This is a genomic window from Pseudonocardia xishanensis (assembly GCF_039541715.1).
GTDB lineage: Bacteria > Actinomycetota > Actinomycetes > Mycobacteriales > Pseudonocardiaceae > Pseudonocardia > Pseudonocardia xishanensis.
This window is the reverse complement of record NZ_BAABGT010000099.1, coordinates 115344-201988: the sequence shown is the minus strand read 5'-3', so window position 1 is coordinate 201988 and position 86645 is coordinate 115344. Positions and strand designations below refer to the sequence as shown.

The window sequence follows — 86645 nt, the reverse complement described above, 5'->3', positions numbered from 1 at the left end:
CCACAGCTCCAGTCTCCTTGCTAGATCAGGAGCCTCTCCACCGGCCAGGACGGTTCACGGTGCCCTTGGGGAAGTACTGTCGCAGCAGGCCGTTGGTGTTCTCGTTCGTGCCGCGCTGCCAGGGCGAGTGCGGGTCGGCGAAGTAGACGGCGATACCGGTGTCCACTTTGAACTGAGCGTGGGCGGAGAGCTCTTTGCCGCGGTCCCAGGTCAGAGAGCGCAGTAGTTCGGCGGGCATCGTGGTCATGGTGGTGGTGAGGGCGTCTTTCATCGCGATGGCCCCGTAGCCGCCCAGCGCGGGGCCGTTCTTGACCGGCGCGATGGTGCCGTAGCCCTCGAGCCGGGGAAGGTGCACCAGCAGCGTGTAGCGGCTGCTGCGTTCGACGACGGTGCCGATCGCGGACCGGTTCAGCCCGATGATCAGGTCGCCCTCCGTAAGTGGCCGGGGACCGCCCGGTCCTCGGCCTCGGCGGGCCGCCGGCTCAGGACGACATCGGGAGTGACGTGGCCCTGTGGCCTGTTCCGGGACCGTTCTCGTGGTTTGCGCAGTGCGCGGCCGGTGCGCAGACAGGCCACCAGCTCACGCTGGAGCGCGCCGCGGCCCTGGATGTAGAGCGACTGGTAGATGGCTTCGTGGCTGATACGCATGTCGTCATCGTCGGGGAAGTCGAGGACCAGCCGCCGTGAGATCTGCTCCGGGCTCCAGGCTGTGGCCCAGCGCCGATCGGCGCGGTGCGGCTTGTTCAGCCCCTTCCAGGTCGTCGACGGACCGGCCACGACCGTCCCATCAGGACGCTTCAGCTGGCCGCTCAGCCTGGTCTGGACGTAGTCCCGCAGTCGAGGGTTGCCGGCCAGCTTCACCGGTTTCGGGCGCCGCGCAGCGACTTGCGCCTTCCACTGCGCGACACTCGCCCGGTACACGGGCTTGCCGCCGCGGGTCGCGGCGTTGCGCCGCAGCTCACGCGAGACCGTTCCGGGATCGCGCCCGAGCGCGCGGGCGATCGCACGCACGCCATGGCCCTGTGCCTTGAGCAGCGCCATCTCCTCGCGCTCGGAGTCCTTCAGGAACTTGGCCTGGCCCATGAGGTCGGCTTTGGCACGGTCGGTGAGGGTGATCTCGTCGTCGAGGATGGTGGCGTAGGTGCGGCGCCAGGTGTGGGGGTCATCCAGTCGAGGTCGACCTTCTCGCGGATCCTGCGGACGCTGCGGCGGACGTTGGCGGGCCAACGGTAGGTCGGGGTGCCGTCGCGGCCCGCTGAGGCGAAGAGGGGCCAGCTGGGGTCGAAGAGTGGGTCCTGGCGGGCGCGGAGGCGAGTGACGACGAACTGGGGGAGTGGGACGACTCGGAGGGCCATAGCGCTCTTGCCGTCGTGGACGACGAGGCCCTTGCCCTTGATCGGGTAGACGTTCTGGCGGACGGCGACCACAGGGACTCGGCGGGCCTCGCCCGGGCCGACGATGCGGAGGCCGTCGAGGTCGAGGTCCATCCAGCGGACGGCGCAGATCTCGCCGACGCGCAGGCCGGAGCCGAGGGCGAAGCGGATCAGGTCCGGCATGTCCGCGCGTACGGCGACCTGGTCGGTGTCGGCGAACTCAAGGAGGCCGCGACGTTCCTCGACGGTGAGGCCGCGCGGGGGAGTCGCCTTGTGGCCACGAGATGTCTCGATGCGTTCGAGCTCGCGGACCGGGTTGGTCGGGATGACCTGGTTGAGGACGGCCTGCTGCATGACGCCCGAGACGATTGCTCGGATCATGCGTCGGGTGTTTGCGGCGTGGGCGGGGCGCTCCTCGTGCGAGCCGTCCCGGAGCTTGACCATCTTGCGGGCCGACTCGAGGCCGGCGAAGAAGATGTCGAGACGTGCGACCGTGCACTCGATGAGGCGGAGCTCGCCGAGCTTGGGGAGGACCTGCTTCTTGAGGCAGTTGGCGTACGTGTCGGCGGTGGAGTCGGCTCGGCGCTCCTGGATCTTCGCGAACCAGACCTCGGAGGCCTCGCGGAAGCGGGAGTGCGAGCCGAGCGCCATCGCCTGCGGCGCGCCGCTGCGCTCACGGAGAGCGTCCTGGATCGCCTTCTGCGCGGTGGCTTTCGTGGGCGCCCAGCGGGAGAGCTGGCGGGTGCGGCCGTCGAGGTCGCGGTATCGGCAGCGGGCGAGCCAGCGGCTGCCATCGCGGGTGACCTGGATCTCTCCATGCGAGCCGAGCTCAAGCGGAGGACGAGCCATCGCGTACCCCTCCCGGACGGGGTTTTCGTTGAGTTTCCGTTGAGTGGATCTCCGGGAAAAGCTAACAGGCCAGACCGACAACCGGTCTGACCTGCTAGTTTGCGTACACCGCCACGGACTTGAACCGTGAACCCGCTGGAGGGGAGTCGGGTGTTCCACCACCGGCCCCGATCCTCGTTCATGCTGGTCAGAAGCCTTATGCGGCTCCAATTGATCATCGGCGGAGATGGCAGCTGGTCACGGTGATCCGCTGTAAGCGGTGAGCAAAGCGGTGACCTCGGAGGCTTCGCGGCGGGTCGAACTGTGGCCACGCCCGTGGGCTTACTCGCTCGTGCGTCGTCGACGGCGGACGGCTGCCGGTGGCTCTGACTGACCGACATCTGGTTCGCGGCGGGTCCCGCTGCTTGTTGGCGCTCGAAGTCCGCACGGGGCGTGGATATACGAACGCTGTTACGTGGGTGAAACGCAGGGCCATCGGTCTGCCACATTAGCGGTATACCACTATGCATGTTCGTTGCACGGCTGGTTCTGCCCCTCCTCACCGCCGGTGGGAGAGGGCCACCCACCCGACGTGGAGTCCGATCCGATGTCTGCCAGTCACCTTCCGGAGGAGCAGCCCTCCGGCACCATCGCCACCACCCTCGACAAGGCCGGTTTCACCAAGGCCCAGTTCTGGGTGCTCATGCTCATCCTGGCCGGGATGTTCTTCGACACCCTGGAGCAGAACTCGGTGGGCGCCATGGGTGCCAACATCAAACTGTCGCTGGGGATCGGGGACAACGAGCTCACCCTGATCAACACGTTCACGGTGATCGGCGGCCTGATCGGCCGGCTGGCGGGGGGCTGGCTGGCGGACCGCTACGGCCGCCGCGCGGCGCTGTCGGTCAACCTGTTGATCTACACCCTCGGCGGTCTGCTCAGCGCCGTCGCGTGGAACTACGAGATCCTGTTGGCGAGTCGGTTGATCGTCGGTATCGGCCTGGGCGGTGAGTTCACCATCGGGATCGCGATGCTCTCGGAGATGGTGTCCACCAAGCGCCGCGGCGCGCTGGTCGCCGCCCTGAACATCGGGTCCGGCGGCGTGGGCAACTTCCTGTCCTACGGCCTGTTCTTCCTGCTCCTGGGCCCGTTCGCGACCGGGCTGGGTGGCGACGACACGGTGTGGCGCTGGACGTTCCTGTTCCTCGCGCTCCCGGCCCTGCTGGTCGTGTTCTACCGCCGGTTCCTGCCCGAGACCCCGCGCTACCTGCTGTCCAAGGGGCGCGTCGCCGAGGCCAACCTGTCGCTGAACACGCTCACGTCGGACTCGCTGCGGGCTCCCGCGACCCCGCCCACCGGTCCGCTGACCGAGGCCGACATCCCGCAGCGGCAGCTCAAGTCGTCGCCGGCCGCGGTCTTCGCCCGCTCGGTCCTGCCCCGCACGCTGACCCTCGGCGCGGCGTCCTGGATGGCCTTCGGTGCGCAGGTCACGCTGAACTTCCTGATGCCGACCCTGCTGGTCGCCCGCGGCTACTCGATCTCCGAGAGCCTGCTCTTCACGATGATCATGAACGTCGGTTCGCTGCTCGGCGCGGTCGCGGCCGCGCTGCTCGCCGGGCGGGTCGGGCGGCGCTCCGCCGTCGGGGGTGCCGCGCTGCTGGGCTGTGCCACCGCCGTGCTGTTCGCCGCCTTCGGCAACACCACGCTGTGGATCCTGGTGCTGGGCGCGGTCTTCCAGTTCTTCACGATGATCACCAACACCACGCTGGCCGTGTGGTCGCCGGAGCTGTTCCCGACGGCGGTGCGGGCCAGCGGCACGTCGATCGTCAACGGCATCGGCAACATCGCCGGAGCGGTGATGCCGTTCCTCGCCGTGGCCCTGTTCGGCGCCTACGGCCTGGCCGGGGTGTTCAGCATGGTCGCGGTGATGTACGCCCTGCTCGTGGTCGCCTCCCGCTTCGCCCCCGAGACCCGGGGCCGCACGCTGGAGCAGGCCAACGAGAACGCCCCCGTGCCCACCCTCGCCGCCGCCGCGGCCTGACCCGACCGAGGACCCCGCCATGGATCAGCTGCGCATCTCCGCCACCGCCAACGGACTCAACTACCTGCCCGAGTACCTGGCCGACGTCACCGGGATCTTCGCCGACGCCGACCTGACGGTGACCTCGCGGGACCGCGACCCGTGGACGGGGGTCCTCGACGACCTGGACTCCGGTACCGCCGACCTCGCGCTGGGCGGGCTGTGGGTGCCCGGCATGTACGCAGGCAGCCCGCGCCGGGTCACGGTCGTCGGGCAGGTCAACCACACCTGCCCCAAGGTGATCGTCGCCCGGGAGCCCACCCCGGACTTCACCCTCGCCGACCTCGTCGGCAAGGTAGTCCTCGCCCCGGGCGCGGGCGGCAGCGGCCCGTACGCCGTGACCGCGGGCCTGATCCGCGAGGCCGGGATCGACCTCGACGACGTCGCGTTCGTGCGCGACCTGTCCGGCCCGATGCTGGTCGAGCTGTTCGGCGCCGGGCTCGGTGACGCGATCGTCCTGGACCTGGTGACCGCCATCGAGCTGGAGCGCTCGGGCCGGGGGCACGTGGTGTTCCGGCACCTGGACAGCGGCGGTCTGATGCCCAACAGCGTCTACTACGTCCGAACCGACCGGGTCGAGGAGCTGCGCGACCGGATCAGCCGCTTCGTGTCCTGCCTCGCCGAGTCCATGGCACGGCTGCACGAGGTCCCCGCCGCCACCATCGACGGCGTGCTGGCCGCCCGCTGGCCGGGCAAGGACATCACGGTGTTGCGCGAGGCCGTCGATCAGATGAAGGCCGGGCGGACCTGGGAGACCGTCGCCGTCGACCCTGCCGCCTCCGACCGCTGGATGCGGATGCTCGCCGAGAACCGCATGGTCACCCGGGCTCCCGGCTACGACGAGCTCGCCGACGACAGCTTCATGAAGGCCTACCGATGAGCGAGCGTGCGAGCGAATCATCGGCAGGGCGGATCCTCTCCGACGACGACCTCGCCGGCCTGGTCGACACCGACGCCCTTATCGCCGCGGTCCGGGCCGTGCACGTCGACGAGGCCCTCGGCCGGGCCGTCCAGCCCGTACCGATGCTCACCTCGACGGGCCCGGACACCGTGCTGCTGCCGATGATCGCGACCTCGCACCGGCTGGGGCTGACCGCGGTCAAGATCCTCACCGACGCCCGCGGCAACGGGCCCGGGGACGGGCCTGCCCAGCAGTCCACCGTCGTCGTGCTCGACGCCCGCACCGGCACCCGCCGGGCGGTGCTATCCGGGGGCCGGATCACTCGGGAACGCACGGCCGCGGCCACCGCGGTGGCCACCGACGCGCTGGCCCGCCCCGACGCCCGGGTACTCGGTGTGATCGGTGCCGGACCACTCGCCGTCGAGCACGTCGCCGCGCTGCGCCGGGTCCGCGACCTGCACGAGGTCGTGGTCTGGTCCCGCACCGCGGAGCGGGTGGCCGAGTTCCGCACCGCCCTGCGCAAGCGCGAGGCCGCCGACGGGGTCCCGGCGATCACGGTTCGGGCCGCGGACAGCCCGCGGGCCGCCGTGCAGGCCTGCGACGTGCTCTGCACCGTCACCCCCGCCCACACCCCCGTCGTCGAAGGAGCCTGGTTCCACCCCGGCCTGCACGTCAATGCCGTCGGTGCGCCACCGCGGCCGGACCACCGCGAGATCGACTCCGCGGGGATGGCGCGGGCCACCGTCGTCGTCGACAGCCGCGAGATCCAGCTGGCCAAGTCCGGGGAGGTGCTGCTCTCGATCGCCGACGGCAGCACCACCCCCGAACACTTCGGCGTCGAGCTCGGCGCCGTCCTCGCCGGGCAGGCACCCGGGCGGACGAGCCGGGAGGAGATCACGCTGTTCAACTCCGTCGGTGTGGCGCTGCAGGACCTCGCCTACGCCGCGCTCGCGCTGGACCTGGGCCCGTGACGGCTACGGTGGTGACCGTGACCGGCTCGCTGCGCGACACCACCTACGCCGAGCTGCGCCGCCGGATCGTCACCCTCACCTACCAGCCCGGCGAGCGGCTCGTCGAACGCGATCTCGCCGCCGAGCTGCAGGTGTCCCGCATCCCGCTGCGCGAGGCTCTGCAGGCCCTGCAGAGCGACGGGCTCGTCGTCCTGGTGCCGCGGCAGGGCGCGGTCGTGGCCCCGTTCACCGCTGCCGACGTGCGGGACCTGTTCGACGTACGGGAGTCCCTTGAGGTCCTCGCCGTCCGCCTCGCCGCCGACCGGGCCGCCGAACCCGGCCTCGCCCGGCTGCGCGAGCAGATGGACCTCGCGGAGGCGGCGATCGCCCGCGGGGACGATCCCGAGATCGCCGCCGCGAACTCCGGCTTTCACCGCGTGCTGGTCGACCTCGCCGCCAACCCGCTGCTGTCGACGATGATGGGGCCGCTCGCCGCCCGCACCCAGTGGCTGTTCGCCCTCACCCACCGCCGCGACCTCGTCCTGCAATGCGAGGAACACCACGACATCTATGACGCCGTTGCCACCGGCGAACCCGATCTCGCCGCCCGCCTGATGTTCGACCACGTCACCTCCGGCCGCGCCGAGAGCATCGCGCTGGCCGCCGACTGGTCCACCGTCGACCCCGTCGCCGCCACCCGCACCCGCCGGCGCTGAGAGTTCCCCGCTGACGGCGCGGGTCGGTGATCGCCGAGCACGACTGAAGACGAGACCGAGTATTCGACGGGCAAAGCGTCGGGAATGATCTCCACTGGAGCCCGGGGTGACTGCGCGCAGAAGCTTGACCTGCGAAAACTGGTACACCGCCTCGGACTTGAACCGAGAACCCGCTGGAGGGGAGTCGGTTGATCGCCCAGGTTCCACGGTCGGTCATCCTGCTGGTCAGCCGCACATTCCGCCGTTGAGGATCTTGTGTGGTGGTCGCTCAGAGACACGGTGGCCAGTCGTAAGCGGTGACCAAAACGGTGACTCGACGGACGGGCGTGGGGTTACGGCGCCTTCCAAGTCCGACTGGGCCGTTGAGCGGATGTCACGCTCGGCGGAGCCACCACCCTCTGAGGTGTAAGGCGACGCCGAGGAGGAGCCCGAGAAGTAGCCCGGAGGCCGGGAGGATCGCGAGACTGGGGGACCAGTCGTAGCTGATGCTGAGCGCGGACTCATACGCGTTCGCCCGTGGCATCGGCATCGAGATGACCGGTTCGGGGGTCACGTACGGGGTGAGCGCGGCGCAGACCAGGCCCACCACCAGGCCCAACGAGCCGAAGGTCGCCAGAAGCGCTCGCACGGCGGAATCCTGCCGGTGATCATCGCGGTGTGCAAGAGCGTCACGGCGTGCCGCTAACGGTCTCGTGTGTCGGACCCGCGACAACGAGGCGCCGGTCCGACGAATGCTGGGCGGTGGCTGAGCGTATGGCCGGTGTGGGTGACCCTCGATGTGGCGCACCCGTCGTGCCCGGTGTGACCGCGGTCGCTTGGTGTGGGGATGATCCGGACATGAAGCCCCGCATGGCCTTGGCCACCCTCGCCCTGCCGGTGCTGCTCGTCCTCGGTTCCTGCGGGCGGCCAGGCTCGCCTCGGTGTCGCGGCCGATGTTGGCGCGGTTGTGGGCGTCGGACACGGAAAGGCAGTACTGGACGTTCCGCGCACCGACTGCCATCGCCCTCTCGACGTGCCGGGGTGTGGCCACCCACAGCCAGCACCTCTCGAGCTCCTCGGGCTCCAGGGCAGCGACCACGTCCAGGGTGTCGGCCAGCGGTGGGACGAGATCGGGTCTTGCGAGCGATCCGATCTCCAGCTCGGGGACCCCGGTGGCCAGTAGCTCGCGGACGAGGTCGACCTTGCGCGAGGTGGGCAGCGGGTGGCCGGACAGCTGCAACCGTCGCGCAACGTCACGTCCCGCAGAAGCGGACTCATCGACCCAGGACCTCGGCGGTGTTCTCGCCCAGATCGGGTCCGAGGTGTCGGATCGGCACGAGACGTCCCCGTACGCCGGGACAATTCCCGGGAAGCCCACCCGCGCATCCTCGGCCCCGCCGGTGTCGACCGCGAAGTACTGGATCATGTTGAGGGCCTGGAACTGTGGGTCCGCGCAGATGTCGGCGGCGGTGTAGATCGGTTCGGCCGGGATCTCGGCCCGGTCCATCGCCGCGAGCACCTCCGCCCGTGGGCGTGCAGCCGTCCACGCGCCGACGGCCTCGTCCAGCTCGTCCCGGCGCGCCCACCGCCCGGCGTTGCCGCCCAGGTCCGAGTCGTCGGCGAGGTCGGGGCGCCCCAACACCGTCATGAGCCGGCGGAAGATTCCGTCGCCGTTCCCGGCGATCACCACGCTGCCCCCGTCGGCGCACGGGTAGGCGTTCGACGGTGCGAATCCCTGGCGGACCTGCGAGCCCGCGGAGCCAGATGACCACGGCCCGGCACTCAGATCGTCGCGAGTGCCTCCCGCACGAGTGGGACGAGCTCCTCGGCGAAGACGGTGAGCTGACGGTCGTGGTCCTCCCCGGCGCCAGCGTTCATGCCGTGCTCGACCACAACGGTCAGCACGTCGTCCCGCCAGCGGCTCAGCGGACCGTCGAACGCACCGCGGTCGCCGCCCGATGCGCCCCGATACGTTGTAGATCTTGCGCAGGCTCGCCGGGTCACGGTCGGCCGCGCTAGCGGCGTCGTCTATCCGGCGGACGGCCTCACCGAGCCGATCCAGCCCGAGATACGCATGCGAGGCAACCACCCGTCGGCGCCGGAGCCGGTGAGCGCCAGCGTTACTGACTGTAGGCGCCGAGGTTCAGACCCAGGCCCGGGCCGGGGGCCTGGAGGTACCCGGCCAGCGAGTAGTGCTCGCCCGTCGTGCGCACGCTTCCCGCTCCACATCGCCCGGACGACGTCGACGGACTCGGCGAGCGCGTCGACGGCTTCCTTCCTGTCTCGCCGCAGGCCGCCCATTGCCGCGACCGCGTCCTAAAAGGACCCAGCGCCGAGCCCGAGCTGGATCCGCCCACGGAGAGTGCGTCCAGGCTTGCGGCGGACTTGGCCAGGACGGCCGGGGGCCACAACGGGAGCGACGACACGGTGGGGACCACCGTGATCCGCTCGGTGCGTGCGACGAGGTAGGTCACCAGGGTCCAGGTGTCGTAGAACGCGCCTGGTAGGGGTGGTCCTGCACCGTGACGAGATCGAGTCCGAGCCGTTCCGCCGTGAGCACGCGGTGGACCGGGGCGTCATTCGGCTGCCACACCGGATCGGCGTCGGCCCCGAACAGAACCGGACGTGTCATCGTGTTCATCACTCTCGAGTCATGGCCTCCCGGCCACCGGACGGGCGGAGTGGTCCCGGCCTCGCTGGAGGTCGGCCCCGGATCTTCGGCGGACGAGGTGCGGTCACACACCAGTCGGCTGCGCCCGGCAGGCGACGAAGGAGACCAGCGATCCGTAGAACGGCAGCGCGTGCCCGGTCAAGGTGCCCACCGTCTCCGCATCGCCCTGCTCGCGCCAGTCGTGGAGCAGCTCGGCCGACACCGCGACGCTGCTGTTCAGCGTCACGCCCGTGGCCTGCATCCGCAGCGCAGCGGCCTGGGAGGCCAGGTCGTTCCACGTGCCCGACGCGTCGAGGACGGCGTGCACCTGGTTGCCCCGAGCGATCCCGGACATCGCCACTAACGCAACGCATACGTCGGTGAGGATCCCCGCCGCGATCAGCTGGTCGCGACCGGTCCCTGCACCGCGGCGGCGGGGTCTCATTGATCCATCTCGCCTCCCCGACGCACCGACGTCATCTACGCCATGCTCCGCGACCGCCGTCACTACACGACGCCTAGCGTCCCGACTGCGCCTTCGGCTGTCGCAGCCGCTTGGCAATCCCAGAGAGACACCCCCGGACGGGGGAGTCGAGGTCCCCGGACGGTGGGACGCCTCACGACGCTGCACTTCCTAGCCTAATTCTGTGAGGCCCGTCACGGCTCTGTGGTGAGTGCGAGCAGGAAGGACGCAATGTTCGACGTCAGTGCGTGTTTTGCAGGAATCGTGGGGGAGGACCACCTCGTGGTGGGAGCCCGGATCCCGCAGGAGTACGGCCACGACGAGGCGCTGACCGCCCCGCCGATTGCACCCGGCTACGTGGCCCGGCCTGCCACTGCGCAGGAGGTGTCGGATCTGCTCGTGGCCGCTACTCGGTTCGATGTTCCCGTCACCCCGCGAGGCTCGGCGACCGGACTGTCGGGTGCTGCCCGCCCGGTCGCGGGTGGCCTCGTCCTCTCCTTCGAGCGGATGAAGGCGGTGCTGGAGGTCGACACCGAGAACCATGTCGCCGTGGTTCAGCCCGGCGTGACCCTCGCAGAGCTAGACCAGGAGGCGGGAGCCGTCGGGCTGAGGTACACCGTGTACCCGGGTGAGCTTAGCGCCACCGTGGGCGGCAACGTCGGCACCAACGCCGGTGGCATGCGCGCCGTCAAGTACGGCGTCACGAGGCACAACGTGCTCGGCCTCGAGGCCGTGTTGGCAAGCGGTGAGATCATCCGAACGGGCGGTCGGATCTCGAAGGTGTCGACCGGCTACGACCTGACCCAACTGATCATCGGGTCGGAGGGCAGCCTGGCAGTGGTCACCGAGGTGATCGTCAAGCTGTACCCTCGGCTCGTGCACGGTGCGACGGTCCTGGCGCCGTTCGAGACCGTAGAGGGCGTGCTCGAGGTCGTACCGGCAATCGTCGCGAGCGGCCTGTCGCCGAGCATCGTCGAGTACATCGACGACCGCACCCTCGACGCGATCAGCGCCTTCCTCGAACTCGACCTCGGCATCGCCGAGAAGGTGCGGGCATCGGCGGCCGCTTTCCTCATGGTGGCTCTCGAGAGCAGAGACAAGGACCGTCTCGATGTCGATGTGGAGGAACTCGCCGGACTCGTTGTGGATCGTGGTGCACTCGACGCTTATGTCCTCCAGGGCTCGGCGGCCCGCACCCTGGTCGAGGCCCGGGAGAAGTCGTTCTGGACCGCCAAGGCCGTCGGTGTCGACGACATCATCGACGTCGTCGTACCCCGCTCGCAGATGCCGGCCTTACTGCGCCGCACGCAGGCCCTCGCCGAGACGTACCACGCCACGGTAGCCGGGTGCGGTCACGCCGGCGACGGCAACGTGCACCTCGGCGTGTTCTGTCCCGACGACGACCAGCGTCGCAAGCTGCTGAGTGACGTCTTCGCCCTCGGACTCGAGCTCGGCGGAGCGCTCTCCGGCGAGCACGGCGTCGGACAGACCCGCGCCGACCACTACCTCGAGCTGGAGGATCCCGCGAAGATCGCCTTGATGCGCCGGATCAAGGCCGCCTTCGACCCCGCGGGCATCCTCAACCCGGGCATCCTGCCCGCCGCGGTCTGACGCATTCGGATGAGTGCGATGAACGGCGCCCAGTCATTGATCCGCTCACTCATCGGCGCAGGAGTCGATGTCTGCTTCGCCAACCCGGGGACGTCGGAGATGCACTTCGTGGCCGCGCTCGACGACGTCACCGAGATGCGCGGCGTGCTCGCTCTCTCCGAGGGTGTCGTGACCGGTGCGGGCGACGGTTACGCCCGGATCGCCGACAAGCCGGCGGTCACCCTCCTGCATCTCGGGCCCGGCCTCGGCAACGGGCTGGCCAACCTGCACAACGCACGTCGCGCCAACAGCCCGGTGGTCAACATCGTGGGCGACCACGCGACGCACCACCTGCCGTACGACGCCCCGCTCACCTCCGACATCGAGACCCTGGCTCGAAACCTCGAGGGCTGGATCCGCCGCTCGACCGCCGCCGAGAAGGTGGGCGCCGACGCGATGGCGGCGGTGCGGGCGGCCAGTGAGCCGCCCGGTCGGGTCTCGACCCTGATCCTGCCGGCCGACGCCTCCTGGGGTGAGGGTGGCGTCGTGGCAGAGGCGCTGCAGGCGCCGGACACTCCCGCTGCCGACCCGGCGACGGTGCAGGGCGTGGTCAGCGTCCTGACCAGCGGAGAGTCGGTCGTGCTGCTGATCGGCGGTCGCGCCTGCCGTGAACCAGGCCTGCGCGCCGCCAGCCGGATCGCCGTATCAACCGGGGCGCGGCTCTTCACCGAGACCTTCCCGGCCCGGATCGAGCGCGGGGCCGGCGTACCGAGCGTAGAGCGGCTCGGCTACCTGGCCGAGCAGGCCGAGCATCAGCTCGCGGGCGCCGCCCACGTAGTGCTCGCCGGAGCCGCGGCGCCGGCATCGTTCTTCGCCTACCCCGACCGGGCCGGCGACCTGGTCCCCTCGGGAGCGCGGGTGCACGTACTCGCCGACCGCTCCCAAGACGTCGTCGCGGCGCTGGCGGCAGTCGCCGATCTGGTCGCCCCCGACACCGAGCCGATGCTCCAGGAGCCGTCGCGACCGGAGCTGCCGACCGGGCCGCTCACGTTGCAGAGCTGGGTCGAGGTCGTCGGCGCGCTGCTGCCCGAGGGCGCGATCGTCGCCGACGAGGCCCACACCTCCGGGCTGACGCTCCCGGCCGCGACAGCCGGCGCGCCCCGGCACGACGTGCTGACCCTGACCGGAGGCGCGATCGGCTTCGGGATGCCCGTGGCCACCGGCGCGGCGATCGCGGCCCCGGACCGGCCCGTCCTCAACCTGCAGGCCGACGGCAGCGCGATGTACACCGTCGCCGCGCTGTGGACCCAGGCACGCGAGCGGCTTGATGTCACCACCGTCGTCCTGAACAACAGTGCCTACGCGATCCTGCGCCTGGAGCTGCAGCGAGTCGGTGCGACCGGCGATGGGCCGCGGGCGAATGCGCTGCTCGACCTGGCCCGGCCCGACCTCGACTTCACCAAGATCGCCGAGGGTATGGGCGTGCCCGCCGGCCGGGCCACCACCGCCGAGGAGCTCGCCGAGCAGCTACGGCGCGCCTTCGCCGAACCCGGCCCCCATCTCATCGAGGCCATCGTCCCGCCGCTGCTCTAGCCACGCCGCTGTGCGCGGCGGAACAAGCGCCGCCCCGCCCCGCCCCACCCCACTCCGCCCCGCGCCCTGTCCCGATCCAGGAGTTCTCTCATGCCCTTCCCGAACCGCATCCCGCCCGCCGAGCCCGACCAGCTCGACGAGCGCCAGCAGCAGGTCCGCACCAAAATGGGCCCGCACGGCGAGGAAGGCGCTTCAGCGATGATGCGGACCTTCTGGCACTACCCCGAGTTCGCCCGATCGATCGGTCGCATCGGCACCCGCGTCACGCTCACCAACGACCTCGGTCCGCGGCTCGCGGTGCTGGCCGCGCTGCGCACGGCATGGCTGTGCGACGGCGAGTACGTCTGGTCCGAGGCCCGCGCCGAGGCGCTGATCCGCGGGCTCACCGACGCCGAGATCACGGCCGTCGCGACGGCGTCGTACGACTCCGTCCTGACCAGCGTCGAGACGCACGTGGTGGAGGCGGTCGACGAGCTGCACTTCACCCACCACCTCACCGAGGAGAAGTGGTATCGCATCGACCGCCTCGGACCGAACGCGCTGCTGGACTTGATGACGACCTACAGCTTCATACTCACCCTCTGCGCGGCGACCAACAGCATGGGCGTCCAGCTGGAGCCGGGCAGCACTGGCTGGGGCCTGCGGCGCGAGGCGCTGGTTGCGGACGGGGCAGGACACCAGGCTTCGCGGGTAGTGCCCCAACGTGTGTTCGAGGTCGACTACACCCTGCTCAGTCCACGCCAGACCGAGCAGGCGAGCCGAATGGGGCGACGCGGGAAGCCGTCCACGTCGAAGCTGCAGAAGGCGATGATGAACTATCCGACCTTCCTCGCCGCGATGGCGCCCTTCGGGAAGCGCGCCATTGACGACACGTGCCTGCCGGTGCGGGTCTGGCAGATCGCCTGCATGCGCACCGTGTGGCGCTGCGACAGCGAGTACCTCTGGTCACAGCACCGCAAGGCCGGCCTCAAGATCGGCATCACGGACGAGGAGCTCCTCGGCGTCGCCGAGGGCCCCGACAGCACGCACCTGCAGGATCTCGACCGCGTCGTTGTCAGCGCCGTCGACGAGATGTACGACGGCAACCGGATCTCGGACGCGAACTGGGAGCGGTTCGACCAGTTCGGCCGTGAGGGGATCACCGACCTGATCCTGGTCTACGGCCTGTACGTGCTGCAGTCCTGCGTCGCGCGCAACTTCGGGACGACGCTCGAGCCGGACTCCATCGGCTATCTGCCTGAGCTGCAGCGGCTCCGCGACCGGCAGCAGCGGGCAGGGGTGAAGCTCGGTGAGTGAGCAGCCTGCAGCACAGCGTCGCTCGCAGGACTGGTTCGGCGGCGTGGGAGTGCAAGGGTTCGTGCATCGCGCCTGGGTCCGCAGCCGGGGCGTCCCGGCCGACCACTTCGACGGTCGGCCCGTCATCGGCATCTGCAACACCTGGTCCGACCTGACCTCGTGCAACTCCCACTTCCGAGAACTCGCCCAGCACGTCCGTGAGGGCATTCTCGAGGCAGGCGGGGTGCCGATGGAGTTCCCCGTCATCTCGACCGGAGAGACTCTGACCCGGCCGACGGCGATGCTGCTGCGCAACCTCGCCAGCATGGATGTCGAGGAGACGCTGCGCGCCAACCCGCTCGACGGCGTCGTTCTGATGATGGGCTGCGACAAGACCACGCCCGGACTGATGATGGGGGCCGCGAGCGTCAACCTTCCGACCATCGGGCTGTCGGCGGGGCCGATGCTCAACGGCAGTTTCCGCGGCCGCTCCTTCGGCATCAAGGACGCGTGGGAGCTCGGAGCCGACGTCCGCGCCGGACGCGCCACGATCGCGGACGTGGAGGAGGCGGAGTCCTGCCTCAACCGGACCGTCGGGGTGTGCAACGTGATGGGCACCGGCTCCACGATGGCGGCGATGGTCGAGGCGCTGGGCGTCGGGCTGCCCGACAACGCCGCCATCCCGGCCGTCGACGCACGTCGCCGGGTGCTGGCCCGTATGGTCGGGCGCCGCATCGTCGACATGGTTCGCGAGAGACTGACACTCGACAAGGTGCTGACCCGCACCGCATTCGAGAACGCCATCAAGGTCAACGCGGCCATCGGCGGCTCGACCAACGCGGTCATCCACCTCACTGCGATCGCGCGACGGATGGAGGTGCCCCTCGACATCGAGGACTGGCACACCCTGGGCCAGGAGATCCCGACACTGGTGAACGTCCAGCCGTCGGGCCGTTACCTGATGCAGGAGTTCCATGAGGCTGGCGGGCTGCCCGTCGTCATCCGGGAGATGTGCGAGGCGGGCATGCTGGACGGTGACGCGCTGACTGTCACCGGCCGCACCCTGGCCGACAACAACGCCGGGGCCGTCTGCCACCGCCGTGACGTGATCTTCAGCCCAGCCGAGCCGTTCATGTCCCACTCGGGTATCGCCGTGCTGCGGGGCAACCTCTGCCCCGAGGGCGCGGTGATCAAGCCGTCGGCCGCTGATCCGCGGCTGCTGAAGCACCGCGGCCCGGCCGTCGTCTTCGAGGACGCCGCCGACCTGAACGCGCGGGTCGACGACCCCGAGCTCGAGATCGACGCAGGCTCGGTGATGGTCCTGAAGAACTGTGGGCCGCAAGGCTACCCGGGCATGCCCGAGCTCGGCATGATGCCGATCCCCGCGAAGCTGCTCGCTCAGGGCGTCACCGACATGGTGCGGATCTCCGACGCCAGGATGAGCGGGACGTCGTACGGCACGGTCGTCCTACATGTCTCGCCCGAGGCGGCGGCGGGCGGAGTGCTCGGCGCCGTCCGCGACGGTGACCTCATCGAGCTCGACGTCGCCGCCCGCAGCCTCGAGCTGCTCGTGTCCGACGAGGAGATCGCAGCACGGCAGGCCGATGGGGCCGCCCGCGAGTCGAAACCGACCCGCGGCTACTCGAAGCTCTACGTCGACTCCGTCAACCAGGCACACGAGGGCTGCGACCTCGACTTCCTGGTCGGGATGACCGGCAGCACCATCCCGCCCAACCAGCACTGACCAGACAGCACTGACCAGGCAGCACAGGGAAGGAACGCAGATGACGATGACCGAGGACCGCACGGTCCGGGTCTATGTGCCCCAGGGTTCCCTGGGGGTGGGGATGTTCGCCGAGGAGGTCGATCACGCCCTCGCGCACGACCCACACGCAATCGCGCTGGACGCGGGCTCGACCGATGCCGGCGCGGCGTATCTCGCCCAAGGGGTCTCCAAGAACGACCGCGGCTCGGTGAAGCGGGACCTCGCGCTGCTGATGGGTGCCCAGCAACGCGCCGGGATCCCGCTCCTCATCGGTACCGCCGCCCAGGCAGGCGGCGATCGGAACGTCGACTGGACCCGTGACATCGTCCTTGAGATCGCTCGTGAGCGTGGCTACGAGCCGAAGATCGCGCTCCTTTACTCCGAGCAGCAGAAGGCGCTGGTCAAGCAGAAGCTCGCGGAAGGCAGAGTCACCAACCTCCCGCCGCTCGGCGACCTCGACGTCGCGGTGGTGGACCGGTGCCTGCACATTGTGGCGCTGATGGGGCCGGAGCCCTACCACGCCGCCCTGGAGGCCGGCTCCGACATCATCATCGGTGGCCGCACCTCCGACCCCGCGGTGATCGCGGCCTTCGCGCTCTGGAAGGGTGCCCCGGCCGGACCGGCCTGGCACGCAGGCAAGGTGGCCGAGTGCGGCGCGCAGGCGACCACCGCGGGCACCGGGCAGCGGGGCGTCATCGTCGAGCTCGACGGTGAAGGCTTCGAGATCGAGCCGGTCGACCCGGCCTTCCAGGCCCATGCGCACGGGGTCGCGAGCCACCTGCTCTACGAGAACAAGAATCCGTGGAGGTTGACCGAGCCGGGCGGCACGCTGGACGTCACCGGCTGCGAGTACCACCAGCTTACCGACTCACGGGTGCGGGTGACGGGATCGCGATGGGAGCCGCAGCCGTACACGATGAAGCTGGAGGGGGCCACCGGGCACCTGTTCCAGACCATCATGCTCGTCGGCATCGCTGATCCCGACGTGTTGGCCGAGCCGCAGGCGTTTCACGACAAGATGGCAGGCGTCCTGCAGGACCGCGCTGTGTCCGCGACCGGAGCCGACCCTGAGATCTTCGACATCTCGTTGCGCATGTACGGCTGGAACGGCGTCAGCGGTATGGCCCCGCCTGCGGGCTCGGTCCCGCTCGAGATCGGCCTGATGTGCGTCGTGACCGCGCCGACGCAGGAGCTGGCCAGCGAGATCGCCAAGGCCTGCAACCCCTACTTCTTCCACATGCCGCTACGGGCGGGGATGGAGCTGCCGAGCTACGGCTGGCCGTTCACCCCTGGACACGTCGACCGCGGTCCGGTCTACGAGTTCGCCCTCAACCACGTCGTCGGGGTCGACGACCCGATGGAGCTGGTCCGCATGGAGCTGTTCGAGGCCGCGAAGGCCGAGGTGGCCTGATGACTGCGACGAGCGGAGCGACCCGGGTCAAGGACGTCTGTCGGCAGGTACGGTCGAAGGTGGCAGGCCCCTTCTGGGTCACCATCGACCTGATGTTCGATACCCAGGAGAACTATGACCAGTACGCCGAGAGTCCGGCACTGAGCGCCGAGGCGATCGGTGCGATCTACCGGATCGACCCGGCGGCGATCTCGCTCTACCCAGTGCCGCAACTGCGGGTCCTGAAGATTTCCTACCCCCGCCGCAGTCCGCAGGGTGGCGTGGAGGAGCGCGACCTGCATTCCGGTCAGCAGTACGCCTACCTGCTCGACCACCCCTTGGACTGAGGAGTCGCAGGTGAGCCAGTCGTACTCCGACTACCAGCTGGAGATCTACTTCGCCGCGCTCGGCGGAGTGGTCTCCGACTTCCCGATGGACCACGCGACTCTGGAACGGCGCGCGAACGCCGCGCTCGACCCCTCGGTGCTCTCCTACATCGCGGGTGGTGCCGGGGACGAGACGACCCAGCGGGCGAACGTCGAGGCATTCGCGCGCTGGGGCGTCGTTCCCCGCATGCTCGTCGGGGCCCACGACCGGGACTTCTCGGTCACCGCCTTCGGGCACACCTTTGCGACGCCGATCTTCCTCGCGCCCGTCGGCGTGGTCGGGCTGGTGACACCGGATCGGCACGGGGACCTCGCGGTCGCCCGGGCCGCGGCGGCGACAGGGGTACCCGCGATGCTGTCTACCCTCATGCAGGACCCGCTCGAGGAGGTCATACCGCACGCCGGGAGGACGCCCACCCTCTTCCAGCTCTACACGCCGCGTGACCGCGACCTGGCGGCCAGCCTCGTCGCGCGTGCCGAGAAGGCCGGGTACGCAGGCATCGCGGTCACCCTCGACACCTGGATTCCCGGCTGGCGCCCGCGCGACCTCGCTAGCGGCAGCTTCCCGCAGCTGCGCGGGCACGCGCTGCGCAACTACACCAGCGACCCCGTCTTCCAACGGCTACTCGGCGGCAGCGACGAACCGGGTGCCGTCGTCCGCACCTGGGCGCAGGTGTTCGGCAATCCGCTGAGCTGGGACGACCTGGCCTGGCTGCGGTCGCTCACCGACCTGCCGCTGATCCTGAAGGGGATCGCCGATCCTGATGACGCCCGCCGGGCGATCGACGCCGGTGTCGACGGGATCTACTGTTCCAACCACGGTGGCCGCCAGGCGAACGGCGGGCTGACGGCGCTGGAGCTGTTGCCCGAGGTGGCTGAGGCCTGCGACGGCCGCGTGCCGGTGCTCTTCGACTCGGGGGTGCGCAGCGGCAGCGATGTGGTGAAGGCGCTCGGCCTCGGCGCCGACCTGGTCGGCCTCGGCCGCCCGTACGTCCAGGCGCTCGCCGTGGGCGGTGTACCGGGTCTGGTGCACCTGCTGCGCATGTACCTCGCCGAAGCCGACCTGCTGATGGCGGTCAACGGCTATCCGGACGTGATCGCGATCCGCGCCAACACCCGTCGGGCGGTCGGCTCGTGAACGACATCGCGCTGGTGACCGGCGCCAACAAGGGTCTGGGTCACGAGACCGTCCGTCAGCTGGCCGGCCGCGGGATGACGGTCTGGCTCGGTGCCCGCGACGAGCTCCGGGGCCGGGAGGCGGTGGCCGGGCTGGCCGGTGCAGGCGACGTGCGGTTCGTGCAGCTCGATGTCACCGACACCGCGTCAGTGACGGCCGCGGTCGCCACGATCGACGAGGCGTGCGGCCGGCTCGACGTCGTCGTGAACAACGCCGGCATCTCCAGCGAGATCGGCACGGCGGTTCCTGAGATCACGGCCGAGCGGATGCGGACGACGTACGAGGTGAACGTCTTCGGTGTGGTGACGGTGACCGTCGCCTGCATCCCGCTGCTGCGCCGCTCGAGGAACGGACGGATCGTGAACGTGTCCAGCCGTCTGGGCTCATTGACGGCGCTCAGCGAGCCGGACAGCCGCCAGGCGAGGATCGGCGCGCTCACCTACAGCTCCTCGAAGGCGGCACTCAACGCGCTGACGCTGGTCTATGCCGAGGCACTCCGGGGCGACGGCATCCAGGTCAACTCGGTCACGCCCGGGCGCGTGCCGACCGACATCAACGCCGCCACCGACCGCCGTGGCGAGCGAACTCTCGCCGACGGCGCAGCTGCGCTCGTGTACCTGGCGACGTTGCCGCCGAGGACGCTCACCGGTGTGTTCCGTGGCTCCGGCGTCGAGGAGACGCCGGGCTGGTGATCAGTCCCCGGCGTCAGCGCGGACGATCCCGTGGCGGTAGGCGTAGCGCACGGCGTGAACCCTGTCCCGCAGATCGAGTTTCATCAGGATGCGCGACACGTGGGTCTTCACGGTCTCGTCGCCGATGTAGAGGGTGGTGGCGATCTCCTGGTTGGTGGAACCCTCGGCCAACAGCAGGAAGACCTCGCGCTCACGCGCCGTCAGCCGGGCCATTCCGGGCGGCAGGTCCGGCGTGGTCACGTCGGTGGGCGCGATCGCGCCGGCGATGCGGGGAGTCAGTCGTCGTACGACAGCCGGGTCGACGTAGGCGTCGCCACGCGAGGCGGCCTTGACCGCCGCGATCAGTTCCTCCGGCGGGAGACTCTTGAGCACGAAGCCCTGGACACCCGCGGTCAGCGCGCGATGCAGGTAGTCGTCGCTGTCGTAGGTGGTGAGCATCATGATGCGTACCACGGTCAGCCCCGCCGCCTTGATGGCCGAGGTGGCGGCCAGCCCGTCGAGTCTGGGCATCCGGACGTCCAGGATCGCCAGGTCCGGGCGCAGCCGAATGGTCTCGGCCACCGCCTCGTGCCCGTCCGCGACCTCGGCGATGCACTCGAACTCGGGGTCGGTGTCGAGGATGGAGCCCAGGCCCGAGCGGAACGCGGCGTGGTCGTCGGCGATGAGGATGCGAACCGTCACGGGAGAGCTCCTGTCGGCACGGGAACATCGATATAGATCTCGACCCGGGTCTCCCACGCCGTACCGTCGGGGCTCGGCCCGTACGATGCCGTGCCGCCGAGCAGTCCTGCTCGGCTGCGGATTCCGGCCAGCCCACGTCCGGTCGAGCACGACTCCGTCGGCCCGGCGGAGGCTGGGCAGGTCCCGTTGCGGGCGGTGAGCCGGACCAGGTCATCACGGTGGTCGAGGTGGAGCTCGACCGGACTGCCGTCGCCGTAGCGAAGCGCGTTGGTCAGCATCTCCTGGGCAATCCGGTAGAGCGCCACGTCGACCGAGCCGGGTAGGTCCCGAGGTCTGCCCGAGGTGCACAGCCGGACGGGCAGGCCGGAGCGGTGCACACCGGCGATGAGCTCGTCGAGGTCGGCCAGACCGACCTGGGAGGGCAGCTGGGCGGTCCGGTGCAGGACGTCGAGCACCCGACGGAGGTCGGTCATGGCCGACCGGCTCGAGGCCTCGGCGGCGGCGAGGGACGCGGTCACCTTGTTGCCGTGGGGGTGAGGCTCGGCGGCCAGGCGCAGTCGTGCGGCGCCGGTGTGGGCGCCGATCGCGCTAACGTGGTGCGCGATGACGTCGTGCAGGTCCCGTGCGATCGAGGCTCGTTGTCGCTCCGCGGCCCTCTCCATCGTCGAGGTGGCGTCGCGCATCTCCAGCTCCCGGTTGTGCCGCAGCTCAAGGACGTGGCCCCGCCGCGCCGACGTGTAGCGACCCACCAGCCACGGGAGAAGCGCGTCCTGGGTCGCGTCCGTGAGGAGCAGCAGCGCCGAGGTCGTGCCAGTCAGCAGCTCGGCCGCCATTCCCCCCGCCACCAGTACGGCGACGGCGGCGAGCGCGCGCCTGTCCGCCATCCACGCGCCGACCCGATAGGCGGCGATCACGCCCCCCGCGAGGGTCGAGTTCGCGTCGGCCAGGTCCTGAAGCACGAGAGCGAAGCCGACGGCGGCCCCGGCGTGGACGACCGCCACGACGCCGGAGAAGCGTGGCGACACCGCGACCGCGGCATCGACGCACACGATGCCGAACACCACGGCCACTCGCACGACCGTCGCCATCTGGTCGGTCGTGTGGAGGAACAACGTGACGTCCACCAGCACACACGCGAGCGCGACGAGGTGGGCCTGACGTGCAAGAGACCGCATCGTGCCGGGCGCGCTGTCCACATTGTCCTCCCAGCCCGGCCACCTTGCCCGCGGTCCCCCGAACGGGGGAGACGCCTCCCCGAGTGGCGTGACGATCGCCACGACCGCGGCTTCCTACCGTACCCGCAACCGACCTGATCGATGGAGGGCCCATGTCTGCCCATAACCTTGCCGCAGTCCTCGAGGACAGTGCCACCCGGCACCCCGACCGTACGGCTCTCGTGCTGGGCGAGACGAGGATCGGCTATGCCCAGCTCGACGCCGCCGCCTCGCAGGTCGCCCACCTTCTCGTCGAGCGCGGCATCAACCCGGGCGACCGGGTCGCATTGGTCTGTCCGAACCTGCCGTACTTCACCATCGCCTACTTCGGCATCCTCAAGGCGGGTGCGGTCGTCGTACCGCTCAACGTGCTGTTGAAGGCACGTGAGCTGGCGTATCACTACCGGGACGCCGACGTGCGCGCGGTGTTCGCCTTCGAGGGTACTGCGGACCTGCCGGTGGGTACGGAGGCCTTCGCGGCCTTCACGGAGTCCGACGGCGTCGAGACGTTCCTCCTCATCACCGCGAACCCCGGCGCGCCCAGCCCGATCGACGGGGTCGAGACCTTCGGTGCGGCCGTCGCAGGCCGCTCCCCGAGGTTCGCCACCGTCGCGACCGACGAGGACGACACGGCCGTCGTCCTCTACACCTCGGGGACGACGGGGCAGCCCAAGGGAGCGGAGCTGCGCCACCGCAACCTCCGCGACAACGCGCTCATCGGCAGGCAACTCTTCGACGCCGACAGCGAGCGACCGGACACCTACCTCGCCGTCCTTCCGCTGTTCCACTCCTTCGGCCAGACAGTCGTCCAGAACGGGGCATTGGCGTTCGGAGGCACCATCGTGTTCCTCCCGCGCTTCGAGCCGGCGGCGGCCATCGCGTTGATGCTTCGCGAGCGGGTCAGCTTCTTCGCAGGCGTGCCGACGATGTACTGGGCACTTCTCGGCGCATTGGACGGTGACGTCGACGTCGAGGCCATCGCCGACTCCCTGCGAGTGGCCGTGGCCGGCGGCTCGGCGCTCCCGGTCGAGATCCACCACACCTTCGAGAAACGGTTCGGAGTCACCATCCAGGAGGGCTACGGCCTGTCCGAGACCTCGCCCGTAGCTGCGTTCTCGGTCGCCGACCAGCCGGTTCGACCCGGGTCGATCGGTCCTCCCATCCCTGGCGTCGAGCTGCGACTCCTTTCCCCGGACAGCTGGGCGGACGTCGACTGGACCCCCGACGCCATCGGCGAGATCGCGATTCGTGGTCACAACGTATTCAAGGGCTACCTCGGCCGGCCGGACGCGACGACGGAGGTCCTGGCCGACGACGGCTGGTTCCGCACCGGTGACCTGGCCCGCCGCGACGAGGACGGCTGGTACTACATCGTCGACCGGGCCAAGGACCTCATCATCCGAGGAGGCTTCAACGTCTACCCCCGCGAGGTCGAGGAGACCCTGCTGACCCACCCGGCCATCTCCCTGGCCGCCGTGGTCGGGGTGCCACACGACACGCACGGCGAGGAGGTCAAGGCCGTCGTCGTCCTGAAGCCCGGCGCGCCGACGAGTGTCGCCGAGATCGTCGAGTGGTCGCGGGGGGCGATGGCCGCCTACAAGTACCCCCGGATCGTCGAGATCGTTCCGGCCTTGCCGACGACGGCGACCGGCAAGATCCTCAAGCGCGAACTCGTCTGACGGGCGTGCTCATCGGCGCCCGGGTGCGGGGGATGTCCATCCCCCGCGCAGGGGACCCCGCGTCCCCGTTCTTCGTGACGCAAGCCACATCGGTGGCGACCTAGCCTCGCGCTGGGATTGCGGGCCGAACGATTTCACAGAGACGCCGAGGAGAGACATGTTGGCTTGGTTGGGTTTGGCGACGATCGTCGTCTTCACCGCGCTGGTCATGGCGAAGAGGCTATCGGCGGTGGCCGCTCTGGTCCTGGTCCCGACGGTATTCGGACTGGTCGGGGGGTTCGGCGGGCAGCTGGGCGACATGATGGTGTCCGGCATCGTCGACACCGCCCCGACCGCGGTCCTGCTGACCTTCGCACTGCTCTTCTTCCTGGTGATGACGGAGGCAGGCCTCTTCGAGCCGCTGGTCCGCAGGATCCTCGCGGTGGTGGGCGACGACCCGGTGCGGATCGCGATGGGGACCGCGGTGCTGTGCACCTTCCTCAGCATCGACGGAGACGGCTCTACCGCCGCCTTCGTGGTCATCACCTCCATGTACCCGATCTACCGCCAGGTCGGGATGAACCCGATCATCATCGCGCTGGTCCTGGCGATGATCAGCCCGACCATGAACTGGCTCCCCTGGGGTGGCCCGGCGGCCCGGATGGCGACGTCGCTGCGGATCGACATCGCGGACGTCGTCATCCCGATGCTGCCCGCGCTCGTGCTCACCGTCCTCGGCGCCTACGTGCTCGTCTACGTCCTCGGCAGGCGGGAGCGCAGGCGGATCAACGCCCTCAAGGCGGTGCCGGTCGGGACCAGATCGACCGTCGACGCCGGCACGGGTGGCGGCTCCGGCGGCTCCGCCGACGACACCGGTCCGGCCGGTCCGTACGGTCCGGACACGCCAGCCGACGCCGCGGCGGACGTCGACGTCGTCGGGTCACCCCGAGTGCCGATCCCCACGCGGTATCTCTGGTTCAACCTAACGCTCACGATCGCCTTCATCGCGAGCATGGCCATCGAGCTGCTGCCGCTCCCCGCGCTGGCGATGATCGCCTTCTCGATCGCGGTCACCGTGAACTGGCCGAACCTGAAGGTGCAGAACGAGAAGCTCAAGCCCCACATGGGGACGGTCGTCACCGTGATCTCCCTGATCCTGGCCGCAGGTGCCTTCTCCGGGATCATCAACGAGACCGGCATGGTGTCGGCCATGGCCGACGGCCTGGTCACGCACCTGCCCGAGGCGTGGGGGGGTGCCTTCGCCTTCGTCACCGCGCTGAGCTCGGGTCCGCTGCTCTTCATCCTGTCCAACGACAGCTTCTACTTCGGCGTGGTCCCGATCCTGGCGGAGGCCGGCGCGGCCTTCCACATCCCTCCGGAGGTGATCGCGCACTCCGTGCTCCCCGGCATCTACCTGCACACCCTCAGCCCGCTGAGCGCTCCGATCTACCTCGTGGTCGCCCTACTCCGCACGGACTTCGGCGCGGTGCAGCGGTTCGCGGCACCGTGGCTGATCGCCATCACGCTCATCGCGATCGCGGCCGCCGCGGTCACCGGCGCCGTCTACGTCGTCTGACCCCTTGATCGACAGGAGCACGACCATGCGTTTCATCAGCTACTCCGCGGGCACGGTGCCGGGCGTGGCGATCAGCCAGGACGGCCGCTACCGAGGTCTGCCAGTCCCCTCGCTCGGCGGGGACCTGCAGTCCTTCCTGGGGCGGCCAGGCGAGCTCGCCGGTCTGACCGACCGCCTGTCCACGGCGCCGGAGATCTCCCTCGACGCCGTCACACTGCTACCGCCAGTGACCCGGCCCGGGAAGATCCTCTGCATCGGGCTCAACTACCGCGCCCACTCGGCCGAGAGCGGGTTCGAGGTGCCGACGTACCCGACCGTGTTCGCCCGCTTCGCCAACGGCACGGTCGCCCACGGCGCTCCGCTGGTCCGGCCGAAGGTCTCCGACCTCTTCGACTACGAGTGCGAGCTCGCGGTGGTGATCGGCGCTCGCGGCCGACACATCGACATCGACCGCGCGCTCGACCATGTCGCGGGCTACGCCGCCTTCAACGACGGCTCTGTCCGCGACTTCCAGATGAAGTCGCCGCAGTGGACCATGGGCAAGGCGTTCGACGATACGGGAGCCTTCGGTCCCGAGCTGGTCACGCCCGAGGAGCTTCCCCCGGGCTGCCGCGGCCTGCGCATCCGCACCATCCTGAACGGCGAGGTTCTCCAGGAGGCCGACACCGCGGACATGATCTTCGACGTCGCCACCCTGGTGTCGACGCTATCGGAAGCGATGACCCTCGAGCCGGGAGACGTGATCGTGACCGGCACGCCCGACGGCGTCGGAGCGCTCCGCGACCCGCAGGTCTGGCTGAAGCCGGGCGACGAGGTGACGATCGACATCGAGCAGGTCGGCACCCTGACCAACCCCGTGGTGCAGGAGGGCGACCGATGACCCACCGCGTGCTGATCACCACGGACTACCTCGAGCCGGGCGACGACGTCGACGGCTTCCTGCGCGAGCACGGCTGCACGACGACGCACGCGCCACTTCGCGGGCGTCGGCATCGGGACGAGCTGGTGGCCCTCCTCGAGGGCGTCGACGGCGCGATCATCGCCAACGAGCCGATGACGCGTCAGGTCCTGGCCGCGGCACCGTCGTTGCGGGCTTTGGTCCGGTCGGGGGTCGGCTACGACTCGGTCGACGTGGCGGCGGCGGCCGAGCTCGGCGTCGCGGTCAGCAACGTGCCGGGCGTCAACGCGAACGCGGTGGCCGAGTTCACCATGGGCGCCATCCTCGCCTCGTCACGGCACCTGGTCGAGCTAGCGTCGGGCGTCGCCGACGGACGCTGGCCGCGCACCCAAGGGCACGAGCTGCGCGGCGCCACACTCGGCCTGATCGGGTATGGCGAGGCGTCCCGCGCGGTCGTCCCGCTCGCCCGCGCCTTCGGCATGCGGGTGCTCTGCCGAACGTCGGTACCCCCGCCGCCGAGCGCCGAGGGCGAGGTGGAGTTCGTCGACCTCGACAGTCTCCTTCGCACCTGTGACGTCGTGTCCGTGCACACCGCACTCGTCCCGACGACTCACCGCCTGATCGACGCACGCGCCCTGGAGCTGATGAGGCCGACGGCGCTGCTGGTCAACACGGCTCGTGGACCGATCGTGGACGAGACGGCCCTCGCCGCCGCCGTCCGCAACGGTGTGATCGCCGGAGCCGCCCTCGACGTGTGCGAGGTCGAGCCGCTCCCCGCGGACAGCCCGCTGCGTGGTACGCCCGGCATCACCGTCTACTCGCACATGGCCGGACAGACTGTCGAGGCGCGCGCCGCCGCGGGCCGCGAGGCCGCCGCGGAGCTGGTCCGCTCGCTCGCGGGCTCACCCGCGTTCCTCGTGTCGCCTCGCGCGGAGTCGCCGGCGTAGCACCGGTCACGGGTGTCGGGTGGAGCCCACCGGCCTGCGGCTCACTCGGGACCGCCGCCCCGGAGGCTCCACGCCCCTGTGTGTGGCAACCCAGACCGGCCTCTCCGAAACGGACCGGACCGGACCGGACCGGAGAGCGCGACACGGTCCGGAGTGGTCATGACAGCCGACCAGATTTCCACCAGCAGGCCCAGCCAGGAGGACTAGTGACTCACCAGCACCGCATCGCCGTGATCCCCGGAGACGGCATCGGCCTCGAGGTCGTGCCCGAGGGGGTGCAAGCACTGCGCGCCGCGGGTGAGGTGTTCGGATTCGACCTCGAGATCGAGACTTTCGACTTCGCAGGCGCCGACTACTGGACGCGCCACGGCCAGATGATGCCCGACGACTGGCAGTCCGTCCTGAGCGGCTTCGACGCCATCTTCTTCGGCGCCGTCGGATGGCCGGACGTCGTCCCCGACCACGTGTCGCTGTGGGGGAGCCTGCTGCAGATCCGCCGCGGCTTCGACCAGTACGTCAACCTGCGGCCGGTGCGACTCCTCCGCGGCGTCCGCGCCCCCCTGCGCGCCCACGCACCAGGCGACATCGACTTCTACGTCGTCCGCGAGAACACCGAGGGCGAGTACTCCAGCATCGGCGGGCGGATCTTCGAGGGCACCGACCGCGAGACCGTGATGCAGGAGACCGTCATGACTCGCGTCGGCGTGGACCGCGTGCTCCGCTACGCCTTCGACCTCGCTGCCTCGCGACCCGACCGCCATCTCACCTGGGCCACGAAGAGCAACGGGATCTCGGTGACGATGCCGTACTGGGACGAACGTGCCGAGGCCATGGCCGCGCAGTATCCGCAGGTGCGCGCCGACAAGGACCACATCGACATCCTGACGGCGAAGTTCGTCCTGCAGCCCGAGAAGTACGACGTCGTGGTGGCCAGCAACCTCTTCGGGGACATCCTCTCCGACCTCGGCCCGGCCTGCACCGGCACAATCGGCATCGCGCCGAGCGCCAACATCAACCCCGACCGGACGTTCCCCAGCCTGTTCGAGCCCGTCCACGGATCGGCCCCCGACATCGCGGGCCAGGGGATCGCCAACCCGGTCGGACAGATCTGGAGCGGGGCGATGATGCTGGAGCATCTCGGTGAGCCCGACGCCGCCGCCGGCATCCTCGACGCGATCGAGTCCGTCCTGGAGGAGCAGCCCCAGGTCCTCACCCCCGACCTCGGAGGCAAGGCGACGACGGCCGACCTGGGTGCTGCGATCGCGGTGCGCATCGCCAGCGAGGCCGGCTGACATGGTGCTGCGGGTCATGGTCACGCCGGACGGAGCTCGCGTCACGACGACGGTCGCGCCGTGCGCGAGGTCGGCCAGGGCCGGGGCCGGGAGACGGCGTGAGGAGGACGTGACGAAGGCGGCATCGACCGGGGGGCGCTGGTCGAGGCAGCCGATCGACCGGCGCTCACGGCGCACCGCCACCACCTTGATCGTAGGCTCCTTTCCGGTCGTCCTCGGGACGACCACGCTCACGGTCGCGCTCCACGACGTCGCCGTCGACTTCGGCGCGCACATCGGCATGTCGCAGTGGGTCGTGACCGGCTATCTCGCGGCACTGTGCCTCGTCGTCCCGATGGCGGCCTGGCTGCAGCGACAGCTGGGTGCACGACGCCTGTGGTGCGCCGGGCTCACCGCCTTCGCGCTCGGATCCGTTCTCTGCGCGGTGTCTTGGGACCCGGTGTCGCTGATCGCGGCACGCATGATCCAGGGCCTGGGTGGGGGCGTCACGATGCCCCTGCTGACCACCATCCTGATGCAGGTCGCACCCGAACGTGATCGGCTGCGGCTGGCGTCGGTGGTGGGCTTGGTGACGGGTCTGGCACCCATCGCCGGGCCGGTACTGGGCGGTGTCGTGGTCGGCGTCATCGGCTGGCGCTGGCTCTTCTGGATGAACCTCCCCTTGGGGGCGGTCGGTCTCAGTCTCGCGCTCCGTCTCGTCGAGCGCGACCGACCGCAGGCAGGCGGGCGCCTGGACCTGCTGGGCATGGTGATGCTGCCGCCTGCGCTGCTCGGGCTGCTGTGGGGACTGTCCCGGGCGCCTGACGCGGGCCAGTGGGGCGATGCCGAGGTGCTGGCGCCCCTGACAGCCGGGGGCGTTCTGCTGCTGGCGTTCGTCGGGTGGTCGCTGCATCGCCGCGAGCGCTCGCTGGTCGAGGTCCGAGTCCTCGGCAACCACGCGACCTGGGCGGCGACGCTGATGCTGCTGCTGGCGAGTGTCGTGCTCCACGGGGGTCTGGTGCTCCTGCCGTTGATGTGGCAGCAACTCCAGCAGACGTCGGCGCTGCAGGCCGGTCTCCTCCTCGTGCCTCACGGGATGGGAGCGCTGGCCAGCCGCTTCGCCGCCCTGCGCCTGATGGCTGCGCGTGGCCCACGGGTCGTGTCGATGACAGGCTTCGGCCTGGCCGCCCTCGGCACGATGCCGTTCGCTGTCGTCGACCCGGGCAGCGCGGACTGGGTGCTGCTCGTCGTGCTCGTCGTGCGCGGTCTCGGCATCGGGATGGTGATCGTGCCCCTGATGACGGTGGCCTTCGACGGACTGGAGCAGTCGCAGATCCCGCACGCCAGCGTCGTGATCAGGATCAGTCAGCAGCTGGGTGGGGCTTTGGGGGTGACGATGCTCGTCGCGATCCTGACGACGACCTCCGCGACGGGCTCGGTGCCCCCTGGGTTCCACACCGCCTTCTCGTGGATGGCGGCGGTCGCCGGTGGGGCGATGGCGCTGTCGGTCGTGCTGCCGGGACCCGGTCGGCGCCAACCCAACGCCTGATCGGCCCCACACATTGAATCGATGTCCTCGTCTGCTGATCGCCTCCACACGGCTTCTGTCGACCTGCTGGACAGGCAGGGGCGCCACCGTGGTCACACGGCTACTCCAGGCTGGCGCCGCAGGTCTGCTGGCGCAACCGGCACCGCGCCGACTCCGTGGGGCAGGTGTTGACCCCGGTGCCGGGCCTGGCGTCCACCACGGCCGCCGGGCTGGCCCGCCGGCTGGCCGAGGGGCAGTGGGTGGCGGTGGAGACCGGGCTCGGTGACGTGCACGCCACCGCGCTCGACCTGCTCGACCGGGTGGCCCCCGACCGTGCTGCTGCGCTCTCGGCGGAGGTGACGATCGACATGGACACCACCGATGTCGAGGTCTACGGCCGGCTCAAGCAGGTGGCGTTCAACCACCAGGGCCAGCGGGTCGGGCGTCCACACGTGGCGCTGTGGGCTGAGTGTTCCGTGGCGCTGGCCGCCGACCTCGGTGACGGCCGCGACGACCCCCGCGCGAGCAGCGCCGATCTGCTGGGCCGGGCACTGGCCACGCTCCCCACCTCGGCGACGGCGGGCCGGGTCCGGGTGCGCGCCGACGCCGGCTACTTCGCCGGACAACTCGCGCGTGCCTGCCTGTTCACCGGGGTGGAGTTCGCGATCGGTGCCCGGCGGACCGCGCCGCTGTGGCGGATCCTCGACGGCGTCGCGGCCGACGGGTGGACCGACGCGGTCGACATGACCGACGGCTAGGTCGCCGTCACCGAGTACTGCCCGAACTGGTGGCCCGCCCAGACGCGGCTGCTGATCCGCCGGGTCCGGCTCGACCTGGACCGCGGCCAGGTGTCGAGCGACCCACGAGCCCGTCGGCGCCGCACCCTGCACCCGGCCCAGCGGGCGCTGCCACTCGACGACCTCGCCGGGATCGCCGACACCGAAGGCGTCTTCGCCTACTCGTTCATCGTCACCAACATCGACGTCTCCACCAGCGACAAGTCGGCGCAGGTGGAGCACTGGTACCGCCACCGCACACAGGTGGAGAACCTGTTCCGCGACACCAAGCACGGCGCCGCCCTGCGTCACCTCCCTTCAGGGCACCGCGCGGTCAACCGGGCCTGGATGTGGGGCGCGCTGCTCGCCGCCACGCTGACGGGCTGGCTGCACCACCTCACCGCCACCCACCGAGACGGACGACTGGTCGGGCACGGAGTCCGCGGTGGCCAGGCCATGATCGCCACCCTGCGGCGGCGACTGATCGCCGTCCCCGCCCGCCTCGTCCATCACGCCCGCGGCCTCACCCTGCGCCCCGCACCCGGCGACGACCTGCTACTCGCCGAGGTCCTCGCCCGCCTCCGTGCCCTTCCACGCACGTCCTGACCAGGCCGAACCCGGCCCCGACCAGCATCGGAACCCGCGCACCCGAGGCGGCACTCGGGCCACCGCGCTGCCCGACACCCGATCCCCCAGGGCGCCAACATCAACTTCCTCTGACCAAGATCAACTCAACGACTACTCGCGGATTCGGGTCTGAGCCAGAGCCGATGTCGTGACACACCAACTGCCACCGATGTCCTGATGCAGAACTGTCACCCATGTCCTGAGACATCACACCGCGGGCTGCAATCTCCGAGGACATCGGACCGAGGAGGTAATAGCCCACGGAGGAGTTGTGCGGTTTGTGCGGCTTCTGCGGCGACGAACCAGTGCCTGGAAGCGGAGGTGTCAGGGGCGCTGAGGCGGACTTGTCGAGTGATGCTCGGCCCGGAGGGGCCGGACCAAAGGAGGCACAAAGGTTCCGTTCGCGTACGGAGACGGGGCGAGAATTCGATCCCTGCCGTCCTGGATCTGGAGCACGAGCTGGGCCTGGCTGATGGAGAGATCGAGGGTGTCGCTGGGGTAGGAGAGGGTGGCCTGCCCGTTGCCGCCGAGGAAGTAGGCGCCGTTGACGCCACGATGCACCGTGCGTCGCAGTGCGTCCCCGACTTCGCCGAACCGGCGAGGGTCCGGTACCTGGGACCACGCCGCCGCCATCAGGTTGATGCGGTCGTAGGCCATCCCAGCGCGTGAGCGGCCGGGAGCCTTGCCGAACCGCCGGCGGTAGGCCTCCACGAATGGCCGCGCGATCGTGTCGAGGTAGGTGCCGCTCAGTGTGGCCCAGAGCACGCCCTCCGCCGCAGGGCCCGTGAGGCGGCGGAAGGCGGGGATCGACGGCGAGTAGATGAGGAACAGGAGTTGGTCGCCCGGATCCTTCGCGTAGGCCCTGACGAACGCGACGGCGCTCTCGACGGAGGGGCAGCCGACCATGGCGGCCGCGACCCCGCTCTCGCGCACCCGGCGGGCGGCGGCAGCCCATGCCGCCGGCTCGCCCCTGCCCACCGACTCGTAGCGCAGTGACCAACCGCGACGATCGGCCAGGTCGTACACCGCCGGTTCGGGCTCGTAGACCAGTAGGCCAGTCCACTCGCCGCCCCCGACGACGAGGAGGTCGCGGCCCGCGGGTCTCCATTGTCGCGTGTCGCGCAGCGTGCTCATGTAGTCGACGAAGAGCGGTCCGCAGTTGTCCTCGGTCGGGCACACCTGGAAGGTCGTCGACCAGGCGCCGGGGTCCTGGCGGACGCGGTCCACCGACCACTTCATCGCGGAGCCGTGCAGGTAGGGCGCCCCGTACTCGGCGGCGAGATCCATCGCGACGCGCTGCGAGGCGAGGTACTCGGTGACGATCATGTGCGGCTCGCGGGAGATGGCCCGGCGCATCGTCGCGGCGACGTCGGCCGGGTCGAGCAGGTCGACGTGGATCGGGTCGAGCTCGAGTCTGCGGCCGTTGACCCCGCCCCGGGCGTTGAGCTGCTCGACGGCCAGCCGGGTTCCCCGGAGCGCCTCGAACCCGTCGTCCGCGCCTGCTCCGTGCAGGCTGAACAGCGCGCTGACTCGGAGTGGGGCCCGCGACGTCGCCTGCCGCGGCCGCGCCACCGCGGCCGCGGGCACGGTGGCGTCGTCCGGCAGCGGGAGCCGGACGAGTCCGGTCGCGGCGGCGAGGGTCGCCGCGGCGGTGCGGTTGGGCACGTCGAGCTTGGTGAGCAGCCGACCGACGTGGGTGGTCACGGTCCGCAGGCCGATGCCGAGGCGGTCGGCGATCGCCTGGTTGCCCGCACCCCGGGTGAGCAGGCTCAGCACGTCCAGCTCGCGGAGGGTGATCCCGAACGGCAGCGTGTGGACCTGCACACCCTCGACCTGCACCTCCCCGTCCGCCGTCCGGGAGGCGCGGATCCGGAACAGGTCGGCGAGCGTGCCGGTGGTGTAGTAGAAGCCTTGCCCGCCCTGTCCGAAGCGAGCGGCGAGGGCCGCGAGGTCCGCGGGCAGCTCCGACTCGGCCGACCCGCCGACGTAGTGGAACTCGGCGGGCAGTCCGGACGGGTCCGGCGACACCGTCAGCGTGACCGGCTGCGGAGGCGCGCGTCCACGGTGACGGCGACGAGCACGATGAGACCTTTGGCGACGAGCTGCCAGTTCTGGGCCACGTTGAGACTGTAGAAGATGTTCGTCAGCACGGCCAGGATGAGGAGGCCCACAGCGGTCCGCCAGATCGCGCCGTCGCCGCCGCGGATCGACGTACCGCCGACCACGACGATCGCGATCGCGTCGAGCGCGACGTTAGTGCCGACGTTCGCCTGGCCGACACCGAGCTGGGAGGCGTCCGCCATCCCGGCCAGCGCGGCGGCCATGCCCGCCATCACGTACGTGCTCGTCATGATCGACGGCACTCGCAGGCCGGAGAGCCAGGCCGCCTCGCCGTTGCCGCCCACGGCCTGGACGTTGCGGCCGTACGCGGTGCGGGTCAGGACCACACCGCCCGCGACGAACCCGACCAGCATGATCCAGACCGGGACGGGGAGACCGGCGATGGTGGTGTGGGCGAGGTTCTGGAAGGCCGGGTGCTCCCGGGAGTCCACCGAGAACGACGACGAGTCGGAGTACACGTAGGCCAGCCCGAGCACGGCGGACGAGGTCCCGAGCGTGGCGACGATCGGGTTGACCCCGATCCGGGAGACGAGCAGCCCGTTGGTGGCGCCCACGGCGACGCCCGCGAGCAGCGTGAGGGAGCCGGCCAGCAGCGTCGAGCCCGTCTGGATGGTGAGCCCGGCGAACAGCGTGGCTCCCAGCGCATAAGTGGCGCCCACGGAGATGTCGAAGCCGCCCGCGATGATCACGAAGGTCATGGCGACCGCGACCAGGCCGATGGCGGCGTTCTGGACCAGGATGTTGCCGAGGTTCGCCGGGCTGAGGAACGTCGGGTGGAGGATCGTCGCGACGGCGACGAGGGCGACGAGGACGGCGACGATGCCGTAGCGGCGTCCCACGTCAACCAGTCCGGGCTGCGGTGTCCGCGGGGGCGTGGCGGTGTCGGTCACCGGAGGTCTCCTTCCGGGGTGAAGCCGTGCGCGAGGATCTCGGCGACGGTCCGTGGTTCTTCGGAGAGGTCGAACTCGGCGGCGACGCGGCCGCGGGCGAGGACGACGAGCCGGGTGGCGATGGCCAGGACCTCCTCCAGCTCGGAGGAGGCGACGACGACGGCGGTGCCGCCGCGGGCGAGGTCGACGAGGGAGTCGAGGACCTCGGTCTTGGCGGCCAGGTCGATCCCGCGGGTGGGCTCGTCGACCAGGAGCACGCGGGGGACGCGCCCGGCCCACTTCGCCATCAGCACCTTCTGCTGGTTACCGCCCGACAGCCTGCCGACCAGGACGGCGTGACGGTCCGCGGCGAAGCCGAAGCGGGACAGCCAGGGCCGGACCACCGCGCGTTCGGCCTGCGGGGAGAGCCACGGCCGGGACCGGCCCAGGTGGAAGTTCGCGGCGGCGTCCATGCCCGCCACCAACGCGGCGCGGCGGGACTCGGGGACCAGCGCGATACCGGCCCGCCCGGACTCGACGACCGAGCGTGGGAGCGGGCGCGGCTCGCCGTCGAGCAGCATCTCGCCGCCTGCGGCGCGCTGGGCACCGGCGATCGCGCGGAGCAGGGTGCTGCGACCGGACCCGACGAGCCCCCACAGCCCGACGACCTCGCCCCGGCGCACCTCGAGGTCCACCCCGTCCAGCGACCGGCCGGCGCGTACGCCGCGCACCTGGACCGCCACCGGCGCGGCCGCTGCGGGGATCGCCCGCGCGGACGGGGTGACGGCCCGAGTCCCGACCATGTGCTCGATCAGGCTCGGGCGGTCCCAGGCGGATCGGGGCCGCGAGGCGACGAGCCTGCCCTCGCGGAGCACACTGACGTCGTCCGCGAGCCCGAGGACCTCGTCGAGGTCGTGGCTGACGATCCCGATGGCGTGCCCCTCGCTGCGCAGCTGGTCCAGCATCGTGTGCAGCGTCGCGCGCTCGGCCTCGGCGAGCGCCGCCGAGGGCTCGTCGAGCAGGAGGACCGCGGCGTCGGCGAGCACCGCCCGCAGGATCTCGGTCATCTGCTGGTGGGCAAGCGATACCTGGGCCGCCCGCCGGCCCAGCGGCAGGTCCACCCGCAGCCGGTCGAGCAACGCGGTCGCCTCGGCCCGCTGCGCCCGACGGTCGACGAACCCGCCCCGCGTGCGCCAGTGGCCGAGGAACAGGTTCTCGGCCAGGGTGAGGTGGGGGACCAGCATCAGCTCCTGGTGGACGGTCGCGATCCCGGCCCGCCTGCTCGCCCGCGGGGACCCGCCCGCGACCGGCGTGCCCGCCACGTCGAGGGTGCCCTCGTCCGCCCGCAGCCGCCCGCCGAGGATGCCGAGCAGCGTGCTCTTGCCCGCGCCGTTCTCCCCGACGAGGGCGTGGATCCGCCCGGCCCGCAGGGTGACGCTCGCCCCACGGAGCGCCCAGAACCCGCCGAAGCGCTTCCCTGCGTCCGTCGCGACGACGGCGGCCTGCTCAGTACTGCGGGCGGAAGGCATCGACGTTGTCCCGGGTGATGAAGGGCTGGTTCGCGGGGAGCACGTCGAGGGCGTTCAGATCGACGTGTGCGGGCACGGGGCGCCCCTCGACGGTGTCCACGATCGCCGTGATGCCGTAGCGGGCCTCGCTTGCCGGCAGCAGTGCCGCGGTCATCGCGAGCCGACCGTCCCTGACCGCCTGGGTGGCCCAGCCGCTCGCGCCCACGTCGTAGACCGAGACGGAGCCCGCCCGGATCCCGAGCGCCTCCAGCACACCTTGGGTCATGCCCGAGTACGCCGACATCACGACGTCGATCTCCGGGTTGGCCGCGAGCATCGACTGCGTGGCCTGGAAGGCCTGCGCGGTGGTGTAGTCGGTGGCCGTGCGCGCCACCACCCGGTACTTCGCCGGGTCGAGCTCGTCGGCCGCGGCGTAGAAGTTGGTGGTGTTGGCCATGATGTCCGGGCCCGCGACCAGCCCGATGGTCGCGCCGTCCGGGTGGGCGGCGGTCATCGCCGCGAGCCACTGCTCCCAGAACGCCGGGGTCTGCCCGCCGACGTAGGTGATGGTGCCCGGCTCGCGGGTGCCGTCGCCGTTCTCGGCGTCCCGGCCGCACAGCGGGCCGTTGGTGACGCTGACCAGGATCCCCTGGGCCAGGGCCTGGTCCCGGATCGGCCCGCAAAGCAGCCTGCCGTCCAGCGGCTCGACGACGAAGGCGTTGTACTTCCCGCTCGCCAGCGCGGTCTGCACCTGGTCGATCTGGCGCCCGGTGTCGAAGCCGTTGTCGAAGACGTCGAGGCTGACTCCCAGCTCGCGGGCGGTCTCCTCGGCCGAGGTGATCCCCGCGGCGACGTAGTCGTTGCCGCTGGTGGTGAAGAAGGCGATGCGCAGGTCGGCGACCGAGGAGACGGACGCGGTGGGCTGCGCGGCGCCTGCGGTCGTGGCGGCCCGGTCGGCGGGCGTGGAGCAGCCGGCGAGGGCCGCGCAGAGCAGGCCCGCGACGAGGGCGGGGGAGCGGAGCTTCATGAGGTGATCTCCTGACGGGGAGGGGCCGAGGGGAAGGGGAGTCGGTGCGCGGCGAGCGCGACACCGGACGTGCCGTGCCGCAGTGCGGCGTCGACGGCGGCGGAGACCTGCGCCGCGGCCGTCTGGTGGGAGAGACCGTCGGGCGGGTGCACGTTGGACACGCAGGTGCGTTCGGCGTCGGTGCGCCCGGGCCGGGGCGCGTGGGTCAGGTAGACCCCGAGGCTCTCCGGGTGGGTCAGGCCGGGGCGCTCGCCGATCAGGACGGCCACGAGGGCTGCCCCGAGCGCGTGGCCCACGTGGTCCCCGAGCGCGACCCGTCCGTGTCTCGCCACGACCACCCGCGCGGCCTGCCACCGCGGGCCGGTCGGGGTCGAGCGCAACGCGTCGAGCAGCGGGACGGCGTGGTGCTGCACCGCACCCGCCGACAGCCCGTCCGCGATCAGGACGACGAGCCCGGTGGCCGGGGTGGTCGCGGCCAGCTGCTCCCGGTCCTCGGGGTGGAGCAGCCTGCCGAGGTCCGGGCGCAGCAGGTGGCGGCCGAGGTCGGGGGCGAGGCTGCGGACCTCGTGCGGTGCCTGCCATCCGTGGGCCCGGAGGTCCGCCCTCAGCCGCGGCAGGTCGAGCCCACGGCGGACGGCGTCCCGGGCGGCGGCGTGGTCCTCCTCGAAGTCGAGGAGCCGGTGCGTGGGCACGGACACCCCGGCCCGGCCGAGCGCGAGGCGGGCGGGGGTGCGCTCGGCCGCGGCGCGGAGCAGGTCGCCGCTCATGCCGCGAGCGCCCGTCGGACGCCGGCGGCCAGGGCGCCCGCCGCGGGCCCCGGCCCGCCGACCGGGTCGAACCCGATCGACTCCCACCAGGCCTCGAACTCCGGAGCCGGCCGCAGCCCGAGGACGGTGCGCAGGTACAGGGCGTCGTGGAAGGACGTGCTCTGGTAGTTCAGCATCACGTCGTCCGAGCCGGGGACCCCCATCACGAACGAGCAGCCGGCCACGCCGAGCAGGGTCAGCAGGCCGTCCATGTCGTTCTGGTCGGCGTCGGTGTGGTTGGTGTGGCAGACGTCGACGCCCATGGGCAGCCCGAGCAGCTTGCCGCAGAAGTGGTCCTCCAGACCGGCGCGGGTGATCTGCCGGGCGTCGGCGAGGTACTCGGGGCCGATGAACCCGACCACTGAGTTGACCAGGAACGGGCTGAAGTGCCGCGCCACCCCGTAGGCGCGGGCCTCCAGCGTCTGCTGGTCGACGCCGTGGTGTGCGCCCGCGGACAGCGCGCTGCCCTGCCCGGTCTCGAAGTACATCACCTGGGACCCGACGGTGCCGCGCTCAAGCGAGCGGCCTGCGGCGTCCGCCTCGGCGAGCAGCGCCAGGTCCACCCCCATCGCGCGGTTGGCGGCCTCGGTGCCTGCGATCGACTGGAACACTAGGTCGACGGGTGCGCCGCGGTCGACGACGGCGAGCGTGGTCGTGACGTGGCCCAGCACACAGGACTGCACGGGGACCGCGCACTCCCGGCGGATCTCGTCGACCATGCGGAGGATGGCCTCGGCGGTCGCCACGTCCTCGCCCGCCGGGTTGATCCCGACGACTGCGTCCCCGGACCCGAGGAGCAGCCCGTCGAGGATGCTCGCGGCGATGCCGTGCAGGTCGTCGGTGGGGTGGTTGGGCTGCAGGCGGGTGGAGAAGCGCCCCGCCAGCCCGACCGTGGTGCGGAAGCGGGAGGCGACGCGGCACCGGCTGGCCACCAGGACCAGGTCCTGGGCGCGCATCAGTTTGCTCACCGCCGCGGCCATCTCCGGCGTGACGCCCGCCCGCACCGCCGCCAGCACGTCCGGGTCCGTCTGGGCGAGCAGCCAGTCCCGGAAGCCCCCGACTGTGAGCCCGGAGAGCGGTGCGAACGCGGCGCGGTCGTGGGTGTCCAGGATGAGCCGGGTGACCTCGTCGGTCTCGTAGGGGACGACGGGCTCCTCGAGGAACACCGTGAGCGGGAGGTCGGCCAGCAGCCTGCGGGCGGCGACCGACTCGGCCGCCGTCGACGCGCAGAGACCCGCGAGCTCGTCCCCGGAGCGGGGCGGGGAGGCCTTGGCGAGCAGGTCCGCGAGGCCGGTGAACGTGTGTCCCCGGCCGCGGACGGTGACGGACCGGGTGATCATCGCCGCGAGTACCGTCGAGCGGGATGGACCTCGGGGAGCCGGGCGTCGGCGCCGAAGAGCTTCTCCCGCAGGGTTCCCGGTGCGTACTCCGTCCGCATCAGGCCCCGCCGCTGGAGCACGGGCACCACGTGCTCGGTGAACTCCGCCCACCAGCCGAGCGTGGTAACCGGGATGATGTTGAACCCGTCGACGCCCGCGTCGGCCCAGGCGGCGATCTCGTCCGCGATCGTCTCGGGGGTTCCCGCGAGCTGCCCGGAGAAGGCGTAGCCCTTGAGCATCTCGCCGAAGGTGACCGAGCGGTCCGGGTAGCGGTCGATGATCGAGCGGAGCGTCCCCTGCACGGCGCGGGTCTCGGAGATCGACTCGAGCGTGCGGTCGGGATCGACGGTGGAGAGGTCGACCCCGAAGATGCCACTGAGGAACGAGCACAGCCCGTCGACATCGAGCCACTCCCGGAACTCCCGCTGCCGGGCCTGCGCCTCGGCGACGGTGCTGCCGAGGATCGGGGCGAGGTTCACGATGGCCCGGATGTCGTCGCGGCCGCGGCCCGCGGCGACGGCCTGGTCCTTGAGGTTCGCGACCGTGCGCCCGGTCGCCTCCGGCACCGACGACGGGACGAAGGACATCTCGGCGTGCCGGGCGGCGAAGGCGGTCCCCGCGGCGGACGCCCCGGCCTGCACGAGCAGTGGGGTGCGTTGCGGGGAGGGCTCGACGAGGTGGGGCCCGGCGACCTGGTATCGCTCGCCGTGGTGGTCCACGCGGTGCACCAGCTTGGGGTCGACGAGCACGCCGCGCTCGGGATCGGCGACCAGCGCGCCCTCCTCCCAGCTGCCCTCCCAGAGCCGGTAGGTGACGTCGGTGTACTCCTCGGCCCACGCGTAGCGGGCGTCGTGGTCGGGCAGGGTCTCCAGACCGTAGTTCTGGGCCGCGTTGTCCAGGTAGGACGTCACGATGTTCCAGCCGACCCGGCCGTCGCTGAGGTGGTCCAGGGTGGACACCTTGCGCGCGAAGGTGAACGGCGGTTCCTGGAGCATCGCGCTGGTGAACACGAACCCGATGTCCGAGGTCGCCCGGCTGAGCGCGGCGACGTAGGGCGCGGGATCGCGTCCGGGGAACTGCATCCCGTTGCGCACCGCGGGTTCCGACGACCCCTGGTGGGTGTCGTAGACCCCGACGGTATCACCGAAGAAGACCATGTCGAAGCGGGCCCGTTCCAGGGTCTGCACGACCTCGGTCCACGCCGAGATGCTGCCGTAGTCCACCATGTGCCGTCCCTCGGGATGTCGCCAGAAGCCGTGGCTCTCGTGGGAGGGGGTCAGGTGGACGAACGCGCTGTAGATCAGGTGTCGCGCCATGTCTCGTCCTTCGGTCTCGTCGAGCACGGCAGATCCTGCGTCCTCGGACCCCGGGAGCGGATCGGCGAGGATGCGTACTCCCGGTTACGACATGGTGTCCGGACCGTTCCGGCCGCGTGACCAGGGGTTCTGTGCGGTGAGAGGCCCCACACCCCGCCGCCGATCGTTGACGCGCGGGTCCTGCGTCACCGATGTTCTGCGCCGACGCGACGACACCGTGTGGTGTCGAGAACGGACGAGATGAACTCCTCGAGCATCAAGCTGGCCGTCGACATGTCCTTCTTCCACACGGACTTCCTGTGGATGGACCCCGGCGGGTGGCAGGGCCACCGCTACTACGACCCGACCTTCTACGAGGACGCCGCCCGCACCGCGGCCCGCGGGGTCTTCGACCTGATCTTCTTCGGCGAGGCCGCCGAGACGCCGGAGAGCTACGGGGGCGACCACCGGGCGGCAGTGGAGTACGGGATCCGCTGGCCCAAGCACGACATGATGCCGATGATCCCGGTGATGGCCCGGGCGGCCGAGAACGTCGGTTTCGGGATCACCATGTCGACCACCTACCACCACCCGTTCCACGTGGCGCGGCTGTTCGCGTCCCTGGACTGGCAGACCGGTGGGCGGATGGCGTGGAACTCGGTCACCTCGGCCTTCAAGAACGAGGGTGCGAACTGGGGTTTCGATCCGCTCCTGCCCAAGGACGAGCGCTACGCCATGGCGCACGAGCACATGGAGGTCGTGGCGAAGCTGTGGGCGAGCGTCGAGGCGGACGCGCTGGTGTACGACCGCGCGAGCGGCCGGTTCGCCGACCCGGACAAGGTCACCCTGATCCACCACCGCGGCGATCGGTTCTCGGTCCGCGGCCCGCTGCCGGTCCTGCCCAGCCCGCAGGGTCACCCCGTCGTCATCCAGGCAGGCCAGACCGGTCCCGGGCTCGATCTTGCGGGCCGGTTCGCCCAGATGCAGTTCGCGATCAACCGCACCGTCGACAGCATGCGCACGCACCGGGCGGGGCTCGACGAGGCCCTCGCCCGGCACGGGCGCAAGCCGGCGGACTGCGGGGTGTGGTGGGCGATCCGGGCCCAGGTCTGCTCGCCCGCCGAGGCGGAGCGCCGGGACCGGGAGTTCATGGACCGGCTGCCGCCGTTCGCGGGCCGGGTGATGCTCTCCAGCGTCTTCGGCGTGGACTTCTCGACCGTCGACGGCCGGACGCCGCTCGGCGAGTTCGTCGAGCAGGTCAAGGCGCAGCGCGGGCACTTCGGGATCTTCGAGGACGCGGTCCGTACCTCGGACCCCGCCACGTCGGTCGAGGAGTTCGGCCGGGCGTACTTCGTCGACCAGGCCGCCCGGGTCGTCGGCACCCCCGCCCAGATCGCCGACCAGCTGATGGAGATGCACGAGGCCACGGGGGAGAACGGTGGCTTCATGCTGGAGGGCGCGATAGCCGTCCCCCGCGAGCTGGTCGACTTCGTGGACTTCGTGGTCCCCGAGCTGCAGCGCCGGGGCGTGATGAAGCGCGAGTACGCCGGGTCGACGCTGCGCGCGAACCTCGAGGCCTAGTCGAGCGGGACTCGGGCGGTCTCCTTCATGGTCAGCACCGCCGGGGCGCACACCAGGGCGAGCCCGATCAGGTAGAGCGCGGGGGCGGTCGGGCTGCCCGTCAGCCGGATGAGCGCGGTGCACAGCAGCGGGGTGGTGCCGCCGAAGGCAACGGCGGCGAGGTTGAAGGCGAGGGAGAGCCCGCTGTAGCGCACCATCGTCGGGAAGAGCTCGCACAGCACCGACAGGTTCACGGCCTGGATCATGATGATCGGGACGCCGAGGGCGACGGTGGCGAGCACCGCGGCGACCGCGGACCCGCTCTCGAACAGAGTGAACATCGGCCACGGGAGCACCGCGAGCAGGACCACCGCCGCGCCGAGGACGGGCTTGCGGCCCAGCCGGTCGCCGAGCAGCCCGAACAGCGGGAGGAGGACGAGACCCACGGCCAGGCCCACGGTCGTGCTCAGCGAGGCGATCCGCGCCGAGTGTTCGGTGACCTGCACGAGGTGGATCTGGGTGTAGGAGAAGACCGTGTAGAACCCGCCGTAGGTCAGGGCGGAGACCACGAACCCCTGGGCGAGGGCCTTGCGGTGGTCCCGGAGCAGCGCGACCAGCGGGATCCTGGGGACCTCGCCCGCGGCGCGTGCGGCCTCGAACTGGGCGGTGTCCTCGAGTCGGCGCCGGATGTAGAGGCCGATCACGCCGAGCGGTAGCGCGATGAGGAACGGCAGCCGCCAACCCCAGGCGAGCATCTGTTCCTGGGTGAGCACCCCGACGAGGACCGCGACGGCCAGCGACGCACTGAGGGTGCCGATCAGGACTCCGACGTTCACCAGGCAGGTGACCAGCCCCCGTCGAGCCGGTGGGGCCTGCTCGGCCAGGTAGGCCGCGGCACCCCCGATCTCCCCGCCCGCGGAGATCCCCTGCGCGATGCGGGCCACCATCAACAGGACGGTGGCGGCGAGCCCGAAGGCGGCGTAGGTCGGGAGCACGCCGATCGCGAAGGTCGCCACCGCCATCCCGAGCAGGGCGATGACCAGCGCCTTCCGTCGGCCGAGGGTGTCTCCGATCCAGCCGAACAGGATCCCGCCGAGCGGGCGGACCAGGAAGGACGCCGCGAACGCGGCCAGGGCGGCGAGCAACGCGGCCGCCGGGTCGCCCGCGGGGAAGAAGACCACGGCGATCACCGTGGTCAGGTAGGCGTAGACGGTCACGTCGTAGAACTCGGTGGCCGTGCCGATCGTGGCTGCCAGGATCGCGCGTCTGCTCAGTCGGCCCGAGTGAGCAGGCGCGGCGTCGGTCGCGCGGTCCTCGTCGCCGGGTGCGGGGTTCGTGAACGTCATCGTTCGCCTCGTTTCGCTGGAGGAGGCCCCGAGTGGGGCGTGCACAGCGAAGCGGACCCGGACTCCGGTGACAAGACTTGACTTTGGGTTTTGGGTCAAGAAATATCGGCGGCGTCGAGAGCCATCCACGACGCCGTCGGGTGGCTGTGATCGAGCCGGAGGAGCTGCGCAGCATGAGGGACGTCGTCGTCGTCGAGGCCGTACGGACCCCGATCGGGAAGGGGCGGGCCTCGGGCGCGCTGGCCGGGATCCACCCGGCGGACCTGCTCGCCCGCAGCCTCACGGCGCTGGTCGAGCGCACCGGGATCGACCCGGCGGTGATCGACGACGTGATCGCGGGCTGCGTCACCCAGATCGGCGAGCAGGCCGTGAACATCGGCCGGACCGCGGTCCTCGGCGCGGGCTTCCCCGAGTCGGTGCCCGCGACGACCGTGGACCGGCAGTGCGGCAGCAGCCAGCAGGCGGTGCACTTCGCCGCCCAGGGCATCGCGGCCGGTGCGTACGACGTGGTCGTCGCCTGCGGCGTCGAGTCGATGTCCCGGGTCCCGATGGGCTCGGACTTCCCCGAGGGCACGGACGTCTACGGGTCGCTGCACGACGCGCGGTACCCGGACGGGATCCCGCACCAGGGCGTCGGTGCCGAGCTGATCGCGGCGAAGTGGGACCTCTCGCGCACCCGCCTGGACGAGTTCGCGCTGCGCAGCCACGCGAACGCCCAGCGGGCCACCGACGCGGGCCTGTTCGCCGACGAGCTCGTGGCGCTGCCGGAGCTCGACCGGGACGAGGGGATCCGCCCGGGCGGCACGCTCGAGTCGATGGGCGGGCTCAAGACGGTGTTCCGCGACCCGGCGGCGGAGAAGCTCTACCCGCACCTGGACTGGCGGTTGACGGCCGGCAGCAGCAGTCAGATCAGCGACGCGAGCGCCGCGATCCTGCTGACCTCGGCCGAGTACGCCGAGCGCAACGGGCTGCGCCCGATCGCCCGGGTGCACAGTGCCGCGGTCGCCGGGGACGACCCCGTCTTCCGGCTGACCGCGCTGATCCCCGCCACCCACAAGGTCCTGGCGCGGGCGGGCCTGAGCATCGACGAGATCGGGCTGTTCGAGGTCAGCGAGGCCTTCGCGTCGGTGCCGCTGGCCTGGCAGGCGGAGACCGGCGCGGACCCCGAGCGGGTCAACGTCAACGGCGGCGCGATCGGGCTCGGGCACCCGGTCGGCGCCAGTGGCGCCCGCCTGATGACCACCCTGGTGCACGAGATGCGCCGGCGCGGCGTCCGCTACGGCCTGCAGGCCATGTGCGAGGGCGGCGGGCTGTCGAACGCCACGGTTCTCGAGCTCGTCGACTGACGGTTCACCAGTCCACGTTCGCAAGGAGGCAACGTCATGGGCACACTCGACGGTCAGGTCGCTCTCATCACCGGGGGCGCACGGGGACAGGGGCGCGCGCACGCGGTGGCCCTGGCCGAGGAGGGCGCGGACGTCGTCCTCGTCGACTCGGTGAAGGACAACGCGACCACCCGCTATCCGATGGCGAGCCACGCCGACCTGGAGGAGACGGTCCGCATGGTCGAGGCGTTGGACCGCCGGTGCACGGCGCACGTGCTCGACGTCCGCGACCTCGACGGCATGATCCGGGCCGCCGATCGCACGGTCGCCGAGTACGGGCGGCTGGACATCCTGGTCGCCCAGGCCGGGATCCTCACGTACGGCACCATCGGCGAGATGTCCTCCGAGACCTGGAACGAGACGATCGCGATCAACCTCACCGGCATCTTCCACGCGATGCGCGCGGTCATCCCGCACATGCGGGCGCGGGGCTACGGGCGGATCGTCGCGACGTCGTCGGCGGTCGGGCACATGGGGATGCAGAACGTGGGCCACTACTCGGCCTCGAAGTGGGGCGTGCTCGGCCTGGTGAAGTCCGCAGCCCTCGAACTGGCGCGGGACGGAATCACGGTGAACGCCCTGGCCCCGACGATGGTGGACACGCCGATGATCCGCAACGCCGAGAGCGTGCGCGTGTTCGTCCCCGGGGTCGAGGACCCGTCCGAGGAGCAGATCCGCGAGGCCTTCGCCCTCAACCCGATGGGCGTGCCGTGGCTGGACCCGGTCGAGTGCGCCCGGGCGATGCTGTTCTTCGTCCGACCCGGGACCAGCTACATCACCGGTGAGTCGGTCGGCCCCCTGGCCGGCGCGGCCGCGCAGAACGGAGCCGCGTAGTGCGGACCTACCGTTTCGACGCGTTCGGGGGGTTCGACCATCTGAACCGGCACGACGAGCCCGAGCCCACGGCACGGCCGGGCGAGGTGGTGGTGCGGGTCCGGGCGGTGTCGCTGAACTTCAGGGACGTCGCCATCCCTACTGGCAGGCACCCGGCGCCTCACGATCCCGGAATGGTTCCGACCAGCGACGCCGCGGGCGAGGTCGTCGAGGTGGGGGAGGGGGCGCCCTTCGCCGTCGGTGACCGGGTCGTCAGCGCGTTCCACCCGCGGTGGTTCGGCGGCAGGCCTCCTGCGTCGTTGGCCCTCGACCAGTACGGACGGGGTCGCGACGGGTGGCTCACCGAGTACAAGGCGGTCAGCGCGGAATCGGTCGTCCCGCTCCCGGACTCGGTGTCCTACACCGACGGCGCCACCCTGCCGTGCGCGGCGCTGACGGCCTGGACATGCCTGGGCGGACCCGATCCCGTACGAGCCGGGCAGACCGTCCTGACCCTCGGCAGCGGCGGTGTCTCCCTGTTCGCGGTCCAGCTCGCGAAGGCGGGCGGTGCGCAGGTGGTCGCCACGACGTCGTCACCGGCGAAGGCCGAGCGGCTCAAGCACCTCGGCGCCGACCACGTGATCGACTACCGAGCCACCCCGGACTGGGGCCGGGTGGCCCGCGAGCTGACCGGTGGCGCCGGGGTGGACCGGGTCGTCGAGGTGGGCGGCCCGGGCACCTTGTCCCAGTCGCTGACGGCGATCGCGGCGGGCTCCGAAGTCGCGCTCGTCGGGTTCCTCGACGGGTCAGCCACGACGATCGACTTCGGCGAGCTGTTCCGCAGCAGTGCCCACCTGCGTCAGGTGCGGGTGGGGGACCGGGCGGGCCTGGTCGAGGTCGTCGCCGCCGTCGCCCGCGGCGGGATCGCCCCGGTAGTCGACTCGGTGTTCGAGTTCGCCGACGCCCCCGCCGCGTTCCGCCATCTCGACGCAGGCGACCTGTTCGGCAAGGTCATCGTCTCCCTCGAGAACAACATCCGCTAGGAGAGGTGCATCCGATGAAGGCAGCCCGCTTCCACGAGACCGGCCCGCCCGAGGTCCTCGTCCACGAGGACGTTCCGGACCCCGTCCCGGGGCCGGGGGAGATCCTGCTCAAGGTCGAGGCCGCAGGGGTCAACTACGTCGACATCATGCGGCGCCGCGGCGACCCCATGCATGAGCCCAGCCCCACCCCGTTCACGATCGGCTACGAGATGGCGGGCGTGGTGGCAGGCCACGGACCGGATGTGGACGGCCCGGCGGAGGGCACCCCGGTGTTCGTCCACTCCGGATCCGGGGCCTACGCCCAGTACGCCGTGGTCCCGGCCGACAAGATCATTCCGATCCCCGAGGGGATCGACGCCGTGCAGATGACCACACTGTGGCTGCAGGGCATCACCGCGGCACTGGCCCTACGCGAGGCGGGCAGGCTCGCCAAGGGCGAGACCGTGCTGGTCGAGGCAGCGGCGGGCGGGGTCGGCGTGCTGACCGTCCAGCTGGCCAGGATCTGGGGTGCAGGCAGCGTGATCGCCGCCGCGAGCACCGAGGCCAAGATCGAGGTGGCCCGCTCGCTGGGCGCCGACCTCGGCGTGAACTACAACGAGCCGGGGTGGGGCGAGGAGGTCATGCGGCTCACCGAGGGCCGCGGCACCGACGTGGTCGTCGAGTCCGTCGGCGGTGACACCCTGCTCACCGCGCTGGGCACCCTTGCACCCTTCGGCCGGATCGTGGTCCTGGGGTCGGCGAGCAACGTCCCGAGCCTCGTGCACTCCGGCGAGCTGTTCAACCACAACCGGTCGATGGTCGGCTTCGGGGTGCATCAGTACTTCCCGAACACCGAGCTGATCAAATCGACGGTCGCCGAGCTCGTCGAGCTCATCGTCGACGGGCAACTGCGCCTGCAGCTGGACCACGTCCTCCCGCTCAGCGAGGCCGCGCAGGCCCACCGGCTCGTCGAGGAGCGGCGGTCGATGGGCAAGGTCGTGCTCCAGCCATGGGCATGACCGTCTCCCGGGGACGGTCGTGAGTGGCGGCCTCTCCGGACTCGTCGCCCGGATCCCCACCCGGTTCGCCGGGGTGTGGATGCTGACCGCCGCGCTGTTCGCGGTGTCGGCGGTCGCGGTTCCGGGCAGCGTGACGGGAGCGGCGCTGCAGTCGATGCTCCCGTTCGCGGCGATCCTTGCGGTCGCCACGATCGGGCAGACTCTTGTGGTCCAGCAGGGCGGGATCGACCTCTCACCTGCCGGAGTCGTCTCGCTGACCTGTGTTCTGGTGGTGCAGGTGTCCGGTGGATCGGACGCTGGCCTGCCGGTCGCACTCGTGGTCGCCCTCGGCTGTGCCGCGGGGACGGGCGCGGTCACCGGGATCGCGATCACCCTGCTCGGGGTCAACCCGCTGGTGGCCACCCTCGCGGTCAACGCCCTGCTCACCGGTGTGGTGTTGTTCGTGACCGGGGGGAACATGTCGGCGAGCACCCCCGCCGCCCTCACCGCCTTCGTCGGCCACCGCGTCCTGGGCGTCCAGGTCGTGGTGTGGGTGGCAGTGCTGGTCGTCGGAGCGACCGCGTGGGCGGTCTCCCGAACCGTTGCAGGACGACGGTTCGCCGTCGTCGGCGCGGGCCGGGAGGCCGCCCACGCGATGGGCCTGCCGGTGCGTCGGGTCGAGGCGGGCACCTATGTGTGTGCCGCTCTCGCCTACGGCGCGGCGGGTGTCCTGCTCGCGGGCTTCCTCGGCAGGCCCGGGGTCTACCAGGGTGACGACTACCTGCTGTCCACTATCGCCGCGGTCGCGATCGGGGGCACGGCGCTCGGCGGGGGCAGGGGGAGCGTTGTCGCCTCGGCGGCCGGGGCGCTCTTCCTCACCCAGCTCGGCCAAGTCGTGCTCGGCACCGGAGCACCGACCGCGGTGCAGTACCTCATTCAGGCGGGCGTGATCGTGCTGGGCATCGGCCTGCGCGGTCGCGTTCCCCTCGCCCGGGTCGTCGGAGCACGTCTTAGACGACCTCAGCTGCAGTAGCGGCCTGTCCAAAGGAGGACACCGTGCTCGCACGTCCCCGTATCACCCGCCGCGTCGTCGGCGCGCTCGTCACCGTCCTGTCCGCAGCCACCCTCGCCAGCTGTGCGTCCGGCGGGTCGGCTCCGCCCGCGGCCGGACCGGGCCCCGCCTGGTGCGGGACCACACCCATCGTGTTCGGCATGCAGGATGGCGGCGGGCTGAACGCCTGGTCCAAGGCGTCGGCCGAGGAGGTCCTCAAGACCGTTCGGCAATGCCCCAACGTCACCGAGGTCCTCACCGTCAACGCCCAGTTCGACCTCCAGGCGGCGGTGTCGGGCCTGCAGGGCATGGTGGCACAGGGCGCGAATGCGATCGTCGTCATCCCCGATGCCGGCGGCACCGGCTCCGAGCTTCCCGGCATCCGCAGCGCCCACCGGCGCGGCATCGCGATCGTGCCCTGGGGCGCCGATCCTGGTGGCACGCCCGGCGAGGACTACCTCACCTACGTCGACATCGACCATCGCGAGGCAGGCCGGGAGTGGGCGACCTGGATGGGCAGGCGGCTGCCGCAGGGCGGAAAGGTCGCGTTCATCGGCGGACCGGCGGGCAACTCACCCTCCGCCCAGGAGGTCGCCGGAATCGTCGAAGGGCTCCGAGCCTTCCCGAACGTCAGCTTGGTGAGCGGCGAGACGACCTGGATCGAGGGCGGCTGGGATCCCGCGAAGGCGCAGCAGGCCGCCGCGGGCCTGCTGTCCCAGCACCCCGACATCGCGGGTGTCTTCTCCGACGAGGGGGTCAGCTCGACCGGGATCATTCGGGCCTTCCAGGCGGCCGGTCGGCCGCTCGTCCCGATTGCGAGCCTGGAGGCCAACGCGCTCTCGTGCGACCACCAACAGCTGGCCGCCGCGAACCCGGGGTTCCAGCTGGCCACCGTGTCCGCGGGCAACTTCGTGGGTCGGATCGCCGCCCAGCTCGCGATCGCGAAGGCGGCAGGTGTGGAGATCGCGGAGGCTGACCTACTGAGCCCGACCGCCCTGGTGCCGGACCGGCTCGTGGAGGACTCCGTCGATGCGACCAAGCCGCCCGCGTGCGATCCGTCCCAGCCGCCGAGCGCACTGCTGTCGAACCGGATGACCGACGACCAGCTCAAGGCCCTCACCCGTGCCGGAGGAACACCGTGACCGGCGCGGTGGAGTCCGCCGAGGTCCGGCAGGCCGCCCCCGGAGCACCGGCCCTGGAGCTGCGGGGGGTCTGCAAGACCTACGGCCCCGTCACCGCCCTGCAGGAGGTCGACCTGACCGTCCTCGCTGGCGAGGTCCACGCGCTGGTGGGGGAGAACGGCGCGGGCAAGAGCACGCTGATCGGGATCGCGGCGGGCAGCGTGCGGCCGGACTCCGGTGAGGTGTCGATCGGCGGTCGGCTGCTACCGCACGCCACGCCGGCGGCCGCACGGTCCCTCGGAGTGGCCGTGGTCTACCAGAATCCGGCGCTGGTCGAGGATCTCACCGTCGCGGAGAACCTGCTGCTCGCGGCGCCCGCCGGACGGCGGGCCCGGCGGATCGACGCGCGGACCCGGGTCCGCGCCGCGCTCGACCGGGTGGGCCTGAAGCTCGATCCGCGGGTGCGGGTCGCAGAGCTCGGGCCCGCGCCGCGTCAGCTACTGGAGATCGCGAAGGCGCTCGATGCGGACCCCCGGGTCCTGATCCTGGACGAGCCCACCGAGTCGCTCACAGCCGACGAGGTCGAGCGCCTCTTCGCGCTGATCCGGGGTCTGACGCCGACCGGCACCGCTGTCGTGTACATCTCGCACCGCATCGCCGAGGTCCGGCGGGTCGCGGACCGGATCACGACCCTGCGCGACGGCCGTATCCGCGGGACGAGCGACGCCGAGGGCATCGACGACAACGCCGTCGTCCAGATGATCGTGGGTCGCTCGCTCACGGCCGTCTTCCCCGACCGGACGGCCGCGCCCGGACCGCAGGCCCTCACCGTCGCCGAACTCGGCGGCGCCGGGTTCACCGATGTGACGGTCGCGGTCCGCGAGGGGGAGATCCTCGGGCTGGCCGGGGTCGAGGGCAACGGTCAGCGGGAGTTCCTGCGCGCCCTCGCAGGTCTCGGCCCCGCGACGACGGGCACGATCTCCCTGGGCGGGCGGCCGGTCCAGCCGGACTCGCCAGGCGCCGCCGCGGCCGCGGGGATCGGGTTCGTCCCCGCCGACCGGCTCCGCGAAGGTGTGGCAGGCGCCCTCTCGGTGCGGGAGAACCTCGCGGCGGGAGTGCTGTCGCGGTTCGCGTCGGGCGGCATCGTCCGTCGGGCGCGGGAGCTCACCGCGGTGCGCCGCGAGATGGCGGCGACGTCGATCAAGGCGGCCTCCCCCGAGTCCGGGATCCTCACCCTGTCCGGCGGGAACCAGCAGAAGGTCGTGCTGGGCCGGGTCCTGCTGACCGAGCCTAGCCTGCTGCTGTGCGACGAACCGACCCGCGGGGTCGATGTCGGCGCCCGTGCCGAGATCTACGGACTGCTGCGGGACCGCGCCGACACTGGCCGGCCCGTCGTCGTCCTGTCCGCCGACGCGGCCGAGCTGGCCGGACTCTGCGATCGGGTCGCCGTGTTCTCCCGCGGCCGCGTCGAGCAGGTCCTCGAGGGGAACGACCTCACCGAGGACCGGATCACCGGCGTCGCCGTGCGAGCCACCGGTCGGCACGCCGCCGCGCCGACCTCGGGAGCGGGTTCCCGCCGCGGGCTGTTGGGCCGGATGGACGCGATCGCCGCGCCCGTGCTCCTGGTCCTGGCGGCGGTGGTCGCCGCGGCCACGGCCGTGGCCGTCCCCGCCTTCCTGGGGCCGATGAACGTCGAGCTCCTGCTCTACGCGGTCGCGGTACTGACGTTCGTCGCCCTCGGGCAGCTGGTCGTGCTCCTCACCGGCGGCATCGACCTGGCCGTCGGGCCGCTCGTGGGCCTGCTGGTCGTGGTGATGTCCTTCGTTCTAGCCCAAGGTTCGGGGCTGCTCGGCGGGATACTGATCGCACTGGCGGTCGCCGCCGGGGTGGGGCTGGTGAACGGGCTCCTGGTCGCGGTGTGGGGGCTGCCCCCGATCGTCGCGACGCTCGCCGTGTCGATCGCCGCCACGGGCACGGCCCTGCTGCTCCGTCCGCAGACGGGCGGGTCGATCGACGCGGGCCTCGCCGAGGCGGTGCAGGCGGCGGTCGGAGGGGTACCGGTCGCCTTCGTCGCGGTGGTCGTGCTCGCCCTCACCGCCGATGTCGTGCTGCGCCGCACGCGGGCCGGGTCCGCGCTGCGAGCCGTCGGACCGGGTCGGACGGCAGCCACCCGGATCGGCGTGCGGTCGTCCGTCGTCCTCGTCGGCGCCTATGTCGGCTGCGCGGTGTGCACCCTGCTCGGCGCGTTCCTGCTAGCGGCCCAGATCGGAGTGGGAGACCCGACCCAGGGCGGCTCCGCCACCCTGACCTCGATCAGCGCCGTGATCATCGCGGGCGCCGCCGTCAGCGGCGGGCGCGGGTCGTTCACCGCCACCCTGTGCGGCGCGCTGCTGCTCGCTGTCATCACCAACGCGACGAGCTTCTTGGGACTGGGGCAGTACTGGCAGTTCTGGCTGCCGGGCGCCGTGATCCTGCTGGCCGTCGCCGTCTCCACCCGCCGACACCACGGAAGGCGCCACCCATGACCGACACCACCGCCTTGTTCCCCGCGCCCGCCTGGGTCCGTGCCGCCGGACGGGTCACGCCGTCGGGTCCACGACCTGCCGGCGGCCCCGAGGTCGCCGCCGAGCGGCAGGCCGCCGTCGACACGTTGCACCGCTTCGCGTGGGCCTTCGACGAGCACGACCGTGACCGGCTCGAGGACTGCTTCGACCCGGACGCCGTGTGGACCGCGACGATCGGGGGCCATCGCGATCTCGGGAGGAGTGAGGGCCGCGAGGCGGTGCTGACCTGGCTGACCGCGGGCTGGCCCGCCCAGGCCGACCAACGGCGGCACATCGTGACCAACGCCGTCGTCGACGGGCTCGATGCCGGCTCGGACGAGGCCACCGTGACCGCGATGATCTTCGTGACCGCCGCGCAGGACGGCGGGTTCCGCGCGGTGACCGCGGGGGTCTACCGCACGCGGGTCCGTCGGGGCGGCGACGGCAGCTGGCGGATCACGCGCTTCGACGCGAGCTTCGACGCTCCGTTCTGAACTCCCACCACCAGCAAACAGACAGTCCGACAAGGAGAACGTGTGAGTAACGACGAGGACCGGTCGGTGTCCCTGGAGCGGCGGGGGAGCGTCGCCTGGGTGACCCTGCAGCGACCGGAGCAGCTCAACGCCTTCTCAGACGCGTTGATCGCTGACCTCGGTGAGGCCCTCGACCGCATCGATGCTGACCCTGCGTGTCGGGTCGTGGTCGTGACCGGGGCGGGTCGCGCGTTCAGCGCAGGTGGGGATCTCGCCGAGTTCCGGGAGCGCCTCGAGGGCGGGCGGCCGGAGGAGCTGGTCGCGTTCGTCGACCGGGCGGCGCAAACCCTGCGCCGCCTCGAGGACTCCCCGCGGCCGGTGATCGCCGCCGTCAACGGCACGGCGGTGGCGGGTGGGCTCGAGCTGATCCTCTGCTGCGACATCGTGCTCGCGGCCGAGGGCGTCCGGATCGGCGACGGCCACCTCCGCTACGGCGTGTTGCCCGGCGGCGGTGGAGCCGTCCGACTGACCCGCAAGGTTCCGCGCAACGTCGCCCAGCGACTGCTGCTCACCGGTGATCTCGAGCCCGCCGAGCGCTTCCGGGAGTGGGGCCTGGTCGACACCGTGGTCCCGGCGGCGGACCTGCTCGATCGCGCCGCCGCGCTCGCCGAGCGGCTCGCGGCGATGAGCCCGCTTGCGCTGGCCGAGGTGAAACGGGTGGCGAGGGAGGCGTCGACGGTGCCTGCGGCCGAAGGGCTGAAGCTGGAGCTCGACGCGTTCGCGGGCTATGTCCGGTCCCACGACCTCCACGAGGGTATGCAGGCATTCCGGGAGCGCAGGCCACCCCGGTTCGAAGGACGCTGACGTCCGGTCACGGAGGACCACCATGAGCACCACCGACACGCCGACCTCGCTGGGTGGCCTGCTGCGACAGTCCGCGCGGCGGTTCCCCGCGGCCGAGGTCGTGTTCCCGGACGAGCGCTGCACCTACGCGGAGCTCGACGCACGGGCCGACGAGTTCGCCGGGGTCCTGGCCGCGGCCGGGGTCGGGGCGGGGGACCACGTCGGGCTGTGGGTACCGCCCTCGATCGACATGATCGCGCTGATCGTCGGCTGCATGCGTGCGGGCGGTGTCGCGGTGCCGATCAGCGACCGCTTCCGCGCGGAGGAGCTGCGCTACGTCACCCGGCACGCCGACCTGGTCACCCTGGTGACCATCCCGGCGACCGCGTACAGCGACCGACCCGCGGAGGTCCGCGCGGCGCTGCCCTCGCTGGTCGCGTCCGCGGCCAATGAGCTGAGCTGCGCGGAGGCTCCCCGGCTGCGGAGCGTCGTGGTCCTGGGGGACGGTGCACCCGCTGGTTTCCGCAGCTCGGTCGATCTACGTGGCGCACTCGACCGACCGTTGCGGGACGAGGCGGGTGCGGACGAGGTCGCCTATCTGATGTACACCTCAGGGACGTCCGCAGATCCCAAGGCCTGCATGATCAGCCACCGCGGAGTGCTGGTGCAGGCCGAGTCCTTGGCGCGCCACCGGTATCTGCTCGAGCCGGACTGCGCGTTCTGGTGCCCGCTACCGCTGTTCCACAATGCGGGGCTCGCCACGATGACCGCCTGCTTCACGGCGGGGGCGAAGTTCGTGCACGCCGGGGCCTTCGAGCCGGGCCAAGCCCTTCGCATGCTGGAGGAAGAGCGCGTCACCCACGGCATCCCGGCCTTCGAGACGATCTGGCTGCGGGTCCTCGACCACCCGGACTTCGCCCGCACCGACCTGTCCCGGCTGCGGGTGGTGATGAACGCGGGTAGCGAAGACCTGCTGCGCAAGCTGCAGGCCCGGCTGCCGCACGTCTCCCAGGTGGCGAACTACGGCATGACCGAGGCCACTGGGCACCTGTCCATGACGGCGGTCGACGACCCACTGGAGGTCCGGGTGACCACAGGCGGCCTCCCGCTGCCGCACATGGAGGTCCGGGTCGTCGACCCCGAGACCGGACGCGTGCTCGGCCCGGACGAGCCCGGGGAGATCCAGTTCCGCGGCCCGTCCCGCTTCCTCGGCTACTACGAGGACTCCGAGGCGACGGCCGCGGCGATCGACACCGAGGGATGGTTCCACTCCGGGGACCGCGGCACGCTCGACGCCGCGGGTCGGCTGACCTTCCGGGGTCGGCTCAAGGACATGCTGAAGGTGGGCGGGGAGAACGTGTCTGCGGTCGACGTCGAGTCGTACCTGCTCCGGCACCCGGCAGTGAACGTCGTCGCGGTGGTCGGGGCGCCGGACGACTACTACGGCGAGGTGCCGGTCGCCTACGTCGAGCTCGCCCCGGGTGCCGAGGCGACCGAGCAGGAGCTCATCGACTACTGCGTCGACCGCATCGCGACCTTCAAGGTGCCGCGCTACGTCCGGTTCGTCGAGGGGTGGCCGATGTCCGGCACGAAGATCCGCAAGGTAGAGCTCCGGGAGCGGATCGCCGGCGAGCTCGCGGCCGCCGGCGTGCGCGAAGCGCCCCGGGTGCGGAGTACCCGGGCCCGCACGGCCGCCCAGATCTGACCCAGGGTCTTGGGTAGGATTCGACCGTGACGGCCGACCCGGACTTCTCGGCGGCGCCCCCGCCGCCCGACCTGCGCGGCGCCTCGTTCGGCCAGGACGTGACGGAGTACCTGCGCCACCTGATCCTGATCGGGCAGCTGCGCCACGACGACAAGCTGCGCGTCGAGCACCTGGCCGCCCGGTTCGGCATCAGCGTCACCCCGGTCCGGGAGGCGCTGGTCGAGCTGGCGTCCGAGGGGTTCGTGGAGCGCAGGCCCCGCCGTGGCTACGTCGTGTCGAGGCTGACCCGGTCCGGGTTCGAGGACCGGGTGCTGGTGCTGGGTATGGTGCTGGGCGAGCTCGCCGCCCGCGCCACCCCGCTGCTCGACGGGGCGGCGCACCGGCGCCTCGCCGACCTGCAGGCGGACCTGGAGCGTGCGGACGCCGCAGGCACCCGGGACACCGCCGAGGACCACAGCCTCGAGCTGCACCGCACGATCAACCGCGCGGCCGCGTCGCCGGAGCTGGCCCGGACCGCCGAGCGGTTCAGCCGGTACGTGCCCCGGTACCGCGGCATGCCCGCGGACACCCGGCCGCGCTCGTGCACCTACGACCACGCGGCGGTGCTGGATGCCCTGCACCGTGGGGACGCGGAAGGAGCCCGGCAGGCGATGCAGGACCACCTGGTCGCCAGTGCCCGCCTGCTCGGGGACGAGCTGGCGGGCACCGGCGTGTGGGACCAGACCTAGGGCCGTCTCAGATCTGGTGCCTACCGCCGTCGGCGGTCCAGTAGGAGTTCGTCACGAACGCGGCCCCGTCGGACAGCAGGAAGGCGATCACCGCGGCGGCCTCGGCGGGCGTGCCCATCCGGCCGAGCAGGGTGCCCCCACCGACCGGCGTGCTCGCCGAGCCCGCCCGGATCCGGGTCACCATCCCGGTGTCGATCGGGCCGGGCAGGACCGCGTTGACCCGGACCCCGAATGCACCCGCCTCGACGGCCGCCGCCCGGGTCAGTCCGATCATCGCGTGCTTCGCGGCCGAGTAGACGCCCTGACCCGGCACCGCGGCGAGGCCCGCGATGGAGGCCGTCGACACGATCGACCCACGCCCCGCCCGCTTCATGTGCGGCAGAACCGCCTTGAGGCAGAGGAAGGCGCTCGTGGCGTTCACCGCCATCACGCGCTCGTAGTCCGCCAGGCTCAGCTCCTCCAGCGTCCCGTGCGGGCTCTCCATCCCGGCGGTCAGCGACACCTGGTCGAGCCCGCCGAACGTGGTCACTGCCGCCTCGACCAGGGCGTCGACCTCGGCCTCGACCGTCAGGTCGATGATCCGGGCGAGCACCTCGGTCCGCGGGGAGAGCTCGGCGGCGACCGCGGCGAGCCCCTCGGCGTCCCGGTCGGCCACCACCAGCCGGGCCCCGCGGGAGGCCAGCAGCCGGGCGGTGGCGGCGCCGATACCGCCCGCCGCGCCGGTGATCAGGCAGACCGGGTTCACAGGTCGATCCGCAGGAGCGGGTCGCGCGAGCGGGACACGCAGACCATCATCGTGTCGCCCGCGGCGCGTTCGGCCTCGGTCAGCACGCTGTCGCGATGGTCCGGTCGGCCGCCGAGCACCTTGACTCACAGGTGCCGCAGACCCCCTCCTCGCAGGAGGTGATCACTGGGATGGCGTGATCCTCGGCGACCTCGACGATCGAGCGCCCGGCTGGGACCGTCGCGGTCACCCCGGACTGGGCGAACTCGACCTCGAAGGCGGTCGACTCCCCGCTCGGGGCCGAGGCGGCGAACCGCTCGGTGCGCAGCGCCCCGGCGGGCCAACCCGCGCAGCGCTGCTCGACCGCGGTGAGCAGGGCCTCGGGGCCGCAGCAGTAGACGAGGGTGTCCGACCGAGGGGTGCCCAGGACCGCGTCGAGGTCGAGCAGGCCGTCCGTCGCCTCGACGCGGGCTCGGACCCGCTCCGGGAACCTCCGGCGGAGGTCGTCGAGGTAGGCCATCGACGTCTCGGTCCGGCCTCCGTAGTGCAGCTCCCAGTCGGCTCCCGCCCGGTCCGCCGCGGCGATCATGGGGAGCAGCGGGGTGATGCCGATGCCGCCCGCGAGGAACAGCAGCCTCGCGGCGGGCTCCAGCGCGAAGTGGTTGCGCGGTCCGCGCACCAGGACGGTCTCGCCGGGGTGCAGGAGCTCGTGGACCCGCGCCGAGCCGCCACGGCCCTCCTGCTGGTGCAGGACGGCGACCCGCCACCGGGCGGTGTCGCCGGGATCGCCGCAGAGCGAGTACTGGCGGACGAGGCCCTCGGCGAGGACGAGGTCGATGTGGGCGCCGGGGGTCCAGGCCGGCAGCGCGGCGTCGCCGTCCGCGGACAGGTCCAGCTCGACCACCCGGTCGGCGACGGCGCGCCTGCCGACCACCCGCAGGAGCAGATCGTCGGTCACCGCGCACCCCAGCCGGCCTCGACGGACTCGAACCCGCGGAACAGCGGGCTCGCCTTCCGGACGGCCAGGCCGCCGACCCGCAGCCCGGGGTGCTCGCGGGCGAGCAGGCCCACCACGACGTCCGCCTCCAGCCGCGCCAGGTTGGCGCCGAGGCACGCGTGCGCGCCGTGGCCGAACGTCAGGTGGGGGTTCGGGTTGCGCTCGGGGTCGAAGCGGTCGGCGTGGGCGAACGTGCGGGGGTCGCGGTTCGCGGCGGCCGGGACCAGGGCGACCGGGGCCCCGGCCGGGATGCGGGTCCCGTGCACCTCCACCTCGGCCGTGGTCACCCGGGTGCTGAACTGCAGGGGTGGTTCCCAGCGCAGCGTCTCCTCCAGCGCCGACCTGCGGAACCCGGCGTCCGCGGCGAGCCTGCCCGCCCACTCCGGCTCGGGCAGCAGCAGGCGCAGGGCGTTGACGAGCAGGCTGGTGGTGGTCTCGTGGCCTGCCGTGGTGATCAGCATCGCCATCGCGACGATCTCGTCGGTGCGGAAGCGGTCGCCGTCCGCGTCCGCCTCGATCATCCGGGACAGCAGGTCGTCCCCCGGGGCGCCCCGGCGGGCCTCGACCAGCGTGGTGAGGTAGTCCCGCATCTCGTCGACGTCGCGGAACGCGGCGAGCAGGTCCTCCGCCGACCGACCGGACTCGGTGAGCAGTGTCAGGGAGTCCGACCAGGCCCGGTAGAGGTCGCCGTCCTCGACGGCGATCCCGAAGATGCGCGAGACCACCCGCAGCGGCAGGGGTCCGGCGAACGCCTGGACGAAGTCGAAGTCCCGGCGGCGCAGCCCGTCGAGCAGCTCGGTGGCGAGCTCGCCGGTGTAGGTCCGGATCGACTCCACCGCGCGCGGGGTGAACGCGTAGCTGACCAGCCTGCGCAGGCGGGTGTGGTCGGGGCGGTCGAGGAACAGGATCTGCCGGTCGAACGTGTCCACCACCCGGTCGCGGGCCGGGTCGTCGAGGACGGTGCCCGCGCCGCGGGTGGCGAAGGTCCGGCTGGAGTAGGTGTGCGGGTCGCGGTAGGCGGCCTGGACGTCGGCGTAGCGGGTGAGGCACCAGCGCTGGAGGCGGTCGCTCCAGAACACCGGACGGTGCTCCTGGAGGTGGGCGTAGAAGGGGTAGGCGCCGGCGTCGGTCTCGTAGTCGGAGACGTCGTCGCTCACGGTGTCGACGGAGGTCATGCCGTGTCCTCGATTCGGTGGGTCGTCGGAACCGGGTCGGGCTCGTGATCGTCGAGCGAGCGGCCGCGGGTCTCGCGCAGGGCGACGATCGAGCCGAACGCGACGGCGGCGAGGCAGGCCATCAGGACGGACAGCGCGATCGGGCCGTGCGTGGCGATGAGCGGGGCGGCGACGATCGGCGGGAGCGCCCCGCCGACCACGCTGCCGAGGTTGAACGAGACCCCCGTGGCCGTGGCCCGGTAGGAGGTGTGGAACAGCTCGGGCAGGAGCGCGGTGGTCGTGCCCGAGCCGATCCCGACGAGGATCTGGGTGCCCGCGATCGCACAGGCCATCAGCGTGAGGCTCCCGGACGACGCCAGCGGCATGAGCACGAAGGCCCACCCGATCGCCACGAGGTTCGCACTGCCCAGCATCCGCCGCCGCCCGATGCGGTCGGACAGCCAACCACCGAGCAGGCCGCCCGCGGCGTTGAACAGGATGCCGACGAAGCTGACCGCGAGCATGGAGTTGCGGGAGAAACCCAACGTCGTGGTGCCGTAGTTCACCAGGTAGACCGCGCCGATGTAGAAGAACGACAGCCACATCAGGGTCGAGCCCGCCCCGAGCACCAGCTCCCGGGGCTGTCGGCGCAGGGTCTCGGCGAGTGGCGCGCGGCGGCGCTGCTCCTGCTTCGCGCGTTCGGCCGCGGCCACGAACACGGGGCTCTCGACGATGCCGAGCCGGATCCACAGCCCGACGACCACGAGTACCGCGCTGAGCAGGAACGGAACCCGCCAGCCCCAGGCGAGGAACGCTTCGGACGACAGCCCGCCGCCGATCAGCAGGAAGGCGAGGTTCGCGATCAGCAGACCGGCGGACGCGCCCAGGGTGGGGGACAGGCCGTACACACCGCGGCGGCCCTTCGGGGCGTGCTCGCCGACGAAGAGCGCCGCGCTGGACCACTCCCCGCCGATCGCGAGGCCTTGGCAGAACCGGAGCAGGATCAGCAGGATCGGGGCGAGGGCGCCGATCGACTCGCCGGAGGGCAGCGCGCCGATCAGGACCGTGGCGCCGCCCATGATGAACAGGGTCGAGAGCAGGGTGCCCTTGCGCCCGATGCGGTCCCCGATGTATCCGAAGGCGACGCCGCCGATGGGGCGGGCGACGAAGGCGACGGCGAACGTGGCGAACGACGCCGCCGTGGCGGCCGCGCCGCCCAGGGACGGGAAGAACACGGTGGGGAAGACCAGCGCCGCGGCCGTCCCGTAGATGAAGAAGTCGTAGTACTCGATGGCCGTGCCGAAGAATCCGGCGGCGATGACCTTCCTGCGCATCCTTGCGTCAGTCATCTCTCGTCCTTGAGGTCGTGGTGGGTCAGCGGGAGGTGAGCTGGAAACCGGCGTAGTCCTGCCGGGCGATCTCGTCGGCGCGGCGGCGGTACTCGCCGACGCCACCGAGGTAGGGCATGAAGACCTGCGGCTTGCCGGGGACGTTGGCCCCGTGGAACCAGGAGTTGCGGGCGCGGGAGTAGAGGGTCCGCCCCGCGACGTCGGCGAGGTGGGTCGTCCAGGCGGCCTCGGCGTCCGCGGTGGCCTCGATCCGGCCGATCCGTTCGTGGTGGGCGTGGTCGAGCAGGTCCGCCACCCACTCGACGTGCTGCTCTGCCGAGTTGACCATGTTGCTGAACACCGAGGGGCTGCCGGGGCCGGTGAGCAGGAACAGGTTCGGGAACCCGGAGACACCGAGCCCGAGGTAGGTGCGCGGGCCTGCCGCCCAGGCCTCGGCGAGGGTCTTGCCCCCCTCGCCGCGGACGTCGATGCGGGACAGCGAGCCGGTCATGGCGTCGAAGCCCGTGGCGAACACGATCACGTCGAGCTCGTATTCGGCGGTCGTGGTGCGCAGCCCGGTCGCGGTGATCTCCTGGACGGGGGCCGACCGGACGTCCACCAGCGTCACGTCCGGCCGGTTGAAGGTCTCGTAGTAGCCGGTGCCCGAGCAGAGCCGCTTGGTGCCGAAGGGGAGTCCCCGCGGAGAGAGCAGCTCGGCGACCTCGGGATCGTGCACCACCTCGCGGATCTTCCCGCGCAGGAACTCGGCGGTGGCCTCGTTCGCCTCCGCGTCGGTCATCACGTCGGCGAACGCCCGCATCATGTGCAGGCCGCCCGCCGCCCAGCGCGACTCCAGCTCCGCCAGCCGTTCGGCCGGGGTCATGTCGGCGTGGCGGCGGTCGTTCTGCGGCTGGTTGTGGCCGAAGCCGGAGGTGCGGGCGTGCGCCCGGCGCTGCGGGTACTCGCTCTTCCACACGGCGGACTCCGCCTCGGTCATCGGCCGGTTCTGCGCGGGCATGGTGAAGTTCGCGGTGCGCTGGAACACGTGGAGGTGCTCGGCCTGCTCGGCGACGATCGGGATCAGCTGGGTGCCCGACGATCCGGTGCCGATCACCCCGACCCGCTTGCCTTCGAAGGACACCCCCTCCTTCGGCCAGGCCCCCGTGTGCAGCCACTGCCCGGTGAAGCGGTCCAGACCCGCGATCGCGGGCACCTGGGCCACGCTCAGACACCCGGTGGCCATCAGGCACCACCGCGCGCGCAGGGCCCGCCCCGTGTCGGTCCGAACCGTCCAGCCGTCCGCGGCGTCGTCGAACCCGGCGCTCACCACCCGGGTGTCGAGGTCGATGTGCGGGCGGAGGTCGTGGCGGTCCGCGACGTGGTTCAGGTAGCGCAGCAGCTCCGGCTGTGCGGCATAGCGTTCCGACCACTGCCACTCCTGCTGGAGCTCCTCGTCGAACGAGTACGAGTAGTCCATGCTCTCGATGTCGCAGCGGGCGCCGGGGTAGCGGTTGTGGTGCCAGGTGCCGCCCACCCCGGAGCCTGCCTCCAGCACCCGGACCCGGTAGCCGCTCCGCAGGAGCCTGTGCAGCATGTAGAGCCCGCTGAACCCCGCTCCCACGACGACGGCGTCGTAGGTCTCGGGATCGTCGGCGGTGCGATCGCTCATCGTTGAAGCCTCTCCGCTGTGCCTGCTCGGCCCGCCTGCTCGGGCGTGCCGTCGCTGCGACACGGTTGGCCGGCACCCGGCAGGCCGCCAAGACGCCTTCTCGCTCAGCGAGAAACGCGGCCCGGGAGGTGCGCGGGGGAGGACTGCAGGGCGCGGGTCACGGCGCGCGCGGTGGCCACCACCGCGGGCCGGGCGGCGGCGATCGTGGCGGAGTCGTTCGGCACGATCACGGTGAGCGCGGCGACGACCGCACCGGTGTGGTCGCGCACCGGCGCCGCGACCCCCGCCGCGTCTAGGTGCACGGTGCCCCGCAGCGAGGCGGTGCCCCGCTGGCGGGTGTCGGCGAGCACCTGGCGCAGTGCCTGCGGCTCGACCGGGGTGTGCGGGGTGTAGGCGACCAGGTCGTGCGTGGCCAACACCTGTTCCTGCAGCTCCGGGGGGCTGAAGGCGAGGAGCAGGACCCCCGAGGGACAGGAGTGCGCGGGCAGCCGGCCCGCCACCCGGGTGATGTTGACCGTCGTCGGACCGCGGGCGCTGAGCCGCTCCAGGTAGAGCACCTCGGTCCCGTCGAGTACCGCGAGCAGCGTGTGGTGGCGGACGACGGACTGGAGGTCCTCCAGGTACGGCAGGGCGAGGTTGCGCAGGCCGAGCGCGGCGGTCGAGCGCCAGCCCAGCTCCCAGAGCCGCACCCCCACTCGGACGAGCTTGTCCGGGCCACGTTCGAGCAGCCCGAGCCGGACCATCTCGCCGACGAGGCGGTGGGTGGAGGCCATCGGGATCCGGGTCCGCCGGGAGATCTCGGACGCGCTAAGGGCCTGGCTGCCGGGCCCGAAGACCTCGAGGACCCGCGTGGCGCGGCTCAGGGTCGACTCACCGTCGTCGGCGGCTGGCATGGACGCACTATGCCGGTTTACCGGTCAGCGGGAAACGGGCCGGCCCGGGTGTCCCGGGCTCGGGAACCGTGCGGCACACCCGCGCAGACCAGGAGGCAACGATGCAGCAGGCGGACGTCGACACCGGTTCGTTCCGGACCCACTACTACGCCGCAGGGCCGGAGGGTGCTCCCGTCGTGGTCCTGCTGCACGACGGAGCCTGGGGCGGCGACGGTCAGGTGACGTGGTCGGAGGTCATGCAGGACCTCGCCACGGACTACCGCGTCTACGCGCCGGACCTGCTGGGATTCGGCCGGTCGGACAAGGTCGTCTACCTCGGCCGGGCGCCGTACGCGCCGCGGGTCCGGCAGATCGCGGACTTCTGCGGGGTGCTCGGGATCGAGCGGGCGCACTTCGTGGGCACCTCGTTCGGCGGGTCGGTGGTGCTGCGCGCGGCGGAGGCCCGTGCCTGGCCCGCGGCGTCGCTGACCACGATCGGGGGCGCGGGCGGCCCCTTCCGGACCCAGCGCGGGATCGACGTCCTCGGCGAGCTGCAGCCGGGCGAGGAGTATCTCGCCGAGGTGGTCGAGCTGTTGACCAACAGCCGCTCCGGCTACGAGGACAACGTGGCGCTGCGCCGGACCAACACGCTGGCGCCCGGGCACTACGGCGCGATGGTCGCCCCCCGGCTCAAGCACCCCGAGGGGGCGCCCGCCCGCGAGCCCGACGGCTTCCCCGGCACGCTGCGGGACGCCGACGCGCCGGTGTGGCTCGTCGAGATGTCCGACGACCTCGTGATCGAGGCAGGCTGGGCGAAGGAGATCGCGACGGCGGCCCCGAACTGCCGGGTGCTGGAGCTGGCGGGACCACACAGCCCCAACCTCACGGCACCGACCGAGCTGGCCGGGCACCTGCGGGAGATCTTCGCGGAGGCCTGAGTGACGGGCGCCCGCCCAGGACTGAGGGCGGGCACCCGGTCGGTCGGCTCAGCTCGCGGCGCGGCTCGCGAGCAGCTCCGAGACGGCCTGCGAGGCCTGGATGGCGCGCGGGAATCCGCCGGGGATCGTGGTCAGGTAGACGATCTCCTTGAGCTCCTCGGCGGTGGCGCCCGCGTTCAGCGCGTAGCCGCCGTGGATCTTGATGAAGTCGCCGAGGCCGAGCGCGGCGAAGGCGGCGACCAGGGCGAGCTGTCGGGTGCGGACGTCGAGCACGTCGCGGGCGAAGAGCTCGCCGACGGCGTAGGCGTTCACGGCGTGGGCCAGGAACGGGTACTCGGCGTCGAGCGCGTCCAGCGAGGCGGGGCGCTTGCCGCCGCTCAGGTCCTGAACGATCTGCTCACCCCGGGCGCGCCGGGTGGCGGTGGTCTCGGTCGGGTCGACGGTGTTGCGCGAGGTCATGCGAAGTCCTTGGGGTCGGTGGGGCGAGGGGTGTCGAGGTAGTCGTGGGCGTCGACGATGAGGCCGTCGCGGATGCGCCAGATGAAGCAGGCGGCCATCTCGATGGGGGTGTCGGTCGCGTCGGTTCCGGCGTACGTGAACCGGGCGACGACGATCTCCGGGTCGGTCGTCTCGTAGACGGTCACCGGCTCCCGGGCGGCCAGGCTCATCCCGCTCGACGCGAGTCGGCCGAAGTGGGCGCGCAGCGCCTCCCGGCCGGTCAGCAGCGCGGAGGCGTCGCGGGCGAAGGGGTGGCGGACCACGGTGTCGGTCGCGTAGAGCTCGGCGAGGTCGTCCCAGCGGCCGGCGGCGACGCCGTCGAGCAGGGCGGTGACCACCTCGCGGGGGGTGCGGGTCGTCATCGGTCGAGCTCCTCGAGTGCTGTGCTGAAGCGGGTGAGCTCGAACTCGCGGTCCTGCGCGCCGAGCGCGAGCAGCGCCTTCATCCGGCGCTGGGCCTCCCCGTCGACCAGGGTCTGGTCGAGCGCGTGGGTCTCCTCCAGCAGGCCGTCGAAGTAGGGCGGGGTGGCGGCGTCGACCGCGGCCTTGTTGATCGCGATGGTCTTCGCCGGGAAGGACGCGATGCGGGCGGCCAGCCGGTCGACGAACCCGCGCAGTTCCTCGGCCGGGAGCGCCCGGTTGACCAGGCCGTAGGCGGCCGCGGTGTCGGCGTCGAACTCGTCGCAGCCCAGGATGACCTCGAGGGCGCGCTGCCTGCCCAGCATCCGGGGCAGGCGCTGGGAGCCGGTGGCTCCCGGGATCACGCCGACCGCCGCCTCGAACTGGCTGAGCACGGCCCGGCCCCGGGCGGCGAACACCATGTCCAGGGAGGACAGGAACTCCGCGCCGCCGCCGACCGCCCGTCCCTCCAGGACGCCGATGGTGGCCTGGGGGAGGGTTCGCAGGTCCTCGAAGAGGGCCTGGAGCCCGTTCAGCACGTGCGGTCGCGGCGGGACCTCGGTGCGCGGGGCAAGGAAGAGGTTCAGGTCGGCGTGACCGATGAAGAAGTCCGGGTCGGCGCTGTCGAAGACCACGACCCGGGTCTCCGGGTCGGCGCGCAGGATCCCGAGCAGCCGCGAGACGTCGTCGATCATCTGCGGGTCGAAGAGGTTGGTGGGCGGGTTGTCGAGGGTGACCGTGGCGCGCACACCGTCGGTGCGCACCCGCAGGGTCTCGAATCGTGTGGAATCGAGTTCGTTCACGAGGACCAGTCTGCCAACCATCCTGTTGGTTGGCTCGTCTTCGCCGGGTGGCTCTCGTCACCAACCAACAGGATGGTTGGCAGGTAGGATCGCGAGCGTGCGTCGTGATGTGGAGGACACCCGGGCCCGGCTCGTCGCCGCGGCGACCGCCGAGTTCGCCGAGCTCGGGATCGCCGGGGCGCGGGTCAACCGCATCGCCGAGCAGGCCGGGGTCAACAAGGAGCGGATCTACGGGATCTTCGGCAGCAAGGAGGCCCTGTTCGACGTGGTGCTGGGCGCGGCGATGGACCGGCACGTGGCCGAGCTCGGTCTGCCCGGCGAGGACGTCGCCGGGTGGGTGGGCGAGGTGCACGACTTCTACCGGGCGAACCCGGAGCTGCTCCGGCTGCTGATGTGGGAGGCGCTGCAGGCGGGCGGGCGCCCGTCGGAGATCCACCGGACCGAGCGGTACACCGCGAAGGTCGAGGCGTTCGCCGCCGCGCGCGGCGTGGCGCCGGACGCGGAGAACGCGTCGGCCCTGCTCGGGCTCATCGTCCTGGCCATGCTGCCCACGCTGTTCCCGCAGCTCGCGGGGTCCCTCGTGGGGCCCTACGCAGAGGGGGCGGACGTCGAGGGGATCGTGCGGGACCGGATGATCACCGCCCTGGGTGGGGTGCTCGGAGGGTGAGCGCGGCGGTGCGCCGGGACGTCCGGGACCCCGACGGATCGGGTGCCGGACCCGCCGAACGATGGGCCGAGATCCTGTCCTCAACCCACCTCCCCTGGGCGGCGTCGATCTCCGACCGGGTGCTCCCGAGCTCCTTCCGCGGCACCGTCGCGGCCCAGCAGCTCGACGACCTCACCCTGCTCGACTGCGTGACCGACCCCTGCAGCGGGGTACGGGGGCGCCGACAGCTCGCGCACACCGGCGGGGAGTTCGCCGTCCTGCTGATCACCCGTCGTGGCAGGCAGGTCCTGACCCAGGAGGGGCGGTCGGTGGAGCTCGGGACGGGGGACGCCGTGCTGTGGGACAGCACGCTGCCCGCCCGGTTCGCGATCCCGCAGCGGCTGGTCAAGCGGAGCCTCGTGGTGCCCCGCGCCCTCGTCGCCCCGGCGCTTCCCGGGCCGGTCCGGCTCGACCCGTCCGCCCCTGCCACGAGGCTCCTGCTCGCCTATCTCGACAGCGTGGACGGGATGCTCCCCGGGCTGGCACCCGCCGGCGTCCTCGCCGCGCGCAACGCGGCGGTCGAGCTGCTCCTGGCCGCGCTGCACGGTGCGGGCCCGACCACCGCGCCCCCGGCGCGGGTGGCGGTCCGCCAGGAGATGCTCCGCTACCTCGACCGGCACCTCGGCGACGAGGACGTGGGACCGGCCCGGCTCGCGCGGGCGCACGGGCTGTCCGAGCGCACGGTCAACCGGATCTTCCGGGAGGGCGGCGAGAGCGTCGCCGAGTACGTCCGGCGGCAGCGCCTCGACCGGGCCCGCGGCGACCTCGTGCGGACCACCGAGCCGTTGTCGGCGATCGCCCACCGGTGGGGCTACGCCGATCTCGCGCACTTCAGCCGCTCGTTCAAGGCGGCCTACGGGCAGCCGCCCTCGCGGGCCCGCGGCTGAGGGCCGGCGGAGCAGTTCAAATTTGAGGCGGTCGGGTTCAAGCCGGTCCGCGGCCGCGGTGCGAGTGTCGACGTCGTCAGGACCGCTCTCGAGACGACGAGGTCTGTGATCGATGTACCTGCTCACCGCCACCTACGCCCACCCCGACGACCCCGAGCGCTTCCTCGCCCACTTCCGCGACGTGCACAGCCCGATCGTGCGCCGCTTCCCCGGCCTGCGACACCTCTCCTGGTCGCGGTGCGAGACCGCGGACGGCACCCCGCCGCCGGACCACCTCATCGCGCGGGTCGGGTTCGCGGACCGGGAGTCGGCGCTGGCCGCCCTCGCCTCCCCGGCGGGGAAGGAGGCCGTCGACGACCTGGCGCTCTTCGCGGGCGCCGGGGTCCGCATCGACCTGGGTGAGGAGGTCGTGGAGCTGTGACCGGACGAGTTCTCCCCCCGATGGTCGTCGAGCGGGACGTCGAGATCCCGATGGACGACGGCGTGGTGCTGCGGGCGGACGTGTTCCGCCCCGTCACCTCCGAACCGGTGCCGGTGATCATGACGCTGGGCCCCTACGGCAAGGGGGTGAAGTACGAGGTGGGTTTCGCGCCCCAGTGGCAGTGGATGATGCGGACCCACCCGGACGTCCTGCCCGGCTCGACGCGCTCGATGATGGCGTGGGAGACGGTCGATCCCGAGACCTGGGTGCCCTGGGGCTACGCGTGTGTGCGGGTCGACTCCCGGGGTGCGGGCCGCTCCCCGGGCACGCTCGACATCTTCTCCCCGCGGGAGACCCGCGACTACTACGAGGCCATCGAGTGGGCAGGCGTCCAGCCATGGTCGACCGGGAAGGTCGGGCTCAACGGGATCTCGTACTACGCGGTGAACCAGTGGCACGTCGCCGCGCTGCAGCCCCCGCACTTGACCGCGATGATCCCGTGGGAGGGTGCCGCGGACTTCTACCGCGACTGGGCCCGACACGGCGGGATCGCCAGCAACGGTTTCCTGGAGACCTGGTACCCGCGGCAGGTGCTGTCGGTGCAGCACGGCAACCCGGACGCGCTGGTCGACCCCTACCTCGGCGAGGCTGCCTCCGGCCCGGGGGAGCTCGACGAGGCGACCCTGCAGGCTCAGCGTTCCGACCCGCTGCCGAACGTGCTCGCCCGCGAGCTCGACGGTGACTGGTACCGGGACCGGTCGCCGGACTGGTCCAAGGTCACCGTGCCCTTCCTCAGTGCGGCCAGCCTGGCCGGGTACGGCCTGCACCCGCGGGGCAACTTCGAGGCCTTCACCCAGGCCGCGTCCGCGCAGAAGTGGCTTGAGACCCACCCCGGTCGCCACGAGGAGTGGTTCTACCTCGAGTACGGCCTCGACCTGCAGAAACGCTTCCTCGACCACTTCCTCAAGGGGGTCGACAACGGCTGGGAGCGCGAGCCCCGGGTCCAGCTGAACCTCCGCACGCCCTTCACCGGCGAGGTGTGCGTCCGCGGCGAGGAGGCCTGGCCGCTGCCGGACACCCGGTGGACCGAGATGCGGCTCTCAGCAGGCGACCGGGCGCTGGGGGAGGCCCCCGAGGCGGAGTCTGCCGTCACGTTCGACGCGTCGGGCGAGCCCGTCACCTTCCGGTCGGCGCCGCTGAAGGCCGAGACGGAGCTGACCGGGCCCCTGTCGGTCCGGCTCCACGTCTCCTCGAGCACGACCGACGCCGACCTGTTCGTGACCCTGCAGGCCTTCGCCCCGGACGGTCGCGAGGTCGACTTCCAGGGGACGATCGACCCGCACACCCCGCTCGCCCAGGGCTGGCTGCGGGCGAGCCACCGCGCGCTCGACGTCGAGCGCAGCCTGCCGTGGCGGCCCTATCACCGGCACGACCGGCTGGAGAAGCTCGCCCCGGGCGAGATCGTGACCTGCGACATCGAGATCTGGCCGACGAGCGTGGTGCTGCCCGCGGGCTACGAGATCGCACTGCAGGTGAGCGGACACGACTTCGAACGCGAGCCTCCGAAGGACCCGAACGAGGCCTGGGTGTCCCGCGGCTCGGGCCCCTGGCTGCACACCCACCCCGAGGACCGTCCGATGCCGGAGTTCGGCGGCCGGACGGCCCTGCACACCGGCCCGGGCCACGACAGCGTGCTGCTGCTCCCGGTGATCCCGCCTAGGTGACCGCGCCCCGGATCGGCGTGCTCGTCGGCAACCCGCGCCCACGCTCACGCACCCGGCACGTCGCGCGGGCGCTGGCGATGACGCTCGCCGACCGGACCGGCGCGGACCGGGCGGAGACCATCGATCTGGCCGACCACGCCGCGGTCCTGTTCGAGCCGGACGGTCGGAACGTGCGGCGGCTCGACCACGAGGTGCGCGCCTGCGGGCTCGTGATCGTGGCGAGTCCCGCCTACAAGGCCAGCTACACCGGCCTGCTGAAGTGCTTCCTCGACCGGGTCCCGGGGGGTGGGTGGGCCGGGGTCACCGCCGTGCCGCTGATGACGGCGGCGACCCCGGGACACGCGGCGGCCGCCGGGCTCGCCCTGCGGCCCGTGCTCGAGGAGCTCGGGGCGCACGTCCCGGTCGCCGGACTCGCCTTCCCGATCGCGGACTTCGGCCGGGTCGGTCGGGTGGTCGCCGACTGGGTCGACGAGCACGCGGACCGGCTCGACGCCACCCGGCGAGCCTCGGCATGACCGAGGATCCGCGGCCGCCGCTGCTCGACTCCACCCAGCTCGCGCTGTTCGAGCGGATCCTCGCGGTCGGCAAGCTCGTGGAGCGGGCATCCGACCGGATGCTGCGGGCGGCCGAGGAGCTGCCCTTCCTGCAGTACCACCTGTTGATCCGGTTGCGGAACCTCGGCGGCGAGGCGCGGATGTCCGAGCTGGCCAAGTATCTGGTCAGCACACCCAGCGGCGTCACATACCTTCTGGCCAGGCTGGAGCGGCGCGGGCTGGCCGAGCGGGTGCCCGCGCCAGGCGTCGAACGCGGGGTACTCGCCCGGATCACCCCCGCGGGCCGAGCGCTCCTGCGGGCGTTGTCCCGCAGGCAGAACGACCTCATCGTGCAGTCGGTGGTGGAGCCGTTGCGGCCGGACGAGCTCAATGAGCTGCACCGACTGCTCGGGATCCTGCAGGACAAGCTGCGCCGCGAGCCCGTGACGGAGGGGCTGCTGCCCGACCAGGTGCCCGAGGAGCCGTGAGAGAGCTTTACAAATTTGAAACGGCGGACGCTGGATCGACGGCTCCCCGGTTCCTACGCTGGTCCCGTACGACGCGTCCGGTGAGACCGGCGATGTGGGGCCCCGTTCCGGCGGTCCCTTGCCGCCCCGTCCCCACCTCCCGGAGCCTTCCCCATGTCAGTCCTCTCACCGCCCACCGCGGGTGCGTCGCCCGGTCGGTCGCGCTCCGCCCTCCACTGGGAGTGGGGGTATGTCAGCCGCCGCGTCCTGCAGGCCGTCGGGATCCTCTGGGCCACCTACACCCTCTCCTTCCTGATCCTTTTCGCGATCCCGGGTGACCCCGCGCTCCTCATGCTGGGCGGCGCCGCCGAGGGTGGAGCGATCTCCCCCGAGGACCTCGCCGCCGTCAACGCCCAGTACGGCTTCGACCAGCCTCTCGTCCTCCAGTACCTGGCGCACCTCGCCAGTACCCTCCACGGCGACCTCGGCACCTCGTTCGCCTACGGCGCACCGGTGACGAGCCTGCTGACCGACTCCCTGGGGAGCACCACGGCCCTGGTCATCTTCGCGATGACGGTGGCAACGGTGGTCGGGATGCTGATCGGGTGCCTGGCGGGTGCGGTCCGCCTGCCCTGGCTCGCCCGGCTGCTGGAGGCGCTCCCGGCGGGTGCGGCCTCGGTGCCGACCTTCTGGATCGGCCTGCTGCTCATGCAGCGGATGTCCTTCCAGCTGCGGCTCCTGCCGGTGTCGGGTGACCGCGGGTTCGCCTCGCTGGTGATGCCGGGGCTCACGCTCGCCGTGCCCGCGAGCGCATACATCGCCCAGGTGGTGGCGCGGAGCGTGCGGGGCTCGTTGCGCGAGCCGTACGTGGACGTCGCACGGGCCAAGGGCGCGGGCGAGCTGCGGGTGTTCGTCGTCCACGCGCTGCGGACCGCCGCCCCGACGGTGCTGACCGTCGCCGGGCTGGTCGTGGCCACGATGTTCGTGACGGCGACGATCACGGAAACGATTTTCGCCCGGCGGGGGATCGGGTTCCTGCTCGAAGGAGCGATCACGGTCAAGGACATCCCGGTGGTGCAGGCCGTGGTGCTCGTCGTCGCCGCGGTGTACGTGACGATCAACCTGCTCGTCGACCTCGTCCACCCGCTGCTCGACCCGCGGACGATCACCCATCGGCGCCGCCCGGCCGCGCAGGCGGTGTCGACATGAGCACCGCCACCCTGGCCGCGCGCCCGACGGCGCTGCCGCACTGGCTACGGGAGATCCTGCGCGCCCCTGGCCTGGTCCTGTCGATCCTGGTGATCCTGCTGGTCGTGGCTTGGGCGGTCGCGCCGGCTGTGTTCGCGCCCTATGACCCGCTGCATGCCGACACCACAGTGCCGCTCGCCCCGCCGAGCGCGGAGCACCTGTTCGGCACCGACGAGCTCGGCCGGGACGTCTTCTCCCGCATGGTCGCGGGCACCGGGCTCTCCCTGCTGACCACCGTCGCGGCGGTCGGCATCGGGCTCGTCGTCGGATCGGTGGTCGGCTCGGTCAGCGGCTACGTCGGCGGCCGGGTCGACGGTGTCGTGATGCGGCTGGTCGACGTGCTGCTCAGTATGCCGATGCTGCTACTGGCGATGGCGCTGGTGACCGCTCTGGGGTTCGGCCCCGGGCAGCTCGCGGTCGCGGTCGGCGTCGCGCTGGTCGGCTCGACGGCCCGGGTCATGCGCTCGGAGGTGCTCCGGGTCAGCCGCTCGACCTACGTGGACGCGCAGCGCTCCATGGGCGCAGGCTCGGTGTCGATCCTGGCCCGCCATGTGCTACCCAACGCCCTCGGCCCGGTCCTCGTGCTCGCCGTCGTGGAGTTCGGGCAGGCCATCCTGGCGATCGCCGCGCTCAGCTTCCTGGGGTTCGGCACTCCGCCGCCTACGCCCGAGTGGGGCTCGCTGGTGTCCGCGGGCCAGCGCTACATCGCGGCGGCGCCGTGGATGATCGCCTTCCCCGGCCTGGTCATCACCGTCTTCGTGATGAGCATCAACCGCCTCGCCCGCCACTTCGAGCAGGAGGTCTGATGCAGGGACCGCTACTGTCGATCACCGACCTCCGGGTCGCCTACCGCGGCATCGAGGTCGTGCACGGGGTGAGCCTCGACATCGCTCCCGGCGAGGTCGTCGCCGTCGTCGGGGAGTCCGGGTCGGGCAAGTCCACGACAGCCCTGTCGGTGATCGGGCTGCTCGGTGCGGGTGGCACGGTGACCGGTGGATCGATCTGCTTCGACGGCGAGGAGCTGGCCGGTACCGGAGTTGCCCGGCTGCGCGAGGTCCGCGGCGCCGGCATCGGGCTGATCCCCCAGGACCCGATGCTCTCGCTCAACCCCGTGATCCGGATCGGCGCCCAGGTCGCCGAGGCTCTGCGGGTCCACGGCCGCTCCCGGGCCGAGGCCGAGGAGCGCGTCCCCGGGCTGCTGCGCGCCGCCGGTCTGCCCGACCCCGACAGGGTGCTCGCCCAGTTCCCTCACCAGCTCTCCGGCGGCATGCGGCAGCGGGTGCTCATCGCGATCGCCATCGCCTGTGGGCCACGCCTGTTGATCGCCGACGAGCCGACCAGCGCCCTGGACGTCACCGTCCAGCGCCGGATCCTCGACCACCTCGACGAGATCCGACGGGCGTCCGGCTCCGGGGTTCTGTTGATCACCCACGACCTGGGAGTAGCGGCGGACCGGGCGGACCGGATCGTGGTCATGTCGCGCGGCGAGGTCGTCGAGACCGGGCCGGCCCGGGAGCTGCTCGCCGACCCGCGGCACGAGTACACCCGGCGGCTGCTCGACAGCGCACCCGCGCTGTCCGGTCCGATGGTCGCGGACGAGCGGGAGGCAGACCGGGGCACGCTGCTCACCGTCTCGGGCCTGGCCAAGACCTTCAGCGGGCGCAACGGCCCGGTCCGCGCGGTGGACGACGTGTCCTTTCAGGTCCCCCGTGGCCGGACCCTCGCGATCGTGGGGGAGTCGGGCTCCGGCAAGTCCACCACCGCCCGGCTAGTGATGTGCCTGGAGAAGGCGGACCACGGTGAGATCGACTTCGACGGGACGCCCCTGCACTCTGCGACGGGCCCAGAGCTGCGGGGTCTGCGCCGCCGGTTCCAGATGGTCTATCAGGACCCGCTGGGCAGCCTCGACCCCCGGCACACCGTCGGCGAGGCGTTGGCCGAGCCGCTTCGCCTGCACGGCCTGGCGGACCGCCGGGAGCGCCCGGACCGGGTCGCCGAGCTGCTGGAGCTGGTCGCCCTTCCGGCGGACTTCGCCCGACGCCGCCCGCGTGAGCTCTCCGGCGGTCAACGCCAACGGGTCGCGATCGCCCGCGCGCTGGCAGTGGAACCCGACCTACTCGTATGCGACGAGCCGGTCTCCGCTCTCGATGTGTCCGTGCAGGCCCAGATCCTGGAGCTGCTCGTCCGTCTGCAGCGCGAACGCGGCCTGACCTACCTGTTCATCTCCCACGACCTCGCCGTCGTCCGGCGGATCGCCCACGACGTCGTCGTCATGCGCCACGGTCGGATCGTCGAGCAGAGCTCGACGGCCGAGCTGTTCACCGCTCCCCGCGCCGAGTACACCCGCGAGCTGCTGGCGGCGATTCCCGGTGTCACCCCCTCCCTCCCCGCCTGATCCACGAAGGACCGATCATGTCCACCGCACGCACCCGTCTTCCCGCGCTCGCCGCCGCGGGCGCCCTCACCCTGTTGCTCACCGCCTGCGGCGGCGCGGCAGGCGGCGCACCGACCTCCGGCGGCACGCTGACCGTCGGCCTCGGCGGCGGCGCGACCTGCGTCGACCCGCAGCAGACCTTCAACTTCAGCTCCGCCGCCATGGCCCGCACCGTCGTCGACTCGCTCACCGACCAGGACCCGCGCACAGGGGAGATCCGCCCTTGGCTGGCTGACTCCTGGGAGGTGAACGCGGACGCGACGGAGTACACGTTCCGGCTGCGCGAGGGGGTCACGTTCAGCGACGGCACCCCGTTCGACGCCGCGGCGTTGGCAGCCAACCTCGACTACATCAAGTCGTTGGGGGCCAAGTCCTCCCGCGGCGCCGCCTACCTGGTGAACTACGCAGGAACCACCGTGGTGGACCCGCGGACGGCCGTCGTCAGTTTCTCGGCGCCGTCCGCTCCGTTCCTGGTGGGGACCTCGACCCTGGTGTTCGGGATGCTCTCGCCCGCGACCACCCAGCTCACCCCCGAGCAGCGCTGCCAGGGCGAGCTCGTCGGTACTGGCCCGTTCGTGATGGACAGCTACGTTCAGGACCAGACCGCCACGGTCCTGCGGCGGGCCGGGTATGCCTGGCCGTCGTCATTGAGCACCCACCAGGGCGAGGCGATCCTGGAGCGCATCGAGTTCGTGTGGCAGCCGGTGCCCAACGTCCGAGCGGGCTCGCTGGCCTCGGGCCAGACCGACGTCGCTATGTCGCTGGAGACCCAGGACGTCGCGCAGATCGAGGCGGCCGGCGGCACGGTCCAGCGCGGCACGATGCCGGGCCTGCCGGGCAGCTTCATCGTCAACAGCACCCGCCCGCAGCTCGCCGACCCGGCCGTCCGGCAGGCGTTGGAAATCGGCATCGACCGTGAGTCCGTCGTCCGGACCGTGCTCGGGACCTCCTTCGACCCGGCGACCAGCATCGTCACCTCCAACCTGCGGGAGTACTCCGACATGTCGTCGATGCTGGCACCCGACCCGGCGCGCGCCACAGCGTTGCTCGACACCGCCGGATGGATCCCCGGTGTAGACGGGATCCGTGCACGCGACGGTGTCCGGCTCGAGATCGGCATCACCTACAGCGACGACTTCGGCGCCTTTTACACGAGTCTGATGCAGCTGGTGCAGCAGCAGCTGCAGGCCATCGGGATCGGTGTCCGGCTGAACAGCGTGACGCAGGCGGGGCTGGTCGACGCACAGTCGACCCGGGACTTCGACACGCTCGTCACCACGATCACCGAGTCCGACCCGGACATCGTCCGCTCCATCATCCAGACCCGGTCACCGGACACCGCGCTGCTCGAGTCCTCCGGGCTCCAAGCGCTGTTCACGCGGCAGCAGGCCGAGTCCGACGAGGCCGCGCGCACCGCGACCTGGGCAGAGATCCAGCGGATCGTGCTGGAGAACGGCATCGTCGTCCCGCTGTTCGAGGGCACTCAGCTCACCGGCATCGGCCCGTCGGTGACCGGCGTGCGGCAGGACTTCAAGTCGATGGTCTCGTTCTACGACACCGCCCGGACGGAGTGACCATGCTCAGCCTGATGACGACCCTGGGCGGGCTCGGCAGCCACCTGGGTGGCTGGCGCCATCCGCGGGCCTGGACCGGCACCGCCATGAATCTCGACCAGCAGATCGAGCTGGCCCGGATCGCCGAGCGCGGGCTGTTCGACCTGCTGTTCCTCGCCGACGGCAACGCGGTGCGGCAGATGGACAAGCCTGCGCTGTTCGAGGCGGTGAGCTTCTCCGACCGACCCACCGGGTTCGAGCCGGTGACCCTGATGGCGGCCTTGGCCCAGCACACGTCCCGGATCGGGCTGCTGGCCACCGCGACCACGACGTATGAGCAGCCGTGGACGCTCGCCCGCAAGTTCGCCTCGTTGGACCACCTGTCCGGAGGCCGGGCCTGCTGGAACATCGTGACGAGCTCCTACCCGGGCGACTCGCGGAACTTCGGCCGCGAGGACCACGTCCCCCGCGGGGAGCGGTACGCCCGCGCCTCCGAGTTCGTTGAGGTCTGCAAGGGCCTGTGGGACAGCTGGGCCCCCGACGCCTTCCCCGAGGACAAGGACAGCGGGCGCTACCTGCGTGCCGACCGCGTCCGGACGCTGGACCACCATGGTGTGCACTTCGACGTCGCGGGCCCCTTGAACGTCGCGCGCATGCCGCAGGGCTACCCAGTACTGTTCCATGCCGGTCAGTCCGAACCTGGGCGCGAGCTCGCGGCCCGGCACGCCGACTGCGTGTTCTCGGTGTCCGGCGACATCAAGGTCGGCCGCGATTTCGCCACGGACATGCGTCAGCGTGCGGTGCGGCACGGGAGGGCAGCCTCCGACATTCGGATCTATCCCGGCGCGACCGCCTACGTCGCCCAGAGCATGGCGGAGGCGGACGAACTGTTCGAGGAGCTGCAGTCGCTCATCTCGCCGTCGGTCGGGGTGCCCTACCTGTCGAAGCTGGTCGAGGAGGACCTGAGCGGGTACCCGGTGGATGGGCCGCTCCCGGACTTGTCCGGGGAGGTGAGCGGGCTGTCGTCGTTCCGCACGACGATCGCCGCGATGGCGGAGCGGGACGGGCTCACCATCCGCGAGACCTATGAGCGGGTGCTCCCGACCATGGGCCACGTCCTGTTCAAGGGCACCGCGACGGACGTCGCGGACCAGATGCAGGAGTGGCACGACTCCGGCGCCGCGGACGGGTTCCTGTTGTCCGCGCCCGCACTGCCCTTCGGACTCGAGTCCATCGTCGACCTCCTGGTGCCCGAGCTCCAACGGCGCGGGCTTTACCGGACGGCCTACACCGGATCGACGCTGCGGGAAAACCTCGGTCTGCCGATCCCGCGCAACCCCCACTTCGACCTCGCCCTCAGCGGCACGGAGCAGTCATGACCGACTCGATGATCCTGGTGACGGGCGTCTATCCCGTCGGCGGGCACCTCGCCGGATGGCGGCACCCCACCGCCTACCCCGACATCGCGATGAACCTCGACGCCATGATCGAGCTCGCGCGGCTGGCCGAGCGCGGGCGGATCCAGGCGCTGTTCCTGGCCGACGGCAACGCCGTGCGGCAGATGGACAAGCCTGCCCTGTTCGAGGCGGTGGCGCCCTCGGACCGGCCCGCCTCGTTCGAGCCGACCACGGTGATGGCGGCGATCGCCCAGCACACCGCACACGTCGGGCTCTTCGCCACGGCGACCACCACCTACGAACAGCCCTACCTGCTGGCCCGCAAGTTCGCGTCGCTGGACCACATCAGCGGCGGCCGTGCTATCTGGAACGTCGTCACCGGCTCGTACCCGGGCGATGCGGTGAACTTCGGCGGAGGGTTCCCCGAGCGGACCGACCGCTACCGGCGCGCGGGGGAGTTCCTCGACGTCTGCAAGGGACTCTGGGACAGCTGGGCGGACGACGCCTTCCCCCAGGACAAGGCATCCGGGCGGTTCCTCGACTCCTCCCGGGTCCACGTGCTGGACCACGTCGGGGAGAACTTCGCCGTGCGCGGCCCGCTCAACGTCGCGCGCAGCCCGCAGGGACACCCGGTGCTCTTCATGGCCGGTCAGTCCGGGCCAGGCCGTGACCTCGCCGCGCAGCACGCGGACTGTCTGTTCACCGTGGCCCAGACGAAGGAGGAGAGCCTCGCCGCCGTCGCCGACATCAAGGGGCGGGTGGCCGCGTTCGGCCGGGACCCCGCCGCGTTGAAGATCATCCCGGGGATCCGGGTGAACGTCGCGGGGAGCCGGGAGCAGGCCCTGGACCTGTACCGCGAGCTCAACGCGCTGGTCTCGCCCGCGCTCGGGGTCGAGTACCTGTCGAGCCAGGTCAAGCAGGACCTGTCCGGGTACCCGCTGGACGGGCCGATGCCCGACCTCTCCACGGAGGTCGCGGGCGTGACCAGCATCCGACAGAGCATCGGCGAGATGGCGGCTCGCGAGGGCCTCACGGTTCGCCAGACCTACCAGCGGCTGTTGGCCGCGGACGAGGACCCGCCCTTCACCGGGACCGCCGCCGAGGTCGCCGACGAGATGGAGGACTGGTTTCGCAGCGGCGCCTGTGACGGCTTCATGATGAACGTCCCGACCCTCCCGCTCGGGCTGGAACGGGTCGTGGACCTGCTGGTCCCAGAGCTCCAGCGGCGCGGGCTGTTCCACGACGACTACACCGGGGGCACGCTGCGCGAGGAGCTCAGGCTCCCGGTGCTGCGCAACGCCTACTTCGACACCGCGCACGCTGGGAGCACGACATGAGGGTCACAGTCGTGGTGGGCAACCCGAAGCCCCGGTCGCGGACCCGGGAGGTCGGCGAGGCGCTCGTCGAGCGGCTCCTCCCGGGCTGTGCACCCGAGGTGATCGACCTCGTCGACCACGCGGGCGAGCTGTTCGCGTGGCCGTCGGAGACGATGGACGGCTTGACCGCGCGGGTCGCGTCGTCGGACCTGGTGGTGATCGCGAGCCCGACCTACAAGGCCACGTACACGGGTCTGCTCAAGGCCTTCCTGGACCGCTACCCGGCGAACGGGTTGGCCGGGGTGGTGGCGCTGCCGGTGCTGACCGGGGCGGGCCCGGCGCATTCGTTGGGTGTGAACGTGCACCTCGCGCCCCTGCTCGCCGAGCTCGGTGCGACCGTGCCCGGACGGGGCGCCTACATCGTCACCTCGACGGCGGACCGCGGCGACCAGGCCGTGGCCGAGGCCGCGGACCGGTTCGGTGCGTCCCTGGCCCGCGCCACCGCCGTCGGCCGGAGCCTGATGGCGGGTGACCCGTCGTGACGGGTGAGCTGGACCGCGCTGAGCTGCGCCGCACCTTCGCGCACTTCCCGAGCGGGGTGGTCGCCGTGTGTGCCCAGGTCGACGGCACGCCGGTCGGGATGGCAGCGAGCTCGTTCACCTCGGTCTCCCTGGTCCCGCCGTTGGTGTCGGTGTGCGTGGACCACGGCTCGACGACGTGGCCCGTGCTTCAGAGCGCCGGTGTACTCGGCATCAGCGTGCTGAGCGCAGAGCAGGCCGCAGCCGGACGACAACTTTCGCGACGCGGCGTCGACCGGTTCGAGGGGGTCAGGCTGCGCCACGCGCCGTCCGGAGCGGTCCTCGTCGAAGGCGCGGCCGCGTGGCTCGAGTGCCGGGTCGACGACGTCGTCCTTGCCGGTGATCACGACATCGTGGTCATGGAGGTGACGCGGACGGCGACGAACGGGGGAGACCCCCTTGTCTTTCACGACTCCCGGTTCCGGCGGCTCGAGGTGGGCTGATCCTCCTCAGAGTGTGTCGGCCGCCCGGCGGAGCGCCGTCAGCATGGCCTCGGCCGCCGGGGTGGGCTGGTTTCCGGTCAGCAGGAGGGTGGTGCGCGGGCGGTGTCGGGGGTCGTCGACGTCGACGACTCGCACGCCGGCCGGGACGACGGGGGCGGCGAGCGCGGGCAGCAGAGACAGACCCAGCCCGGCGGCGACGTAGCCGAGGCGGGCCTGCCAGCTCGTCGTTGTGTGGGCGATGTGCGGCTCGGTGAGGGTGGGCCATGCCCCGAACTGCGGATCCTCTGGAGCCCCTCGGCCCACGATCCAGGGTTCGTGGCGGAGGTCCTGCGGGGTGACCCGTCCGGTGAGGTGGTGCGCGTCGGGCACCGCCACCTGCAGAGAACGCGGCGGCAGCGACTCGGCGTGCAGGCCGGACAGGTCGTAGTCCGGTAGCTCGTCGCCCGCGGCGACGACTGCGACCTGGGTCCGTCCGGCGCGGAGCCGCCGCAGCTGAGCAGGTGTCGAGTGCTCGCTCAGCGCGACGGCGAGTGCGGGGTGCTCCTGCCGGAGCAGGGCGACGGCTCGTGGCAGCAGTGACGCGTGCGCGATGGGGAAGCCGTCGACGGCGAGTCGGCCTGCGAGTCGGTCGCGCAGACCGGCGAGCTCCTGGCCTGCCTCGCCGAGCCGGCGCAGGACGGCATCGGCGTGCCGGGTCAGGATCTCCCCGGCCGCGGTGGGCACGACACCGCGGGCGCGCCGAGTGAACAGCGCTTGACCCACTGCGGACTCGGTGGCGGCGACCTGCCGGGAGACGGCCGACTGCGTGTAGCCCAGCGCGGTCGCTGCGGCGGTGATGGAGCCGCGGCGCGCGACCTCTCGGACCACGCGGAGCCCGACGACGGTGACGTCCATTCAACATGACTAGCACGCATGGCTCCCATGTGGAGTCGTCGCTTGTCCGATGGCTGGCAGGAGGGGAGCGTGGTCGTCATGAGGACATGGTTGGTGACCGGCGCGTCCCGAGGGATCGGGCGCGCGATCGTTGAGCAGGCGCTGGAGCGCGGGGACACCGTCGTCGCGACGGTGCGCAATGCTGCGGCGTTACCTCCTCGGGAGAGGCTGGAGGTGCACACGCTGGACGTGATCGATACGGCAGCGCTCCGGGCAGTCGTCGACACCGTTTTCGCCGCTCACCGGGTCGACGTCGTTGTCTCGAATGCCGGGTCGGGAGTCTTCGGTACCGCTGAGGACCTGTCGGACGCCCAGGTGGCCACGATGATCGACGTCAATCTGGTCGCCTCGATCCAGCTGGCGCGGGCGGTCGTTCCGCACCTGCGCGAGCAGGGAGGCGGCGCTCTGATGCAGCTGTCCAGCATGGGCGGGCAGATGACCTTTCCCGCGTTCGGGCTGTACCACGCGGCGAAGTGGGGCATCGAGGGCTTCTTCGGGTCGCTCGCCGAGGAGGTCAAGGCGTTCGGCATCACGACCACGCTGGTCGAGCCGGGGATGGTGCGCACCGGGTTCTTCGACGCCGCTCCGAGGGTGGAGCCGAGCCCGCCGTACCGGGGTGGGCCTGCGGACCGGGCACCGGTTGCGGTCGAGGACATGCCGGTCGACGAGGAGCTCGTTGCGGCCGAGATCATCCGGGCGGCGGACATGGCGGACCCACCCCGCCGGATGCTGCTCGGTTCGGACGCCTACGAGCTGGTCACCGCCGCCCTCGCCGAGCGGCTCGCCGAGGCCGAGGCGCAGAAGGACACGGCGGCTCGTGCCGACCGGCCGCTACGGCGAGACTGAGCGGGCGCGGCGGTCAGAGCCGGGGGACGTGGGTGGTGAACGTCGGGTTTGCGTCGGGTTTGATCACCGAAAACGCTAACAGGCCAGACCGACAACCGGTCTGACCTGCTAGTTTGCGTACACCGCCACGGACTTGAACCGTGAACCCGCTGATTAAGAGTCAGCTGCTCTGCCAATTGAGCTAGCGGTGCATGTCTGAAATTATTTGCGGTGTCCCTTGCGCGACACCGGGATCCACTGTACCAGTGCTCCCGCGGGGTCGTGCGAGGGGGGTCCGCGGACCCCGGGTGAGTGACGGGACTTGAACCCGCGGCCCCCTGGACCACAACCAGGTGCTCTACCAGCTGAGCTACACCCACCATCTGATCTCCGGGTTGCCCCGGCGACCTCGTAGAGACTACGTGATGCCCCGATCCGGCTCTACGCCGGGGGTGCCACCGCCGCGGCGGCGGCGCGGGCCTCGTCCGTCGAGGGGCCCGGGGGCTGCACGAACAGCGTGCGGCGGTAGTACTCGAGCTCGCGGATCGACTCGATGATGTCCGCGAGGGCGCGGTGGGCGAGGCCCTTCTCGGGCTTGGCGTAGAAGACGCGGGGGAACCAGCGGCGGGCCAGCTCCTTCAGCGAGCTGACGTCGATCATCCGGTAGTGGAGGTGGGCGTCCAGCTCGGGCATGTCGCGGGCGAGGAAGCCGCGGTCCGTGGCGATCGAGTTGCCCGCGAGCGGCGCGACGCCCGCATCGGGCACGTGGGCGCGGATGTACTCCAGCACCTTCACCTCGGCCTCGCGCACCGTCACCCGCGACGCCCGGATCTCCTCGGTGAGGCCCGACTTGCGATGCATCTCCTCCACGACCGGAGGCATGGCGGCGAGCGCGGCCTCGTCCGCGTGGATGACGACGTCCACCCCCTCGCCCAGGATGTTCAGGTCCCCGTCCGTGACCAGGACGGCGATCTCGACGAGGGCGTCTCGCTGGAGATCCAGACCTGTCATCTCGCAGTCGATCCACACCAACCGGTCGTTCATGGGACGCAGCGTAAGCCTCCTGGTCTAGGCTCCGCGCCGTGGCCGACAACACCGCTGCCCAGGAGATCGCCGCCGGATACGCGACCGAGGGGGAGGCGCTCGAGCTGGGCACCGTCCTCGTCGACGGCCGGGTGGACCCCACCGCGAAGGTCCGGATCCCGTTCGCCACGCTGAACCGGCACGGTCTGGTCGCGGGCGCCACCGGCACCGGCAAGACCAAGACGCTGCAGGGCCTGGCCGAGCAGCTGTCCAATGCCGGCGTCCCCGTCCTGCTGGCGGACGTCAAGGGTGACCTCTCCGGGCTCTCCAAGCCGGGGGAGGACGGGCCGAAGATCCAGTCCCGCGCGCAGGACACCGGGGACGACTGGGTGGCCACCGGCTTCCCCGTCGAGTTCCTGTCCCTGGGCGGCGGCTCGAGCGCCGTCCCGATCCGCGCCACGATCACCCAGTTCGGGCCGATCCTGCTGTCGAAGGTGTTGGACCTCAACGACACCCAGGAGTCCACGCTCGGGCTGATCTTCCACTACGCGGACCAGCGCGGGCTGCCGTTGCTGGACACGAAGGACCTGCGCGCGGTCATCCAGTTCCTCACCTCCGACGAGGGCAAGGCCGACCTCAAGGGCATCGGCGGCGTCTCCGCCGCGACCGCGGGCGTGATCCTGCGCGCGCTGGTGAACCTCGAGGCCCAGGGCGGGGAGGCGTTCTTCGGCGAGCCCGAGTTCGAGCCCGCGGACCTGATCCGTCAGGTCGACGGGAAGGGCGTGGTCACACTCGTCGAGCTGGCGGAGCAGGCGGCCAACCCGAAGCTGTTCTCCACCTTCCTCATGTGGCTGCTCGCCGAGCTGTACGAGGAGATGCCCGAGGCGGGCGACCTCGACAAGCCCAAGCTGGTGTTCTTCTTCGACGAGGCCCACCTGCTGTTCAACGACGCCTCCAAGGCCTTCCTGGAGCGCATCGAGCAGACCGTGAAGCTCATCCGGTCGAAGGGCGTGGGGGTCTTCTTCTGCACCCAGCTGCCCACGGACGTGCCCAACGCCGTGCTCTCCCAGCTCGGCGCCCGGATCCAGCACGCGTTGCGCGCCTTCACCCCCGAGGACCAGAAGGCGCTCACCAAGACCGTCAAGACCTACCCGACCTCGAAGGTCTACGACCTCGAGGAGGCGCTGACCTCGCTCGGCACCGGCGAGGCGATCGTGACGGTGCTGTCCGAGCGGGGCGCGCCCACACCCGTCGCCTGGGCGCGGATGCGGGCGCCGCGTTCGCTCATGGCGGCGGTCGGCGCTCCCGCCATCACCGAGGCGGCCAAGGCGTCGCCACTGTTCGGCAAGTACGGCCAGACGATCGACCGCGAGTCCGCCTACGAGAAGCTCACCGCGCGGCTCGCGCCGCCGCCCGCGCCGATCGAGGAACAGGCCCCGCCGCCCCCGCCCGAGGCTCCGGCCCCGCGGCGGGAGAAGGAGGAGCCCGGGATGCTGGAGGGATTCTTCTCCTCGCCCGCGGTGAAGTCGTTCATGCGCTCCGCGGCCAGCGCCGCGGGCCGGGAGATCAGCCGGAGCATCTTCGGGACGCGACGGCGTCGGTGAGCGGCGTGCGGGCGATGAGGGCGGCGACCTCCGCCGCGTCCATGTCGAGGATGCGGTAGCCGCCCTCGCCCGCGGCCGTCACGGCCTCGCAGGTCACCAGGCCGGCGCGGCGCTGGAAGACGCTCTGCCGCACCCGCCAGCCCACGATCCCGCTGCGCTGCACCGCGACCGTGCGCCGCGACAGCCCGCCGAGCCTGCTCACCAGGTGCGACTCGGTGAGGGCGTGGCCGAGTCCGCGGTAGCGGTCCCACGCCAGCAGCGCGGCGAGCGGCAACAGGACCGCGGCGGTCGGCGCGATCCACTCCAGCCGCGGCCACACCCGCCCGACCACGACGGCCGCCGCCACCACCAGCGCCGCGGGCACGACCGCCCGGGTGACCCGCCTGCGCAACGCGGACCGCGGGTGGGGCGAGAGCGGCGTCAACGTCGGGTCGGCGGCGGTGAGGGCCGCCCCCGCGACCCGGTGCGCCTCGGCCCGCGGGACGGGTGGCTGCAGCACCCCGCCCTGCGCCTCCCGACCCAGCCCGGCGGCCAGCGCGCGGGTCTGGGCGCCCCGGCCCGCGCGCAGCAGCAGCGGCTCGTGCACGCTCACGCCACGCAGCCGGTCCTCGGCGACCGACAGCGACCGGGTGGTGAGCAGGCCCCGCCGCACGCGCAGGGTCCCGTCCGCCTCCCGGGTCAGCCGGTACCCCCACCACCGCTCGACGAACAACACCACCGACCCCACCACCGCGAGCACCAGGAACCCCGCCCCGACGACCGCGATCGCCACCCACAGCGGCGCCGCGGTGAGGCGGGCGGCGACCCCGCCGACCCGGCGCGGATCGACGTTCAGCTCGGTGAGCAGGTTGAACCCCGCCGCGGCGATGGCCCCGATGCCGGCCAGCGACGAGAAGGTGAGCGGCGCGAACCGCAGCCAGGACCAGTCGAGACGGGCCAGCGGCTCGGCGCCGGGCCCCGCAGGCGCCTCGGGATCCGGAACCGACGGACGCTCCAGCAGCTCGCGGCGCAGCGACTCGCCCTCGGCGGTGCTCACCGCGTCGAGGTTCAGCCCCGAGTGCTCGCCACCGGACTCCGCGGCCCGCACCGCGACGACGTTGAGCCGGAAGGCGCGGTGCAGCAGCGGTGCCGTCAGGTCGACGGTCCGGATGCGGTCGCGCGGCACCGAGCGGCGCTGCCGCCGGACCCACCCGCTGTGCAGCTCCACACGCTCGGGGGTGATCCGGTACTTGGTGGTGCGCCAGCGGACCAGCCCACCCAGCACGACGAGCCCGGCGATCCCGAACGTGATCCACAGCCGGACGGGGTCGCCCGAGCCGCCCGTCACCAGCACGATGAGCAGCAGCGGGACCAGCCGGATGAGCGCGTGCACGGGCGCGACCACGATCATCCGGGGATCGAGGCGGCGCCACTCGTTCACGGTGCGGTCATGTCGCGTCGCCGGGTGTCGCCTGCGTCGTCTCGGTGAGCTGGCGGGCGAGCTCGTGGGCCTCCGCCGTGGCCAGGCCGCGGATGCTGACCGGACCCCGCGCCGAGGCCGTCGTGACGGTCACGCTCGCCAGCCCGAGCACCTGCTGCAGCGGGCCGTGCTCGGTGTCCACGGTCTGCACCCGCGAGATCGGCGCGATCCGCCACTCCCGCACCAGCCAGCCGGACAGCGTGTAGACGGCCTCGTCCGTGATCTCCCAGCGGTGGATCCGGAACAGGATCTCCGGAACGACGGCGGCGTACCCGACGCCCATCACGACCGTGGCCACCAGCGTGCCCCACAGCCAGCCCGGTCCGCCCAGCACGAGCGCCACCACGAGCTGCGGGACCGCGACGACGGCGGCGACCCCCAGCCCCCGCAGCCGCCACCACGTCCGCGCGCGAGGATCCACGCGGTGGGCGGGCGGGCGGAGCGGGAGCGCCGTCGACACGGTCTGCATGGCCCCATGCTGCCCGAGAAGTAGGGTGGGCGAACGTGCGACCCCCGCGCCTGATCGCGCTCGACATCGACGGTACGACGGTTCACGAGCACCGTCCCCCGAGCCCCCGGGTGCTGGCCGCCGTGCGCGGCATCGCCGCCCACGCCCGCGTGATGCTGTGCACCGGCCGGTCCGTGCTCGGCGTCGGGCACGTGCTGGAGCAGCTCGGCCTGACGAGCGGGGTCACGGTGTGCTCCAACGGCGCCGTCGTCGTGGACACGGCGTCCCGCGCGGTGCTGCACACGCGGTTCGTGGAGCCCGCCGCGGTGATCACCCCGGTGCGCACCACGCTGCCGGGCGCGGTCTTCGGCTGCGAGGAGACCGGTGTGGGGCAACGGATCAGTGCCCCGTTCCCGGACGGGATCCTCGCCGGACGGGTCCGCGTCGTCGACGAGCCGGAGCTCGTGGGGTCGCCGACACCGAAGGTGATCGGCTACTGGCCCGCCGCCACGCCGGAGGAGGTCCGGAGCCGGATGGCCGAGGTCCTGGTGCCCGGCGCCGAGATCACCCTCGACCACGAGGTGCCCTGGGTGACCGCGGTGGCCGCCGGGGTGTCGAAGGCCGGCGCGCTCGCCGTCGTCGCCGCGGACCTCGGTGTGGCGCAGGAGGACGTGCTCGCGGTCGGGGACGGCGACAACGACCGCGCCATGCTCCGCTGGGCAGGCCTCGGGGTGGCGATGGGCCAGGCCCCGGACGCGGTCAAGGCGGACGCGGACGAGGTCACCGGCACGGTGCTGGACGACGGGCTCGCCGAGATCCTCGAGCGCTTCCTGTAGGCGATCAGCGCAGCGGCTTGGGGGGGTCGGCGGGGTCCGGGGGCGGGACCACGACGGTGGTGGTCGTCGTGGGGGGCGGCGGTGTGGTGGTCGCGGGGACGGTCGTGGGCTCGATGGGCACGGTCGGCTCCACCGGAACGACGGGAACGACCGGTGTCGTCGTGGGGACGACCCGCCGGGTCGTGGTGGGTGTGCGGCGAATCGGGGCGTCGGCCTCCGTCGTCTCCTCCGCCACCGGCGGCAGGGTGGCGACCGGAGCCTCCGGGGCCGGGGCGATCGCGCTGGTGTCCACCCGGTTCGCGGCGTTGCCCGAGGAGGGGCCCTCCGGCCAGAACGCGACCGCGCCGATCACCGCGAGCGCGGCGACCAGCCCGCCCGCCGCCACGACGAGGATGGGCGAGCGGCCCTTGGGCCGGTCGGTCTCGTAGTCGGCGTAGGAGTCGAACAGGCTGCCGGGCGGGGGCGGCGGGGCCGGGGCGAAGCGGGTCTGCTGCTCGTCGGTGGGGAGGAGCTCGGTGCGCGCGTCGGAGTTCGGGCCGGAGAAGAGGCCGTAGCCCGGGTCGGCGTACGGGTCCGCGTACGCGGTGGGCGCCTCCGGTCCCGGCGCGTACGTCGTCGCCGCCTCGGCGCCGAGCGGCGCATAGGCGGTCGGCGCCTCGGACGGGTACCGCCCGGTCCCCGTCGGCGGCGTGGCGAAGTCCCCGGTTCCCTGCACAGCCATGGCTCCGTTCCGAGTCGCGCCCAGCGCCGCCACCGCACCCTTGGCGACGGCCTGCTTGGGCTCCGCGTCGACGGCCACCGGCCGCCCCAGTTCCTGTGACACCAGCTGCGGCACCAGCGGGATCCGCGAGG

The 86645-nt window shown here is 71.6% G+C and carries 77 protein-coding genes, 2 tRNA genes and 3 pseudogenes (1 of these 82 only partly in view); 50 read left to right on the top strand and 32 right to left on the bottom strand.

Translation table 11 applies throughout. The annotated features are described in order from the left end of the window. Positions 1–58: 58 nt before the first annotated feature. Positions 59–1116 (bottom strand): annotated as a pseudogene (locus ABD993_RS30600) (IS30 family transposase); the annotation flags it as partial. After that, positions 1062–2222: a tyrosine-type recombinase/integrase gene (locus ABD993_RS30595; protein ID WP_425569192.1), complete on the bottom strand. Its 1161-nt coding sequence runs from the start codon at positions 2220–2222 to the stop codon at positions 1062–1064. The gene ABD993_RS30595 and the pseudogene ABD993_RS30600, both read right to left, overlap by 55 nt. Before the next feature lie 586 nt (positions 2223–2808). On the opposite strand from ABD993_RS30595, the gene ABD993_RS30590 reads away from it, so the two are divergent. From ABD993_RS30590 to ABD993_RS30575, 4 genes are read left to right on the top strand one after another with little or no spacing between them, the layout of a single operon-like run. Continuing rightward, the gene (locus tag ABD993_RS30590; RefSeq protein WP_345426166.1) at positions 2809–4242 is read left to right on the top strand and encodes an MFS transporter; all 1434 of its coding nucleotides are present in this window, start codon (positions 2809–2811) and stop codon (positions 4240–4242) included. Positions 4243–4261: 19 nt separating this feature from the next. Continuing rightward, positions 4262–5161 (top strand): ABC transporter substrate-binding protein, encoded by a 900-nt coding sequence (locus ABD993_RS30585; protein ID WP_345426164.1) that lies wholly within the window; start codon positions 4262–4264, stop codon positions 5159–5161. Further along, positions 5158–6153 carry an ornithine cyclodeaminase family protein gene (locus ABD993_RS30580; protein ID WP_345426162.1) on the top strand — a complete coding sequence of 332 codons (996 nt, stop codon included), beginning with the start codon at positions 5158–5160 and terminating at the stop codon, positions 6151–6153. Before ABD993_RS30585 ends, ABD993_RS30580 begins: the two co-directional genes overlap by 4 nt. A 17-nt stretch (positions 6154–6170) precedes the next feature. After that, on the top strand, positions 6171–6848 hold the full coding sequence (locus tag ABD993_RS30575; protein ID WP_345426160.1) for a GntR family transcriptional regulator: 678 nt from the start codon (positions 6171–6173) through the stop codon (positions 6846–6848). Positions 6849–7221: 373 nt separating this feature from the next. Here ABD993_RS30575 and ABD993_RS30570 read toward each other — a convergent pair whose 3' ends face one another. The 4 genes and pseudogenes from ABD993_RS30570 to ABD993_RS30560 form a co-directional block, all read right to left on the bottom strand. Beyond that, the gene (locus tag ABD993_RS30570; RefSeq protein ID WP_345426180.1) at positions 7222–7476 is read right to left on the bottom strand and encodes a hypothetical protein; all 255 of its coding nucleotides are present in this window, start codon (positions 7474–7476) and stop codon (positions 7222–7224) included. A gap of 804 nt (positions 7477–8280) precedes the next feature. After that, positions 8281–8613, bottom strand: a pseudogene (locus ABD993_RS30565) (CoA transferase); the annotation flags it as partial. 625 nt (positions 8614–9238) lie between these two features. After that, positions 9239–9301 (bottom strand): annotated as a pseudogene (locus tag ABD993_RS36975) (hypothetical protein); the annotation flags it as partial. A 261-nt stretch (positions 9302–9562) separates the two neighbouring features. Further along, entirely contained in the window at positions 9563–9922 is a 360-nt protein-coding gene (locus tag ABD993_RS30560; RefSeq protein ID WP_345426158.1) for an isochorismatase family protein, read from the bottom strand. A 249-nt stretch (positions 9923–10171) separates the two neighbouring features. On the opposite strand from ABD993_RS30560, the gene ABD993_RS30555 reads away from it, so the two are divergent. From ABD993_RS30555 to ABD993_RS30520, 8 genes are all read left to right on the top strand, one after another. After that, on the top strand, positions 10172–11551 hold the full coding sequence (locus tag ABD993_RS30555) for an FAD-binding oxidoreductase (protein ID WP_345426156.1): 1380 nt from the start codon (positions 10172–10174) through the stop codon (positions 11549–11551). Positions 11552–11569: 18 nt separating this feature from the next. Beyond that, a complete protein-coding gene (locus tag ABD993_RS30550; protein ID WP_345426154.1) occupies positions 11570–13123 on the top strand; it encodes an acetolactate synthase large subunit in 1554 nt (517 codons plus the stop codon). Positions 13124–13213: 90 nt separating this feature from the next. Continuing rightward, positions 13214–14419, top strand: coding sequence for a carboxymuconolactone decarboxylase family protein (locus ABD993_RS30545; RefSeq protein ID WP_345426153.1), 1206 nt, complete (start codon positions 13214–13216; stop codon positions 14417–14419). Beyond that, positions 14412–16142 (top strand): IlvD/Edd family dehydratase, encoded by a 1731-nt coding sequence (locus ABD993_RS30540; RefSeq protein ID WP_345426152.1) that lies wholly within the window; start codon positions 14412–14414, stop codon positions 16140–16142. The genes ABD993_RS30545 and ABD993_RS30540 overlap by 8 nt, the downstream gene beginning before the upstream one ends. A 40-nt stretch (positions 16143–16182) precedes the next feature. Then, positions 16183–17574: an acyclic terpene utilization AtuA family protein gene (locus ABD993_RS30535; RefSeq protein WP_345426151.1), complete on the top strand. Its 1392-nt coding sequence runs from the start codon at positions 16183–16185 to the stop codon at positions 17572–17574. Next, positions 17574–17900 carry a DUF4387 domain-containing protein gene (locus ABD993_RS30530; protein WP_345426149.1) on the top strand — a complete coding sequence of 109 codons (327 nt, stop codon included), beginning with the start codon at positions 17574–17576 and terminating at the stop codon, positions 17898–17900. Before ABD993_RS30535 ends, ABD993_RS30530 begins: the two co-directional genes overlap by 1 nt. A gap of 10 nt (positions 17901–17910) precedes the next feature. Continuing rightward, positions 17911–19077 carry an alpha-hydroxy-acid oxidizing protein gene (locus tag ABD993_RS30525; protein WP_345426147.1) on the top strand — a complete coding sequence of 389 codons (1167 nt, stop codon included), beginning with the start codon at positions 17911–17913 and terminating at the stop codon, positions 19075–19077. Then, a complete protein-coding gene (locus ABD993_RS30520; protein WP_345426145.1) occupies positions 19074–19808 on the top strand; it encodes an SDR family NAD(P)-dependent oxidoreductase in 735 nt (244 codons plus the stop codon). The genes ABD993_RS30525 and ABD993_RS30520 overlap by 4 nt, the downstream gene beginning before the upstream one ends. Here ABD993_RS30520 and ABD993_RS30515 read toward each other — a convergent pair whose 3' ends face one another. Together ABD993_RS30515 and ABD993_RS30510 are read right to left on the bottom strand one after the other, a co-directional pair. Next, complete coding sequence (locus tag ABD993_RS30515) at positions 19809–20489, bottom strand: response regulator (protein ID WP_345426143.1); 681 nt, start codon at positions 20487–20489, stop codon at positions 19809–19811. Beyond that, a complete protein-coding gene (locus ABD993_RS30510) occupies positions 20486–21685 on the bottom strand; it encodes a sensor histidine kinase (RefSeq protein WP_345426141.1) in 1200 nt (399 codons plus the stop codon). The genes ABD993_RS30515 and ABD993_RS30510 overlap by 4 nt, the downstream gene beginning before the upstream one ends. 131 nt (positions 21686–21816) lie before the next feature. On the opposite strand from ABD993_RS30510, the gene ABD993_RS30505 reads away from it, so the two are divergent. From ABD993_RS30505 to ABD993_RS30470, 8 genes are all read left to right on the top strand, one after another. Further along, on the top strand, positions 21817–23382 hold the full coding sequence (locus tag ABD993_RS30505) for a long-chain-fatty-acid--CoA ligase (RefSeq protein WP_345426139.1): 1566 nt from the start codon (positions 21817–21819) through the stop codon (positions 23380–23382). Between the two features lie 157 nt (positions 23383–23539). After that, entirely contained in the window at positions 23540–24937 is a 1398-nt protein-coding gene (locus ABD993_RS30500; RefSeq protein ID WP_345426137.1) for an SLC13 family permease, read from the top strand. Positions 24938–24962: 25 nt separating this feature from the next. Continuing rightward, the gene (locus ABD993_RS30495; protein WP_345426135.1) at positions 24963–25817 is read left to right on the top strand and encodes a fumarylacetoacetate hydrolase family protein; all 855 of its coding nucleotides are present in this window, start codon (positions 24963–24965) and stop codon (positions 25815–25817) included. Next, positions 25814–26782: a phosphoglycerate dehydrogenase gene (locus ABD993_RS30490; RefSeq protein WP_345426133.1), complete on the top strand. Its 969-nt coding sequence runs from the start codon at positions 25814–25816 to the stop codon at positions 26780–26782. The genes ABD993_RS30495 and ABD993_RS30490 overlap by 4 nt, the downstream gene beginning before the upstream one ends. Before the next feature lie 206 nt (positions 26783–26988). After that, the gene (locus ABD993_RS30485) at positions 26989–28074 is read left to right on the top strand and encodes a tartrate dehydrogenase (RefSeq protein ID WP_345426131.1); all 1086 of its coding nucleotides are present in this window, start codon (positions 26989–26991) and stop codon (positions 28072–28074) included. Positions 28075–28261: 187 nt separating this feature from the next. Then, positions 28262–29602, top strand: a complete 1341-nt coding sequence (locus tag ABD993_RS30480) for a DHA2 family efflux MFS transporter permease subunit (RefSeq protein WP_345426130.1) — start codon at positions 28262–28264, stop codon at positions 29600–29602. 164 nt (positions 29603–29766) lie between these two features. Then, entirely contained in the window at positions 29767–30339 is a 573-nt protein-coding gene (locus ABD993_RS30475) for a transposase (protein ID WP_345426129.1), read from the top strand. A gap of 90 nt (positions 30340–30429) precedes the next feature. Further along, a complete protein-coding gene (locus ABD993_RS30470) occupies positions 30430–30963 on the top strand; it encodes a transposase (RefSeq protein ID WP_345426128.1) in 534 nt (177 codons plus the stop codon). Between the two features lie 345 nt (positions 30964–31308). Here the strand turns inward: ABD993_RS30470 and ABD993_RS30465 are convergent, their stop codons facing one another. From ABD993_RS30465 to ABD993_RS30435, 7 genes are read right to left on the bottom strand one after another with little or no spacing between them, the layout of a single operon-like run. After that, complete coding sequence (locus tag ABD993_RS30465; protein ID WP_345426127.1) at positions 31309–33012, bottom strand: ABC transporter substrate-binding protein; 1704 nt, start codon at positions 33010–33012, stop codon at positions 31309–31311. 2 nt (positions 33013–33014) lie between these two features. Beyond that, positions 33015–33995 (bottom strand): ABC transporter permease, encoded by a 981-nt coding sequence (locus ABD993_RS30460; protein WP_345426126.1) that lies wholly within the window; start codon positions 33993–33995, stop codon positions 33015–33017. Next, entirely contained in the window at positions 33992–35503 is a 1512-nt protein-coding gene (locus ABD993_RS30455; protein WP_345426125.1) for a sugar ABC transporter ATP-binding protein, read from the bottom strand. Before ABD993_RS30455 ends, ABD993_RS30460 begins: the two co-directional genes overlap by 4 nt. Then, entirely contained in the window at positions 35481–36509 is a 1029-nt protein-coding gene (locus tag ABD993_RS30450) for a sugar ABC transporter substrate-binding protein (protein ID WP_345426124.1), read from the bottom strand. The genes ABD993_RS30455 and ABD993_RS30450 overlap by 23 nt, the downstream gene beginning before the upstream one ends. Further along, the gene (gene eutC / locus ABD993_RS30445) at positions 36506–37276 is read right to left on the bottom strand and encodes an ethanolamine ammonia-lyase subunit EutC (protein WP_345426123.1); all 771 of its coding nucleotides are present in this window, start codon (positions 37274–37276) and stop codon (positions 36506–36508) included. Before eutC ends, ABD993_RS30450 begins: the two co-directional genes overlap by 4 nt. Further along, positions 37273–38655 (bottom strand): ethanolamine ammonia-lyase subunit EutB, encoded by a 1383-nt coding sequence (locus ABD993_RS30440; RefSeq protein ID WP_345426122.1) that lies wholly within the window; start codon positions 38653–38655, stop codon positions 37273–37275. The genes eutC and ABD993_RS30440 overlap by 4 nt, the downstream gene beginning before the upstream one ends. After that, positions 38652–40010 (bottom strand): NtaA/DmoA family FMN-dependent monooxygenase, encoded by a 1359-nt coding sequence (locus ABD993_RS30435; RefSeq protein ID WP_345426120.1) that lies wholly within the window; start codon positions 40008–40010, stop codon positions 38652–38654. The genes ABD993_RS30440 and ABD993_RS30435 overlap by 4 nt, the downstream gene beginning before the upstream one ends. Before the next feature lie 240 nt (positions 40011–40250). On the opposite strand from ABD993_RS30435, the gene ABD993_RS30430 reads away from it, so the two are divergent. Further along, positions 40251–41570, top strand: coding sequence for an NtaA/DmoA family FMN-dependent monooxygenase (locus tag ABD993_RS30430; protein WP_345426118.1), 1320 nt, complete (start codon positions 40251–40253; stop codon positions 41568–41570). On the opposite strand, the gene ABD993_RS30425 is transcribed toward ABD993_RS30430, so the two are convergent. Next, complete coding sequence (locus ABD993_RS30425) at positions 41567–42895, bottom strand: MFS transporter (protein WP_345426116.1); 1329 nt, start codon at positions 42893–42895, stop codon at positions 41567–41569. The two genes, ABD993_RS30430 and ABD993_RS30425, sit on opposite strands and share 4 nt — an antisense overlap. A 173-nt stretch (positions 42896–43068) precedes the next feature. Here ABD993_RS30425 and ABD993_RS30420 point away from each other — a divergent pair, with 173 nt between their 5' ends. From ABD993_RS30420 to ABD993_RS30370, 11 genes are read left to right on the top strand one after another with little or no spacing between them, the layout of a single operon-like run. Continuing rightward, positions 43069–44241, top strand: a complete 1173-nt coding sequence (locus ABD993_RS30420) for a thiolase family protein (RefSeq protein ID WP_345426114.1) — start codon at positions 43069–43071, stop codon at positions 44239–44241. 36 nt (positions 44242–44277) lie between these two features. After that, on the top strand, positions 44278–45114 hold the full coding sequence (locus ABD993_RS30415; RefSeq protein ID WP_345426113.1) for a mycofactocin-coupled SDR family oxidoreductase: 837 nt from the start codon (positions 44278–44280) through the stop codon (positions 45112–45114). Continuing rightward, entirely contained in the window at positions 45114–46136 is a 1023-nt protein-coding gene (locus ABD993_RS30410) for a zinc-dependent alcohol dehydrogenase family protein (RefSeq protein ID WP_345426111.1), read from the top strand. Before ABD993_RS30415 ends, ABD993_RS30410 begins: the two co-directional genes overlap by 1 nt. Before the next feature lie 14 nt (positions 46137–46150). Beyond that, complete coding sequence (locus ABD993_RS30405; protein WP_345426109.1) at positions 46151–47134, top strand: quinone oxidoreductase family protein; 984 nt, start codon at positions 46151–46153, stop codon at positions 47132–47134. A 19-nt stretch (positions 47135–47153) separates the two neighbouring features. Next, positions 47154–48146 carry an ABC transporter permease gene (locus ABD993_RS30400; RefSeq protein WP_345426107.1) on the top strand — a complete coding sequence of 331 codons (993 nt, stop codon included), beginning with the start codon at positions 47154–47156 and terminating at the stop codon, positions 48144–48146. A gap of 23 nt (positions 48147–48169) precedes the next feature. Further along, positions 48170–49306 carry a substrate-binding domain-containing protein gene (locus ABD993_RS30395; RefSeq protein WP_345426105.1) on the top strand — a complete coding sequence of 379 codons (1137 nt, stop codon included), beginning with the start codon at positions 48170–48172 and terminating at the stop codon, positions 49304–49306. Further along, positions 49303–51810, top strand: a complete 2508-nt coding sequence (locus ABD993_RS30390; RefSeq protein ID WP_345426103.1) for an ATP-binding cassette domain-containing protein — start codon at positions 49303–49305, stop codon at positions 51808–51810. Before ABD993_RS30395 ends, ABD993_RS30390 begins: the two co-directional genes overlap by 4 nt. Beyond that, positions 51807–52322: a nuclear transport factor 2 family protein gene (locus ABD993_RS30385; RefSeq protein ID WP_345426101.1), complete on the top strand. Its 516-nt coding sequence runs from the start codon at positions 51807–51809 to the stop codon at positions 52320–52322. Before ABD993_RS30390 ends, ABD993_RS30385 begins: the two co-directional genes overlap by 4 nt. Positions 52323–52364: 42 nt before the next feature. Further along, positions 52365–53165 carry an enoyl-CoA hydratase/isomerase family protein gene (locus ABD993_RS30380; protein ID WP_345426099.1) on the top strand — a complete coding sequence of 267 codons (801 nt, stop codon included), beginning with the start codon at positions 52365–52367 and terminating at the stop codon, positions 53163–53165. 22 nt (positions 53166–53187) lie between these two features. Beyond that, the gene (locus ABD993_RS30375; RefSeq protein WP_345426097.1) at positions 53188–54849 is read left to right on the top strand and encodes an AMP-binding protein; all 1662 of its coding nucleotides are present in this window, start codon (positions 53188–53190) and stop codon (positions 54847–54849) included. 26 nt (positions 54850–54875) lie between these two features. Continuing rightward, positions 54876–55577, top strand: a complete 702-nt coding sequence (locus ABD993_RS30370; protein WP_345426095.1) for a GntR family transcriptional regulator — start codon at positions 54876–54878, stop codon at positions 55575–55577. A gap of 7 nt (positions 55578–55584) precedes the next feature. On the opposite strand, the gene ABD993_RS30365 is transcribed toward ABD993_RS30370, so the two are convergent. The 6 genes from ABD993_RS30365 to ABD993_RS30340 form a co-directional block, all read right to left on the bottom strand. Then, positions 55585–56322 carry an SDR family NAD(P)-dependent oxidoreductase gene (locus ABD993_RS30365; RefSeq protein ID WP_345426093.1) on the bottom strand — a complete coding sequence of 246 codons (738 nt, stop codon included), beginning with the start codon at positions 56320–56322 and terminating at the stop codon, positions 55585–55587. A 79-nt stretch (positions 56323–56401) separates the two neighbouring features. Beyond that, on the bottom strand, positions 56402–57259 hold the full coding sequence (locus tag ABD993_RS30360; protein WP_345426091.1) for a PDR/VanB family oxidoreductase: 858 nt from the start codon (positions 57257–57259) through the stop codon (positions 56402–56404). Beyond that, complete coding sequence (locus tag ABD993_RS30355; protein WP_345426089.1) at positions 57256–58473, bottom strand: cytochrome P450; 1218 nt, start codon at positions 58471–58473, stop codon at positions 57256–57258. Before ABD993_RS30355 ends, ABD993_RS30360 begins: the two co-directional genes overlap by 4 nt. Next, on the bottom strand, positions 58470–59801 hold the full coding sequence (locus ABD993_RS30350) for an MFS transporter (protein WP_345426087.1): 1332 nt from the start codon (positions 59799–59801) through the stop codon (positions 58470–58472). Before ABD993_RS30350 ends, ABD993_RS30355 begins: the two co-directional genes overlap by 4 nt. 25 nt (positions 59802–59826) lie before the next feature. Further along, positions 59827–61449, bottom strand: a complete 1623-nt coding sequence (locus ABD993_RS30345) for a flavin-containing monooxygenase (RefSeq protein WP_345426085.1) — start codon at positions 61447–61449, stop codon at positions 59827–59829. A gap of 104 nt (positions 61450–61553) precedes the next feature. Then, entirely contained in the window at positions 61554–62342 is a 789-nt protein-coding gene (locus tag ABD993_RS30340) for an IclR family transcriptional regulator (RefSeq protein WP_345426084.1), read from the bottom strand. Positions 62343–62443: 101 nt separating this feature from the next. Here ABD993_RS30340 and ABD993_RS30335 point away from each other — a divergent pair, with 101 nt between their 5' ends. After that, positions 62444–63259, top strand: coding sequence for an alpha/beta fold hydrolase (locus tag ABD993_RS30335; RefSeq protein ID WP_345426082.1), 816 nt, complete (start codon positions 62444–62446; stop codon positions 63257–63259). A 48-nt stretch (positions 63260–63307) separates the two neighbouring features. On the opposite strand, the gene ABD993_RS30330 is transcribed toward ABD993_RS30335, so the two are convergent. Genes ABD993_RS30330 through ABD993_RS30320 form a run of 3 tightly spaced genes read right to left on the bottom strand, consistent with a single transcriptional unit; the run spans position 63308 to position 64958 of the window. Beyond that, on the bottom strand, positions 63308–63718 hold the full coding sequence (locus tag ABD993_RS30330; protein ID WP_345426081.1) for a carboxymuconolactone decarboxylase family protein: 411 nt from the start codon (positions 63716–63718) through the stop codon (positions 63308–63310). Next, entirely contained in the window at positions 63715–64119 is a 405-nt protein-coding gene (locus ABD993_RS30325) for a nuclear transport factor 2 family protein (protein WP_345426079.1), read from the bottom strand. The genes ABD993_RS30330 and ABD993_RS30325 overlap by 4 nt, the downstream gene beginning before the upstream one ends. After that, entirely contained in the window at positions 64116–64958 is an 843-nt protein-coding gene (locus ABD993_RS30320; RefSeq protein ID WP_345426077.1) for an enoyl-CoA hydratase/isomerase family protein, read from the bottom strand. The genes ABD993_RS30325 and ABD993_RS30320 overlap by 4 nt, the downstream gene beginning before the upstream one ends. A gap of 97 nt (positions 64959–65055) precedes the next feature. On the opposite strand from ABD993_RS30320, the gene ABD993_RS30315 reads away from it, so the two are divergent. From ABD993_RS30315 to ABD993_RS30250, 14 genes are all read left to right on the top strand, one after another. Then, positions 65056–65625, top strand: coding sequence for a TetR/AcrR family transcriptional regulator (locus tag ABD993_RS30315; protein ID WP_345426075.1), 570 nt, complete (start codon positions 65056–65058; stop codon positions 65623–65625). Then, a complete protein-coding gene (locus tag ABD993_RS30310) occupies positions 65622–66551 on the top strand; it encodes a helix-turn-helix domain-containing protein (RefSeq protein ID WP_345426073.1) in 930 nt (309 codons plus the stop codon). The genes ABD993_RS30315 and ABD993_RS30310 overlap by 4 nt, the downstream gene beginning before the upstream one ends. A 112-nt stretch (positions 66552–66663) precedes the next feature. After that, entirely contained in the window at positions 66664–66972 is a 309-nt protein-coding gene (locus tag ABD993_RS30305) for an EthD family reductase (RefSeq protein ID WP_345426071.1), read from the top strand. Beyond that, positions 66969–68696, top strand: a complete 1728-nt coding sequence (locus tag ABD993_RS30300; protein WP_345426069.1) for a CocE/NonD family hydrolase — start codon at positions 66969–66971, stop codon at positions 68694–68696. Before ABD993_RS30305 ends, ABD993_RS30300 begins: the two co-directional genes overlap by 4 nt. Further along, on the top strand, positions 68693–69211 hold the full coding sequence (locus ABD993_RS30295; protein ID WP_345426067.1) for an NADPH-dependent FMN reductase: 519 nt from the start codon (positions 68693–68695) through the stop codon (positions 69209–69211). Before ABD993_RS30300 ends, ABD993_RS30295 begins: the two co-directional genes overlap by 4 nt. Then, a complete protein-coding gene (locus ABD993_RS30290) occupies positions 69208–69717 on the top strand; it encodes a MarR family winged helix-turn-helix transcriptional regulator (protein WP_345426065.1) in 510 nt (169 codons plus the stop codon). The genes ABD993_RS30295 and ABD993_RS30290 overlap by 4 nt, the downstream gene beginning before the upstream one ends. Positions 69718–69870: 153 nt before the next feature. Continuing rightward, on the top strand, positions 69871–70905 hold the full coding sequence (locus tag ABD993_RS30285; protein ID WP_345426063.1) for an ABC transporter permease: 1035 nt from the start codon (positions 69871–69873) through the stop codon (positions 70903–70905). Continuing rightward, positions 70902–71750: an ABC transporter permease gene (locus ABD993_RS30280; RefSeq protein ID WP_345426061.1), complete on the top strand. Its 849-nt coding sequence runs from the start codon at positions 70902–70904 to the stop codon at positions 71748–71750. Before ABD993_RS30285 ends, ABD993_RS30280 begins: the two co-directional genes overlap by 4 nt. After that, positions 71750–73339: an ABC transporter ATP-binding protein gene (locus tag ABD993_RS30275; protein ID WP_345426059.1), complete on the top strand. Its 1590-nt coding sequence runs from the start codon at positions 71750–71752 to the stop codon at positions 73337–73339. Before ABD993_RS30280 ends, ABD993_RS30275 begins: the two co-directional genes overlap by 1 nt. 17 nt (positions 73340–73356) lie before the next feature. Continuing rightward, the gene (locus ABD993_RS30270) at positions 73357–74952 is read left to right on the top strand and encodes an ABC transporter substrate-binding protein (RefSeq protein WP_345426058.1); all 1596 of its coding nucleotides are present in this window, start codon (positions 73357–73359) and stop codon (positions 74950–74952) included. A 2-nt stretch (positions 74953–74954) separates the two neighbouring features. Continuing rightward, a complete protein-coding gene (locus ABD993_RS30265) occupies positions 74955–76310 on the top strand; it encodes an LLM class flavin-dependent oxidoreductase (RefSeq protein WP_345426056.1) in 1356 nt (451 codons plus the stop codon). Continuing rightward, complete coding sequence (locus ABD993_RS30260; protein ID WP_345426054.1) at positions 76307–77665, top strand: LLM class flavin-dependent oxidoreductase; 1359 nt, start codon at positions 76307–76309, stop codon at positions 77663–77665. The genes ABD993_RS30265 and ABD993_RS30260 overlap by 4 nt, the downstream gene beginning before the upstream one ends. Then, positions 77662–78186 carry an NADPH-dependent FMN reductase gene (locus tag ABD993_RS30255; RefSeq protein ID WP_345426052.1) on the top strand — a complete coding sequence of 175 codons (525 nt, stop codon included), beginning with the start codon at positions 77662–77664 and terminating at the stop codon, positions 78184–78186. The genes ABD993_RS30260 and ABD993_RS30255 overlap by 4 nt, the downstream gene beginning before the upstream one ends. Then, on the top strand, positions 78183–78665 hold the full coding sequence (locus tag ABD993_RS30250; protein ID WP_345426050.1) for a flavin reductase family protein: 483 nt from the start codon (positions 78183–78185) through the stop codon (positions 78663–78665). The genes ABD993_RS30255 and ABD993_RS30250 overlap by 4 nt, the downstream gene beginning before the upstream one ends. Positions 78666–78671: 6 nt before the next feature. Here the strand turns inward: ABD993_RS30250 and ABD993_RS30245 are convergent, their stop codons facing one another. Next, the gene (locus ABD993_RS30245; protein WP_345426049.1) at positions 78672–79559 is read right to left on the bottom strand and encodes a LysR family transcriptional regulator; all 888 of its coding nucleotides are present in this window, start codon (positions 79557–79559) and stop codon (positions 78672–78674) included. Between the two features lie 78 nt (positions 79560–79637). Between ABD993_RS30245 and ABD993_RS30240 the strand changes: the two genes are divergently transcribed. Beyond that, positions 79638–80444 (top strand): SDR family oxidoreductase, encoded by an 807-nt coding sequence (locus ABD993_RS30240; protein ID WP_345426047.1) that lies wholly within the window; start codon positions 79638–79640, stop codon positions 80442–80444. Between the two features lie 118 nt (positions 80445–80562). Here the strand turns inward: ABD993_RS30240 and ABD993_RS30235 are convergent. The 3 genes from ABD993_RS30235 to orn form a co-directional block, all read right to left on the bottom strand. Continuing rightward, positions 80563–80635: transfer RNA gene (locus ABD993_RS30235), tRNA-Lys, on the bottom strand. Positions 80636–80730: 95 nt separating this feature from the next. After that, a tRNA-His gene (locus ABD993_RS30230) sits at positions 80731–80803 on the bottom strand. Positions 80804–80864: 61 nt separating this feature from the next. Next, the gene (orn, locus tag ABD993_RS30225) at positions 80865–81467 is read right to left on the bottom strand and encodes an oligoribonuclease (protein ID WP_345426045.1); all 603 of its coding nucleotides are present in this window, start codon (positions 81465–81467) and stop codon (positions 80865–80867) included. Positions 81468–81505: 38 nt separating this feature from the next. On the opposite strand from orn, the gene ABD993_RS30220 reads away from it, so the two are divergent. Next, the gene (locus ABD993_RS30220) at positions 81506–83050 is read left to right on the top strand and encodes a helicase HerA-like domain-containing protein (RefSeq protein WP_345426043.1); all 1545 of its coding nucleotides are present in this window, start codon (positions 81506–81508) and stop codon (positions 83048–83050) included. On the opposite strand, the gene ABD993_RS30215 is transcribed toward ABD993_RS30220, so the two are convergent. Next, positions 83013–84470, bottom strand: coding sequence for a PH domain-containing protein (locus tag ABD993_RS30215; RefSeq protein ID WP_345426041.1), 1458 nt, complete (start codon positions 84468–84470; stop codon positions 83013–83015). The two genes, ABD993_RS30220 and ABD993_RS30215, sit on opposite strands and share 38 nt — an antisense overlap. A 7-nt stretch (positions 84471–84477) precedes the next feature. Beyond that, a complete protein-coding gene (locus ABD993_RS30210) occupies positions 84478–84978 on the bottom strand; it encodes a PH domain-containing protein (protein WP_345426039.1) in 501 nt (166 codons plus the stop codon). 35 nt (positions 84979–85013) lie between these two features. On the opposite strand from ABD993_RS30210, the gene ABD993_RS30205 reads away from it, so the two are divergent. Continuing rightward, positions 85014–85793 carry an HAD hydrolase family protein gene (locus ABD993_RS30205; protein WP_345426037.1) on the top strand — a complete coding sequence of 260 codons (780 nt, stop codon included), beginning with the start codon at positions 85014–85016 and terminating at the stop codon, positions 85791–85793. A gap of 4 nt (positions 85794–85797) precedes the next feature. Here ABD993_RS30205 and ABD993_RS30200 read toward each other — a convergent pair whose 3' ends face one another. Continuing rightward, positions 85798–86645: the 3' end of an Hsp70 family protein gene (locus ABD993_RS30200; protein WP_345426035.1), read on the bottom strand. 940 nt of this gene lie beyond the right edge of the window; 848 of the gene's 1788 nt are visible here — the last part of the coding sequence; its start codon lies off the right edge, out of view; the stop codon is at positions 85798–85800.

Coding starts and splice junctions, on each gene's coding strand:
- ABD993_RS30595 (WP_425569192.1), bottom strand. CDS start 2,222: ATGGCTCGTCCTCCGCTTGAGCTCGGCTCGCATGGAGAGATCCAGGTC.
- ABD993_RS30590 (WP_345426166.1), top strand. CDS start 2,809: ATGTCTGCCAGTCACCTTCCGGAGGAGCAGCCCTCCGGCACCATCGCC.
- ABD993_RS30585 (WP_345426164.1), top strand. CDS start 4,262: ATGGATCAGCTGCGCATCTCCGCCACCGCCAACGGACTCAACTACCTG.
- ABD993_RS30580 (WP_345426162.1), top strand. CDS start 5,158: ATGAGCGAGCGTGCGAGCGAATCATCGGCAGGGCGGATCCTCTCCGAC.
- ABD993_RS30560 (WP_345426158.1), bottom strand. CDS start 9,922: ATGAGACCCCGCCGCCGCGGTGCAGGGACCGGTCGCGACCAGCTGATC.
- ABD993_RS30555 (WP_345426156.1), top strand. CDS start 10,172: ATGTTCGACGTCAGTGCGTGTTTTGCAGGAATCGTGGGGGAGGACCAC.
- ABD993_RS30550 (WP_345426154.1), top strand. CDS start 11,570: ATGAACGGCGCCCAGTCATTGATCCGCTCACTCATCGGCGCAGGAGTC.
- ABD993_RS30545 (WP_345426153.1), top strand. CDS start 13,214: ATGCCCTTCCCGAACCGCATCCCGCCCGCCGAGCCCGACCAGCTCGAC.
- ABD993_RS30535 (WP_345426151.1), top strand. CDS start 16,183: ATGACGATGACCGAGGACCGCACGGTCCGGGTCTATGTGCCCCAGGGT.
- ABD993_RS30530 (WP_345426149.1), top strand. CDS start 17,574: ATGACTGCGACGAGCGGAGCGACCCGGGTCAAGGACGTCTGTCGGCAG.
- ABD993_RS30505 (WP_345426139.1), top strand. CDS start 21,817: ATGTCTGCCCATAACCTTGCCGCAGTCCTCGAGGACAGTGCCACCCGG.
- ABD993_RS30500 (WP_345426137.1), top strand. CDS start 23,540: ATGTTGGCTTGGTTGGGTTTGGCGACGATCGTCGTCTTCACCGCGCTG.
- ABD993_RS30495 (WP_345426135.1), top strand. CDS start 24,963: ATGCGTTTCATCAGCTACTCCGCGGGCACGGTGCCGGGCGTGGCGATC.
- ABD993_RS30490 (WP_345426133.1), top strand. CDS start 25,814: ATGACCCACCGCGTGCTGATCACCACGGACTACCTCGAGCCGGGCGAC.
- ABD993_RS30455 (WP_345426125.1), bottom strand. CDS start 35,503: ATGCCTTCCGCCCGCAGTACTGAGCAGGCCGCCGTCGTCGCGACGGAC.
- ABD993_RS30450 (WP_345426124.1), bottom strand. CDS start 36,509: ATGAAGCTCCGCTCCCCCGCCCTCGTCGCGGGCCTGCTCTGCGCGGCC.
- eutC (WP_345426123.1), bottom strand. CDS start 37,276: ATGAGCGGCGACCTGCTCCGCGCCGCGGCCGAGCGCACCCCCGCCCGC.
- ABD993_RS30440 (WP_345426122.1), bottom strand. CDS start 38,655: ATGATCACCCGGTCCGTCACCGTCCGCGGCCGGGGACACACGTTCACC.
- ABD993_RS30435 (WP_345426120.1), bottom strand. CDS start 40,010: ATGGCGCGACACCTGATCTACAGCGCGTTCGTCCACCTGACCCCCTCC.
- ABD993_RS30430 (WP_345426118.1), top strand. CDS start 40,251: ATGAACTCCTCGAGCATCAAGCTGGCCGTCGACATGTCCTTCTTCCAC.
- ABD993_RS30425 (WP_345426116.1), bottom strand. CDS start 42,895: ATGACGTTCACGAACCCCGCACCCGGCGACGAGGACCGCGCGACCGAC.
- ABD993_RS30420 (WP_345426114.1), top strand. CDS start 43,069: ATGAGGGACGTCGTCGTCGTCGAGGCCGTACGGACCCCGATCGGGAAG.
- ABD993_RS30415 (WP_345426113.1), top strand. CDS start 44,278: ATGGGCACACTCGACGGTCAGGTCGCTCTCATCACCGGGGGCGCACGG.
- ABD993_RS30405 (WP_345426109.1), top strand. CDS start 46,151: ATGAAGGCAGCCCGCTTCCACGAGACCGGCCCGCCCGAGGTCCTCGTC.
- ABD993_RS30385 (WP_345426101.1), top strand. CDS start 51,807: ATGACCGACACCACCGCCTTGTTCCCCGCGCCCGCCTGGGTCCGTGCC.
- ABD993_RS30375 (WP_345426097.1), top strand. CDS start 53,188: ATGAGCACCACCGACACGCCGACCTCGCTGGGTGGCCTGCTGCGACAG.
- ABD993_RS30355 (WP_345426089.1), bottom strand. CDS start 58,473: ATGACCTCCGTCGACACCGTGAGCGACGACGTCTCCGACTACGAGACC.
- ABD993_RS30350 (WP_345426087.1), bottom strand. CDS start 59,801: ATGACTGACGCAAGGATGCGCAGGAAGGTCATCGCCGCCGGATTCTTC.
- ABD993_RS30345 (WP_345426085.1), bottom strand. CDS start 61,449: ATGAGCGATCGCACCGCCGACGATCCCGAGACCTACGACGCCGTCGTC.
- ABD993_RS30340 (WP_345426084.1), bottom strand. CDS start 62,342: ATGCCAGCCGCCGACGACGGTGAGTCGACCCTGAGCCGCGCCACGCGG.
- ABD993_RS30335 (WP_345426082.1), top strand. CDS start 62,444: ATGCAGCAGGCGGACGTCGACACCGGTTCGTTCCGGACCCACTACTAC.
- ABD993_RS30330 (WP_345426081.1), bottom strand. CDS start 63,718: ATGACCTCGCGCAACACCGTCGACCCGACCGAGACCACCGCCACCCGG.
- ABD993_RS30325 (WP_345426079.1), bottom strand. CDS start 64,119: ATGACGACCCGCACCCCCCGCGAGGTGGTCACCGCCCTGCTCGACGGC.
- ABD993_RS30305 (WP_345426071.1), top strand. CDS start 66,664: ATGTACCTGCTCACCGCCACCTACGCCCACCCCGACGACCCCGAGCGC.
- ABD993_RS30290 (WP_345426065.1), top strand. CDS start 69,208: ATGACCGAGGATCCGCGGCCGCCGCTGCTCGACTCCACCCAGCTCGCG.
- ABD993_RS30285 (WP_345426063.1), top strand. CDS start 69,871: ATGTCAGTCCTCTCACCGCCCACCGCGGGTGCGTCGCCCGGTCGGTCG.
- ABD993_RS30280 (WP_345426061.1), top strand. CDS start 70,902: ATGAGCACCGCCACCCTGGCCGCGCGCCCGACGGCGCTGCCGCACTGG.
- ABD993_RS30275 (WP_345426059.1), top strand. CDS start 71,750: ATGCAGGGACCGCTACTGTCGATCACCGACCTCCGGGTCGCCTACCGC.
- ABD993_RS30270 (WP_345426058.1), top strand. CDS start 73,357: ATGTCCACCGCACGCACCCGTCTTCCCGCGCTCGCCGCCGCGGGCGCC.
- ABD993_RS30265 (WP_345426056.1), top strand. CDS start 74,955: ATGCTCAGCCTGATGACGACCCTGGGCGGGCTCGGCAGCCACCTGGGT.
- ABD993_RS30260 (WP_345426054.1), top strand. CDS start 76,307: ATGACCGACTCGATGATCCTGGTGACGGGCGTCTATCCCGTCGGCGGG.
- ABD993_RS30255 (WP_345426052.1), top strand. CDS start 77,662: ATGAGGGTCACAGTCGTGGTGGGCAACCCGAAGCCCCGGTCGCGGACC.
- ABD993_RS30245 (WP_345426049.1), bottom strand. CDS start 79,559: ATGGACGTCACCGTCGTCGGGCTCCGCGTGGTCCGAGAGGTCGCGCGC.
- ABD993_RS30240 (WP_345426047.1), top strand. CDS start 79,638: ATGAGGACATGGTTGGTGACCGGCGCGTCCCGAGGGATCGGGCGCGCG.
- orn (WP_345426045.1), bottom strand. CDS start 81,467: ATGAACGACCGGTTGGTGTGGATCGACTGCGAGATGACAGGTCTGGAT.
- ABD993_RS30210 (WP_345426039.1), bottom strand. CDS start 84,978: ATGCAGACCGTGTCGACGGCGCTCCCGCTCCGCCCGCCCGCCCACCGC.